General features: G+C 41.3%; 108 protein-coding genes and 2 tRNA genes (1 of these 110 running past the window's edge). 25 read left to right on the forward strand and 85 right to left on the reverse strand.

Going from position 1 to position 115,343, the window contains the following annotated elements; translation table 11 throughout:
• Positions 1-489: 489 nt before the first annotated feature.
• The 19 genes from rfaH to AUR67_RS02010 form a co-directional block, all read right to left on the reverse strand.
• Complete coding sequence (rfaH, locus tag AUR67_RS01920; RefSeq protein WP_058583906.1) at positions 490-975, reverse strand: transcription/translation regulatory transformer protein RfaH; 486 nt, start codon at positions 973-975, stop codon at positions 490-492.
• A gap of 125 nt (positions 976-1,100) precedes the next feature.
• Positions 1,101-2,267, reverse strand: coding sequence for a nucleotide sugar dehydrogenase (locus tag AUR67_RS01925; RefSeq protein ID WP_058583907.1), 1,167 nt, complete (start codon positions 2,265-2,267; stop codon positions 1,101-1,103).
• A 27-nt stretch (positions 2,268-2,294) separates the two neighbouring features.
• Positions 2,295-4,223, reverse strand: coding sequence for a polysaccharide biosynthesis protein (locus tag AUR67_RS01930; protein ID WP_058583908.1), 1,929 nt, complete (start codon positions 4,221-4,223; stop codon positions 2,295-2,297).
• 147 nt (positions 4,224-4,370) lie between these two features.
• Positions 4,371-4,919: a sugar transferase gene (locus AUR67_RS01935; protein WP_058583909.1), complete on the reverse strand. Its 549-nt coding sequence runs from the start codon at positions 4,917-4,919 to the stop codon at positions 4,371-4,373.
• Positions 4,919-5,806 (reverse strand): NAD-dependent epimerase/dehydratase family protein, encoded by an 888-nt coding sequence (locus tag AUR67_RS01940; protein WP_058583910.1) that lies wholly within the window; start codon positions 5,804-5,806, stop codon positions 4,919-4,921. The genes AUR67_RS01935 and AUR67_RS01940 overlap by 1 nt, the downstream gene beginning before the upstream one ends.
• Before the next feature lie 8 nt (positions 5,807-5,814).
• On the reverse strand, positions 5,815-6,819 hold the full coding sequence (locus tag AUR67_RS01945) for an acyltransferase family protein (RefSeq protein ID WP_058583911.1): 1,005 nt from the start codon (positions 6,817-6,819) through the stop codon (positions 5,815-5,817).
• Positions 6,820-6,826: 7 nt separating this feature from the next.
• Positions 6,827-7,933 (reverse strand): glycosyltransferase, encoded by a 1,107-nt coding sequence (locus AUR67_RS01950; protein WP_058583912.1) that lies wholly within the window; start codon positions 7,931-7,933, stop codon positions 6,827-6,829.
• The gene (locus tag AUR67_RS01955; protein ID WP_058583913.1) at positions 7,920-9,260 is read right to left on the reverse strand and encodes a hypothetical protein; all 1,341 of its coding nucleotides are present in this window, start codon (positions 9,258-9,260) and stop codon (positions 7,920-7,922) included. The genes AUR67_RS01950 and AUR67_RS01955 overlap by 14 nt, the downstream gene beginning before the upstream one ends.
• Positions 9,253-9,840, reverse strand: coding sequence for an acyltransferase (locus AUR67_RS01960; protein WP_058583914.1), 588 nt, complete (start codon positions 9,838-9,840; stop codon positions 9,253-9,255). Before AUR67_RS01960 ends, AUR67_RS01955 begins: the two co-directional genes overlap by 8 nt.
• On the reverse strand, positions 9,833-11,077 hold the full coding sequence (locus AUR67_RS01965) for a hypothetical protein (RefSeq protein WP_058583915.1): 1,245 nt from the start codon (positions 11,075-11,077) through the stop codon (positions 9,833-9,835). The genes AUR67_RS01960 and AUR67_RS01965 overlap by 8 nt, the downstream gene beginning before the upstream one ends.
• Positions 11,071-12,048, reverse strand: coding sequence for a hypothetical protein (locus AUR67_RS01970; RefSeq protein ID WP_058583916.1), 978 nt, complete (start codon positions 12,046-12,048; stop codon positions 11,071-11,073). Before AUR67_RS01970 ends, AUR67_RS01965 begins: the two co-directional genes overlap by 7 nt.
• Positions 12,029-12,862, reverse strand: a complete 834-nt coding sequence (locus AUR67_RS01975; RefSeq protein WP_058583917.1) for an NAD-dependent epimerase/dehydratase family protein — start codon at positions 12,860-12,862, stop codon at positions 12,029-12,031. Before AUR67_RS01975 ends, AUR67_RS01970 begins: the two co-directional genes overlap by 20 nt.
• Entirely contained in the window at positions 12,859-13,923 is a 1,065-nt protein-coding gene (gene rfbB, locus AUR67_RS01980) for a dTDP-glucose 4,6-dehydratase (protein ID WP_058583918.1), read from the reverse strand. Before rfbB ends, AUR67_RS01975 begins: the two co-directional genes overlap by 4 nt.
• A gap of 11 nt (positions 13,924-13,934) precedes the next feature.
• Positions 13,935-14,480: a dTDP-4-dehydrorhamnose 3,5-epimerase gene (rfbC, locus tag AUR67_RS01985; protein WP_058583919.1), complete on the reverse strand. Its 546-nt coding sequence runs from the start codon at positions 14,478-14,480 to the stop codon at positions 13,935-13,937.
• Complete coding sequence (gene rfbA, locus AUR67_RS01990) at positions 14,477-15,358, reverse strand: glucose-1-phosphate thymidylyltransferase RfbA (protein ID WP_058583920.1); 882 nt, start codon at positions 15,356-15,358, stop codon at positions 14,477-14,479. Before rfbA ends, rfbC begins: the two co-directional genes overlap by 4 nt.
• 83 nt (positions 15,359-15,441) lie before the next feature.
• Positions 15,442-16,404: a Wzz/FepE/Etk N-terminal domain-containing protein gene (locus tag AUR67_RS01995; protein ID WP_058583921.1), complete on the reverse strand. Its 963-nt coding sequence runs from the start codon at positions 16,402-16,404 to the stop codon at positions 15,442-15,444.
• A gap of 58 nt (positions 16,405-16,462) precedes the next feature.
• A complete protein-coding gene (locus AUR67_RS02000; protein WP_152996464.1) occupies positions 16,463-19,132 on the reverse strand; it encodes an SLBB domain-containing protein in 2,670 nt (889 codons plus the stop codon).
• Between the two features lie 126 nt (positions 19,133-19,258).
• Positions 19,259-20,038 (reverse strand): YdiY family protein, encoded by a 780-nt coding sequence (locus AUR67_RS02005; protein ID WP_058583923.1) that lies wholly within the window; start codon positions 20,036-20,038, stop codon positions 19,259-19,261.
• Positions 20,039-20,074: 36 nt separating this feature from the next.
• Positions 20,075-20,893, reverse strand: a complete 819-nt coding sequence (locus AUR67_RS02010) for a mechanosensitive ion channel family protein (RefSeq protein WP_054563554.1) — start codon at positions 20,891-20,893, stop codon at positions 20,075-20,077.
• A gap of 279 nt (positions 20,894-21,172) precedes the next feature.
• Here AUR67_RS02010 and AUR67_RS02015 point away from each other — a divergent pair.
• A tRNA-His gene (locus tag AUR67_RS02015) sits at positions 21,173-21,248 on the forward strand.
• A gap of 699 nt (positions 21,249-21,947) precedes the next feature.
• Here the strand turns inward: AUR67_RS02015 and nagP are convergent.
• Together nagP and AUR67_RS02025 are read right to left on the reverse strand one after the other, a co-directional pair.
• Entirely contained in the window at positions 21,948-23,234 is a 1,287-nt protein-coding gene (gene nagP, locus AUR67_RS02020) for an N-acetylglucosamine MFS transporter NagP (protein ID WP_152996461.1), read from the reverse strand.
• Positions 23,235-23,679: 445 nt separating this feature from the next.
• Entirely contained in the window at positions 23,680-26,328 is a 2,649-nt protein-coding gene (locus tag AUR67_RS02025) for a family 20 glycosylhydrolase (protein ID WP_058583925.1), read from the reverse strand.
• Positions 26,329-26,441: 113 nt separating this feature from the next.
• Between AUR67_RS02025 and AUR67_RS21445 the strand changes: the two genes are divergently transcribed.
• On the forward strand, positions 26,442-26,570 hold the full coding sequence (locus tag AUR67_RS21445; protein WP_268801412.1) for a hypothetical protein: 129 nt from the start codon (positions 26,442-26,444) through the stop codon (positions 26,568-26,570).
• A gap of 46 nt (positions 26,571-26,616) precedes the next feature.
• Here AUR67_RS21445 and AUR67_RS02030 read toward each other — a convergent pair whose 3' ends face one another.
• The 9 genes from AUR67_RS02030 to trmJ all read right to left on the reverse strand — a co-directional run bounded on the left by AUR67_RS02030 (position 26,617) and on the right by trmJ (position 34,594).
• Complete coding sequence (locus AUR67_RS02030; protein ID WP_058583926.1) at positions 26,617-28,044, reverse strand: NAD-dependent succinate-semialdehyde dehydrogenase; 1,428 nt, start codon at positions 28,042-28,044, stop codon at positions 26,617-26,619.
• Between the two features lie 285 nt (positions 28,045-28,329).
• The gene (gene fdx / locus AUR67_RS02035; RefSeq protein ID WP_054563549.1) at positions 28,330-28,668 is read right to left on the reverse strand and encodes an ISC system 2Fe-2S type ferredoxin; all 339 of its coding nucleotides are present in this window, start codon (positions 28,666-28,668) and stop codon (positions 28,330-28,332) included.
• Between the two features lie 11 nt (positions 28,669-28,679).
• Positions 28,680-30,542, reverse strand: coding sequence for a Fe-S protein assembly chaperone HscA (gene hscA / locus AUR67_RS02040; RefSeq protein ID WP_058583927.1), 1,863 nt, complete (start codon positions 30,540-30,542; stop codon positions 28,680-28,682).
• Between the two features lie 47 nt (positions 30,543-30,589).
• A complete protein-coding gene (hscB, locus tag AUR67_RS02045; RefSeq protein WP_058583928.1) occupies positions 30,590-31,117 on the reverse strand; it encodes a co-chaperone HscB in 528 nt (175 codons plus the stop codon).
• A gap of 78 nt (positions 31,118-31,195) precedes the next feature.
• Positions 31,196-31,519 (reverse strand): iron-sulfur cluster assembly protein IscA, encoded by a 324-nt coding sequence (gene iscA, locus AUR67_RS02050; protein ID WP_054552502.1) that lies wholly within the window; start codon positions 31,517-31,519, stop codon positions 31,196-31,198.
• 11 nt (positions 31,520-31,530) lie between these two features.
• Entirely contained in the window at positions 31,531-31,914 is a 384-nt protein-coding gene (gene iscU, locus AUR67_RS02055) for a Fe-S cluster assembly scaffold IscU (protein ID WP_008131649.1), read from the reverse strand.
• A gap of 40 nt (positions 31,915-31,954) precedes the next feature.
• A complete protein-coding gene (locus AUR67_RS02060; RefSeq protein ID WP_054552500.1) occupies positions 31,955-33,172 on the reverse strand; it encodes an IscS subfamily cysteine desulfurase in 1,218 nt (405 codons plus the stop codon).
• A gap of 22 nt (positions 33,173-33,194) precedes the next feature.
• Positions 33,195-33,686 carry a Fe-S cluster assembly transcriptional regulator IscR gene (gene iscR / locus AUR67_RS02065; RefSeq protein ID WP_054552499.1) on the reverse strand — a complete coding sequence of 164 codons (492 nt, stop codon included), beginning with the start codon at positions 33,684-33,686 and terminating at the stop codon, positions 33,195-33,197.
• 185 nt (positions 33,687-33,871) lie between these two features.
• The gene (gene trmJ / locus AUR67_RS02070) at positions 33,872-34,594 is read right to left on the reverse strand and encodes a tRNA (cytosine(32)/uridine(32)-2'-O)-methyltransferase TrmJ (RefSeq protein WP_058583929.1); all 723 of its coding nucleotides are present in this window, start codon (positions 34,592-34,594) and stop codon (positions 33,872-33,874) included.
• A 346-nt stretch (positions 34,595-34,940) separates the two neighbouring features.
• On the opposite strand from trmJ, the gene suhB reads away from it, so the two are divergent.
• Complete coding sequence (gene suhB / locus AUR67_RS02075; protein WP_054552496.1) at positions 34,941-35,744, forward strand: inositol-1-monophosphatase; 804 nt, start codon at positions 34,941-34,943, stop codon at positions 35,742-35,744.
• A gap of 33 nt (positions 35,745-35,777) precedes the next feature.
• Here suhB and AUR67_RS02080 read toward each other — a convergent pair whose 3' ends face one another.
• From AUR67_RS02080 to queA, 8 genes are all read right to left on the reverse strand, one after another.
• The gene (locus AUR67_RS02080) at positions 35,778-36,608 is read right to left on the reverse strand and encodes a substrate-binding periplasmic protein (protein ID WP_058583930.1); all 831 of its coding nucleotides are present in this window, start codon (positions 36,606-36,608) and stop codon (positions 35,778-35,780) included.
• 84 nt (positions 36,609-36,692) lie between these two features.
• A complete protein-coding gene (locus AUR67_RS02085; RefSeq protein ID WP_058583931.1) occupies positions 36,693-38,483 on the reverse strand; it encodes a GGDEF domain-containing protein in 1,791 nt (596 codons plus the stop codon).
• A gap of 87 nt (positions 38,484-38,570) precedes the next feature.
• A complete protein-coding gene (locus tag AUR67_RS02090; RefSeq protein WP_058583932.1) occupies positions 38,571-39,122 on the reverse strand; it encodes a hypothetical protein in 552 nt (183 codons plus the stop codon).
• Between the two features lie 56 nt (positions 39,123-39,178).
• On the reverse strand, positions 39,179-40,126 hold the full coding sequence (gene secF, locus AUR67_RS02095) for a protein translocase subunit SecF (protein ID WP_058583933.1): 948 nt from the start codon (positions 40,124-40,126) through the stop codon (positions 39,179-39,181).
• 8 nt (positions 40,127-40,134) lie between these two features.
• Positions 40,135-41,994, reverse strand: a complete 1,860-nt coding sequence (gene secD, locus AUR67_RS02100) for a protein translocase subunit SecD (protein WP_058583934.1) — start codon at positions 41,992-41,994, stop codon at positions 40,135-40,137.
• Between the two features lie 22 nt (positions 41,995-42,016).
• Positions 42,017-42,355 (reverse strand): preprotein translocase subunit YajC, encoded by a 339-nt coding sequence (gene yajC / locus AUR67_RS02105; RefSeq protein WP_054563539.1) that lies wholly within the window; start codon positions 42,353-42,355, stop codon positions 42,017-42,019.
• Positions 42,356-42,384: 29 nt separating this feature from the next.
• Positions 42,385-43,512 (reverse strand): tRNA guanosine(34) transglycosylase Tgt, encoded by a 1,128-nt coding sequence (gene tgt / locus AUR67_RS02110; RefSeq protein ID WP_058583935.1) that lies wholly within the window; start codon positions 43,510-43,512, stop codon positions 42,385-42,387.
• Between the two features lie 150 nt (positions 43,513-43,662).
• The gene (queA, locus tag AUR67_RS02115; RefSeq protein ID WP_058583936.1) at positions 43,663-44,694 is read right to left on the reverse strand and encodes a tRNA preQ1(34) S-adenosylmethionine ribosyltransferase-isomerase QueA; all 1,032 of its coding nucleotides are present in this window, start codon (positions 44,692-44,694) and stop codon (positions 43,663-43,665) included.
• A gap of 214 nt (positions 44,695-44,908) precedes the next feature.
• Between queA and AUR67_RS02120 the strand changes: the two genes are divergently transcribed.
• Both AUR67_RS02120 and AUR67_RS02125 read left to right on the forward strand, forming a co-directional pair.
• Complete coding sequence (locus AUR67_RS02120) at positions 44,909-47,419, forward strand: EAL domain-containing protein (protein ID WP_058583937.1); 2,511 nt, start codon at positions 44,909-44,911, stop codon at positions 47,417-47,419.
• 233 nt (positions 47,420-47,652) lie between these two features.
• Positions 47,653-47,856 (forward strand): hypothetical protein, encoded by a 204-nt coding sequence (locus tag AUR67_RS02125; protein WP_054563535.1) that lies wholly within the window; start codon positions 47,653-47,655, stop codon positions 47,854-47,856.
• Between the two features lie 23 nt (positions 47,857-47,879).
• Here AUR67_RS02125 and AUR67_RS02130 read toward each other — a convergent pair whose 3' ends face one another.
• From AUR67_RS02130 to AUR67_RS02175, 10 genes are all read right to left on the reverse strand, one after another.
• Positions 47,880-48,788 (reverse strand): hypothetical protein, encoded by a 909-nt coding sequence (locus AUR67_RS02130; RefSeq protein WP_058583938.1) that lies wholly within the window; start codon positions 48,786-48,788, stop codon positions 47,880-47,882.
• A gap of 1 nt (position 48,789) precedes the next feature.
• Complete coding sequence (locus AUR67_RS02135) at positions 48,790-49,389, reverse strand: hypothetical protein (RefSeq protein ID WP_055198968.1); 600 nt, start codon at positions 49,387-49,389, stop codon at positions 48,790-48,792.
• A complete protein-coding gene (locus tag AUR67_RS02140) occupies positions 49,382-49,924 on the reverse strand; it encodes an RNA polymerase sigma factor (protein WP_054552480.1) in 543 nt (180 codons plus the stop codon). Before AUR67_RS02140 ends, AUR67_RS02135 begins: the two co-directional genes overlap by 8 nt.
• 121 nt (positions 49,925-50,045) lie before the next feature.
• Complete coding sequence (locus tag AUR67_RS02145) at positions 50,046-50,963, reverse strand: hydrogen peroxide-inducible genes activator (RefSeq protein WP_055020908.1); 918 nt, start codon at positions 50,961-50,963, stop codon at positions 50,046-50,048.
• A gap of 76 nt (positions 50,964-51,039) precedes the next feature.
• Complete coding sequence (locus AUR67_RS02150) at positions 51,040-52,308, reverse strand: inorganic phosphate transporter (protein WP_058583939.1); 1,269 nt, start codon at positions 52,306-52,308, stop codon at positions 51,040-51,042.
• Between the two features lie 43 nt (positions 52,309-52,351).
• Positions 52,352-53,029: a TIGR00153 family protein gene (locus AUR67_RS02155; protein WP_058583940.1), complete on the reverse strand. Its 678-nt coding sequence runs from the start codon at positions 53,027-53,029 to the stop codon at positions 52,352-52,354.
• 150 nt (positions 53,030-53,179) lie between these two features.
• The gene (phoU, locus tag AUR67_RS02160; RefSeq protein WP_054563528.1) at positions 53,180-53,881 is read right to left on the reverse strand and encodes a phosphate signaling complex protein PhoU; all 702 of its coding nucleotides are present in this window, start codon (positions 53,879-53,881) and stop codon (positions 53,180-53,182) included.
• A 47-nt stretch (positions 53,882-53,928) separates the two neighbouring features.
• A complete protein-coding gene (gene pstB / locus AUR67_RS02165; RefSeq protein WP_054552475.1) occupies positions 53,929-54,756 on the reverse strand; it encodes a phosphate ABC transporter ATP-binding protein PstB in 828 nt (275 codons plus the stop codon).
• Positions 54,757-54,782: 26 nt separating this feature from the next.
• Positions 54,783-56,432, reverse strand: a complete 1,650-nt coding sequence (gene pstA / locus AUR67_RS02170) for a phosphate ABC transporter permease PstA (RefSeq protein WP_058583941.1) — start codon at positions 56,430-56,432, stop codon at positions 54,783-54,785.
• Positions 56,433-56,447: 15 nt separating this feature from the next.
• Positions 56,448-58,682, reverse strand: coding sequence for an ABC transporter permease subunit (locus AUR67_RS02175; protein ID WP_058583942.1), 2,235 nt, complete (start codon positions 58,680-58,682; stop codon positions 56,448-56,450).
• Between the two features lie 348 nt (positions 58,683-59,030).
• Between AUR67_RS02175 and AUR67_RS02180 the strand changes: the two genes are divergently transcribed.
• The 3 genes from AUR67_RS02180 to ppx all read left to right on the forward strand — a co-directional run bounded on the left by AUR67_RS02180 (position 59,031) and on the right by ppx (position 63,259).
• Positions 59,031-59,537, forward strand: a complete 507-nt coding sequence (locus AUR67_RS02180; RefSeq protein ID WP_054563525.1) for a glycine cleavage system protein R — start codon at positions 59,031-59,033, stop codon at positions 59,535-59,537.
• A 160-nt stretch (positions 59,538-59,697) separates the two neighbouring features.
• Positions 59,698-61,779, forward strand: coding sequence for a polyphosphate kinase 1 (ppk1, locus tag AUR67_RS02185; protein WP_054563524.1), 2,082 nt, complete (start codon positions 59,698-59,700; stop codon positions 61,777-61,779).
• Positions 61,772-63,259, forward strand: a complete 1,488-nt coding sequence (ppx, locus tag AUR67_RS02190) for an exopolyphosphatase (RefSeq protein ID WP_058583943.1) — start codon at positions 61,772-61,774, stop codon at positions 63,257-63,259. The genes ppk1 and ppx overlap by 8 nt, the downstream gene beginning before the upstream one ends.
• Positions 63,260-63,280: 21 nt before the next feature.
• Here ppx and AUR67_RS02195 read toward each other — a convergent pair whose 3' ends face one another.
• From AUR67_RS02195 to AUR67_RS02225, 7 genes are all read right to left on the reverse strand, one after another.
• Positions 63,281-63,736, reverse strand: a complete 456-nt coding sequence (locus AUR67_RS02195; RefSeq protein ID WP_054563522.1) for a hypothetical protein — start codon at positions 63,734-63,736, stop codon at positions 63,281-63,283.
• Positions 63,737-63,878: 142 nt separating this feature from the next.
• Positions 63,879-66,983, reverse strand: a complete 3,105-nt coding sequence (locus tag AUR67_RS02200) for an efflux RND transporter permease subunit (protein WP_058583944.1) — start codon at positions 66,981-66,983, stop codon at positions 63,879-63,881.
• On the reverse strand, positions 66,980-68,437 hold the full coding sequence (locus tag AUR67_RS02205) for an efflux RND transporter periplasmic adaptor subunit (protein ID WP_058583945.1): 1,458 nt from the start codon (positions 68,435-68,437) through the stop codon (positions 66,980-66,982). The genes AUR67_RS02200 and AUR67_RS02205 overlap by 4 nt, the downstream gene beginning before the upstream one ends.
• Positions 68,430-69,752, reverse strand: a complete 1,323-nt coding sequence (locus tag AUR67_RS02210) for a TolC family protein (protein ID WP_058583946.1) — start codon at positions 69,750-69,752, stop codon at positions 68,430-68,432. The genes AUR67_RS02205 and AUR67_RS02210 overlap by 8 nt, the downstream gene beginning before the upstream one ends.
• A gap of 104 nt (positions 69,753-69,856) precedes the next feature.
• On the reverse strand, positions 69,857-70,210 hold the full coding sequence (locus tag AUR67_RS02215) for a hypothetical protein (RefSeq protein WP_058583947.1): 354 nt from the start codon (positions 70,208-70,210) through the stop codon (positions 69,857-69,859).
• Positions 70,211-70,253: 43 nt separating this feature from the next.
• Positions 70,254-70,868, reverse strand: coding sequence for a paraquat-inducible protein A (locus AUR67_RS02220; RefSeq protein WP_058583948.1), 615 nt, complete (start codon positions 70,866-70,868; stop codon positions 70,254-70,256).
• A gap of 54 nt (positions 70,869-70,922) precedes the next feature.
• Positions 70,923-72,200 (reverse strand): EAL and HDOD domain-containing protein, encoded by a 1,278-nt coding sequence (locus AUR67_RS02225; RefSeq protein WP_058583949.1) that lies wholly within the window; start codon positions 72,198-72,200, stop codon positions 70,923-70,925.
• Positions 72,201-72,383: 183 nt separating this feature from the next.
• Between AUR67_RS02225 and AUR67_RS02230 the strand changes: the two genes are divergently transcribed.
• Both AUR67_RS02230 and AUR67_RS02235 read left to right on the forward strand, forming a co-directional pair.
• Complete coding sequence (locus AUR67_RS02230; RefSeq protein WP_058583950.1) at positions 72,384-72,950, forward strand: PhnA domain-containing protein; 567 nt, start codon at positions 72,384-72,386, stop codon at positions 72,948-72,950.
• 150 nt (positions 72,951-73,100) lie between these two features.
• Complete coding sequence (locus AUR67_RS02235) at positions 73,101-73,910, forward strand: META domain-containing protein (protein WP_058583951.1); 810 nt, start codon at positions 73,101-73,103, stop codon at positions 73,908-73,910.
• Positions 73,911-73,965: 55 nt separating this feature from the next.
• Here the strand turns inward: AUR67_RS02235 and AUR67_RS02240 are convergent, their stop codons facing one another.
• The gene (locus AUR67_RS02240; RefSeq protein ID WP_058583952.1) at positions 73,966-74,805 is read right to left on the reverse strand and encodes a 23S rRNA (adenine(2030)-N(6))-methyltransferase RlmJ; all 840 of its coding nucleotides are present in this window, start codon (positions 74,803-74,805) and stop codon (positions 73,966-73,968) included.
• A 240-nt stretch (positions 74,806-75,045) separates the two neighbouring features.
• Here AUR67_RS02240 and AUR67_RS02245 point away from each other — a divergent pair, with 240 nt between their 5' ends.
• The 9 genes from AUR67_RS02245 to AUR67_RS02285 all read left to right on the forward strand — a co-directional run bounded on the left by AUR67_RS02245 (position 75,046) and on the right by AUR67_RS02285 (position 82,244).
• Positions 75,046-75,276: a hypothetical protein gene (locus tag AUR67_RS02245; protein WP_058583953.1), complete on the forward strand. Its 231-nt coding sequence runs from the start codon at positions 75,046-75,048 to the stop codon at positions 75,274-75,276.
• Positions 75,276-75,563: a cell division protein ZapA gene (locus tag AUR67_RS02250; protein ID WP_058583954.1), complete on the forward strand. Its 288-nt coding sequence runs from the start codon at positions 75,276-75,278 to the stop codon at positions 75,561-75,563. The genes AUR67_RS02245 and AUR67_RS02250 overlap by 1 nt, the downstream gene beginning before the upstream one ends.
• 68 nt (positions 75,564-75,631) lie before the next feature.
• Positions 75,632-76,618, forward strand: a complete 987-nt coding sequence (locus AUR67_RS02255) for an MBL fold metallo-hydrolase (protein ID WP_058583955.1) — start codon at positions 75,632-75,634, stop codon at positions 76,616-76,618.
• Between the two features lie 28 nt (positions 76,619-76,646).
• A complete protein-coding gene (locus AUR67_RS02260) occupies positions 76,647-78,143 on the forward strand; it encodes a LysM peptidoglycan-binding domain-containing protein (protein ID WP_152996462.1) in 1,497 nt (498 codons plus the stop codon).
• Positions 78,144-78,206: 63 nt separating this feature from the next.
• Positions 78,207-78,695 (forward strand): FKBP-type peptidyl-prolyl cis-trans isomerase, encoded by a 489-nt coding sequence (locus tag AUR67_RS02265; protein WP_054563509.1) that lies wholly within the window; start codon positions 78,207-78,209, stop codon positions 78,693-78,695.
• Between the two features lie 9 nt (positions 78,696-78,704).
• Entirely contained in the window at positions 78,705-79,430 is a 726-nt protein-coding gene (locus tag AUR67_RS02270; RefSeq protein ID WP_058583956.1) for an SDR family NAD(P)-dependent oxidoreductase, read from the forward strand.
• Positions 79,427-80,269 carry an amidohydrolase family protein gene (locus AUR67_RS02275; protein ID WP_058583957.1) on the forward strand — a complete coding sequence of 281 codons (843 nt, stop codon included), beginning with the start codon at positions 79,427-79,429 and terminating at the stop codon, positions 80,267-80,269. Before AUR67_RS02270 ends, AUR67_RS02275 begins: the two co-directional genes overlap by 4 nt.
• Before the next feature lie 44 nt (positions 80,270-80,313).
• Positions 80,314-81,861: a S41 family peptidase gene (locus AUR67_RS02280; protein WP_058583958.1), complete on the forward strand. Its 1,548-nt coding sequence runs from the start codon at positions 80,314-80,316 to the stop codon at positions 81,859-81,861.
• 8 nt (positions 81,862-81,869) lie between these two features.
• A complete protein-coding gene (locus tag AUR67_RS02285; RefSeq protein WP_058583959.1) occupies positions 81,870-82,244 on the forward strand; it encodes a hypothetical protein in 375 nt (124 codons plus the stop codon).
• Between the two features lie 64 nt (positions 82,245-82,308).
• Here the strand turns inward: AUR67_RS02285 and AUR67_RS02290 are convergent, their stop codons facing one another.
• From AUR67_RS02290 to AUR67_RS21450, 5 genes are all read right to left on the reverse strand, one after another.
• Positions 82,309-83,484, reverse strand: coding sequence for a mandelate racemase/muconate lactonizing enzyme family protein (locus tag AUR67_RS02290; protein WP_054552450.1), 1,176 nt, complete (start codon positions 83,482-83,484; stop codon positions 82,309-82,311).
• 9 nt (positions 83,485-83,493) lie between these two features.
• Positions 83,494-84,261: a class II aldolase/adducin family protein gene (locus AUR67_RS02295; RefSeq protein WP_054552449.1), complete on the reverse strand. Its 768-nt coding sequence runs from the start codon at positions 84,259-84,261 to the stop codon at positions 83,494-83,496.
• Between the two features lie 129 nt (positions 84,262-84,390).
• Entirely contained in the window at positions 84,391-84,714 is a 324-nt protein-coding gene (locus AUR67_RS02300; protein WP_058583960.1) for a c-type cytochrome, read from the reverse strand.
• Between the two features lie 103 nt (positions 84,715-84,817).
• The gene (locus tag AUR67_RS02305) at positions 84,818-85,357 is read right to left on the reverse strand and encodes a DUF2058 domain-containing protein (protein WP_058583961.1); all 540 of its coding nucleotides are present in this window, start codon (positions 85,355-85,357) and stop codon (positions 84,818-84,820) included.
• A gap of 38 nt (positions 85,358-85,395) precedes the next feature.
• Entirely contained in the window at positions 85,396-85,518 is a 123-nt protein-coding gene (locus tag AUR67_RS21450) for a hypothetical protein (RefSeq protein WP_268801413.1), read from the reverse strand.
• A 71-nt stretch (positions 85,519-85,589) separates the two neighbouring features.
• Here AUR67_RS21450 and AUR67_RS02310 point away from each other — a divergent pair, with 71 nt between their 5' ends.
• Positions 85,590-86,726, forward strand: coding sequence for an MFS transporter (locus AUR67_RS02310; protein WP_054563500.1), 1,137 nt, complete (start codon positions 85,590-85,592; stop codon positions 86,724-86,726).
• Here AUR67_RS02310 and AUR67_RS02315 read toward each other — a convergent pair.
• Entirely contained in the window at positions 86,693-87,193 is a 501-nt protein-coding gene (locus AUR67_RS02315) for a prolyl-tRNA synthetase associated domain-containing protein (RefSeq protein ID WP_058583962.1), read from the reverse strand. The genes AUR67_RS02310 and AUR67_RS02315 overlap by 34 nt on opposite strands.
• Positions 87,194-87,580 (reverse strand): hypothetical protein, encoded by a 387-nt coding sequence (locus AUR67_RS02320; protein WP_054563498.1) that lies wholly within the window; start codon positions 87,578-87,580, stop codon positions 87,194-87,196.
• 165 nt (positions 87,581-87,745) lie between these two features.
• Here AUR67_RS02320 and AUR67_RS02325 point away from each other — a divergent pair.
• Positions 87,746-87,821, forward strand: a tRNA-Ala gene (locus AUR67_RS02325).
• Positions 87,822-87,979: 158 nt separating this feature from the next.
• Here the strand turns inward: AUR67_RS02325 and AUR67_RS02330 are convergent.
• The gene (locus tag AUR67_RS02330; protein WP_058583963.1) at positions 87,980-89,227 is read right to left on the reverse strand and encodes a glutamate-5-semialdehyde dehydrogenase; all 1,248 of its coding nucleotides are present in this window, start codon (positions 89,225-89,227) and stop codon (positions 87,980-87,982) included.
• A complete protein-coding gene (gene proB / locus AUR67_RS02335; protein ID WP_054563496.1) occupies positions 89,224-90,330 on the reverse strand; it encodes a glutamate 5-kinase in 1,107 nt (368 codons plus the stop codon). Before proB ends, AUR67_RS02330 begins: the two co-directional genes overlap by 4 nt.
• A gap of 909 nt (positions 90,331-91,239) precedes the next feature.
• On the opposite strand from proB, the gene AUR67_RS02340 reads away from it, so the two are divergent.
• Positions 91,240-93,099 carry a cation:proton antiporter gene (locus AUR67_RS02340; RefSeq protein ID WP_058583964.1) on the forward strand — a complete coding sequence of 620 codons (1,860 nt, stop codon included), beginning with the start codon at positions 91,240-91,242 and terminating at the stop codon, positions 93,097-93,099.
• Between the two features lie 50 nt (positions 93,100-93,149).
• Here AUR67_RS02340 and AUR67_RS02345 read toward each other — a convergent pair whose 3' ends face one another.
• From AUR67_RS02345 to cutA, 15 genes are all read right to left on the reverse strand, one after another.
• Complete coding sequence (locus AUR67_RS02345; RefSeq protein ID WP_054563494.1) at positions 93,150-93,758, reverse strand: tetratricopeptide repeat protein; 609 nt, start codon at positions 93,756-93,758, stop codon at positions 93,150-93,152.
• 116 nt (positions 93,759-93,874) lie between these two features.
• On the reverse strand, positions 93,875-95,188 hold the full coding sequence (locus AUR67_RS02350) for an adenylosuccinate synthase (RefSeq protein ID WP_058583965.1): 1,314 nt from the start codon (positions 95,186-95,188) through the stop codon (positions 93,875-93,877).
• A gap of 225 nt (positions 95,189-95,413) precedes the next feature.
• Positions 95,414-96,292 carry a protease modulator HflC gene (gene hflC, locus AUR67_RS02355; protein WP_058583966.1) on the reverse strand — a complete coding sequence of 293 codons (879 nt, stop codon included), beginning with the start codon at positions 96,290-96,292 and terminating at the stop codon, positions 95,414-95,416.
• Between the two features lie 5 nt (positions 96,293-96,297).
• The gene (gene hflK, locus AUR67_RS02360) at positions 96,298-97,464 is read right to left on the reverse strand and encodes an FtsH protease activity modulator HflK (protein WP_054563492.1); all 1,167 of its coding nucleotides are present in this window, start codon (positions 97,462-97,464) and stop codon (positions 96,298-96,300) included.
• Positions 97,465-97,555: 91 nt separating this feature from the next.
• Entirely contained in the window at positions 97,556-98,845 is a 1,290-nt protein-coding gene (hflX, locus tag AUR67_RS02365; protein ID WP_058583967.1) for a ribosome rescue GTPase HflX, read from the reverse strand.
• Between the two features lie 17 nt (positions 98,846-98,862).
• Positions 98,863-99,126: an RNA chaperone Hfq gene (hfq, locus tag AUR67_RS02370; RefSeq protein WP_054552435.1), complete on the reverse strand. Its 264-nt coding sequence runs from the start codon at positions 99,124-99,126 to the stop codon at positions 98,863-98,865.
• Positions 99,127-99,206: 80 nt separating this feature from the next.
• Positions 99,207-100,124 carry a tRNA (adenosine(37)-N6)-dimethylallyltransferase MiaA gene (miaA, locus tag AUR67_RS02375; protein ID WP_082665548.1) on the reverse strand — a complete coding sequence of 306 codons (918 nt, stop codon included), beginning with the start codon at positions 100,122-100,124 and terminating at the stop codon, positions 99,207-99,209.
• Between the two features lie 15 nt (positions 100,125-100,139).
• The gene (gene mutL, locus AUR67_RS02380; protein ID WP_058583969.1) at positions 100,140-101,984 is read right to left on the reverse strand and encodes a DNA mismatch repair endonuclease MutL; all 1,845 of its coding nucleotides are present in this window, start codon (positions 101,982-101,984) and stop codon (positions 100,140-100,142) included.
• A gap of 23 nt (positions 101,985-102,007) precedes the next feature.
• Positions 102,008-103,315 carry an N-acetylmuramoyl-L-alanine amidase gene (locus AUR67_RS02385; RefSeq protein ID WP_235591776.1) on the reverse strand — a complete coding sequence of 436 codons (1,308 nt, stop codon included), beginning with the start codon at positions 103,313-103,315 and terminating at the stop codon, positions 102,008-102,010.
• Between the two features lie 66 nt (positions 103,316-103,381).
• Positions 103,382-103,855, reverse strand: coding sequence for a tRNA (adenosine(37)-N6)-threonylcarbamoyltransferase complex ATPase subunit type 1 TsaE (tsaE, locus tag AUR67_RS02390; protein WP_055020890.1), 474 nt, complete (start codon positions 103,853-103,855; stop codon positions 103,382-103,384).
• A gap of 142 nt (positions 103,856-103,997) precedes the next feature.
• Complete coding sequence (gene accC / locus AUR67_RS02395; protein ID WP_058583971.1) at positions 103,998-105,338, reverse strand: acetyl-CoA carboxylase biotin carboxylase subunit; 1,341 nt, start codon at positions 105,336-105,338, stop codon at positions 103,998-104,000.
• 23 nt (positions 105,339-105,361) lie between these two features.
• Positions 105,362-105,826, reverse strand: a complete 465-nt coding sequence (gene accB, locus AUR67_RS02400; RefSeq protein WP_054552429.1) for an acetyl-CoA carboxylase biotin carboxyl carrier protein — start codon at positions 105,824-105,826, stop codon at positions 105,362-105,364.
• 30 nt (positions 105,827-105,856) lie between these two features.
• Positions 105,857-106,309 carry a type II 3-dehydroquinate dehydratase gene (gene aroQ / locus AUR67_RS02405; RefSeq protein WP_058583972.1) on the reverse strand — a complete coding sequence of 151 codons (453 nt, stop codon included), beginning with the start codon at positions 106,307-106,309 and terminating at the stop codon, positions 105,857-105,859.
• A gap of 347 nt (positions 106,310-106,656) precedes the next feature.
• Positions 106,657-108,483: a protein-disulfide reductase DsbD gene (locus AUR67_RS02410; protein WP_058583973.1), complete on the reverse strand. Its 1,827-nt coding sequence runs from the start codon at positions 108,481-108,483 to the stop codon at positions 106,657-106,659.
• Positions 108,483-108,803 carry a divalent-cation tolerance protein CutA gene (cutA, locus tag AUR67_RS02415; protein WP_058583974.1) on the reverse strand — a complete coding sequence of 107 codons (321 nt, stop codon included), beginning with the start codon at positions 108,801-108,803 and terminating at the stop codon, positions 108,483-108,485. Before cutA ends, AUR67_RS02410 begins: the two co-directional genes overlap by 1 nt.
• A gap of 162 nt (positions 108,804-108,965) precedes the next feature.
• Between cutA and AUR67_RS02420 the strand changes: the two genes are divergently transcribed.
• The 3 genes from AUR67_RS02420 (at position 108,966) to groL (ending at position 111,574) form a co-directional block, all read left to right on the forward strand.
• Complete coding sequence (locus AUR67_RS02420; protein ID WP_058583975.1) at positions 108,966-109,442, forward strand: FxsA family protein; 477 nt, start codon at positions 108,966-108,968, stop codon at positions 109,440-109,442.
• Between the two features lie 143 nt (positions 109,443-109,585).
• Positions 109,586-109,873, forward strand: a complete 288-nt coding sequence (locus AUR67_RS02425) for a co-chaperone GroES (protein ID WP_036973362.1) — start codon at positions 109,586-109,588, stop codon at positions 109,871-109,873.
• Positions 109,874-109,924: 51 nt separating this feature from the next.
• On the forward strand, positions 109,925-111,574 hold the full coding sequence (groL, locus tag AUR67_RS02430; protein WP_058583976.1) for a chaperonin GroEL: 1,650 nt from the start codon (positions 109,925-109,927) through the stop codon (positions 111,572-111,574).
• 142 nt (positions 111,575-111,716) lie between these two features.
• Here groL and AUR67_RS02435 read toward each other — a convergent pair whose 3' ends face one another.
• From AUR67_RS02435 to astD, 5 genes are all read right to left on the reverse strand, one after another.
• Positions 111,717-113,195, reverse strand: a complete 1,479-nt coding sequence (locus AUR67_RS02435) for a bifunctional ADP-dependent NAD(P)H-hydrate dehydratase/NAD(P)H-hydrate epimerase (protein ID WP_058583977.1) — start codon at positions 113,193-113,195, stop codon at positions 111,717-111,719.
• Between the two features lie 118 nt (positions 113,196-113,313).
• Positions 113,314-114,126, reverse strand: a complete 813-nt coding sequence (gene speD, locus AUR67_RS02440; protein ID WP_054563482.1) for an adenosylmethionine decarboxylase — start codon at positions 114,124-114,126, stop codon at positions 113,314-113,316.
• A gap of 88 nt (positions 114,127-114,214) precedes the next feature.
• A complete protein-coding gene (locus tag AUR67_RS02445) occupies positions 114,215-114,628 on the reverse strand; it encodes an OsmC family protein (protein WP_055020887.1) in 414 nt (137 codons plus the stop codon).
• A gap of 145 nt (positions 114,629-114,773) precedes the next feature.
• Positions 114,774-115,121: a DUF3802 family protein gene (locus AUR67_RS02450; RefSeq protein WP_054563480.1), complete on the reverse strand. Its 348-nt coding sequence runs from the start codon at positions 115,119-115,121 to the stop codon at positions 114,774-114,776.
• Positions 115,122-115,249: 128 nt separating this feature from the next.
• Positions 115,250-115,343 carry the 3' portion of a succinylglutamate-semialdehyde dehydrogenase gene (gene astD, locus AUR67_RS02455; protein WP_058583978.1) on the reverse strand. The gene runs 1,376 nt beyond the window's last position, so only the last 94 of its 1,470 coding nucleotides appear in the window; its start codon lies off the right edge, out of view — the gene reads right to left on this strand; it ends in the stop codon at positions 115,250-115,252.

Consider the following 115,343-nt stretch of genomic DNA (forward strand, 5'->3'; position numbering starts at 1 on the left):
GATTGTAAATCGTTGCTTGTGTGTGTTTGCAAGCGGTATCGCGTTATTAATACAAAAGCCTACTTCGTAGGAGGCGTTTTAACGCCGAACATTTTTCCTCATTCACGGCTAAAGCCGTTCCTACGGGCTTCTCGCTTCTCGCTTCTCGCTTCTCGCTTCTCGCTTCTCGCTTCTCGCAAAATCTTGAAAGCAAAACTCTTTGCTTGTCTAGCCCTCCGGGCACGCTTCCGCCCCTAGGTTGCAGTTCCTACGTACTGATTTTATTATTTTTTGTTTTTTACGTGTTAAAGCTTAATGCCTACACCGTAGGAGGTGTTTTAACGCCGAACATTTTGAACATGTTCACGGCTAAAGCCGTTCCTACGTTAATGTCGCGCGGAATCACGACTTATAAATTATCCGTTCCGTAGGAGGCGTTTTAACGCCGAACATTTTGAACATGTTCACGGCTAAGGCCGCTTCTACGTTAATGTCGTTTTGAATCGCGACTTATAAACTGATTTCTTTATTATCTACACTTACGGTGACTTGTTTGTTCAATAAATTAACCAACAAAATGCTACGCATGTCACCATCTGACTCTTGGTAAATAGCTTGAACATTTTTAAATGACTCTGTGTTTAGGTAAACAACATCACCGGCTTTTGGTAGCGAAGATGTTACCTCACTCATATCACTCATAGATTTGAGTTGAGCAATTAACTGCTCAGGTACGATTTGAAATTTATGACCATAAGCAACAAAACCACTTACTCCACGGGTATTTTTTACCGCAGAAAAGTTACAGTTTTGCGAGTCTAGCTTTATAAATAAATAACTAGGGAAAAGAGGAGATGTACGAATTGATCGGCGACCCTTTACGATTCGCTCGATTTTATGTTCGGGAAAGAATACTTCAAAACCTTGGTTTTGAAGGTTAGTTTGAGCTCTTAGCTCTTGTTTTGATTTACAAAAAAGTAAGTACCAACTTTCCATAGTCACACCTAAAATACTCATTTTCCTTAAAACCAATCCAAAAGGATTGGTTTTTATGAGCCAGCGATTATACGCAGAGAATTTAGGCGTGTCTATTACAAAATTGTTATTACCCCAAGTGAGAACTAATCACTACCAAACAGGTCTCTGGTGTACACTTTTTCTGCAACATCATCGAGCTCAGTTACCATTCTGTTGGCAATAATTACATCTGCAGAAGACTTTAATTCAGCTAGGTCATGGGTCACTTTAGAGTTAAAAAAAGTTGCTTCATGTAATTCAGGTTCATAAACAATCACTTCAATACCTTTGGCTTTGATCCGTTTCATGATGCCTTGAATTGCGGATGCTCTAAAGTTATCAGAACCAGCCTTCATGATTAAACGATGAATACCCACTACCTTTGGCTTTCTGGCGAGGATCGACTCTGCAATAAAGTCTTTACGAGTAGAGTTTGCGTCTACAATGGCACGGATCATGTTGTTTGGTACGTTTTGATAGTTAGCCAATAATTGCTTGGTATCTTTAGGTAAGCAATAGCCACCATAACCAAAAGAAGGGTTGTTGTAATGACCACCTATACGAGGGTCTAAACTTACCCCTTCAATAATTTGTTTAGAATTTAAACCATGACTTTCTGCGTAGCTATCAAGCTCGTTAAAGTAGGCTACGCGCATAGCAAGGTAAGTATTTGAGAACAACTTGATTGCTTCAGCTTCGGTTGAATCTGTGAATAAAACTTCAATCCCTTCTTTAATAGCCCCTTGTGCTAATAAATTTGCAAATACTTCGGCACGCTCAGAACGCTCACCCACAATAATACGCGATGGGTGTAAGTTGTCGTACAGCGCTTTACCCTCTCTTAAAAACTCTGGAGAGAAAATAATGTTTTCTGTATTAAACTTTTGCTTAATGCTTTCGGTAAAGCCAACAGGTACAGTTGACTTAATAACCATTACTGCTGCAGGGTTTATTGCTTGTACATCAGCAATAACAGCTTCAACTGACTTGGTATTAAAGTAGTTGGTTTCTGGGTCATAATCGGTAGGCGTAGCGATGATGATGAAATCTGCATTTTGATAAGCTAATTGCTTATCTGTAGTGGCAGTAAAACTCAGTTGCTTATTAGCAAGAAAATCCTCAATTTCTGTATCTGATATTGGCGACTTCCCGGCATTTAGTTGCGCTACTTTTTCTTCAACAATATCTAGAGCTACTACATTGTTGTGTTGGGCCAACAACATGGCATTAGATAAACCAACATAACCCGTACCCGCGATTGTAATATTCATATATACCTAATTAAACTGCTTTATTTTTTACTTTGCATTCTTCAATACAGTTACATTTTCGTTATTTTTAACACTCTCGAGCCAATGGAGGTCACAAATACCATCTGTGGGATTGAAGGCTGTTGGTGCTTCTAACAACAACTTACGAATAGAGTGGTGATCGTTTAAATCACATGACGATTTAAGCTCAAGTAAAACTTGTTCAAGCTCATCCCATGGCATCTTAACTTCGTGTGCACTCATGATTCTTTGGTGATCTGTACCAACAACGTTATCACCAATTAATAGCTCTTCATAAAGCTTTTCGCCAGGTCGTAGGCCAGTACATTGAATTTCAATATCACCTTCTGGGTGTTTATTTGACTTCACTTCTAAACCAGAGAGGTGGACCATCTTGGTCGCTAAATCCATTATCTTAACTGGCTCGCCCATATCTAGAACGAAAACATCGCCACCTTTACCCATTGCACCTGCTTGTATTACAAGCTGTGCGGCTTCAGGAATAGTCATAAAATAACGAGTGATATCTTTATGGGTTAAAGTGATTGGGCCGCCTTGTTTTATTTGTTGCCTAAATAGCGGAACAACAGAGCCTGATGACCCAAGTACATTACCAAAACGCACCATAGTAAAGCGCGTAGTTTTTTGCGTATCAGATAATGCTTGTAGCACTAACTCAGCCATGCGCTTAGTTGTCCCCATAACATTCGTAGGACGAACCGCTTTATCGGTTGAAATTAGTACAAAGGTCTCAACCTTGTTCTCAATCGCAGCACGGGCAATGTTACTGGTACCAAAGATGTTATTTTTAACACCTTCTATAACATTGTGCTCAACCAAAGGAACATGCTTGTAGGCCGCAGCATGATAGATAGTTTGCACTTTAAATGACGAAAGTGTCATTGAGATGAGTTTAAAGTTTTGAATAGAACCAAGAATTGGCACTATTTCGATATTTAGGGAGTTTTGAAAAACGTAGTCTTTTAGTTCTTTTTCAATTGCATATAAACCATATTCAGAAAGTTCAAATAAGACTAGCTTCGCCGGTGAGTTTTTAACAATTTGTCGACAAAGCTCCGAGCCAATAGAGCCACCTGCACCTGAAACCAAAACAACCTTATCTTGAATATTAGCAGACATTAATTCGGAGTTTGGCTCTACTGGGTCACGTCCTAAAAGATCTTCAACACCAACCTCTTTGACTTGCTCTAAGCTTGTATTACCAGCAACAACATCGGCCATACCTGGGATTGTCATAACCTGTAATTTAAAAGACTCTATTTTATTTAGAATTTCTTTTCTACGACTTCCCCCTGCACTTGGAAGAGCTAATAAAATTTTACTTGCAGATTTACTATTTGCCACTGAGGGAATGTCATCAGGATGAAAAACATTAATACCTTGGATAAAGGTATTTTGCTTTTTAAGATCATCATCAATAAATGCAACTGGGGCATACTCCGGCCCATTGGCTAGAGCTGTGGATAATTGACGACCTGCAGAGCCAGCGCCATAAATAATTACATTCTCTTTTCTGCGCATTATCAGTTTACCGACAATTGCACGGACAGTTAACCGACTGCCACCAATAAACAATAAAGAGATACACGCGTAAATAACAGGAACAGTTCTTGGTACCTGAACGCCTAAAAAGAATGAGCTAGCAACAAAGTAAATTGTTGATAAAATTACACCAGCAAGAATTGCCCATAGAGCTTGTGAGTTTATGTACCTAAGCACAGCACGGTAAAGGCCTAACTTTATGAAACTAAGAAGGCTTAATGGAGTTATGGCAAAAACCAACCACCAATTTTTTACTTCGTGGAATTCATCAAAGTTATCTAAACGCAAGATAAAGGCCAGCCAAAAAGCTGTAAATATAAATACTGTATCAATAGCCACAGACAAAATACGTTTTTGGCTTCTTGGTAATTTCACAAGGTAATTAAGTAACAATCGAGGGCCCTTCCTGAGCTAAGTGTTCACATCTGTGCCGATTTTACTACAGCAACAACATTCATAACAATGAAATAATTTAACCTTAAACGGCTGCGAACTCTTTATTAGTTTGTAATAATGAGTGTAAATTTGTTACCAAGTCATTTACTTTACTCTATCACCACTACCACTGCCTGTTACTGTCATAAGTATTAGTTTGAAATACAGTTTTATATTTAATGTATCAATCATTTGCTTATCTACCTCAGCTAACTTAGCTGGCGTTGACATGTCTATTTCGTTTACTTGTGCTAAACCTGTAATTCCTGGTCGCACATCAAATACGTTTAATTTACTTCTTTCTAAGGTTAGCTCTTCTTGGTTAAATAGCCCAGGTCTTGGACCTACTAAGCTCATTTCTCCTTTTAGCACATTCCATAATTGCGGAATTTCATCTAATTTCGTCTTACGTAAGAACGACCCAAATGGAGTTATTGAAGCAGAGTTTGCTAGATGACTTGCCACTGATGCAGTATCAACCTTCATTGTTCTGAATTTTACCAAGATGAATGGCTTTTGATTACGTCCAACCCGCTCTTGTCTAAAGACTGGAGAGCCTGTATCAAATAAACCAATAATGAAAAGTATAATCAAAAAAGGAAAAGCAAATACCAATCCGAACAAAGCAATGAAAAAATCTAAAATACGTAACATTAACGTCTACCCATATTTATTTCTGTTAAAAGTTTGTCTGCTTTCGAAGAGTCGACCACAAAGTTATCAAGCAGGACATTTTCACGTTCTTTTTGCCCAAGAACTCTTAACCCTAAACGCAGCAATATCTCAGGAAAGTAAAAGTGCCTAATATTTACTTTTTGACTACCTGCAAGATAATTGAGTACTTGCTGAAGTGATAAAGCTTTTTCATCAGCTAATAGGTAAGTCTCACCATTTGCTTTGTCGGTCATTAAGCAAAGTTTGGTGAAACGAAGTAATTTATCTACTGATAAGTACGAACGCTGATTGCTAATTGCTTTGAAAGGAAATGCATGAACTTTAGAGACTAGTTTAGCTAAAGTTCTTATGTTCCCAGGTGCATCATGACTCAAAACAAGTGTAGGGCGAATTATAATGTAATTAATGCCTGAATCGGAACAAAAAGTTTTTACTAAGTTTTCTGCGGTGATTCTTGTTTGAAGCTGTGGCTCCCCTTCAATTAACGAAGAGTTTTCATTAACATCTAAATTAGCGAATTTACCGTGCACATATGCCGTACTAAAGTAAATAAACTTTTTTATATTATTGTTTTTACACGCTACTAATAAATCTTTTAGAGCACTAATATTGGTTTGCTCAAGCTCTTGAATAGCCGCTGCATGTTTATGAGCAAACGATGCCAAATGAATAACTTGAGTGCATCCTTTTAGCGCACTATCCCACTGTGAAAATTCAGATAAGTCACCAGTTACTACAGATTTGACTGCGGCTTGAGTAGTAATTTCGCTCTCTCTTTGTGTTATTGAGATAGAGAAATCTTTTGCTAAAAAATCAACAAGCTTTTTACCAATAAAGCCATTTCCACCTGTAATTAAGACTCCCATATTAACTCCTAAAAGAATCTATTCTTAAGTCTTAAACTCGGTGCTTCAACTAGTTTCCACGAAACTGTAGAAACAACAAAGATCGTCGTAAATAGCACTAAGTAAGATGAAACCGTATTAAACTCAAAACCATTTGCTATAAATAACTGAATGATCGGGAAATGAAAGATATATACACCGTATGAAATATCGCCTAACTTTTTAAATGAAAGTACATTAGGCAATGAAATAAATACCAATGTAATGAAAACAGCAATTACAAATGGCTGTAAGTAATAGAAATTGAGCCACATCAAAATAACTGATGCAATTAACAAGGCTGAAAATTGTCTTTTCAATATATCAAAGTATTTAAAGCAAAATATACCTGAAACAAAATACATCATTTGCCCTGGCAGCTGTGATGCCAGTGTTTCAGCCATTGGAATAGTATCTTTATGCAATAAGATAAAATCTTTATAAATGAATGATAATACGTAGATTACTAACATATATAAGTAACTATATTTACGCTCTAATAGCATGTAAATAATAGGAACCATGCAATAAAACATAACTTCTATTTTTAGAGTCCATAATGAACCATTAATGAAGGGCTCTGGGTTCGTTGAAAATACACCATCAATAGTAGGTGCTAAGAAATTCAGAAAAACCGCATTAGCTATAAAGTACTTAATTTCAGATGCATAGTTCCCAACCGAACTCCCGTCCCCGACCAGAAAATATAAACAGCTAGAAAACAAAATTAACAAAATATATGCAGGGTAAAGGCGAAGAAAACGCCCCCAAAAATAATTAATGAGCGTTTTTCTTCTGTCGTAACTCATATATATCAAAAAGCCACTAACAATGAAGAATGTAGACACAGCACTACCAGATAACCAATGTAGTGATTCACTAACTGACTCAGTCAGGGGGGTTTTAGCTAAAAAAGCTAAGTGTAAAAACACGACTGCCGTGGCAAGTACCAATCTTAAAAAGTCTAGGTTATTGCTTTTATAAACATACTTCATTTATGCACTACCTCAAAAGCGCCATGTAAGTTTCAAACCATGACTCTGAATCAGGAAATAACTGCGCTCTCGTGTGTGAGGCTAGCCGCGTATCGTTATACGTTTCAAGATCAAATAACTTACTTATTTGATTTACGCAATCATGCACATCATCTTCTTTGTAAATCACACCCGCTTGATCTAAAACTGAATGAGCATAATCAAGGTCTGGGGCAATAACTGGAAGATCGTAAAACATAGCCTCTATTAAAGGATTACCGAATGTTTCAGATTTTGAAGGAAAAATAGCCGCAAATGCAAAGTCTTGATAATATTGTTTAAGATCTGCCTGAGGTAACTCCCCTAGGTTATTGATCGGTAGTTGTTGTTCTTTTATAGCAGCTATAAATTCTGCAGCTTCAGCTATTGATTCATCAACCGTAATATTAATAACAACAGGTAATTCCTTTTCTTTTATTTCAGTAGCAAGCTTCAATAAAAATGCATGATTTTTATGTGCATAAAAGCGACTAACATAAAGTAGCTCTTTTACTTTAGGTAACTCTTGCTTAGCTTGAAAATTTGCAACGCTCTCTCTTTTGAAGTTATCGCTAATTGGGTTAAAAATAATTTCAGAATCAATTGTCACTTTTTCATTGAGCAATTTTTGCATGTAGCTACTTTGAACAACAACTGTGTCTACAGCTTTAACTGTTTTACCAAAAAGGTAACGCTTAATTTTCTCTGCAATTTTTGCAACTCCACCCAAATTACCATACAAACGATCATCAACGATGTATGGATGATGAAGTAAGACTACTTTTTTCTGATTACTTTTAATACCAAATAAAAAATTTCCGAAAGCAAGAATTGCTTTAGGCTTATATTGTTTTACTAATGAATTCATCAGTGAAAAGTTGACTTTAAACACATTCAATAAGGCCTTAATACTGCCAGGTACTACGTCAACAACTACAAATTTGCAATTTTCTGTCTCTGAGTATGTTAGAAACTCAGGCAAGTTTGGCACAATAAACACGAACTTCTCGCCGCTTTGTAATGCATTACGGATAAAATTATTAGCAATATTTTTGGGGCCTGCAGCAATCTGATTTGAAAAGTTAACGAGATACATTTTTCTTGCCCTCAAATAAGTAAATAAACAAAGTGAATAACATTAATAAAACGAATATGGTTAATGTATTAAAAATAAAAGCGTTTGAAATACCAAACCCTGTCAACATCATGAAGGCATAAAAAGAAACCCACAAAGGAGCAAACTTTGAACTGATCATTACCTGATAGAAGTATTTTAAAATCATACCTGTCAAAATTGCATACAAAATAACTCCAACAGGACCAAAGTGTACATAACCTGCAGTTACACGACTTAGAGGCCAACCTACAGGGATCATGTACTTAAATGGTGAATTAATTGCAACATTATTTCCCTGTGCGAAATTATAGATATAAACACCTTCATCTAGTGGTGGTTTAGCCTCATAAAATGAGCTTGGAATAAACCCTGTAAAGAAGTCCATAAATGTACTACCGAACCAAAGCTTATTTATAGAGTCAAAATATGGAAAGATAAATAGCGAAATATCAATATCACTGAATCGCTTAAATAACTCGCCCATATATGGCAAGGCGTCAGGTATTAAAGAGCCTGGATCTGACATATAGTAATCTAATGCTCCATCAACCCTTAAAATAGGTGCAAGAGAAGCAAAGAAAACTAAAAAGAATAATAAGAGTAAGTTTTTAACAGAAAATACATTTACATTTTTAATTTTATAGTTCCACATTAGAACTAAGAAAACTAAAAGTAGTAGTGGATTTTTTCTTTCACCGTAAGATGCCAACATGGCAAAGAAAAACACTGATATAAAAAATAGAAAAAGGTAATTTTTAAGCTTAATTTTTTTCAGTGACAAGTAAGTTATGTAGTAGCCTATAGAGAGCATCGCAGATATAAAAAAGATGTTCCTATACATTGCAGTACCTTGAACTACCAAGGTTTTATTATCCATATTACTTATCAGAAAGAAGAAACCGCCTACTTTATGAAGGAACAAAGCAAACATTAGTATAGTAAGGGCAATAAAGAAGTAGCTCGCATATTTAAATTTTACTACTTTCATGCCTACACCAATACTTGATACGCCAAAAAGTTTGCCCTTAGGTTCAAAAAAAGCCATGGTAAAAATACAAACAATTGCAAATATTAGCTTGTACATAACATGCTGAAAAAAGGCAAAACTAAAGTCATCTAAGTGGTAGATAACTTTTGGATGAAGCTCTTGCGGATTATGGGCTATAAAATATAGATATGGCACTTCGGCCATAGAAAACAAAATGAAAAAGGGAATTACATGGAAAAAGTCTTTCTTCCCCTTTTTCAAATAAAGAAGTAACAGCAATAGGACAATAAAATAAAAGGTTATAAATGCATCAATCATTGTATTGTTTTATTCTTTTTGCAGGTACACCACCAAAGATACATTGCTTTTCTGTAATTGACTTAGATACAACCGCAGCACTCGCAACAATCGTTTTTTCAGCAATACTTTCAGCGGTTTCTAATAAAATTGCACGTGTACCTAACCAGCAATTTGCTGCAATTTCCTTTTCTATACCAACAGGCTTGCTTTTAGGATCGTAGCCGTGGCTGTGGCTGTAAATAACAACTCCTTCTGATAACAAGGTGTTATTTCCAATCATTAATCCACCAGTGTGATCTAAATGGCAATTTCGGCATATATGTACTTTATCTTCGATAATGCATTCACCGGTGTTGTTCTCTGATACAAGCAATGTTCCTTTTCCAATGAAAACCCCATTGCCTATGGTTACAAGTTTGGGTGACTCAATTCTAGCACCAAACTCGATACGAACATTCTTACCTACTTTTTTACATACTGCCTTATAAAATAGAGTATTTAAAATATCGAAAAAGACTTTTAGAAAACGCAAAGGAATTCGTACACAGAAAAGTAGTAAGCCACTGTCTTGGTAAAGTTTCATAATACGATTAATCATTAGATAAGCCTATTTGCGAAAATATATATAAATAAACAACACAAGAAGTTAGATAATAAACACTAAACGAAATAGCTAAGCTCTCTGCACTTGCAGTTACAGCCAAAATATATATGCCCATTACTACCGCAGAAGTCAAAGCAACGTAAAAAAGTTGATATGTTTTATTCATAACTACCATTACTCGGTTGAATGCTAAAGCAATAGAATAGAATAAACAGATTAAAGTTACTTCTAAAAATAGATTCGCGGTATATTGCTCACCATATAAAAGTAAGAAATAATCGTAAAGAAAATAACCTATAGCAATGAAGAGAAGGCAAGATAAAAACATATAACGCAAAGCGTAGACAAGAAGTTGTTTTACATTGCTACCCGATTCATGGAGCTTCGTTAAGTTTCGTAAAACAATATTACAGATGATATTTAAAAGGATTGAACAAATCATAAACATCTGAAATGAAACATCGAATTCAGCAAGTGCTACAAAGCCATTTTCACTGTTAGCTGTTATATACCTTACAAACCAAAAGACAAAAGCATTAATTGCTGAACCTAAAATTACTGGCTTTATCGTATTAAATACACCTTTAGTTTTCTGAAAAAGCATATCGTATTTAATATTTTTTAAAACATGCATGTGATTTATCAAGACATTACATGCTTTGATTGCTAAATCTGTAAGCTGATAAATAAGCATATAAAATAAAGCTATTTCTACAGTAATATCTTCATATGTATTGAAAATAAAAGCGGCCGATAAAACGATGCTAATTACTGTTGAGAAGAAAATGACTTTATAGATGCCTTTCCCTATGTACACCGAGGTCGCATAGCCATTCAACAGAGTTAATGAGATCAATATTACTACTGTCAAAACTATTTGAAGTGTCAAAAAATCAAAAGAAGATAAACTTCCTAAAAATGAACTGCTTGACCATAATAATAAGCATAAGGTTGAGATAATTAATGCTGTAAATGCATAGAAAACACCATACGCAAGCACTGATACTCTACTAAAGCTCTCTTTAGAGCTTTCTTTAACAGCGAAAGGGTTTACTGCTGAGCTAAATGTAGTCTCAAATAAGTTAATTGTACTTCGCAAAAACACAAAAGTTCCATAAATATCTTTTGATGTGTAACGAGCAATTAAAATATTAAGAATTAATATAAAGCCTTTCGCTATTAAAGTACTAAGCATTAATAAAAATGCACTAGAAAAGAGTTTTTTTAGCATTGAATTAAACGCTCAACCCAGTTTTCTATAGAATAACTTTCATAAACTTCATTACTAACTGGAACATATGGTGAAGTTAGAAATTGTGCTAGTTCTTGCTCGTTCTGCTCGCCAATTACAAAAACATTTTCAGCTTTATAAAAAGGCTCTTCCATTACTAATTTATTGTTAGTAATTAGCTTTTTGTTTATTCCTAAGGTCTCAATGGTTCTCATTGTTAAGCCTGTTTGATCAGGGTGGCCATAATCAATAATGACCTCAGAATCACACATCACACGAGAAACATCTTGAGCACTCAGCTTATCGAACGAAACCTCTTCTATTGGTACCTTACGAAAGGACTTGTTAATAACTTTTAGCACTTTAAAGACGGGTTTGCTAGGGTAATAAAAAAATGTGAAAGCAGGTTTATTAAGGTTCTTTTCAACCAAAGAAGCCATCCCTAATACATCGCTAAAGCGATTAGAGTGTAATGTTCCAACAAAAGCAGCTGAGTATTTATTATCTGAGACTGAATTTGCCTTTCGGCTATATTCTTTGCTATAGAAAAGCGGTAAATACTCAAGGTGTTCTATATTTTGACAATCAACCCTATCAAATGATTTTATTGCATCAAAATACTTAAACTTCCCTTTAGCACCTTTCACATTAGACAGTGAGTCCCATGAGTAGTACACAAACTTTGCTTTGCTAAAAGTCTGCTTCATTTTATCAAGCAAAAACTCTGAAAGGCCTTCACCTTTAATGACAACAATCAACTCATAGTCGCCTTGCCAGTCAATCTCATTTATAAAGTACTTTTCTGTTAACTTACTTGTGAGGCTTGGCATTAACCTTGACTTTACTCGATCAAAGTTACTCTTTACATAAATGTGGTTAATCCAGTCTACAGAATGACCTTTTGACTCCATCACATTTATAATTTTTGTGTAATAGCCAAACGTATCTGGACTAAAGAGTAAAACTTTCATGCTTGTTGTAAAGTTCCGTAAATGAGTTAATCATTGATTCGAGATCGTCTTCAATTGTAGCCGGGCTAAAGTCAATCACACTTTGCAGCTTGCTAATATCAACTTCAGAAAAGGCTTCATTAACATTACTTTCAAACCAATTTACTTTACAGCCTGTTTTATCAGTCAAAACTTTTGCAATTGTATCTGCACGAGTGTTTCTTCCTGAAGCAATGTTAAATATTTCATTACTTTGAATGTCAGCTTTGGCTAACTTGTAGATTGCACTAGCTACATCAACTACTGAAACATAGTCTTTTTGATAGTCCTCGCGGATATACATATTTACTTCTTTTTTAGAGATCGAATCTCTAACTATTGAAGGTAAAAATAGAGGGCTGTTTACCGCTAATCCATAAACGTTACTTGGTCGAACTATGATTGCTTTATCTACTAGGTTTAATACTAAATTCTCAGCCGTAAGCTTTGTTAAGTTAAATAGCGCTCTGTTATCTTTAGCACAAACAGTGAGGTCAGCACTTTCACAACTTGCTTGCTGATTCATGTAAACACGTGTAGATGAAATATAAATAAACCTATCAAACTGGCTACTTTCAAGCATTTTTACTAGGTAACTGACGTTTGAATCGAGTACTTTCATTGGATTATTAGCGCAGTCTCCATGGCCTGCAGCATAAATCACCGTGCCTAATGCTTTAGTGAAAACACCCTCATCTAGCTTTTCTGGTACATAGACTTGCTCACCAGCCTCTCTAAGCTGCTTTACAATCTCACTACCTATGAAGCCTTTACCACCAATAACTGTGTAAATCATGCGCTGCCAAGCCTCTCACGTTGATAATTACCAGACTGGACATTTTGACACCATTGTGAGTTTGCTAAATACCATTTAATTGTTTTTAAAATACCTGACTCAAATGTTTCAAGTGGCTGCCAACCTAGCTCTTTGTTTATTTTTGAGGCATCAATTGCATATCTTAAATCATGGCCGGGCCTGTCTTGTACAAATGTAATTAACTCTTTAAAGTCATCTAAGCCAGCAGGCTTTTCTGCAATAAGATCATTCAGATGGTTACAAATTGTTGTGACTACCTCAATATTTTGTTTTTCATTGAAGCCACCAATATTGTATGTTTCGCCTAGTTTGCCCTCAGATACAACTTTATAAAGTGCTCTTGCATGGTCTTCAACAAATAACCAATCTCTTACTTGCTTACCATCGCCATATACAGGTAGCTTTTTACCCTCTAAAGCATTAAGAATAATTAGCGGGATCAATTTTTCCGGAAAATGATATGGACCATAATTATTTGAGCAGTTTGTTAGCACTACTGGTAGTTGGAAAGTTCTGTTCCATGCTCGAACAAGATGATCGGATGCAGCTTTAGACGCAGAGTAAGGTGAACTAGGCTCATAAGGCGTTTTTTCAGTGAAAAGACCCGTTTCACCTAAATCGCCGTATACTTCATCTGTTGAAATGTGGTGAAAGCGGAATACTGTTTTCTTTTCATCATTTAGAGAAGCATAGTAAGTTCTGGCAGCCTCGAGTAGCTCGTAGGTTCCAACAACATTTGTCTGAATAAATTCACCTGGTCCATCAATAGAGCGATCCACATGGCTTTCCGCGGCTAAATGCATGATAAAGTCAGGTTGAAACTTGGCAAACGTAGCGCTAACTATTTCTCGATCACAAATATCACCTTTTACAAAATGATATCTTTCATTTTGTTCTACAGATGCTAATGACTCTAAATTACCTGCATACGTTAGCTTATCGAAGTTAACTACTGTATGTTCAGTTTCATTTATTAAGAAGCGAACTAATGCTGAACCAATAAAACCAGCTCCGCCGGTTACAAAAATTGTTTTACTCATAAATTACTCGATTAGAAGGTAGGAGCATCTGCTAGCATTAAACCAGCTTCATCTTTTGGTGATAATAATGGCTGCATACCATTTACAAGAGGCCATTGAATCGCAAGAGTAGGATCATCCCAAGAAATGCTTTGTTCAAATTCAGGTGCATAATAATTTGTGCACTTATAAACAAATTCAGCAGATTCAGTTGTTACATAAAAGCCATGTGCAAACCCTTCTGGCACCCAAAGCTGTCTTTTATTGTCACTATTTAATAAGACACCTACATGCTTCCCAAAGGTCGGGCTATCCTTTCGAATATCAACAGCAACATCATAAACTTCTCCGGCAATCACACGCACTAATTTCCCTTGCGTTTGCTGCGTTTGATAATGCAGTCCTCTTAAAATACCTTGGCCAGATTTACTGTGATTGTCTTGCACAAAAGTTACATCTGCAACATGCTCTCGGAACCAGTCTTCACGAAACGTTTCTAAGAAAAAACCTCGCTCATCACCAAATACTTTAGGTTCTAAAATTTTTACATCAGGGATAGCTGTATCTATTATATTCATGAGAAAACCCTTCTTGAAAGTAGGCTCAACAAATACTCACCGTAACCACTTTTGACTAATGGAGCAGCTAATTGCTGTAACTGTTGCTCATTGATATATCCCATTCGAAAAGCGACTTCTTCAGGACAATTTACTTTTAATCCCTGTCTTTTTTCTATGGTTTCGATAAATTGCGCTGCTTGTAACAGGCTGTCATGGGTGCCGGTGTCTAACCAGGCCGTTCCGCGTCCCATAATTTCAACATTTAAAGAGTTAGTCTCCAAATATTGCTCGATAACATCGGTTATTTCTAGCTCACCTCTAGGTGAAGGTTCAACATTCTTTGCATACTCAACAACTTTATTATCAAAGAAATATAAACCTGGGACAGCATAGTTTGATTTTGGCGCTTCTGGCTTTTCTTCTATAGAAATCGCTTTGCCACTCTCATCAAACTCAACAACACCATATGAACATGGGTTTGCTACATGATAGCCAAAAACCGTTGCTCCAGACTCCCTAGAAGCAGCTAGCTGCAGTGACTTAACAAGGTCGTGGCCATAGAAAAGGTTATCACCTAAGATCAATGCGACATTGCTATTTCCAATAAACTCTTCACCCAACAAAAAAGCCTGAGCTAGACCATCTGGCGACGGTTGAGTTTTGTACTCAATATTGATGCCCCAATCTTTCCCATCACCCAGTAGTTCTTTAAAGCGGTCTAATTCTGCTGGCGTTGTTATGACTAGAATATCTTTTATGCCAGCATTCATTAAGGTAGCGATTGGATAATAAACCATCGGCTTATCATATACGGGCATAAGTTGTTTACTTACGACTTTCGTTAATGGGTAAAGGCGAGTACCGCTACCACCCGCTAAAATAATACCTTTAGTCATATAACTTCCATAATATTAATACCTGAATTTCAGGCTTAACTTTAAAAATGATATAGAGTGAGTTTCAAAATAGTGCTTAGTTATCAAGCACTTTCTTGCTCTCTAAAATAGTTCTTTCCTAAAACAATCAGAATGCCAATTAAAATCCCAAATAAGGCCCCAACAACACATATAAGCGCTCTTTTTGGACTTACTCTTTCTTCAGGAACTAATGCTGGATCGATAGTTTTGAAAACATACTCATCTCGAACTTCAGCGAACATAATTGTTTTAGCTTGTTCCTCAATAAGCTTAAAAAGTACAGTTTTAATATCTGCAACTTTTGTATTTTCAATTTGTTGCTTTAAAAACTCAGTGCTTTTAATTGCCTCGGCTACATCTCGCTCTTTCATCTCTTTGTTAATATCTTCGATGAGCCAAATTACCCATTGTTGGGCTATGTAGGGCGAAATATGTTCCACAGAAATTGTAATCATACCAGTGTCTTTTGAAGAATTTACGTAGACAATCTCTTTAAACTCTTTGTAAGCTTCTTGTAGTGATGGCTTTGGCTTAAATGGAGGGTTAACATCTCTGACCCAAGTCTTTGTTTTGGCATCATAGATATCTTCATCGTAGGATATAGTATTGGCTTCGTATGACCAGCTTTCAGCAGCCATTAAATCTAGCAAAATATTATGTCGCTCAATGAACTCACTTGTAAATTTTCTAGATTTTAATACTTCAATTGCTAATGCTGACTTATCAGAAGAACCTGCTCCTAAATCAATTCCAGCCATACTAGCTAGACCACCAAATTGACCAGCTAATGCAGCTAAACCACCTTCTCCTTGTCCACTATCAGCAGGAGAAAGTAGTGCTTCTGATTTATAAATATTTGGAAGGCTAAGCGCTAAAGCAACAGATAAACATGTAAAAATGACGGCTACTATTGCAATTGTTAACTTGCCTTTCCAAATAGTTAAGAAAAAGCCTTTAAGATCTACGCCTTCATCTTCAGCATACATACTTTGTTGAATATTCTGTGAATCCACACTTCTTTCCATTGGTAAGTTATCTCATTTATTTAAAGTTACTAAAATTAAATGCTCGGTAACTATTAAATTAAATACTGCTAATAGCGGCTACTGCTACACCCAACTGATATACGATTTGTGTTGCTGTACTCCACAAGGTTAAGTTATCCATGTAATCTGAATTCAGAGGTACAACAATGGTATCACCCGCTTCAAGTGTGTTTGTGTCATTTACAGCAAACCAACTACCAGTGGATGGAATTTTCACAGAGCCGTTTGCTTTGATGATATAAATACGCTCATCAGCTGCACGCTCTTTTAAGCCGCCACTAAGGTCAATGTAATCGTCAACTGTGATACCTTGTTTGAATAAATGCGAAGTTGCATAATTAACTTCACCTATAACACTAATTGAATCACGCTTACTTGGTACATATAGGGCATCACCATCTTGTAAAACGAGCTTTTGTTTATCTTCGACAATTAAAGGTAAATCAATAACTAGTCGACCTACTGCCTCAACACTTGAGAGGTCATTTAACAGCTTATTCATTTCATCATAAGACAGAGTACTGCTACTTACTGAGTTTTCGAAACTTTTTGACGCAATATCACGGCGCAAATCTTCAGAAAGTTTTGCAAGTTGCTGCTGCTCTTGTTTGCGAATTGCTTCACGAGTGAAGATAGCAGCATTAGGCGCGGCAAATTCAGAAAAACCACCTGCACGTTCAAGTAAATTGCTTAATGTTTCGCCACGACGAATTGTGTAAACGCCAGGGAATTTAACTTCCCCTCTTAATTGAACTTTCACGTTCTCTTGCCAGTTAGGGATAGAAAAAATATTTATACTATCTTTACTTCGTAATGCGATATTTTCACCATTACCACCTAGCATTGCTGCTTGCAGGTTAAATTTAATGTGTTTAACCTTTGACGCATCACCATTCATTATGCGAGTGATCTCAGCTTGCTCTGTGTAAGCAGATTCAAGTAAACCACCTGCAGCAGCTATCAAATCGTTTACTTCACTATTAACTGTAAGCGGATATACACCTGGGTAGGTTACGTGACCATTAATTTCTACAAGTTGCATCGCCACAGAAACTGAAGCTTGTTGTTTAAGTTTTGAAATAATTGGCTTTAATAAGCTGTAACGACTAAATACTGCATAATCTTCTGGCGATAATTCCTTGGTACCACTACCCAATCTCCCCTTAGAGATATCTTCAATTGATTTTGCATTGTCGCGTTCTAATTTAGGACTATCAACTGAACCTGTAACCCCAATATATTTTTCAAATTCTCTTTGCTGGTATTCGTGCCATTGCTTGACTTTATATTGCTGCTGTTGCTGCTCTTCGGTAAGCGCCATATTCGCAAGAGCACTTTCTTCTGCTTGTTTTTCTTGGTAGCGGCTAAACACAAATAATTTATCGTTAGCTTTCAGTTCTAGATCATGCTCAGCAGCTTTAACTATCGCTTGTGCTATATCAAATTGAAAAACTTGAATATCGCCTGCTACATTAACTTCACGAACAAGTAATCCGTATCCTAAGTCAGCCTGAGGCAGCAAGTCACCACGCACTGAAGTTAGAACGTCAGAGATGTGTTTACCTTGATGCCATTGATAATGACCCGGACGTGCAACGGCACCAATTAAACTAATACTGTTTTGATATTGGAAGCTCACTGGATTAAAACGAATACGATCGCCATCGCGAGGAGTGTAGTTAATTTGATTGCTACTAAAGTCAATTGATAATACTTCTTTCATATTATTGTTATTGAAGCGTTCAACAATTGCTTTTTTAGCGTAAGCTTGCGGCTTTAAACCACCCGCCATTTTTAATAACTGTGCTGCTGTTTCACCTTTTTTTAGCTCAAAAATAGCAGGGCGCTTTACTAAGCCTTCAACAGCGACTTGTGAGCCAACTGATGGGATAAAAACCACATCGCCAGGCTTTAAAATAATATCGTTGCTGCTATCACCGTTGATTAAAAGATCATACAAGTCAAAGTTTGCAACAACCTTGCCCGCACGTTTTACTTGAATATTACGCAGTGAAGCAATATCAGATACCCCACCACTAACAAATAGGGCATGCGATACGGTAGTCAGTGATGAAACAGAATAACTACCCGGTTTGTACGCTTCACCAAGCACTAGCACACGAATGCTACGAAGTTTGCCTACTGAAACAAATGCTTTAATACCAATTACTTCTTGTTCAACTTTTGCTTTGATTAACTCTTTGACTTCTGCAAAAGTCAGACCCGCCACTTGAACAGGACTTAAATTTGGAATGCTGATACGCCCTTCGCGGTCAACAACAACTTCATAGCTCTCGCTTTCTTTACCGTAAAAGTTGATGTTAAGTGTATCGCCACGACCAATTAAGTAGGTGTCGGGAACTGCTGCATTCTCGCTTGGCATAAATGATGTAGGCTCGCCAGCAAATAAGTCGTAACCAAAAGGCTTTACTTCATCAACTTTCGGAGCAAAGCGTTCTTCATCAGTTAATGGCTCATCATTTTGCTCTAGACGAGGTTGAACTGTAGGTTCTTGCTCAGCAGATTCACTTGAAGACTTTTTACCTGTAATGGTCGATAAGTCGACACCATACTGCTTTGCTAGCGCTTCTTGCTGTGCTCTAGGAAGCTTTTTAAATTGTTCGATTTGTGCGGCTGTAGGGGTAAAAGCCAATACTGATGCGGAAGTTAACAGCAAAAAAGTAATGAAAAGTCTTTTAAATAACATCACAGGTAGGGATATCCATAGTTCTACAGTCAAAAAGATTGTCTATTCTACCTGAAAATTACAGAAATAAAAAAGGGACTTTCGTCCCTTTTTGTCATTAAATTGTCAACAAAACGGTTTATTTAGTTAAAAACTGTAAACTAGCGTTAGTGACGTTTCTGTATCTGTGTTTTCTTTATCATCAGCAACATCTGAGTTGTGGGTGATGTTGTAAGCTACTTTCATTTGTAGTGAACCGTTGATCTTAGCAAGGATTGCAGATTCTGAACGCGTTTTAGTGTTGGTATCACCATATTCAACTGATACTAACTGAGTAAAACGTGCGCTGTCTGAAATTTGCCAGTTGTAATCAACTTTACCTAAGGCGATAGCTTCCCCCTCACGCTCACCTGCAAGTGAATTACCGTTTTCATCAACTTCTGTGCTGTCATCAGGGTATTGGAAGTACTTATAACCCGGACCGATTTCAGCGTTTAGCCACATGTCAGAACGGTCGATTAAGCGTAAACCGTAACCCGCTGAGATAACTGATTCGTTACGGTATGCACCAAAGTAATCAGATACGTGCGAACCGTAGATGAATAAGTGTGAGTGCTTTTCGTTTAATTTATAGTTACCTTGCGCTGAGATTGAGTACTTTTCGTTGGTACGCTGTGTTTCTTTTACACCTTGGTCGTTTTCGATCTCATCTTCTTTGTAGATGCCGTCTAACTTGTACTCGTTATTCCAGTTTTCTAGGTTATGTAATACCTTGATACCACCTTTAAGTGTGGTTGTTTCAGTGTTACCGCTTGTTACGATAGCACCTAATTCACTGGTTACATCCCAAGTTTTGGTTTCATCTGCTGCGAATGCGCTAGTTGCAGCACTTGCTGCAACTAGAATTGATAATGCTTTTAATTTCATTAAAAAATAACCTTTACTACTTGTACGTTAGACTTATTAGTCTTCTTTGTGCAAATGAACATCCATTTGCGGGAATGGGATTGTGATGTTGGCATCATCTAATGCGATCTTAATGTTTTCCATTAAATCGAAATACGTCGGCCAATAATCAGCTGAGTTAACCCATGGGCGAACTACAAAGTTTACGCTTGAATCTGCAAGTTCAGATACAGCTACTGTGTATGCTGGGTCTTTTAATAAGCGCTCTTCTTTATCTAAAACTGATTTAAGAACTGCTTTTGCTTCTTTAAGATCTGCATCGTAACCAACACCGATTACTAAATCGATACGACGAGTTGATTCACGAGAGAAATTTGTAATTGGGCTGCCCATAATTGATGAGTTAGGCATGATAATTACTTTGTTATCTGGTGTACGTAATTCTGTAGAGAAAATTTCGATTTTCTTAACTGTACCCGCTTTACCACCTGCTTCTACATAGTCACCTGATTTGAAAGGACGAAGTAAGATGATTAAAACACCTGATGCAAAGTTAGATAGTGAACCTTGAAGTGCTAAACCTACTGCTAAACCAGCCGCACCTAAAATAGCAATGAATGAAGTAGTTTCAATACCTAATTGAGATAGTGCCATTAAGATTGTTGCAGCAAATACAATTGCATAGACAATACTAGCAACAAATGAACCTACAGCTTTATCGACTTTCTTTTTATCAAATGCTTTTTCAGTTAAGCCTTCGCAGAATTTAGCGATGCGACCACCGATGAAGAAAATGATTAGCGCTAGAACCGCCTGAACGGCGTAATGTATGATTAAACCTGAATTCTCGTTGATCCAGTTCATTATTGTATCCATGTTCTCTCCTGAAGTTCATTTGTAGCGTCACGCTGTACAAATTATATATGATCTTTGGTTAAAAAATCATTAAATTACGCATAAAACTACGAAATGAGTATTTGCTCAATTACAAAAGCCGCAAGTCTAATCTGCGAAACTGAACGCGAGCTGACCAGTAATGGTTTTCTGAATTTTCTGAGGCAAATAAGTTTTTTCTACTTTTTTCAATTTAGGGCTTCACAAGCCAACCTTAATTATGTAATATGCGCGCCACACCAAACGAGGTGTATCTCAGTGGCGGCTGTAGCTCAGTTGGTAGAGCCCCGGATTGTGATTCCGGTTGTCGTGGGTTCAAGCCCCATCAGTCGCCCCACTTCTCCCCCTTTGTAAATCCCTATATTTTCCTAAATATTTCTACTTCAATCTCAAGACTTAGTTTAATCTTCGATACCTGTTTTCAGATCTAAAAGCCGTCAGCTTTCAGCTGTCAGTTTTGAGCCGAACTGTGTTGTTTGTTGGTACCGTATTGATTTGTCGTCTGGGTGTTGAATGTAAGACGCGCCAAGCAAGCGTGACGCCTACATGGTAGGAGGCGTTTTAACGCCGAAGTCTTTAAGGATAATTCACGGCTGAAGCCGTTCCTACGAACGAGAGCTGCGAGGTGCGACATACGAGATACGATATGCGAGATGCGAGATGTGAAATATTGTAGGCGTGAAACTTATTTCGCGCGAAATGTTAGCAGCTGTGCCGTGTTTGAGACACGCCAAGCAAGCGTGACGCCTACGATGTAGGAGGTACTTTAGTGCCGAAGTCTTTAGGATAATTCACGGCTAAAGCCCTTCCTACAAACGAGAGATTACAGATGCGCGGTATTGTAGGCGTTAAATTTATTTCGCGCGAAAGCCTAGCACCTAGAGCCTACCCCCTAATACCTAACACCTAATTTTTTTAAACCCCAAACAAAAAATGCCACCTTTCGGTGGCATTACACACGGGATTATTTCTATTTACTAGAAATGCTTTTCAAAGTCCAAGGCGGTGCGCTTTACACCCAACCTCAAACTCATAATTACTTCCAACTTTTCATCTTGTGGCCTTTAACAGCATAGAAAAGTATGAATAAATAACAAGGCAACATCACAATATAAGCCATTTGTTGTGCTTCTGCGCTTTTTACGCCGCCACTTGCCAGGCCCCAAAATAATGGGCCGAATGCGCCACCGGCAATACCCATAACGAGCAGGCCTGAGCCTACACTAGTTAGCTTGCCTAAACCAGATAATGCTAACGGCCAAACTGCAGGCCAAACAATCGCATTAGCAAAGCCTAGCACAGCAATGAGCAATAAGGTATCAGGCAGTACCGATTTTAGGCCAAATAATGTTGATATAAATACAGTTTCATTACTACCTGTAACTATCGCTAGGGTTAACACACAACCCAATACCGCTGAAATAGTTAGCGCTGTTTGCTGCGATAACACTCGTGGGATAAGTAAAATCCCTAAAAAGTAACCTAGCACCATACAACCCATGGTGTACGATGTCATAACACTGTATTTTTCAACACCTAAAGACAATGCAAAGCTGCCAATGGTATCACCTGCGATAACCTCAACGGCTACATAAACAAAAAGTGCCACAATCCCTAAGGCAAGACTCGGATGGCTAAGCGCTTCTTTTACCTGCCCAGGTTTTTGTTCATCAACGTCGTCATCAATTAACTCTGGTAATGGCATTTTAGTAACTGCAAAGCCGAGTATACCAATAAAAATAGCCATCCCTAAATACGGTAAAATTAAGCCATTGGCCATTGCATCAATATCAGTTTGGCTAAGCTCTTTACCTACAAAGCCTTTAAAATCGCTGAGTATCAGAGCAGTAAATACAATCGGTGCTACAACGCCCGCACCTTTATTTAATATACCCATAATACTAACGCGAGCCGCGGCTGATTCTTCAGGGCCGATTCTGACTACGTATGGATTAACCGCTGTTTGTAATAACGTTTGCCCAGCCCCCATAACAAGTTGAGCGAATAAAAACAGTGCAAAAACTTGCGTTTTTGCCGCAGGAGTAAACAGCAAACCTGCCACCATCATGGTCGCCATACCCAGCGCCATACCGTTTTTATAACCTACCTTTCTGATGATCATCGCCGAAGGCAGGGCCGTAAAAGTCACGGCGATATAAAACGAGAAAATAATCAGCGATGCCTGAAACGGTGAAAGCTGCAAAATTTGCTGTAAAAATGGCATCAGTGAACCATTTAACCATGTAGCAAAACCCAGTATAAAAAACAGCGTGGCAACAATCGCCATAGGCACAACACTGCTTTGTTTATTCATTTCAGACATAACATTTCCCATAACAGCACAGTTCGACTCTACAGCGCTGCTGATTCAGATGATTATATAAAATAGATATTAAATATTTATAACACTATCGCAACAAAAATGACAGCGCTGACATATTTTTTAGGTCCCGTAGGCGTGAAATTTATTTCGCGCGAAGTTTAGGAATTAGCCGTCAGCTTTCAGCTGTCAGTTTTGAGCCGAACGGTGTTGAATGTAAGACGCGCCAAGCAAGCGTGACGCCTACGATGTAGGAGGCGTTTTAACGCCGAACAGATTTGACCTATTCACGGCTAAAGCCGTTCCTACGAGGTCCGGGGTTCGAGGTATTGTAGGCGTGAAATTTATTTCGCGCGAAGTTTTAAGGCCGCCAGATTTTAGCCAGACGCGTAAGCAAAAATGACGCCTACACTTTGCTGTAGACGTCACATTTATTCATCGCAAAACATTACTCACCAACAACGGTCACGCGGCTGGTTTGTTTTGCGTTTAAGCGGGTTCGTAGCGCAACTTTTGCATTGTTATCAACCTTCACAGGCTCGGCATAAGTTTGCCAGCTTTGTCCGTTGTCTAAGCTGTATTCAATGCTCAAATAAGCAAATGCGCTGTTGGCATATAACTTCCCATTTTCAATCACACCGCCTGGTACTGGTAAATGCAGATTGATGCCATCTTTAGCTAACTTATCAAGCTCTTTTAAGCCTACAGCACTTGAGAACTCAGCCCAGTCTTTTGCTTGTTTTTTACTATTGACGTTTTCGCCTTCCCAATCGGCTTTATGCCAAGCACGCTCTGCCACTGACAAAATACGCGGGAAGATCATTGCTAATACTTGCTCTTCAGTGCGGATTGTCTCTGACCATACCTGACCTTGCATGCCTAGAATGTTCTCTGGTTTTTCAAGTTTAGGTAACGGGCGACCCACCAACGCTTCTAAATTAACTATTGGCTCACGAGTACGGGTGTAATCGGCATTGGCATACACGTCATCAGGCATGTAATTAAAGGCTTTTTTAGTATCTGTGTAACGAGTGGCCCAGTAATAACCACGCTCTTGTGGGCTTGCTTCGTATGGGTGGTCAAAGTACAAATGCGTACCGTGTGATAACACCACTTGATAACCGGCATTTGCTAGGCGGTATGCTCTATCGGCAACGCCCCATTCCCAAATGTTATCCCAAGTATTTACGGTAAAGGTTTTATTAGGGAACTCATCACGTTTAAACGAATTTTCGCGGTCATACATGATGCCATCTTCCCAAATACCCGGAGAAATACCGCGTTTTTCAAGTAAGGTTGCAACACGTTGTGTGAAATAAGGTTTTAAATCAGCGGGGCCAGCTACACCGTTATTTGGATTGGCAAATAACGCCTGACAGATCGGCGAGCCTATCCACGAACCTGCTCCAACTTCATCACCACCAATATGCAGGTTCTTTAACTGCACACCTGCTTCGCGGTACATCTGCTGAAGTTCATAAGTTACTTTATCTAAAAATGCGTAGGTAGAGTCCATACACACATTCATTGAGTTATCTTTGTAGTTTTGTACCGTCATGTACACAGAGGTATCTTTTGGATCAGTAAGCAAATATTGCGTTGCTGGTCCCATATCTATGCGTTGAATTTCTTTGTTTGCAGAGCGCGTTTTAATGTTGTTTTTAGCGGCTTTCTCAGCTTCTTCTAACATGTTGTGATAACGTGCTTCCATCGCTTTGATTGAGGCACGTGCATGGCCAGGGCCTTCAACTTCAGGGATGATTTGAATGTGGCGGTCTTTCGCAAACTTTAATAGCTCAACAAACTCATCACGTTTCAGATAACCATTACCTGAGCCTGATTTAAACGGCCCAGTGCCAAGTTGAGTTAATAAACACTCGCGCTCTTCTAAATCAAAGCAGCGATAGCCACCAACGTCTGTGAGCTCTGGTAGACCGGGGATCTCAAGTCGCCAACCTTCATCTTCTGAAAAGTGCCAGTGTAGCTTATTCATTTTATAGCGAGCCATTTGCTCAACCAGCTTGAACATTGCTTCTTTGCCATGATAGTTACGTCCATTATCGTAATGCATACCACGCCAACCATAACGTGGTGAGTCTTCAAGTTCTAACTGCGGTAAACTGGCACTGCCTTGGCTATTTGCAGGAATGAGGTTCAATAAGCTTTGCATCGCATAAAACACACCGGCGTTATCGCTACCTACGATAGTGATCACTTCATCATCAATCTCTAGAGTGTAGCTTTCAGCTTTTGCATTATTGAGTTTAGGGTCGACTTTTAAGCGTATTACTTTGTCTTTGCCAACATTGATATGATCAGGCTGTGCTTTAAGGCTAATGCCATAGTCATCTTGTAAGTCTTGCATAAACACCATAACTTCGTGCTTAAGCTGACCTTGATAACTGATTTGCCAATTATTGTTTAACGTTGCGCTGCCACGATTAAAATCGACTTTACGAGGCTTAGGGATAATACGCTTTAAAGCATCGTCTTTACTGACCGTAACCTTATCAGCGCTATTACGCTCATAACGTACTTTTGCCGTTGCTAAAACCGATAAATCTTTTGGCTCATTGTAACGGCGTAACTGATTTTCACGGGTAAATGGCGTAACAAACTGTTTAAAGTCTTCAGTGTCGGTGTTGGCAAATACGGCTGGTTTATTCTTACCCGAAACAAAAAATGCCCGTGGCATAAAGTCACTGTAAGCAACAATCCATACTTGCGCGTCAAACGGCAACTCTAAACTTTCACCTGCGGCTAAACCTTTAAAAGAGCTCGTTGGTACGATGCGATGAAGGTCACCATTAACGTGTTCAATGTTTAGGCCCGCAACATGCTCGGTTGAGATTTTACGAACAGAGTGAATATAAAGCTGCCAGTCGCTCTCGCCTGCAGGCAACGCCACATCAGAGCCATTATTGAGGGTAATTTTTCCTAAAAAGCCCGCATCTTTATTACGAAAGTTATCTTCTACTGAAAACAGCAGTTCGGTACCTTTCGCAAACTGATCAACTTGCGATTGAGTTAATGCTGCACTAGCCATTAAAGGCGCAGTCGCAAGCATTACCGCGAATAGTGACTTCTTAAAATCCATTACTTTCTCCTCGTTTAAGCCCTGAGTGTACGGTATTTCTGCGTACTATTTTTCATTTTTGTTAATAATTCGTTCCTATCATATAAAAACTAAAATGACAGCGCTATCATTTTATGAAAAATAAAGGGCGGGGAGTTAGCTATCAGCTATCAGCTATCAGCTATCAGCTATCAGCTATCAGCTATCAGCTATCAGCTATCAGCTATCAGCTATCAGCTATCAGCTATCAGGCTGACGGCTGACGGCTGACGGCTGACGGCTGACGGCTGACGGCTGACGGCTGACGGCTCAAACCTTAACACAAAGATATTTCTCTTCTAGATACTCATCTAACCCTTGATGGCCGCCTTCTCGGCCTAAGCCAGACTGTTTAACACCGCCAAATGGCGCTACTGGGTTTGAGATAAGGCCTTCGTTAATACCAATCATGCCGTATTCGAGTGCTTCGCTTACGCGATAAACTTGCTTGATGTTTTCACTATAAAAATACGCAGCTAAACCGTAAGGGACGTCGTTCGCAAGCTGAAGTACTTCTTCTTCATCATCAAAGGCGATTATGCTGACTACAGGGCCAAACACTTCATCATGATAGATATCCATCTCTGGTGTCACATCGGTTAAAATTAATGGCGCTTGAAAGCTACCTTCAAGCTCGCTGTTATCACCGATTAACGACGCCCCTTTATCAACCGCATCTTGCACAAGCGTTTGTACTTTCTCTTTTGCTTTAGGGTAAATTAATGGGCCGATATCTACCCCGTCATCTAGACCATTTCCTACCTTCAACTCAGCCACTTTGTCTGTGAGTTTTTCGAGCACCGTTTCAAGCACTGAGCGCTGAACAAAAATTCGGTTAGCGGCAACACAGGTTTGCCCTGCGTTTCTAAACTTAGCCCCCATTAGGCCAGCAACAGCCTCATCTAAATCGGCATTATCGAAAATAATGAACGGGGCATTGCCACCAAGCTCCATTGACGTTTGTTTAATTGTTGAAGCGCACTGTGATAGTAACTGCTTACCTACACCGGTTGAGCCTGTGAATGTGAACTTACGCACACGCTCCGACTCGGTCATGATCTCACCCACCATTTTTGCGTTTTCGGAGACCACCACGTTCAGCGCACCTTTTACAAACCCTGCTTTATCAGCAAGGTAGGCTAAGGCAATAGCGCATAATGGCGTATGCTCCGAAGGTTTAATCACAAAACTACAACCCGCGGCATAAGCGGGTGCCACTTTACGGGTGATCATAGCAATCGGGAAATTCCAAGGTGTAATACCAGCTACCACACCAATTGGCTGCTTTATCGTTGTTAAACGATGCTTGCTGTCAGTAGCAGGAATTGTGTCGCCATAACTGCGCTTTGCTTCTTCACTAAACCATTTAATAAAGCCTGCACCGTATTCCACTTCGCCCAAGGCTTCTTTTAAAGGCTTCCCCTGCTCTTTAGTCATTAACTCAGCAAGCTGTTGCTTGTGCTCAATAACCAACTCATACCATCGGCGCAGCGTTTCACTACGTTCGGTTGCAGTTGTTTGCTTTAGTTTGCTAAATGCCTCGTCAGCACTTTTTAAAGCCAGCTCAACCCCGGCTTCATCAATATCAGAAACCTGAGTAATTGCCTCTGCGGTTGCGGGGTTATCTACACTAAAACGCTGGCTCGTAGAATAAAAGTCACCGTCGATAAACGAATCAGAAAAAACCAAATCAGACATAGAACCTCCAAGTAAAAGCTATCAGCTATCAGCTATCAGCTATCAGCTATCAGCTATCAGCTATCAGCTATCAGCTATCAGCTATCAGCTATCAGCTATCAGCTATCAAAAACATAAAACCTGAGAGATCAATGTAAAGCTATTTCAGTTCATTAACACAAAGAACTAAACCTCTATCTCGATCTGCTAAAAACTGACGGCTGAAAGCTGACAGCTCTAAAATAAAAAACCGCTGTAGAGACTAAGCAACTACAGCGGTTTTTACGAAATCAAAGCCGTTAAAAATTAATGCTCTTCATTAACGATATTGAGATTATACTTTGGAATTTCAACCACTAAATCTTCATCTTTGATCACCGCTTGGCAACCAAGGCGTGATTCAGGCTCAAGACCCCATGCTTTATCTAGCATGTCATCTTCTAGCTCATCACTTTCATCTAAAGAGTCAAAGCCTTCACGGATGACTAAGTGGCATGTTGTACACGCACATGATTTTTCACATGCATGTGGAATGCTAATACCATTCTTTAGCGCAACATCTAATACCGTTTCACCTGCAGGAGCTTCAATAGCAGCGCCTTCTGGGCATAACTCTTCGTGTGGAAGAAAAATAATTTGTGGCATACCTTACCTCGTTAAACTTCGTCTACTGACTGCCCTTGCAGCGCTTTTTTGATTGATGCATCCATTCTACGAGCAGCAAATTCGCTACTTGCATTGTCTACAGCTTCAATCGCTGCTTTAATTTCTGCAGGTGTTGTTGCGCTTTCGCGTACGGCAACAAGTTTAGCAATTTCTGCTTTTAACGCATCTAATTCTTGTTCATCAAGTAATGCACTGTCGGTTGCCAGTGATGCTTCAAGCGCTTCAACAACACGTAACGCTTCAACTTGCTGCTCTTTAAGCATACGCGCTTGCATGTCGTCTTTAGCGTTAGTCATTGACTCTTTAAGCATGTTTGCAACTTGATCATCCGATAAACCAAATGATGGTTTGACCTGAATTTCAGCTTGCACACCAGTTGATTTTTCCATTGCCGATACACTTAATAGGCCATCAGCATCAACTTTAAAGGTTACGCGAATGTGCGCAGCACCAGCAGCCATGGCCGGAATACCTTTTAAGCTGAATTTTGCCAACGAACGACAATCATCAACTAGCTCACGCTCACCTTGTAATACATGCAGTGACATAGCAGTTTGACCATCTTTGAAAGTAGTAAACTCTTGTGCACGTGCAACAGGGATCGTAGTGTTACGTGGAATGATTTTCTCAACCAAGCCACCCATGGTTTCAAGACCTAGCGACAGTGGTAATACGTCTAATAGCAACATGTCTGAATCTGGCTTATTGCCAACCAATACATCTGCTTGCAGTGCTGCACCGAGTGCAACTACGCGATCTGGGTCGATAGAAGTCAGTGGCTCTTTATCAAAAAATGCAGCAACTTGAGAGCGTACAATTGGCATGCGAGTCGAGCCGCCAACCATTACAACTTGCAGTACTTCTTCGTTCTCGATACCGGCATCTTTTACTGCACGGCGACAAGAGCGTAGTGTTTTCTTCACAAGACTAAGAGCAAGCTCATCAAACGTTTCGCGAGTAACTTCAACCTTGTGGCTTTGACCATCAAACTCTAAACCAACATTGACAGTTTGGTATTGGCTTAGCGCTTCTTTACACGCTTTTGCTTTATTGATGAATAAACGCAATACCGATGCAGAAAGCTCGCTAACACCCGTTTGTTTTTTGAAGTAATCAACTAGTAGCGAGTCAAAATCGTCACCACCAAGGCTTGAGTCACCACCAGTCGCAAGCACTTCAAATACACCTTGGTGTAAACGTAAAATAGAAATATCGAAGGTACCGCCACCTAAATCGTATACGGCGATAATGCCTTCTTGGCCTGAGTCAAGGCCATAAGCTACAGCCGCAGCCGTTGGCTCGTTTAATAAACGTAATACTTTAATACCTGCAAGCTCTGCTGCATCTTTGGTGCTTTGACGCTGTGCATCATCAAAATAAGCTGGCACAGTAATAACCGCGCCTAAGATGTCTTGGCCTGCAAAGCTGTCTTCTGCGCGCAGTTTTAATGCTTTTAAAATTTCACTCGATGCAGTAACAGGGCTAATTGCACCCGCAACCGTGCTGATTGCTAACGAGCCATCATGCTCACAAAATTCGTACGGCAGTTGGCCATAGCTTTTTTCGATTTCAGACTGAGTTTTACCTAAAAAACGCTTAACTGAAATTAGTGTGTTTGCAGGGTCTTGAGTAGCAGCTGCAACCGCTCGCTCACCAACCACAATGTTATCTGCTTGGTATTGCACTACCGATGGTAGCATCGCGTTGCCTGCTAAATCAGTTAGTGTGCGCGCTTCGCCGCTTTGCACTGTTGCAACTAACGAGTTAGTTGTACCAAGGTCAATACCGACTGCTAATTTGTGCTCATGTGGTGCCGCGCTCTGCCCCGGCTCAGCAATTTGCAATAATGCCATAATGCTCTTTTTAAACTCTTAAATAGCTGTTGTGTAACAACTAACGATTAATCATCAAATAAACTGTCTTCAATACGCTCTAGTTCATCGCGTAACTTATAAACAAACTTCAATTTACGAATATTGTCAGCGGCAGCTTGCCATTGTTGCTCATCATTACTTGCCAGCTGAACGGCTAATTCACTGCTGTATTGTTTATCGAGTTGTTTAATTTGTGCTTCAAACTGGGCAATTGCTGCATCAGGATCTGCGGCATTTTCAAGTTCTTCTAATTCTTCACGCAGCTCCATTTGCTGCATTAAGAATAGCGGGTCTTGTAATGTTTGTTGCTCGGCGCGAATATCAACACCAAGCTCGCTTAGCATGTACTCAGCACGTTTTACCGGGTGTTTTAAGGTTTGTAATGCATCATTGATTTCTGCTGCATTTTGCACAGCAAGTAATTTATCACGGCTGCTAGAGCTTGCGTGGCGATCTGGGTGAACTGCACGTTGCAGCTCAAGGTAGTGTTTATTAATAGTCGCTAAATCAATGTTGTAATCTACTGGAATTGCAAATAACTCAAAGTAACGCATTACATAATCCAACTCGGTAAACAGGAAAGAACAAAGCCCTACATAGGCAGGGCTTCAAGCAAAGAAAGTTTTATAAGCTTAAACGGTGAAGCTTTCGCCGCAACCACACTCATCGGCTTGGTTCGGGTTGTTAAACTTAAACCCTTCGTTCAAACCTTCTTTGGTGTAATCAAGCTCAGTACCATCAATGTAGACTAAGCTTTTAGCATCAACGATAACTTTCACACCACGGCTTTCAAAAATTTCGTCGCCGTCTGCTAACTCATCAACAAATTCAAGAACATAAGCAAGACCTGAACAGCCCGTCGTTTTAATGCCAACGCGTAGGCCAATGCCTTTGCCGCGATTTGCTAAAAATGATTCTACGCGGTTTGCTGCCGCATCTGTCAATGTCACTGCCATGAATTTATCTCTTACTTCGCTTGTTTGCTTTTGTAGTCAGCAATTGCTGCTTGAATCGCGTCTTCTGCTAAAATTGAACAGTGAATTTTCACTGGCGGTAATTCAAGCTCAGCACTGATATCAGTGTTTTTGATTGTTGCAGCTTCATCTAATGTTTTGCCTTTTACCCACTCAGTTACAAGTGAAGAAGAAGCGATTGCGCTACCACAACCATATGTTTTGAATTTTGCGTCTTCAATTACACCTTCTGATGATACTTTGATTTGCAATTTCATTACGTCACCACATGCTGGTGCACCCACCATACCTGTTGCAACTGACGGATCATTTTTGTCTAAAGCACCCACGTTACGTGGATTTTCAACATGATCGATTACTTTATCACTATAAGCCATAATACTATCCTCACTACCTGCTAGCGGCGGCGATCACTGATTAGTGATGCGCCCACTCAACTGAATCTAAATCAATACCTTCTTGATGCATTTCCCATAGAGGAGACATCTCACGTAAACGGCCGATCGAGTTTTTGATTAGTTCAACGGTGTAATCAATCTCTTCTTCAGTCGTAAAGCGGCCAATGCTGAAACGAATTGAGCTGTGTGCTAACTCGTCATTACGGCCTAATGCACGTAGTACATAAGAAGGCTCTAAGCTTGCTGAGGTACAGGCTGAGCCTGATGAAACAGCAATGTCTTTAACAGCCATTAATAACGACTCACCTTCAACAAAGTTGAAGCTGATATTTACAATACCTGGAACTGAGTGACTTGGTTCACCATTGAAGTAAACTTCGTCCATATCAGCCATGATGCCATCAATCAGACGCTTACGAAGTGCGCTGATGTGTGCATGGTCTTTTTCGAAATCTTCTTTAGCGATTCTAAATGCCGCACCCATACCAACTAATTGGTGAGTAGCTAGTGTGCCTGAACGCATACCACGCTCATGACCACCACCGTGCATTTGCGCTTCTAAACGTGCACGTGGCTTACGACGAACATAAAGTGCGCCAACACCTTTCGGGCCATATACTTTGTGGCCAGAGAACGACATAAAATCTACTTTTAACTGTTGCACGTCGATAAGTACTTTACCTGCGCTTTGTGCAGCATCTACGTGGAACATAATTTTGCGCTCACGGCACATTTCGCCGATTGTCGCGATATCTTGGATAACACCTAGCTCGTTATTTACGTGCATTACGCTCACAAGTACTGTGTCGTCACGCATAGCAGCTTCAAGCTTTTTAAGGTCAAGTAAACCGTTTTCTTCAACGTCCATATAGGTTACTTCGAAACCTTGACGCTCTAGTTCACGACACGTATCAAGCACTGCTTTGTGCTCTGTTTTAACAGTGATAACGTGCTTGCCTTTCTTCTTATAGAACTGCGCAGCACCTTTAATTGCTAGGTTGTTTGATTCTGTAGCACCTGAAGTGAAAACAATTTCACGCGGGTCAGCGTTGATCAGATCAGCAATATCTGTACGCGCTTGGTCAACCGCTTCTTCTGCTTGCCAACCAAAACGGTGTGAGCGTGATGCAGGGTTACCAAAATTACCGTCCATAGTCAGGCATTGCATCATTTCTTTTGCCACACGTTCATCAACAGGCGTGGTTGCTGCGTAATCTAAATAAATCGGTAACTTCATTTCTCTCTCCGCTTTCGTCAAGCTACAGTTGACAGCTTACTTGAATGTTTTCCAGTTGCTTAATTGCATTGTTGATGCTGTTATCTTGGCGCGATGCGACTTCTTTCACATCTGACTTTTCCACCAATTCAGCAAGGGTAATACTATTTAAAAACTCTTCGATACGTGCGCTTAAGTCCGACCATAAGGTATGAGTCAAACAACGCATGCCGCTTTGGCAGCCACCCGTTGCATTGTGGCAACGTGTTGCATCAACAGACTCATCAACGGCGTTAATCACATCGCCGACAGAAATCTCGTTCGCTTCTCGACCTAATAAATATCCGCCACCAGGGCCACGCACAGAGGTCACAAGGCCATTTTTACGTAAACGGGCGAATAATTGTTCAAGGTAAGATAACGAAATCTCTTGGCGTTCAGAAATATCGGCAAGAGGCACTGCACCCACATTTGTATGTAGTGCAACATCCAACATGGCGGTTACTGCGTATCTGCCTTTTGATGTTAACTTCATGGAGCCCCCGATGTTACTGCACGCTAAGGTGTGCAAATTTTAATTACCAGACCAAAATAGTCAAGTATTATATAAGCTATAAGCTCAGCATCAATACCTGACCTTTTTGGTCAAGTATTGAGTACATTTTAATTACCTGAGTAATTTAGTCAAGTATTATGATGAATAAAGCTTATAACCTAAACTTATTTAATAGACTTATTAATTGAGGTAAGAATACCGCGTAAGATGTTCATCTCAGCTTCTTCTGGACGTGCGCGGTTAAATAAGCGACGTAGTTTAGTCATCACCATGCCAGGATGCTGTTTGATGATAAAGCCTGTGTCGTTTAGCGTTTGCTCTAAGTGCTCGTAGAACAGCTCTGTTTGCTTCGCATTTGGGTAGGTTGCTTCGTCTTCTTCTTGTACTTTTGGCTGCTTGTTCAAAAAAGCCATACGTGTTTCATAACTTAATGTTTGCACGGCCATTGCTAGATTTAGTGAGCTGTATTCAGGATTTGCAGGAATACATACGTGGTAGTTACATTGTTGTAGTTCTTCGTTAGTTAAACCACTATTTTCGCGACCAAACACAAGTGCAACAGGGCCATGCTCAGCCTCAGCCACTAGTTTTTCACCACATTCACGCGGCTCAACCATAGGCCAAGATAAAGTACGTGAGCGTGCGCTGGTACCAATTGTTAAGCCACAATCAGCAATCGCATCTGCCAGTGTATCAACAACTACTGTTTTACCTAAAACATCAGTTGCACCGGCAGCAAGCGCACTCGCATGACTGTCAATTTCACAAGCAGGATCAACTAGATATAAATTTGATAAGCCCATCGTTTTCATAGCACGTGCCGCTGAGCCAATATTACCAGAATGTGATGTGTTAACTAATACGATACGAATATCATCAAGTGTCATTGCGTTGTTACTTACTGAAAGTCAAAAATTGCGGGGATTATAACATAGCTATCAGCTATCAGCTATCAGCTATCAGCTATCAGCTATCAGCTATCAGTCTGACGGCTGACGGCTGACGGCTGACGGCTGACGGCTGACGGCTGACGGCTCAACGATATCTAACTTCTGACCACTAACCACTTCCTCTGACCACTAACCCCTTCTTCCGAAATTAAATCAACAACAAAATCAGAACTGTACAAAAAACGAACTAATTTATTCGAGTTTATTGTTTACTTTACGCTAGAAATCGCTAGAATACGCCGGCTTAAATATATTCGTTCTTTTACAACCCAAAGGTAATGCTATGCATCCAATGTTAAACATTGCGGTTCGCGCTGCGCGTAACGCAGGCAAAATTTTACTTCGCGCAAGTGAAGACTTATCAAAAGTTGATGTACAACAAAAAGGCACTAACGACTTAGTGACTAACATCGACAAAGAAGCTGAAGCCGCAATTCGTGATACCATTTTAAAATCTTACCCAGATCACACTATCGTAGGTGAAGAGCTAGGTGAGCATAAAGGTAAAGATGCAGATTACCAATGGATTGTAGACCCACTTGATGGCACAACTAACTTCATCAAGGGTATCCCTCATTTCGCCGTATCTATTGCACTTAAAGTTAAAGGTCGTTTAGACCAAGCTGTTATCTATGATCCAATCCGTGGTGAATTATTCACTGCTTCTCGTGGTCAAGGCGCACAGCTTAACAGCAAGCGTTTACGCGTAACTAAAACTAACGAGTTAGCAGGTTCTGTACTTGCAACTGGTTTCCCATTCAAACAAAAGCACCACTTAGACGCATACTCTGAAGCGTTTAAAGCACTTTTCGTGCACACTGCTGATATCCGCCGTGCAGGTTCTGCTGCATTAGATATGGCTTATGTTGCAGCGGGTCGTGTTGATGGTTTCTTTGAAATTGGCCTTAAGCCATGGGACACAGCGGCAGGCGAGCTTTTAGTTAAAGAAGCAGGCGGTATGGTTGTTGATTTCGCAGGTGGTATTAACTACAACCAAAGCGGCAACATCATTTGTGGTGCACCTAAGTTAACTCAAGCAATCATTCGTGAAATTCGCCCAGTGTTAACTGAGTCACTACTTCGCTAATAGCGGGTTGTAATGTAAAAATACAAAAAGGAGCTAAGGCTCCTTTTTTTGTGGCTGAAAATAATCGTTGTCGAGTTTTACCTCTATGACTTCACCTTCTTTAAATGGCAACTTAGCCAAGTCTTCAGCAAAGTAACTGGCAAATAACTGTTCAAACTCGCCAGTGCTTTTCATCACCCTGAGTCCTTTTAACAGGGCTTCTGCCAATTCAGGCTTGTGGTTACTGACAAAAAAGTAAAATGCCGTTGGATAGCTAATATAAAGGTCAGGCACTATAGCCAGATCGTCACTTTTGATTTGTTCCATTTCAGAAATAACCTCAATGAACGAACGCGGAAAATAATCAACTCGCCCTCTGATCACTAAGCTAAACATTGCCCGGTAATTTGCCAGCGGTCTGACTGTTAAGCCGTTTTGAGCAAGGATTTTAGTATCGGGCCAATCATGACCTTGAATAGCGTTAAAAGGGGCTAAATCTTGTTTTGTTTTTATACTTTTAAATCGCGGTAAAAACGCTCGCTTGGTAAGTAGTGCTCGTTTACCAATATAACCCTTAAATAAAGGTACTGGCACAGCAATAGCAAGATGCTCACGCTCAGGGCTTGTCATGCTCCAAAACACATCGGCCTGCTTCGCATCAAGCATAAGCAATGTACGTTGTTGATGAGGGTGAACCAGCACTTCATTAATTTGTGCTTGGTAATTACCAGCACGCAAGGCTGCTGCCAGCAATTCATGAAGATAATAATCGCGTTTATACAGTGGGCGTTGCTCAATCGCTAAATTGACCACATTGTTAGCTTCTGTGGTAAGGCTGTACCCTAGGCTTAGCAATACTAGGATTGCACTACATAGTCGCTTCATTGTTATTTTTGTTTATTGTGTTTTTTTTAAGCTACACCCAGTTAAACAGGGACACAAGTAAAATTAAGCGAACTTAAAATTTCTTCATGAGCTAATAGATATCACTTCATCTTTTTGGCTGCTTAAACGCACCACTGCGGGGGCTGGTCGGCTACGTTTACATACAAACAAGTGGCTACTCTGATAACGCTTGGCCTCTTTTTTCGCATCTGTTGCCAGCGCTGCGACTTGGTGGCTGTTAATACATAGTTCTAAATCAGGCTTAACTAAACCGATTGATAATGTAAGTAGTGGCACAAACTGCTTTTTACCTTCACGATTGCTTGCCCAATAACCCCCTTGCTCAATATGTTCTGGGGTGAAAAAGGCCCGAGACTGCAGCTCAAACTTACTAATGATGTCATGGCAAACTTGCTCTGCATCATTTTTATCAAACACCACCATAAAGTCATCACCGCCAATGTGCCCGACAAACCCTTTGCTAATACTACAGGCCTCTACGATGACTTCAGCAAGTAATTTTATAACGCTGTCACCACTGGCATAACCGTACAGGTCATTGAATTGTTTAAAGTGGTTTAAATCAACGTATGCGAGTGAGAACGGATAATTATTACGAAGCCTCAGCTCAATTGCTTCGTTAATTGCGACATTCCCCGGCAGCATAGTAAGCGGGTTAGCATGTTGTGCATGGCGGATTTTTTCTTCGGTAATGTGTTTTAAGATATTACGCAATGGCGCCAACCCTAAGTATTCACCACTTCGGGTAATAACAATGTGGCGTCGAATATCAAACTCAAACTCGGTAATTTGCTGACTCACCGTATCGAGTAACTCGTTTTCGTCAACGATTAACGGCTGTTTATCCATTAAAGAAGTAACTGGCTGCTTATCATAAAGTGCATGGCCATAAGGAGCGGCAAACACTTCAGTAAGTTGATCTCGGTGTAATAAGCCAACAGGAATATTGTGCTCAAGCACCGCCAAGCTTGTTAAGCTTTTATCTTGCTCAAAGATACTATGAGCGTCTTTACAGCGGGTTGTTGCTTCTATGCTGGCGTGCTCGACTGCCAACCAACCAATCGCCATAGATTGCTCAAATGTATTGCTATTATCTGATGACTCTAAGTGCTTTAAGCAGTGAATGTTTATTTCGTAACTTGGCTGTAAGCTTGGTCTTTCAAGTAAAAAGCCTTGTGCATGCTGCACGCCTAAACTTTCGAGTAAACGAAGCTCCTCTGCCCGTTCTATGCCCTCTGCGATAACTTGCGTATTGGTTGCTTTTGCAAGCTCTATAATTGACTTTAAAAACTCTTTTTTAACCACACTCTGGTCGCAGTGGTCGATAAAGTAACGGTCTATTTTTACAAACTCAGGGCATAGCTCAGACCACTGCTTTAAGCCCGAATAGCCAGCGCCTAAGTCATCAATAGCAATCGAAAAACCTAACTCACGATAATGGGCAATGGTCTTTAACAATAAAAAGCCATCATCGACTTTTTCTTGTTCTGTAACCTCAATAACTACCCGGTTAGTTGCAAGACCAAAGTGTTCAACTAGATGTAATGTTTCACCTTTAGGGTGGCAAGGGTCAAGTAAGGTTTTAGGGCTTACATTTAAAAATAGCTTGCCTTCTAGATTGAGCTTAACAAAGTTCTCAATTGCTCTACTGCGGCAAAGTAGCTCTAATTCAGAGATCTTATGGCAAGCAATAGCTGCACTGAATAATGCACTCGGCATTTCTAACTCAGACCCTTTCGGGCCGCGGCTTAATGCCTCATAACCCAAAATATGTTGATTAGAAATATCAAAGATAGGTTGAAACAAGGTCTCAATTGCACTGTTATCTAAGATCTGCTGTAGTTGTGCGTTCACCTTACACCTAGCGTTAGTAATACAAATAGGTGGGTAAATTATCAACCTTGTATGACAATTTTATGGCAAGGCTATGACGAGTGCAGATTACTCAATAGCGGTGATCAGCTCAAGTTGCTTAATGCGGGCAAAACTATCAGTCATTTTTAATTTAGCTTTTTGGTAATCACTCTGTGCTAAATCAGCTTGTTCCGCAAATTTATAAACTGCGAGCGGATTAAGTAATAACTTTTGTGCGTGATAACAGCTTGGCGCAGCAAACTCAGGTAGTTCAGGCTCTACATTAATTGTTATTACATTCTTCAACGCCTCTGTATCATCACTTTGTTGTTGCTGAAACTCTGTAGCGTCTGCCATCGCTTGCAAGCTTGCCTCACACTCTGGCAACTGTGCTTTTAGATTCAAAAACAAGCCTGTTGATGAAGTAATTAGCTTAAGCGTCAAGTCTTGTAATTGCTGAGCAGTTGATTGGTTTTGTAGTGCTTCTACAACTTGCCAAGCCAACCCTTTATAGCTGTCGAACTGCTGCTGAAGTGTTACCTCAGGTATTTGCTGCACATCAGTCTTCTCTGGCTCAGGCTTATCGTCACAAGCACTAAGCATTAAAAGTACAAACACGCTAAACATCAGGTGTTTCATAATGTCTCCCATAAAAAAACCGCCCTAATTAGGGCGGTTTCTTTTTGTATCACTTATTAAGGCATAGGATCGAGATCCGCACCTTCTTTTTCAATTACTTCTGGAATTAAGTCTTCTTTACTTACACCCATTGCAATTGCTACAGCTGAAGCAACATAAACAGATGAATAAGTACCGATGAACACACCAAATAGTAATGCAGTTGCGAAACCGTGGATCGTTTGACCACCCCAGCCAAATAACGCAATCAATACTAAGATAGTGGTGATTGATGTTACTAGGGTACGGTTTAACGTTTGCGTTAATGAGATATCGATAATTTCAATCGTGTCATCAATACGCACTTTACGGAAGTTTTCACGGATACGGTCAGATACAACGATGGTATCGTTCAGTGAGTAACCTATTACCGCCAAAATAGCCGCAAGAATCGTTAAGTCAAACTCTAGGCCAAGTACTGAGAATAAGCCTAATGTGATGATAACGTCGTGTAATAGTGCCGATACAGCACCTACCGCAAAACGCCATTCAAAACGAAACGCAACGTAAATTAAGATACAGATAAGCGCAGTTAACATGGCAAGGCCACCCTGCTCTTTTAGATCTTCACCAACACTTGGGCCAACAAATTCGATACGACGCATTTCTACTGTCGACTCAACTTTTTGTAATGCCGTAATGATTTGGTTACCAATTACTTCTGCTTTTACGCCAGGACCTTGCGGAGCAAGACGCACTAAAATTTCTTTACTTGAGCCAAACAGTTGCACCGAGAAATCGTCAAAGCCACTTTCAGTGATTGCATCACGAACGTCTTTAAGATCAGGTGCTTGTGTAAAGCCTACCTCAACAGCGGTACCGCCAGTGAAGTCGAGACCAAAATTCAAGCCTTTAGTAAAAAACGAAACGAAAGAAGCCAATATCAACAAGGTTGATAGTGCCATGGCAAACTTTCTTAACTTCATAAACGGGAGTGTTTTACCACCGAGTTTTAAAATTTGCATGCTGACTCCTAAATCGACAACTTATCAATACGCTTACCGCCAATAAATAAGTTGATTACCGCACGGGTACCAACAATGGCTGTAAACATAGAGGTGATAATACCAATCGCTAGCGTTACTGCGAAACCAGCAATAGGACCAGTACCCACTGCAAATAGGATCACTGCTGCAATAAGTGTTGTGATGTTAGCATCTAAAATTGTGCTAAACGCGCTGTCGTAACCAAAGTGAACGGCTTGTTGTGGACTACGGCCATCAGCAAGTTCTTCACGAATACGTTCGAAGATAAGTACGTTAGCATCAACGGCCATACCTACGGTTAATACGATACCTGCAATACCCGGTAGCGTTAACGCAGCACCTGGAATAAGCGACATCACACCCACAATTAATACTAAGTTTGCGCCCAGTGCCAAATTTGCCACCATGCCGAAACCTTTGTAATAGAAAAGCATAAATACAAGAACAAACACAAAACCAAGCACAACTGCTGTCATACCCGCTTCAATGTTTTCTTGACCTAAGCTTGGACCTACCGTGCGCTCTTCAACGATTTGAATTGGCGCTACAAGTGCACCGGCACGAAGTAATAGGCTTAGGTTATGTGCTTCAGCTGGGTTATCGATACCAGTAATACGGAATGAACGGTCAAGACGCGCTTGAATCGTCGCTACGTTAATCACTTCTTCAACTTTAATTGGTGGAAGTGCTTTACCGTTTTCATCTGTTTTACCTGATGGCTTGTATTCAATGAATACCGTTGCCATGCGTTTACCGATAGCACGCTTAGTGAACGCATTCATTTTTGCGCCACCTTTGCTGTCTAACGTAATGCTAACTTGTGGACGTTGATACTCATCCATACCTGATTGCGCGCCAGTGATGTGGCTACCTTCAAGAATGATGCGTTGCTTAAGTACCACAGGGTAACCTTCACGCGCCATGATCATTTCTGTACCTGGCGGTAAACGGCCTTGCAGGGCTGCACTTGTATCTGCGTTTTCGTCAACTTCGCGGAATTCTAGTGTTGCTGTGGCACCCAGAATCTCTTTAGCACGCGCTGTATCTTGCACACCCGGAAGTTGCACGATGATACGCTCAGCACCTTGGCGCTGTACGTTAGGCTCTGCAACACCGATTTGGTTAATACGGTTACGGATAATTGTTTCGTTTTGTTTGATAGCGTAGTCACGAATTTCTTTAAGCTTTTGCTCGCTCATGCTGGCATAAAAAGCATTGTCGCTGCTGCTATCATCAACGTAAACGTTTAATGGGTAACGTGTTGATAAGAAACGCTCTGCTGCGTCTTTATCTTCTTCGTTACGCATTTCTACACGTAATCGCTCGCTGTTCGCTACACGGCGAACGGTGCGATAACGCAGCTTTTCTTCACGTAAATCACTTTTGAAATCTTGTTCCATTTGCTCAAGCTGAGTATCAACCGCCGTCGCCATGTCGATTTCCATAGTAAAGTGAACACCACCGCTTAAATCTAAGCCTAGTTTCATTGGGTTACCACCCAGTGACTTTAACCACTCTGGTTGAGCAGGCGCCATATTGATTGCAGAGATATAATCTTCACTAAGGGAATCACGCAGTAGATCTTGCGCTTTTAGTTGGTCTTCAACATTCTTAAAACGAACGAGGATTTGTCCGTCTTCAAGTTTGCTTGATTTAACAGTAACGTTATGTTCTTTGAGAGTCGCATTTACTTTATCGAGTACGCTGAGGTCAGCATCAGTACCTTTAGTGCCCGAAACTTGTATGGCCGGGTCTCGGCCATACAAGTTAGGTGAGGCATATAAAATACCAACGACTAACACTACAAGAACAAGTAAATACTTCCATAATGGAAACTTGTTTAACACGTGTGAGTCCTTATTTTTATTGTTATAGCGACTTCATAGTGCCTTTTGGCAATACTGCAGAAACAGCTGATTTTTGTACTGTTACTTCTGCTTGGTCGTTTAATGAAATCACGATGAAGTCTTTGTCATCAGCGATTTTAGCAATCTTACCTACTAAACCACCTTGCGTTAGTACTTCGTCGCCTTTCGCCATTGCGCCCATTAGTGCTTTATGCTCTTTTACACGCTTAGCTTGTGGACGGTAGATTAAGAAATAAAATACCAGACCAAAAATACCCAACATGATTAGCATTTCCATGCCACCACCTGCTGGTGCTGCACCTGCCGCACTTGCGTGGGCGTTTGAGATGAATAAACTCATTTCACTTCCTCTTTAATTTTTCTAAAAATTTAATCTGATGTATCTGCAAGCTCTGGCACTTCTTGGCCACGGCGTGCATAAAAATCTGCAACAAATTCGTCTAGTTTGCCATTACTGATGGCATTACGTAAGCCTTCCATCACGCGTTGATAATAACGTAAGTTGTGAATCGTGTTTAGACGTGCGCCTAAGATTTCATTACATTTATCAAGATGATGCAAGTATGCACGCGAATAGTTTTTACACGTATGACAATCACACTCAGGATCCAGTGGACCGGTGTCTGTTTTATGTACTGCATTACGGATTTTAACAATGCCGCCAGTTACGAATAAATGACCGTTACGGGCATTACGCGTAGGCATTACACAGTCAAACATATCGATACCACGGCGAACCGCTTCAACTAAGTCTTCTGGTTTACCAACGCCCATTAAGTAACGAGGCTTGTCTTCAGGCATTTTGTAAGCACAGTGATCAAGAATATTGATCATCTCGTTTTTCGGCTCACCGACCGATAAACCACCTAATGCATAACCATCAAAGCCAATTTCTTCTAGGCCTTTTTGTGATTGTGCACGAAGCTCAGGGTACATACCACCTTGGATAATACCAAATAGCGCAGCTGGGTTATCGCCATGACCTTCTTTTGAGCGTTTAGCCCAACGAAGTGATAACTCCATAGAATCTTTAGCTTCTTTTTCTGTCGCAGGATATGGCGTACATTCGTCAAAAATCATCACGATGTCAGAACCTAAATCACGCTGAACTTGCATCGCTTTTTCTGGCGAAAGCATGATTTTTTCACCGTTAACTGGTGAACTGAACATCACGCCTTCTTCAGTGATTTTACGCATTGCGCCTAAGCTGAATACTTGGAAACCGCCTGAATCAGTTAGAATTGGACGATCCCAATTCATAAAGTCGTGTAAATCACCGTGCTGCTTAATGATTTCTGTACCTGGACGCAGCATTAAGTGGAAAGTGTTACCTAGGCAAATTTGTGCGCCAGTATCTTTCACTTCGTCAGGCGTCATACCTTTAACAGTACCGTAAGTACCTACAGGCATAAATGCTGGTGTTTCTACAACACCACGTTCAAAAATCAAGCGGCCGCGGCGCGCTTTACCGTCAGTGCGGTCTAATTCAAATTTCATATTATCCTCAGTGTCGGAAAAACAGTCCAACAAGCTATAATTTAACCGCTCGATTCTACCCTGTTTGCGGGTTTATTACTATAAATTGGGCTAAATTCGAAAATAAAAAGCCCAGTTAAAAAACTGGGCTCTATAAAATCTGATTTGTTGTTATTTGCGCGTTAAGAACATCGCATCACCATAACTAAAGAAGCGATACTGCTGCTCAATAGCCGTGTGGTAAGCACCCATTATGTTCTCTTGACCTGCAAAGGCACTGACTAACATGATTAACGTTGATTCAGGTAAGTGGAAATTTGTCACCATGGCATCAACCACATTGAACTGATAACCCGGGTAAATAAAAATATCGGTATCACCAAAGTAAGTATCTAGTTTGCCGCCGTGCACTTTAGTAGCTGACTCCAGTGAGCGAACTGAGGTAGTACCTACAGCAATTACACGCCCACCTTTTGCTTTAGTTTCGGCTACCGCTTTAACCACTTCATCTGGTACTTCGATGTACTCTGAGTGCATAACATGCTCATCAACTGAGTCAACACGCACAGGCTGGAAGGTACCTGCACCTACGTGCAAGGTCACAAAGGCCATGTTAATGCCCTTATCTTTTAAGGCCGCCATTAATTTATCATCAAAATGCAGGCCAGCTGTTGGCGCAGCAACTGCACCAGGCTTTTCACCGTATACAGTTTGATAGCGCTCACGATCTGACTCGTTATCAGGACGGTCAATATAAGGAGGTAATGGCATGTGACCTATGTCGTTAAGGATATCGAGTACATTTTCGTCTTTGGCAAATTCAAGCTCGAAAAGCTCGCCATGACGCGCAACCATCATTGCTTCGGCTTTACCTTCTAGAATGATTTTTGAACCTGGTTTTGGCGATTTGCTAGCTCGCACATGCGCAAGCACACGGTGCTCGTCGAGTACACGTTCTACTAACACTTCAAGCTTACCACCTGACTCTTTTTGCCCGAACATGCGAGCTGGGATCACTTTGGTGTTATTGAAAATTAATAGGTCATTTTCATTAACGAGCGATAAAATATCACTAAATACTTTATGCTCAACTTGGCCTGATGGGCCATCAAGTGTCAGTAAACGACTGCTAGTTCGATCTGCTTTGGGAAAACGAGCAATTAATTCATCAGGAAGGTCAAAGCTAAAATCAGCTACGCGCATAGAGCATATCTCTCATTAATAAAAACGCGCCAAGTTTACTCTGATACGCCCACCACCTCAAGCAAAGCCCTGCGTCAACTTGGTACTAGCTTAAAGGATTACAAACTTAAGTACTTATTAACCGCTTTTGGGTAAAGTTTGCTTGTAGATTAAGCAAAATGTCATTATTCTAGCTTATTCACTAAACATGGGTTAAGTAAGAGGTAGTAGCGCCATGGCAAAGCAGTTAAAGCTGCTAATTTTGAACGCGAGCGTTGCTGAGCGTGAAACAATTAAGACCACATTAAACAAGCTTAATGTCTTCACGTTTATCGAAGCCAGTGACTCTCAAGATGCGCTAAAAATTCTTAAAAGCCACCCGGTGGATATTATCATTACAGGCCTTGAGGTCGGTAAGATTGATGGTTGGCGCTTTTCGCGCATGATCCGTTCAGGGTTATTAAAAACCCCAAAAAACACACCAATATTACTTACTCCGCCAATCTATTGTGAACGTATAGCTGAAACCACAGCTCGCAGCTATGGTATTGATGCAGTATTGCCATTTGAACGCCAAGATATGCTGCCGCAAGTGCTTGCCAACGTGTTATCAACTCACCTTGAAAAAAGTAGTCGCCTTAATTTATTACTACTTGAAACCGATAACCGTAAAGCAGAAGATATCAGCGAACAGTTAAAACTTAGCTTCGCGATAACCCATACCACTTCAACAAAAGCGACGCTTGCGACCTATCTGCAGCAAAAATTTGCCATTGTGTTGATTGACGCCACCGAGTCTCATTCTGATACCGCAGCTGGGTTAATTAGCGAAATACTACAGCACAACCCAAAGCAAGCGATTGTAACCATCATTGATAACAATGATGCAGATTATGCAGAGCAGTTGTTACTATCTGGCGTAACTGATTTTATTCGCGCCCCGTACGATCACTCGTTATTAAGTAAAGTGTGTGACCACGCTGCCCGCCGTGAAGATTTCATGGTGAGCTACGCAGAATTTGCACAAAAAGTAGAGCAACTTAGCCAAAGTCAAAGCCGCTATAAAGAGCTGTTTTCTGCCCACCAACGTATTTTATTACACCTAAATACAGTGGTACTTGAGTTTAACCAAGAGGGTAATATTCGCTTTATTAACCCTGCTTGGGAGCATTTAACGGGCTATGGCATTAAATCTAGTTTAGCAAAGTCACTAACTGACTTTTGTTTACCTGAGTGTAAAACAAAGCTACAAGATACTATTCAGCGTATTTTGCATGGTGGTGAGCAACAGCAACAGGTAGAGATCCAGCTAAAACATAAAAATGGCAATGCCATTTGGGTTGAGTGTCGCTTACAGCTGATTAAAAACAGCCAAAACTCAGCGACTATTACCGCCACCATAGATAACATTCATGAGCGTAAGCAAGCAGAGCTACAACTTCGTCATTTAGCCTTGCACGATACGCTCACAGAGCTGCATAACCGTTATTACTTTGACCAACAATTACAACGTATTTGTAAAGCACAATACACCAGTAACGACACTGAGCACGCACTGATTTATATCGATTTAGATCACTTTAAAATCATCAATGACAGTAAAGGTCACCAACAAGGTGACATTGTTTTAAAAGAAGTTGCTCAGTTATTCACTGCGAATATTAGTGATGAGCACTTAGTGTGCCGCATTGGTGGTGATGAATTTGCCGTGATCTTAAAAAATACTAACTTACTCGATGCACACTTGGTTGCAGAAAGTATTTGTATGGCGATTGAAAAGCACCGCTTTCATTCAGAAGGTCAAGAGTACTCAATTAGCTGTTCAATTGGTTTAACACAAATCACCGAGCAAAATAACGACCCAAGTGAGTGTTTAAAACAAGCTGATATCGCCCTTTATGTAGCAAAAAGCTTAGGCCGTAACTTAGTACACTGTTATTCAAAAGAAGATAGTCATCACAATAGTTTACAAGCCGGTCTTGAATGGGGTCATAGTATTCGCCAAGCATTACAACATGATGCTATCGAACTGCACTATCAACCGATTTGGGACTTTAAACGCGGCCACGTCGCCTACTTTGAAGCACTATTACGCTTAAAGCTTGATGATGAGCTTATCTACCCTAATCAGTTTATTCCTGCTTTAGAGCTTTTAAACGATACTTTCTTGATGGACCAATGTGTTATTCGTAATGCCATTAAGAGCGTTGCCGAGTACCCAGAGCTTAATCAAGTCGCAATTAACTTATCAGCACAGTCGTTTTTAGATGAACGCTTACTACCGCATATTGAGTCGAGCTTAAAAGAATACAATGTTGAACCAACACGTATTATTTTTGAGATCACCGAGTCTGCGAGTATTAATAACCTAGTTGCAACCCGTGCCATGATCGAGCGTTTGAACGGCTTAGGCTGTCACTTCTCTATTGATGACTTTGGTACCGGCTTTAGTACCTTTAATTACCTTAAACAGTTACCGGCTCAACACGTAAAAATTGATGGTTCATTTGTTCGCGACATGTTGAACGACCCAATCGATTTAGCGCTTGTAAAAGCGATTAATGATATTAGCCGTTCGCTTGATAAGCGCTCTGTTGCTGAATATGTTGAAAACAAAGAAATATTCTTAGCACTAAAAGAAATTGGTATCGACTATGGTCAAGGCTACTTTATTGCCCGCCCAGTGCCGGTTGAAAAAATTAGCGACGAGCTGAAAAAAATATCTGAAAATAATCTTTTTAACTAACAAATATCTAGCCTTAAAAAGCCTAAATTTAATACATTTTTAAACATTTTTTCTTAGTTTTTAAACTTCCATACTGACAATACTCATCTATACTTAAATCCACAGCAAGATAAAATGTCGTGTTTTTATAGTGATTATCTATAATAAACATGACATTACTTATTGCATTAAACATACTGAGTATGACTTAACATCGTTAAGTCCATCTATTGGCGGTATAAAGGAGAAAAGTGATGACACAACTAATCGTTTTGTTGCTGATTGTGAATCTAGGGATAGCGTATCAATGTTACCGTAATGCGACCTTTAAGGGGTATCCGGTAAAAACATTTACAGGGCTAGGTTTAGTACCTTACTTTAACTTAGTCGTGTGGGTTTACTTGTTGTTTTTACCCGACTTAAAACCATTTTCAATGAATGAAAAGCAGCCACTTTAGGCTGCTTTTTTAGTTGGGAGAATTTAAAAACTATAAGTTGATGCTTTTTCGAGTAATTGCGCGGCTTTTATATCGCCAACCACACACTTTTTAATGTCTGACTTTTTAAATACTTTTACTTGCTCGGTTTTACCTTCGCTAACACCACGGATGATAAAGCTGACATGTTCATCGTTAGGCAGATTTCTTAAACCGCTACCATAATCACACAAAGTCAGAGATAAACTCTTATCTACTTGCTGGGCTAGCGCTGCTAGTTGTTGCTTTTGCTCTTTAACACGAGCTTGTTTTTTCTCGGCTAACTCTTTGCGCATTTGTTGCTGCTTTTGTGATAACTTTTGTTGCTGCTTTTCAAGCTCTTTAATCGATGCTTGCAATGCTTGTTTGCGTTTTTCGAGCTCTTGCTCTTTGGCATCTTTATCGTGGCGACGGTCAAATTCAAGGTCACGCTTTTCACGTTCAAGATCTCGGATTTCACGGCTCACATCGCGCTCTTGCTCAGCAACTTCACGTACTCGCTCTGCGCTTTCGCGCATCACTTCCATGGCTTGCTGATAGGCTTCTTGCGTTTTCACGACTACTGCATCGCTGATCACTTGCACATGTTCGCCTAACACTTCGATTTCAGTTAGTTCTTCAAAGTCGATATCTGGCATAGGTGGCAGCGGTGCATCAGGTACAGAGGCAAACACTGTAGACCAGCGTGAACTGCCTCGTACATCAAAGCTAAACACCACACCTTGATGCTGCAAATAACTCGAAGATACATTCCTTACCTTGTTATCGGTATCTTGTTTTAACGCCGCTGAGAGGGTTTTTTCCATGATCCCGACTTCACGCTGAATTTTATCTAATTCATCACTGGCTTGTGCCTGTAAGCTTACTGCTGTGCAAAGCAATAAGGCTGCCGTAGTTGATTTGTATTTTGACATCTTAATACTCCAAATTATTGGCAACGGTTGGCAATGGTCCGCCGTCCACTTGCTCTGCTAAATCATTTAACTGCATACGTAAGTACGCTTGGTCTTGGGCCCGCTGCGTCTTGATATATGCAAGTACGCTGGCAATATCTTCTTGGCGCTCTACTCGCCCGGTTTTTATCGCTTCTTTGGCCAGTTGGTACATCTGTTGTTGCTGCACTTCGTTTTGCGCAGTAATGATGTTTTGCAACTGATCAATTTGCTTTTGTTGTGACTCTAGTAAATTGGTTTGCTTGGCCACTTGCTCAAGTAACTGCTGGTTTCCTTGCTGTGGATTACTAACAAAAACCCATGCGCAAAATACTATTGAAGCAGCCACTGCCCACATTCCAGCACCAAAAAACAGACTTTGTTTTTGCACTTTCGGCATCGTAGACTCTCGATCCCAATTTGGTACGGGTACCGTTTCATAATGTTGACTTTGTTGTTGCCACTGCATTGCATTGTTCATCATTGATGCATACTCAGCATTGGCTTGTAGCAACGCAATTTGCTCTTCAGTGAGGCTTTCGCCTTCTAACCATGCGGTAAATAATGAATCTAAATTAGCCATCTACGGCCTCCAAATGCACTTTTAACTTACCAAGCGCACTGTATAGTCTTGATTTAGCTGTATTGGTCGAAATACCTAATTGCTCAGCGATTTCTTCAAATGTACAGTGCTGAAAAAACTTTAACTCAACCACCAAACGTTGCTCCCAGGGTAAATTGTTCATCATTGCTTTGAGTTCATGATGCTGCTCAGATTGCAGTTGGTTGGTTTCTAACTCACTATGCTCACAGCTTTCTTCTGGTATATCGTCTAAACCTTGATGCAGCTTACGGCGGCGATAATATTCAACACTACGCCGGTGCACAATTTGATAGAGCCAAGTATTAAAACTCGATTCACCACGAAAGCTCGGCAAGCTTTTATAAACAGAAATAAACACTTCTTGCATTAAATCCATTGCATCATCAGGGTGACTTAACATCCTTAGGCAATAGTTATATACCTGTGTTTCGTGCTGCTTGACTAATTTCAACCACGCCCGTTTATTGCCCTGTTGCGCTTTAGCAATTAGTGTCTCAAGTGATTGAAAAAACACGCTAGCCTCGTCATCTGATCTGCCTTTAATGGTTTTGTTATTATGTTAGTCGAGGGAAGGAAAAAAATAGTTTGCTTAAATAATAAAAAACCCCAAATATTTTTTATTTGGGGTTTTTTGTTCATTGACCGTCTAAGCTACACTGCTTATTAAGAAACAGCTCTAGCTGCTGGCTAAACAGCCTAAAGTCCCTGATCCGCCCAGTGGTTTTACGCCACACAATGCCAATATCTCGGTATGCATCGCCTTGTGATGGCGTAGCAACCATATCTTTTTTATCTAAAATACCGGCATTGATGGCCATTTGCGGTAAGAAAGTAACACCAAGCTGGTGTTCAACCATACTTAATAAGGTATGTAAGCTTGCCGCTTCAAATGGGTTAATACAGCTTGAGCGATTCAAATGGCAGGCACTTAACGCGTGGCCTGTCATACAGTGCTCACGCTCTAGTAAGAACACACTCGCATCTGGTAATAGGTTAAAGTCTTCCACGCCATCTGCTGGTGTGTAATCTTTATGGTGCACTAGGCTGAACTGATCTTTAGCGAGTACTTGGGTATGAAACTTTTCAGTGTCATACGGTAAAGCAAGTAATGCCATATCAATTTGGCCATGCTCAAGTTTATCGAGTAGCTTGTCACTGGTGTCTTCAACCAAGACTAGCTCTAACTCGGTAAAGGTCTGTTTGCAGAAATGATATAAAGGCGCAGCAATAAAGCTGGCAATCGTCGGGATCACACCAAGCGTGAGTGTGCCACTTAAAGGCGTTAAAAAGCTTTTTGTCAGCTCTTTAAGGCTAAGGGTGTCGTCAATAATCTTACGTGCTTTTTCGACAACCTCTTCACCAATTGCGGTAAACATTAAGCTGCGGTTTTCACGCTCTATAAGCTGGCAACCTAAAGTTTCTTCTAAGTTTTGAATTGCACTACTTAAGGTTGATTGACCGATAAAACAGGCGCTTGCTGCGCGGCCAAAGTGTTGATGTTGGTGGACTGCTAATAAATACTGTAGTTGTTTAATACTTGGTAAGTTATTCATTCTCTACCTGCAAATAAAAAGACCCCAATACCTAAGGCATTGAGATCTTTTCAAGCTAAAAGTCTTTTAGTACTTTTTATACCCCGAAGGCAGTTCTCAGTACATAGAAAATAACAATAGCAAGGGCTGCGCCAACTGGCAATGTAATTACCCAAGAAACTACAATGTTTCTTACAACACCCATGTTAAGTGCTGCAATACCGCGTGCCATACCTACACCTAAAACCGCACCTACAAGTGTTTGTGTAGTAGAAATAGGTAAACCAGTACCTGATGCGATAACAACTGTAGAAGCAGCAGCAAGCTCAGCAGCAAAACCACGGCTTGGTGTTAAGTGCGTGATACCTTCACCGATTGTTTTAATTACTTTCTTACCTAAAATAGCAAGACCAGCAACAATACCTAAACCACCTAGTGGTAAAATCCACCATGCGATAGCCGCTTTCTTAGCGATTTCACCGTTGTGCTCAACAATGTTTACAACAGCAGCTAGTGGACCGATTGCGTTAGCAACGTCGTTTGAACCGTGTGCGAAAGCCATACAACATGCCGTTAGTACCATTAGTACTGCGAACACTTTCTCAACGTTGTTGAATTGCATTGCTTTGTCAGCTTTAGGGTCAATTTTAAGGCGAGCAATCGCAATCTTACCGATGATAGCAACGACAACAGCAATCGCGATAGAAAGGGCATAACCTTCAACAGCACCTAAGTTGATACCAATGTGCTTTAAGCCTTTCTTGATTGTTACAAGCGACATGATGAAGCCCGCTAGACCCATATAGATAGGTACGAAACGCTTAGCATTTTTAAGTGGTGTCTCAGTGTCAAAAATAAGCTTTTGCGCACTCATGAAAATCAAGTAAGCAATAAAACCAGATATAGCAGGGGTAACAATCCAGCTACCTACGATACCCATTACCTTGTTCCATTGGATTGCTTCGCTACCTACTGCAACTAACGCGAAACCAATGATGGCACCGATGATTGAGTGAGTGGTAGATACTGGCCAGCCTAAGAAAGAGGCAATTAATAACCAGCTACCTGCAGCGAATAACGCGGCAATCATACCTAGTATCATTAACTCAGGTATGTCCATAAACGGCGTGGCATCGATAATCCCTTTACGGATTGTAGATGTAACCTCACCACCGGCAAGGTATGCGCCAGCGAATTCAAACACCATCGCTATGATGATTGCTTGTTTAATTGTAAGTGCTTTTGAGCCTACTGATGTACCCATCGCATTGGCAACGTCATTTGCACCAATACCATAAGCCATGAAGAAACCGACTGCGGCGGCAGTTAAAACCAATAACGTGCCGTAATTTGCAATGATATCCATTGTGTGAACCTTTAATTTTTTTCGTGTTTGAACTGATTTTTAATTAACGAGCTAACATCAGCTCAAGACGAGAACCTACGCGCTCTGCAATATCTGCAAGCTCGCCTACCCACTCAATGATCTTGTATAAGAACATCACGTCAACAGGGTTAAGTTCATTTTCGATGGCGCGCAATTGACGGCGAATTTTGATCTGCATGTCATCCGTGTCTTGTTCAATAGCGTCCAATTCAACGAGCATTTTTTCAACTAAAGTCACTTCGCGACCTTTGAAGCCCGTTTCAAGAAGCTCATCTAGCTCATTGATTGCTTTTGACGCTTGTTTAGTCGCATCAACACAACGAGTTACATAAGCAAGGAAATCTGTTTGGATTTCGGTAGGAATAGTCATCTCACGACCAACTACACGACCTGCGATATCTTTTGCTTTGTTAGCAATTTTGTCTTGTTGAGTAACAAGCTCTAGCAAATCGGTACGCTCAACTGGCATAAATAAGCCACGAGGTAGTTGAAGGCGGATGTTACGTTTCATTTCATCAGCTTCACGCTCTAAATTACGAATGTTTAGACGGATTTCTTCCGCTTCTTGCCATTCTTCTTTAAACACGTGATTAAAGAAAGGGATCAATGCTTTACTTGCTTGATGTACTTTCTTAATGTGATCTTCCATAGGCTTAATAGGTGATTTAGCAAAAACCCCTAAAAATGCATTTGTAGGCATAACTGACCCTTTATAAATTAGTATGCTTTGGCAGCTGCGAATTTTACAGCATTGTGTTCGATTGTGAACGCTTTTTCTGCCTTACATCACCAATAATAGACAAAGCGGCCAAAGGCCGCTCGGTTTAATAATGAAAAGTTGCGGTTAAATTTACAGCGACTTTTCTATATCTTCTTGAGATGTATGACGAATATCTTTGCCGTTAACAAAATAGATGATGTATTCAGCAATATTCTGGCAACGGTCGCCAATACGCTCTAATGAACGAACTGACCACACTAAATCCATAATTTTCGGGATTGAGCGTGGATCTTCCATCATATATGTCATGATTTGACGGGTAATTGCTTCGTATTCACGGTCAACTTTGGCATCTTCTTTATGTACTTCAAACGCACATTGCACATCCATACGTGCAAATGCATCGAGTACATCATGAAGCATTTTTGATACTTGGCGACCCATGTTTTCAATGTTCACCAATAGGTCTTGCTGATCTTTTGTGAATGAGTCCAGCGCAACTTTAGCAATACGCTCAGCTTCATCACCAATACGCTCTAAATCGGCAATTGTTTTTGCAATAGCAATTACAAGACGTAAGTCACTCGCTGCCGGCTGACGACGAGCGATAATGCGTGTACATTCTTCGTCGATGTTCACTTCCATTGCATTTACTTTGTAGTCGTTTTCACGAACTTTTTGTGCAAGATCGGCATCACCATTACTAACAGCATCCAGTGCACTGTTTAGTTGTTGCTCAACTAAACCACCCATGTTTAATACATGGTTACGCACATTTTCAAGCTCTTCATTAAAGCGGCCCGAAATGTGTTTATTGATATTATGTTCCATTGTCTACCTCTATAAATTTCGTTTACGGTACCAAGTGACTTTATTGACTAACCGTAACGGCCTGTAATGTAGTCTTCTGTTTTCTTCTTGCTTGGTGTTGTAAATAACGTATTGGTATCTGAATACTCAATCAACTCACCCATGTACATAAACGCAGTTTGGTCTGATACACGAGCAGCCTGTTGCATGTTGTGAGTAACGATTACCACGGTAAACTTATTCTTTAAGTCGTTAATTAGCTCTTCGATAACTAAAGTAGAAATTGGATCTAGTGCCGATGTAGGCTCATCCAGAAGTAGTACTTCAGGCTCGATAGCAATTGAGCGAGCAATAACAAGACGCTGTTGCTGACCACCCGATAGGCCAAATGCACTATCGTGTAAACGGTCTTTAACTTCATCCCATAACGCCGCGCCACGTAAAGATTGTTCAACCACTTCGTCTAGTTTACGCTTTTCTTTAATACCTTGTAAGCGTAGGCCATAAACGACATTTTCGTAGATTGATTTTGGAAATGGATTAGGACGTTGGAATACCATCCCGACATTTCTTCGTAGTGCAGCAACATCTACATTCTTATCATAGATATTGTGACCATGTAGTAAGATCTCACCATCAATACGACAGCTATCAACAAGGTCGTTCATACGGTTGATACAACGTAAAAGTGTTGATTTACCACAACCCGATGGACCGATAAATGCTGTTACCTGACCTTTCGGGATGTTCATATTTACGCCGCTAAGCGCTTGTTTATCACCGTAGTATAGATCTAAGTTTTTAATCTCTAACGCTGTTTGTTCTGCAGTTAGGTTATCTAAATCTAGCTTTGCCGCGCTTTTCGCTTGGTTTACTTGTGGTGCAACTGTAATCATCTCTGTCTACCTATAAAAATTCTGTATTAATGCTCAAGAGCTCTAAACTTTTCGCGTAAGTGGTTACGAATACCAATCGCGGTGATATTCAGGGCGATAATTACTGATACCAGTAAGAATGCCGTGGCATATACCAGCGGACGTGCCGCTTCTACGTTAGGGCTTTGGAAACCAACATCGTAAATGTGGAAACCTAAGTGCATAAATTTTCTATCTAAATGTATGTATGGGAAGTTACCGTCAAGTGGCAGTGTTGGCGCCATCTTAACAACACCAACAAGCATTAGTGGTGCTACTTCACCGGCTGCACGTGCAACCGCTAAGATTAAACCTGTCATAATCGCTGGGCTTGCCATCGGAATGATGATGCGCCATAGCGTTTCTGCTTTTGTTGCGCCAAGTGCTAATGAGCCATGACGAACCGTACTTGGAATACGTGATAAACCTTCTTCAGTCGAAACAATAACAACAGGAAGCGTTAAAATTGCTAGCGTTAAAGCAGACCAAATCACACCAGGCGTACCAAATACTGGGCTTGGCGACGACTCAGGGTAGAACAATTGGTCAATACTGCCACCTAGCATGTATACAAAGAAACCTAGACCAAATACACCGTATACAATCGAAGGTACACCCGCAAGGTTGATTACCGCGATACGGATCATCTTAGTCACGGCATTTTTTGCTGCATATTCATGTAAGTAAATCGCTGCAACAACACCAAACGGCGTCACAATCACTGCCATTAGTAATACCATGAACACGGTACCGAAAATTGCCGGGAATACACCACCTTCAGTGTTAGCTTCACGTGGGTCATCAGCTACAAACTTACCAAGTTGTACAAAGTAGTGACCAAGCTTAGCAAAGAAGCCCATGTCATTAGGGAACCACACATCAAGAACTTGATACAGAGGTAAAGTAACCACTTCACCACGCATGTCTCTTACAGTTACTTGGTCACGCTTTGCTTGTTTACGAAGCGCGAATAACTGCTTTTCTAACACTGTGTACTCAGAACGTAGCTCAGCACGCGCTTGTGCAAGCTCAGCAACACGCTCATCGGTTAGTTCGTTATCAAGCTGGTATGCTTTTTCTCTTAAACGTAAACGCTCAAGTTCATAGTTAATATGACCAATATCACCATTTTGTAAGTCTAACGCTTGGTCATTCAGGTCAACAGCACGGTCTACAAGATCATAAAGCACGTCGATTTTGTTATCAGTGATAACTTCACCGTCTTTAATAACCTGTTCTACATAACCGTAGAAGTTACCGTTTTTACTACGCTCGAATACAGCAAGCTCAGCTGGCGCAGTACGCGATGTGATGTCTGTCTCTAGTACCCAACGGAAATCTAGAGCTACGTACTCACGGTTACCTGTTTTAATCAATAAACGCTCTAGTTGCTCTTTATCGTAATGAGATAAATCAACGCCCGTCGCCTCAATACGTGATTTTGCAACTAGTTCACGGTCATAAATTTCACCGATAACGGTTTGTTTTTCAACTGAGCCTTGCAGCTCAAATTGCACTACTTCTGATGGCCAGAAAAAGCTTAAACCTTTCCAAGCAATCATGGCTAGTAAGCCAAGAACCGAGATTAAACTGATGCTTACCGCACCGCCGGTCATCCAAATCCAAGGAGAACCAGACTTAAACCACTGCTTTACCATGTCGTGTCTCTCCACCTACATTGAACTGTATTTATCACGCAGTTGCTGACGAACAAACTCAGCCACTGTGTTGAAAATGAATGTGAATATGAATAATACAAATGCTGCTAAGAATAGAATGCGATAATGCGAGCTACCTACCTCAGACTCAGGCATTTCTACCGCGATATTCGCTGCAAGTGTTCTCATACCCTGGAAGATACTCCAGTCCATAATAGGTGTATTACCTGTTGCCATTAGTACAATCATTGTTTCACCTACAGCACGACCTAGACCCATCATTACTGCTGAGAAGATACCTGGGCTTGCTGTTAGTAATACTACGCGAACCAATGTTTGCCATTGTGTTGCACCTAGTGCTAATGAACCGTTTGATAAGTGCTTAGGAACACTGAATACCGCATCTTCAGCAATTGAGAAGATAGTCGGGATAACAGCAAAGCCCATCGCAATACCAACAACTAGTGAGTTACGTTGGTCAAACGTCATACCCAGTTCATTGGTTAAGTACTGACGCACATTGCCGTCAAACATCCAAAGCTCAATTGAGTTACTCATCGCAAACGATAACCAGCCGATGAAAATAACCACTGGAATAAGTAAAATTGAGTGCGAACCTTCAGGAATACGGTGACGAATTGACGCCGGTAGCTTGTTCCAGCCAAATGCGGTTAATAAAATAGCGATTGGTAGCAACACCAATAATCCGATAATCGCAGGTAAATGCTCTTCAATTAATGGGGCTAACCAAAGACCCGCTAAGAAACCTAGGATTACCGTTGGTAATGCTTCCATGATTTCTACAGTCGGCTTAACCACTTTACGTAATTCACTCGACATAAAGTACGCAGTGTAAATTGCCGCTGAAAGTGCAATTGGTACCGCAAATAACATTGCGTACATTGCCGCTTTAATCGTACCGAACGAAATTGGCACTAATGAGAACTTAGATTCAAAGTCATCACTTGCAGACGTTGACTGCCAAATGTAGCCCGGCTCTGGGTAACCTTCGTACCATACTTCTTGCCACAACGCAGACCAAGTTACTTCTGGGTGCTCGTTATGGATTTCAATTACTTTTAGCGCGTCATCAGCAAGAATAAGTGCCGCATTTGAACGTGGCGCAATGGCAAAGTTTTGAATTGGACCTTCGCTTACTTTACCTTGCCACAGTTTGGCATCGCTAGTTGTATAATAAATACCTAGCTCACCGTTAGCGCCTGCTGTGAAGAAGGTACGACGGTAGAACTCGGTGAAAATGTTTAGTTTCGATTGCTTGCTGGTTTCAAAAGCACGGATCTTTTGGAACTGGCGGCCATTTTCAGTGTTTACTTCAAACCACTGTGAAACTTCGCCATTATCGTTAGCAAGCATCAGTGAGTTGGCACCAGCCAATAGCTGAGTTGAAACTAGGTTCGCGTTTTCTTCGTTAGCTGCAAGCAGTTGGATTTGCTCAACTTCAGAAGGGTAACGGGTATCGTATACGTAAATTTGATTTGCTGAACGCACGAATGTACGTGTTGTATCTGGTGAGATTAATAGCTCATCAACACGACCTTCGATATCAAGCTCAGTACGCTCAACAACCCACTCTACTTCGCCAGTGAACATGTTTTCTTCACCCACAAAGCTACTAAATAAAACGCGCTTGTCAGCAGTTAAAGCAACAACAGCTGTTTTATCTTCGTAGTGACTAAATGCAAATTTAGTGATTGCCGCACCTTGCTCATCAACTTCAAGCGCCATATCACCTAATGGGTAATCTAAGCGTGGTGTTAACTTGCGTTGGTTGTTCGGGAATGTCACCAAGAATTTTGGCGCAACCACAACCACAGAGCCATTTTCTAGGCCGTATGCGTATTGCCCCTGAAACGGTGCAGAGCTTGCAAAGCTGCTCACATCGCTTGGTAATTCTGTATTAAGAGTGGTGATCTTTTTACCAAATTGCTCTTTTTCAACATTGTAAAAGTCCACATTACCTTTTTCACCAAGTAAAAAGGCAATTTCTGTTTGTTCTTCAATGCCAAGACCCACAACTTCTGACGCATTTTGTAGTTTTACACTGTTACGTGTATCTACTTTTGCTGACTCAAAAATAGGTTGAACAACATAAAGAAGGTAAAAGAATATGAGTAACAATGCTACTAGCACCATTACGCCACCTGCGGAAATACCCCACTTGGCAAACCTGTCTTTAAATAGACGGCTTCTATCCGTATGAAAGGTAGGTTTATTCGGATTGGAAGTCATCAAAACACCCTTAAATCTTAACGTTGCGCGCATTATATTTCACCAAGATGACAGTAATGTTACAAACGTCATAATTCAGTGTAATAAAGCGAGTATTTCAGGGACGTATTTTAAAGTTAAAAAATGACCAAATTGCGACATTACTCTGCGTATTTATAACGACCAAATTGACAAGCTAACAAACTGTTATAACTAATTTTTTATAACTATATGGAAAAAATTGGACAAACAATAAATCTGCATCAATACTCAAGATGACTTATTTTTTTCGACAATAAGAATCATTTTTAACCAACGCCTCCTTCCTTTTATTGCATTTTTCAGAGGCATTTTTATAGAGATATAAGTATGAAGCAGTTAGTTATTACTATTTTGGGGCCAGACAAACCCGGCCTAGTTGAAGACCTTTCAGCCACAATTTTAAACCATCATGGTAACTGGTTAAGCAGTAATTTGAGCCACCTTGCAGGTCACTTCGCAGGGATCATTGAGGCAGCAGTACCTGAAGAGCACCTGCAAGAGCTGCAAGACGCATTGCATAGTTTACCGTATTTAGAAATTAGAATTGAACGCGGCGCCGAAACACTTTCAGAAGAAAAATCTGAACAAATCAATTTTGTCATTACTGGCAACGACAGACCTGGCATTGTGCAAGAGCTTGCCAGCGTTATTCGTCACAAAGGGGCGAATATCACTCACCTAAATTCAAAACAACAAAGTGCACCAAACTGGGGTGTGCCAATTTTTAGTGCTGTTGCCACCGTCGCTTTACCAATAGGCATGAACAAGGACGAAGTAATAACTGCACTCGAGTCTATCACCACAGACCTGATTGTTGATATTGAGGACGCATAACAGGCAAGTTTATAGGGATATTTAAACTTAAACTAAGCTTTAAAATTAACGACATACATGTCACATAACTGACATGTATGTCATAAAAGTGATAAATACGTCATATAAACGTCATCTGCATCCTCTATATTCTAACTAGCTATAAACGTTGGAAAACCAGATGAACGCATCACATTCTTCTTCTCAAGCCGTTAACTACTTTGCCAAAGAGCTAAGTTGGCTGTCTTTTAATGAACGCGTGCTGCAAGAAGCTAAAGATAAATCTAACCCGATTATTGAGCGCATGCGCTTTTTAGGTATTTACTCAAACAACATGGATGAGTTTTTCCGTGTCCGTGTTGCTGATGTAAAACGCCGAATATTACTTAATAAAATTCCTGATGCGAACTTTGAAGAAGACGAAATACTACTTCATCAGATCCAAAGTAAGGTGCTGCAGCTTGGTAAAAAGTTTAACCAAATTCATAAAGACATTTTAAATGACTTAAACGAGCACAATATTCACGTTGAGTTACCTGAGGAGTTATCTGAATTTCACTTGAGTTGGCTGAAAAAATTCTTCCACGATAATGTGCTGCAACACATATTGCCGATTTTACTCTCTGAAAAGAAAGACTACTCAGATCAAATCAACGACACCATGACCTATTTGTTTGTCGAGATGACTAACCAAAAAAGTCATTATGCCATGATGGAAGTACCAACCGACCGCGTATCTCGCTTTGTTATTTTGCCACCAGAGAAAACGCGCCGTCACAAAACCATTGTGATGCTTGATGACATCATCGCCTACTTTATTCGCGATGTATTTAGCAGCTTTTTTAGCTTTGATGATATTCAATGTTATGCCATCAAACTCACCCGTGATGCCGAATACAATTTAGATGACGAGCTTGAAGAAGGCTTGCTCGATAAAATGTCAAAAGGTCTAAAACAACGTATTTCTGCAGAGCCTGTGCGCCTTGTTTATGACGAGAGCATGCCAGCTGAAATGCTTAAAGTGATGAAAAAGCGCCTTAATATAAGCCAACATGATGCGTTGATCCCCGGCGGTCGTTACCGTAATTTCCGCGATTTCATTGCGTTTCCAAATGTTGGCCGTCAGTATTTAGAAAACAAACCACTGCCTGCATTACAAAGCACGGCTTTTAACAATCACTCAAGTGTGTTTGATGCCATTTCAGAACAAGATATTTTACTGTATTACCCTTATCACACCTTTAACCATTTACTTGAGTTTGTACGCCAAGCAGCATTTGACCCAGATGTAACCCAAATTAAGGTCAATATTTACCGTGTTGCTAGTCAGTCTCGCCTAGTTTCTACGCTTATTAATGCAGCAAAAAATGGCAAACACGTAACCGTTATGGTTGAGCTGAAAGCGCGCTTTGATGAACAAAACAATATTGAATGGGCAAAAACCCTAAGCAATGCCGGTGTTAAAGTGATCTTTGGTATTCCTGCGCTGAAAGTACACAGTAAGTTATGCGTTATTCACCGTAAAGAAAAGAACAACATAGTGAAATATGCCCATATCGGCACGGGTAACTTCCACGAAAAAACCGCCAAAATCTACACTGACTTTAGCTTATTCACCAAGTTTGAAGGCATTAGTGAAGAGTGCGATAGCGTGTTTAAGTTTATCGAAAGCAGCTATAAACCATTTCAATTTGATCACTTGATGATTTCGCCAGTCAACGCACGACAAACTATTATGTCGCTAATTGATGCTGAAATAACTAATGTAGAACATGGTAAGGCTGGCCGAATTACGCTAAAAATAAACAACCTTGTTGATAAAGAGCTGGTTGATCACCTCTACTTTGCCGCTAGACGCGGTGTGAAGATTCGCATTATTGTGCGTGGCATGTGTTCGTTAGTACCCTCTGCCGTTAACGAAAATATTCGTATTATTAGTATCGTTGACCGCTTTTTAGAGCACCCTCGGGTGATGGTGTTTCATAATAATGGCGACGAAAAGGTTTATATTTCATCGGCAGACTGGATGACCCGAAATCTTGATCACCGTGTTGAAGTAGCCGCACCGATTTATGATGAAAAGTTAAAACAGCTTATTATTGATATTCTTGAGCTACAGTTTAAAGATAGAACAAAAGCACGCATAATCGATAGCGAACAAAAAAACAGCTATGTGCGCCGCGGCAATCGCAAGAAAATTCGTTCGCAAATTGCCATTTATGACCACCTTAAGAAATGGGAAAGTAACTATAATAATGAATGATTATCCCTCAATTGCTGCCGTTGATTTAGGCTCAAACAGTTTTCATTTAGTGGTGGCAAGAGAGGTCGATGGCTCTTTGCAAATCTTACATAAAGAGAAACAGCGCGTTTACTTAGCTGACGGTTTAGATGATAAAAATCATTTAAGCCAAGAAGCAATCGAACGCGCACTGGCGATTCTTAAGCAATTTGCGACGACCTTGCAGGACTTCCCTTTAGAGAACGTCAAAGTAGCCGCCACTTACACATTACGCCGCGCTAAAAATATTCATTCGTTCTTAACCCAAGCAAGTAAAGTGTTTCCTTACCCAATTGAAGTAATATCGGGGCAGGAGGAAGCGCGTTTAATATATCAAGGTGTTGCCCATTACATTCATCACGATGAAAACCGCTTAGTCATTGATATCGGCGGCGGCAGTACTGAACTCATCATTGGCAAACACTTTAAACATAAATTACTTACTAGCCGCAATATGGGCTGTGTTAGTTACACCAAGCAGTTTTTTGCAGATGGACAAATCACTGCTAAGCGCTTTGCCAAAGCTGAAGTTCGTGCAGAGCAAGAACTCGAAGTGATTTTTGCCAATTACTTATCGGCTGGCTGGCAATCTGTGGTGGGAACATCAGGCACTATTAAATCTATCCTTGCCATGATCAATGCTAACGATGCAGATCAAGAGCTGATTACATTAGAGCGATTATTAGAACTAAAAACTCAGTTTATTGCAGCTAAACAAATAAAAGCGCTACAAATTGAAGGTCTTACACCTGAGCGGCAAGTGAGTATTTGTGGTGGTTTAGCTATTTTAATTGCGATATTTAGGCTGTTTAAAATCGAAGCGTTGCAATACAGCGACTTTTCACTTCGTGAAGGCCTGCTACATGAAATGCAGCAAAAGCTCGCCCACAAAGATATTCGCACTAATACTATAGCGAACCTATCTGAGCGTAACGCCATAGATAAAGAGCATGCTAACCGCGTCTCGACAACTGCAAAGTGGCTGTTTGAACAAGTAAAAGAGGCATGGCAACTTACCGATCCTGACTATATCAACTTGCTGGATTGGGCCGCGCAGCTGCATGAAATTGGCTTAGGGGTTAACTCATCAGGGATACATAAGCACAGCGCGTATATCGTTGCGAATAGTCAGTTGCCTGGCTTTACGCAGCAACAACAAACCTTGCTCAGTTGCATGATCCGTTTTTATCGTAAAAAAATTCGTTTAGAAGAGTTTCCTGCACTGCATACCATGCAGCATTATGAAATATTGCAGCTTATTGTGATTTTGCGCTTAGCGGTACTACTAAACCAAAAGCGTATTACCGATCAAGGTTTTAAACTTGAGGTAACAGCCAAGCAAAATAGTATGTTCTTAAAGTTTCACAATAAGTGGCTTAAAGAACATACCTTGCTTTTAGCTGACTTACAGCAAGAGCAAAAATACCTTAAAAAAGTCGGCTTCTTACTCGATTTTCATTAAGCTAATTAATAGATTAATCGATTACATATCCATATGACGGTTTGAGCTTTGCATCATTTGCTTAAGGCCTTGATGTTCAAGCTCAAGTAAACGTTCGAGCTTTTCTTTGCTTTGCTCTGTATCAGCTCGCGATACCAAGTACTCGTATAAGTCGATTACTTTTTGGTGTTGCGTGGTTAAGTAAACCTGAATCGCCTTTTCATCAATTTGCTGATCTGTGCTGATATCGTTAAAAGTAATTAGCTCTGGGTTTTCAGCAAAATATTCATAGCAATAGGTATCTAGCGTGTTTATTTCAGTAATGGCTTTAAAGCCAACGAGATCTTCTGCTAGTTTCTTCTCATATTGCAGATAATAGTCCACCAGCATTTGATTATGCTCGTCCAGTAAGTCTTTAACACTGTGGAAATTGGCTGCCATTTGAGTATGAAATAACACGGTCCAATCATAAACTTGTTGTATTGTTTTAACTTGCATGTGCATTCCTTATTAAAATCAATTTAATATGACTTTGCATAAATCACACCAGCAATAAAATCTTTAACTTTCAGCACTTTAAAAATAAAGTGTGTAACTTGCAGCAAGTAAAAGCGTACAAGTTACACACTGACTGTAAAATTTATAGGTAACGTTTACGCCATATAAAATAAAGCGCAGGTAACACAAGTAGCGTTAAAACTATGGCACTGAGCATCCCACCGACCATAGGCGCGGCTATTCTGCTCATCACCTCACTGCCCGTTCCTGTGCCATAAAGTACTGGCAGTAGACCAATGATAATAGTGGCAACTGTCATCATCACGGGCCTAACCCGGAGGCCCGCACCATTGATAATTGCTTGGCGCAGCTCTGTAACCGTAAACTGTGCTGATTGCGCTTTAGCATCTTGATAAGCTTGGTTGAGATAAACCAGCATGATCACGCCAATTTCCACAGCAACCCCAGCTAGGGCAATAAAACCAACCCCAACAGCAACCGAGAAGTTAAAGCCTTCAAGGTACATCAGCCAAATCCCACCTATCATCGCAAGCGGTAAGGTCAGCATGATCATTGCCACCTCAATAAAGCTTCTAAAATTGAGGTATAACAGCACCACAATAATTGCCAAGGTTAATGGCAATACGTAACTGAGTTTAGCTTTTGCGCGCTCCATATATTCATATTGCCCCGCCCACGTAATTGAGTAACCAGCAGGTAGCTCAAGTTGCTCATGCAGCGCTTGTTGCGCATGCTCAACATAACTGCCGATATCACTGCCTTCAATGTCGATTAAGCTCCAGCCATTAATACGGGCATTTTCACTTTTAATACCCGGCGGGCCATCTTCGATAAAGACATGGGCAACATCAGCCAATGCGATACGCTGTCCGTTTGGTGTCACTATCGGTAATAACTTAAGCTCTTCTGGCGAGTCGCGATAATCTTGTGGATAGCGCAAATTAACAGGGTAACGCTCTTGCCCTTCAACAGTTTCGGTCACATTCATACCACCGATAGCAGTAGCAACAACCTGTTGCACATCAGCAATGTTTAAACCGTAACGCGCAGCCTTCTCACGGTTGATATCAACTTTGATGTAGCGACCGCCAGCAACGCGCTCTGAGTAAACCGAAGCTGTACCCGGTAAATCTTTTAAGATGACTTCAATTTGCTCACCGATTTTTTGAATTTCGCTCAGCTTTGGCCCTGCTACTTTGATCCCTACAGGTGTTTTAATACCAGTAGCAAGCATGTCGATTCGGGTTTTGATTGGCATAACCCACGCATTAGTAAGCCCTGGGAACTTAACCAGATTATCGAGCTCTTTTTTCAGTTTTTCTGTTGTTATACCCTCTCGCCACTGTGATTTTGGCTTTAACTGAATAAAGGTTTCGATCATGGTGAGCGGCGCAGGATCTGTTGCAGTGTCTGCACGACCTACCTTACCAAATACCGACTCAACTTCTGGCACACTGGCAATTAGCTTATCGGTCTGCTGTAAGATTTCACGGGCCTTACCAATTGAAATACCAGGGTAAGTAGTAGGCATATACATTAAGTCACCCTCATCAAGGGGAGGAATAAACTCGCTACCAATTTTATTAACCGGGTAAAAGCCAATAGCAGCCAACACTAATGCCAGTACCAATGTTGTTTTCGGTGCTTTTAATACCGCATTTAACAAAGGTTTATAGGCTGCCACTAATAAGCGGTTTACAGGGTTTTTCTGCTCCGAAATAACCTTACCGCGAATAAAGTAGCCCATTAATACCGGCACCAGTGTAATCGCTAAACCAGCCGAAGCTGCCATTGCATAGGTTTTTGTATAAGCCAGTGGCGAGAACATACGCCCTTCTTGTGCTTCAAGAATAAACACTGGCATAAAGCTGACAGTGATAATCAATAAACTAAAGAATAACGCGGGCCCGACTTCTGCGGCTGAGTCCATCACCACTTGCCAGCGGTTCTCATCGGTCAGTGGAGTTTTTTCCATATGCTTATGCATATTTTCTATCATCACGATAGCACCATCGGTCATTGCACCAATGGCAATCGCTATCCCGCCAAGCGACATGATATTAGCGTTTATACCTTGCCAATACATCACCACAAAAGCCGTTAAAATACCCATTGGCAACGTGATAATAGCTACGATCGATGAGCGTATATGGAATAAAAACACCACACACACTAAGGCCACGACGATTAACTCTTCAATTAACTTTGAGCTTAAGTTATCAAGCGCTTGGGTAATAAGGTTTGAGCGGTCGTACACAGGGATGATTTCAACCCCCTCTGGCAGGCCTTTTTTGAGCGACTCTAGCTTTTCTTTTACTAGTTTGATGGTTGCTTCGGCGTTTTCTCCAAAGCGCATCACCACTACACCACCAGTTACTTCACCCTCGCCGTTTAGTTCGGCAATACCACGGCGCATTTGCGGTCCAAGTTTTATATCAGCCACATCGCGTAATTGTAGTGGCGTGCCATTGGCATTAGTACCCAGCGGAATGGCTTCTAAATCTGCGACACTTTTAATATAACCTGTGCTTGATACCATGTATTCAGCTTCAGCCATTTCGACCACAGAAGCACCACGCTCTTGGTTACCTTGCTTAATTGCTGTTTGAATTAAACTGAGCGGAATACCATAAGCACGTAATTTATCGGGGTCGACATTAACCTGATACTGCTTAACCATACCGCCAACCGAGGCTACTTCTGATACGCCCGGCACAGTTTGCAGCTCAAACTTTAAAAACCAATCTTGCAGGCTGCGTAGCTGGCTAATATCGTGCTTACCGGTTTTATCCACCAGCGCATACAAGTAAATCCAACCCACACCTGTTGCATCAGGGCCAAGTTCAGGCCTTGCTGAATCTGGTAAGCGAGCACTTACTTGACTCAAATACTCTTGCACCCGACTACGGGCCCAATAAAGGTCGGTGTCTTCGTTAAAAATAACGTATACATAAGAGTCACCAAAAAACGAAAAGCCCCTTACGGTTTCAGCTCCCGGCACCGACAACATCGCTGTAGTGATAGGAAACGTTACTTGGTCTTGCACCACCTGAGGCGCTTGTCCTGGGTAAGACGTTTTTACAATAACCTGTACATCAGATAAGTCAGGCAAGGCATCAACTGGGGTATTCTTTAAAGAAAAAATCCCAAAGCCCGCCAACATTAAAGACAGCAGTAATACAAAGAAGCGATTACCGACTGACCAACGGATCACGGCAGCTATCATTGCATTTCTCCTTGCATAGGGTGACTCATGGTCATGATGTCAAAAATCACAAACTCACCGTCTACCAACTTAAAGGTAAAATGCACTTCATCATCGCGTTGCAAACTAGACATATCAATGCGCGGCGAAAAATGAAACTCCATAGTTGCAGCCTCGCGTCCCCACTTAGGGATAGCCTCACGACTGATCACAGCAGTGCGAGCTTCGCGGTCAATACTGTTGATCACGCCATTTACCATTGCGCTGTCACTATCTGGTTCTTGCATACGCATAAAGTCAGAACTCTTACTTGATTCGGAGTCTATTAAGAACTGGGCTGAAACCACTACGTTATCGTCTTTCAATAAGCCTGATAAAATTTCGACATCATGATTATCACTACGACCTAGCGTTACGGCCACTGATTTAAAGCGCCCTTCACCTAAATCAATCACGACACGGTCTTGGCTACCGGTGCGGATCACCGCTTCTTTTGCTATCACTAATTGCGGCTCAGTTGGCTTAGTAGTAATGCTGACTTCAGCAAACATATTCGGTTTGAGTAAGCCATCTTGGTTGGCAAAGCGTAAACGTACGCGAAGGGTACGGTTTTTCTCATCAAGGGTTGGGTAGATATAATCGACCTTGCCTTGCCAGCGTTTGCCCGGTAAATAGTCTAGGTTCATAGTAACTGGCAAGCCTTTATGGATAAGCCCTGCTTGGCGCTCAAAAACTTCAGCTTCAACCCACACTTCTTCTAGGTGAGCAATACTCATCATGGTTGTGCCTGGTTTCACAAAAAAGCCTTCGCGGATATTTAGCTCATCCAATACACCACTTTGCTTGGCATAAAAGGTAATGTTTTGTCTGACCTTTTTGCTTTGCTCTAATCGGGCAATAAAATCGTCAGAAACATTCAGTGAGGCTAAGCGTGCTTTGGCCGCACGTATAAGCACTGCATTGTTACGTTTGAGGGCAAGCAGTAGCTCTTCTTGTGCATTCACTAGCTGTGGAGAATACAAGGTATAAAGTGGCTCGCCTTGCTTAACTTGGTCACCAGCGGCTTTTACATATAAGGTTTCTATCCAACCTTCGACACGAGGGTGAATATGCACGAGTTGGTCTTGGTCGTATTGCACATAGCCAACCGTATCAACGGTAGTTTGTAATGATTTAAAACGTACAGGCGCCGTTCTTACCCCTAAGTTATTAACGACTGCTGGTGAGATTCTCACAGTACCTGGGCTGTCTTCAGCGCTACTCTGCTCTTCATAAACGGGCACCAACTCCATACCCATTGGCGATAAACCCGGTTCATCACGGCGGTAATTACTGTCCATAGGCGCCACCCAATATAGCGGCTTTTTCTCAGCGCTTGGCATAGCTTCATGTTCTGGCTCAGCCAATTTATTTACAGCCGTTGCCAATGCTGCACCTACCGCCAAAGCGATAACTAATTTCACTGTGTTATTCATTGGTAGCTCCTTGGCTTTGTGCTGCATTTATTTGGTTATCTTTTGCTGCTGCGTAATAGTTAAGGCGAGCGAGGGTAATTTGTTTGTCTATTTCGATATTCAACGCATCAATTTTTGCGTTAAGTTCGCTGATGCGTGCGCGCATCACTTCTGAAAAGTCACCATCATCGTTAGTGTAAGCATTTAATGTCGCCTCAGCCTGCTCTGCCATTTGCGGTAAAAGCTGCTGTTGATACAGCGCTTTGCGCTGAGCAAGTCGGCTCAACTGGCTAAGCTCTTTAAAATACTGACCTTGCAGTTTTTGTAGGGTGATAAGTTTGTTAGTTTTTACTGCCTCTGCACTAGCTATTGCTGCATTAACTTGCTGGTCTTGACGGTTATCAGTAAACAGCGGTAAATCAACACTCACCCCAATAGAGAGTAAATCAGCGCGAGAGTCCCCCATAGGAGTATCATCACGATAGCCATAGCCTAGGTTCATTCCAAATTGCGGTTTATACGCTTCTTTTGCCACTTGCACTTGGGTGTTTTTAGCACGCATTGCATGATCAATAGCGATAATTGCCGGGTGGCTCATCAGCACTTCAGTAACACCCGATGGAGCAAGCTCTTGATAAGACATTAGTGCAGACACCTTAGTATTTTCATCGCTCACGGCACCGTTTAGCAATTCAATAGGTAACCATTGAGCCAGTCGCTTTTTGGCACTATCAAACTGTTGCTCTAACATCACCAGCTTATCTTCAAGACGAGTCAGCTCTAGCTGAGCGCGAATAATATCCTGCTGGCGAGTCGCTCCAAGTGTATTGGCATAGCTTGCTTCTGTAATATCAATAAGTTGATTAAATAAGGCTTTATCTTGGTTGATCAGTTGAATACTTTTTTGTGCACGATAGGCATTTAGCCATGCTTCGCTAACAATGGCTTTAACCTGTGCTTGGCGGTCTGCTCTAAGCCAAGGGTATTGTTCAGCCGATTGTTTTAAAGCTTGTTGCTGTAAGGCAAGACTATCACCTCGGCTAAATTGTTGTGACAAGCCCACTTTGAATTGCGTCATACCCTCTTGGTCAAAGGCAAAGCCATCGGTTGGTAAGTTCATGAGTCCAACGGTTAACACTGGATCTGGCAAGGTACCTGCCGCAATGCTTTGCGCTTCTAGCGCCTGTTGCTGGTATTTATTTGCCTGTAACCAAGGCTCGTGAGTCAATGCATAATCAATCACCTGATTGAGCGCCAATGGCTCTGCTTTCACTAAACTTGAGGTTATCAATACTGCGCCTAGAGAAAGCGCCTTAATCAATTTGCTGTGAATCATCACATGCTCCAAAAATCTTAAAAATGGTTAAAAAACAATAGATTTTGGGTGCAGAATAAGGAGTATTTCAGCGTTTTACTGAATTTTAGACAGACCTATCCTGCTTAAGCAGTAATAGGTGGGCGGTATAAAGAACTTGTGTGGAACCTAAGCTGGCTTGCGCCTAACACGGTGACTTTTTCTGATTGCTTAATTGATTTAACAACTAAATCATTTAACGGCAGGAGTGAGTGAGCTGTACAGGCATTAAACGGACACGCACAATCGCTGTTATCCATTACGTCTTCATGGCAACAATCCATATCACTCATGTCGCTGTCAGCATTCATATTAGCATGATGATCCATTTGCATGCTGGCATGTGGCATATCACATACCATAGCAACAGACGCAACTGACTGACCCACAAAAGTGAGCAGCATCATAGCTATCAATAAGTAGCCTGAAAGTCGCGTCATCATCATACCTTAAAAATTAATTGCCCAAATTGTAGCCCGAAATTTACGCGCTCGACAAGGGCTTATCTATTTTTATGCTACTGCTGGCAGCAATAGCAAACAGGCAATAGCCAGTAAAATACCAAAATCCATTACCCAGTTCGGCATGCATTTTGATTAGCTCGCCCATTTGCCCATCGGCATTACCTGCTAAATAAGACACGATCAATGCAATCACAAACACATCAACCATGCTCCATTTACTTAGGCCCTGTATGAGTTGACCGAGCAAATGCTTAAATCTATTCGCAGGTAAAAAACAATAAAGCAATTGCATCAGGAGTTTTAAAGTGGGAATAACAATCGAGAACACTGCAACAAGCGCGGCGACAAGGTAATTTTTGTTATTGGCAAGCTCATTCACAGTGCCCCAAATGCTGCGTGTTTTTTTGTAGGCATCTATTTCACCTTCAAGCTTATCAAGCCCCAACATGCTTGAAGCCATCATTAACACGCTACGGGTATTGCGTTCGCCTTCATCTGCAATCATTTCAATACCTGTTTTGGCAAGCTTTGATTTATCGATTTTTCCTTCTAGGGTGAGCACAGGCTGGGTTACACCGGGAATTAGTAACGCCAAGGCAATTAAAATAGCCAGTACTGGAAAAACAACACGCATTAGTTACAAACCTTTTTAATACTCAGAGCCCGCATCATAACGAACTCTGCACTTTTAGTCTGTAACCGATGATAAGCTTGCGAACACTTCATCTGCATAAGCACGGGCATCGTACATAGCTTGAAAAACCACATCCATCTTTGACGCAGGGCGGATCATCATTAGCAGCTCATGAGCAGTTTGCCATTGCTCTTCTTCCATCGCCTTAACAAGTTGTAAGCTCGCACCTTGCATGCCATTAAAGTTTAACAGTGCGCTCGAAAGCTCACTACCCAGTGAAAACTCTTTGGCAATGATATCAAGCTCCATATCTAAAATAGCATCTAAAACAGAGAGTAAGCCGACTAAATAACCCTGTTCAGCAAGGTCTTTACCACCGGGTTCAAGCATCAGCGCAATAAATTTAGCTCTTGTTAAACCAAGTTTCGTCAGCTCTTGCGGTTTATCATTGCCTAACTCGCTCAGCGCTAATACCCGTACAAATTGTCTAATCGCGTCTTCACCAAGGTAAATAACCGCTTGTGAAATCGAACGAATTGTTTGCTGACTATTACTGATCCGCGCATTAACTAATTTTAAAATGCGTGCCGTAAGGCCTATATCTTTAGCAACCCGTTGTTGAATTGCATCAAAATTTAAATCTGTTTGCGCAGTACAGTTAAGTAATTCAAGCACGGCAACTTTTGATGGTTCAACATTACCAAAACTTAAAAGCTCTGGCTTGGCAAAAAAGTAGCCTTGAAACAGGTCGCAACCAGCCGCTTTTAGCTGCTTAAAGTCTTCATACGTTTCAATGCGCTCCACTATGATAGTGGTTTCTGGGAAGCTGCGTTTGAGCTTTTTGATCATCATGTTGGTTTTGATAATCGGCTGCGTAACTTCAAGCTTAATAAAATCCATCAAAGGCAAAATATCTTGCCATTTCTCAGTGCCATCGTAATCATCAAGCGCGAACAAATAGCCTTCTTGTTTTAATTGCTTAACGCGGTTTACTACTTTTGGAATGCTAGTAGCCCGCTCTACTATTTCGATAACTGCACTGCGTGGTTGCAGCAACTTAGGGAAGTCATCCAAAATAGCGTCAGTCGATAGGTTGATAAACGCAGGTTGAAAACCCGTTAGCTTCTCGAGTCCCATCAACATTAACGCATTAAAAAACAGTCGACCTGTGGCTTGGCCATCACTCGTGCCTACTGGAAAGACATTATCGCTCGATTCTCTATACAATAATTCGTAAGCATACAAACTTCTGTCAGCATTAAATATTGGCTGCCGGGCTATATACTGAGTCATGCTCTGACTTTTGTTACCTTCCATACTTAATTCTGACATTCTACTTCTCACTTAGATGTGGCTAACTCCACATTACTATTGTTGTAAGTATAGTGAAAGATGTTTGCCTTGCTAAATCATTATATTCATACCCCTACAATGACTAAGGATATTCCGCTTTGGACCTGCTTTTGCTATAATGCGCGCTGTTTTTCTTACCTTGTTAACTAAAAAGAGCCTCCTATGAGCATTGAACAAGCCCTAATCGAACGCAGTAATAACCAATGTGAACTTTGTGCCGCTACAGATAACCTGTCTGTATACGAAGTGCCGCCTGTTACAGAGGCTCATTCTGATAAATGCATTTATGTTTGCCAAACTTGTAAAGATCAAATCGAAAACAATGCTGATTTGACTGCAAACCACTGGCACTGCTTGAATGACAGCATGTGGAGTCAAACTCCTGCTGTACAAGTTGTGGCTTATCGCATGTTAAAGCGCTTAGCTGCTGATAACGGCTGGGCACAAGATGCACTAGATATGATTTATCTTGAAGAAGACACGTTAAAATGGGCGCAAACAGCCCTAGCTGAAGATGACGATATTAAGCACATCGACAGTAATGGTGTTGTACTTCAAGCGGGTGACACTGTGACACTTATTAAAGATCTTGATGTGAAAGGCAGTAGCCTTGTTGCTAAGCGTGGCACAGCAGTAAGAAACATTGGTTTAACGAGTAACCCAGAACACATTGAAGGCCGTGTTGATGGTCAACGCATTGTTATTCTTACCAAATACGTGAAAAAATAACGAGCACTCAATTTGCTTTTTAAAGCGAATCCGTAATTAAGAAAATGGGCCTAGTGCCCATTTTTTGTTAATTAAGCTATGATTAAGTCAGCGAACTTTATGCTTATTCAATTACAAAGACGCATAACCCTAAAACGCAAGGAAACAATCATGGCTTCGGATACCATCTCATCTTTCAAACGCGCTTCTCTATGCAGTTTAATGATCTTAGGGAGCAGCTTAGTATTAACAGGTTGTGGTGAAGACTCTGCCGCACCACAAGCTGAGCAATCAACAATGAAAACCCTCAATACTCAGGTTATTTATTTAGACCGCAGCATGCTGCCACCGGGTTCAGTATTAAAAGTACAACTTGCTGATGTATCAAAAATGGATGCCAAAGCAGAGGTTATCAGCGAACAAGAAATTGAGTTAAATGGCGCACCGCCATATAACGTGGCACTTGAGTATGATGAAAGCAAAATTGCTGATCGTCACCGCTACAGTGTGAGTGCACGCATTGAGAATCAAGGTAAATTACTTTACATCAGCACCACTCATAATAATCCATTTGCCGAAGATGCCTCTGGTGATGTGTACAAGGTGACAGTGACAAAAGTATCAGCGAAAAAGCCAGACGTAACATTGACCAATACGTATTGGAAAGCAGTTACAATCAGCGGTGAGGCTATCACCGTTGAAAATAAAGAACCTTTCGTACAGTTTAAAGACGATGGTTCAACCAATGGTCACTTAGGTTGTAATAACTTCTCAGGTAGTTACGAGGTTAACGAGCAGACGCTTACATTCAACCCATTAGCAAGCACCAAAAAAATGTGTGTATCACAAATGGATATTGAAGCGGCCATGTCTGCAGCACTTGCGGCAACAGCTAAGTACTCTATCAATGGTGAACAGTTAACCTTGTTAGATGATAGTGATGAGCCACTTGCGACCTTCGCAGCGACTTACATGAATTAACAACAGTTAAATAAAAAACGCCCAGCAATTGCTAGGCGTTTTTGTATTGAAGTAATTATTCTTCAACTAACTGTTCACTGCGATAAAAACCACTGCTATCGCTTAGTAATGAAACAAGCTCTGGTAATACCGCATCCATTGTTTGCTTTAATTTCCATGGCGGGTTGATCACTATCATACCCGATGCTGTCATACCGTGAACGTCGGTGTCTGCCTCCGTTGCAAGCTCGAAAAGCTGAATGTTACGCATACCCGATGCGATTAAGCCCGCTTCCATTCTGTCAATTCGCTCACGATCTACAACCGGATACCAAATCATGTACGTTCCAGTTGCAAAGCGTTTATGCGCTTTCACAAGGGTATTAACAACCGTATCGTAGTCGTTTTTAATTTCGTAAGGAGGGTCAATAAGCACACAAGCTCGACGTGATGCTGGTGGTAATAAACCAATTAAGCCTTGAAAGCCGTTTTCACCACGTACGCGAATAGAACGCTTACCTTTCATATTGTCTTGCAGTAATTCTAAGTCACGTGGATGCAACTCAAAGAACCAACCGTTATCTTGGCGACGTAAAAAGTGCTCTGCAATTTTTGGCGAACCAGGGTAAAAATCTAAATTACCATTTGAGTTAAATGATTTAATCAGCTCAATGTACTCATTAAGTGCATTGTGTTCACTGTTATGCTTCCAAAGCTTAGCAATCCCATTTAAATACTCTTGTGTTTTTTGTGCATCACTGCCTGCAAGTTCAAAAAAGCCAGCACCTGAGTGGGTGTCCACATAATCAAGTGGTTTGTCTTTAATTGTTTGGTATTTAAGAACTTCAGCTAGAACAAGATGTTTTAGCACATCAGCAGGGTTGCCTGCATGAAAAGAGTGTCGATAACTAAGCATATTTATAAATCGCCAAATGCAAATCTGCATTAAAAATGAATAGCCATATTGTACATGATAAACAGAAAATGATCCTAGCATCTGGCGCTTTGGTGAATCATAAATGAATAAAAAAGCCGCTACGCTGAATTACACCTTAATAATAAATAAAAATCCTCTAAAACGGCCGTAAATGCTGGCATATCAAGACACTTTCCTTTACATTTGCATGACAATAATCACAGTTTTATGAGCGCATTTATGAATAACGAAACTCTTTCCCAACTCGAACAACTGATCGACAAGTTAATTCTTCGCAACAGTGAACTTGAAAGCGAAGTTAAAAGCTTACAAGAGCAAAACACTAAGCTTTTAGATGAGAATGAAACTCTGCAATTAGAAGTACTAGAAAACGAAGAGAAACAAAAAGATACAAGCAGCACATTGACTGGCCTGCTTGAGAAATTACAAAGCGTTCAACAGGCTAGCTAATGAGCGGCCCACAAAGTCAGCGGGTCACCATAGAGCTACTAGGTAAAGAACATGAGTTCTCTTGCCCACCTGGGCAAGAGAACGCCCTAGTTGCTGCTGCACAAAATTTGAATGACTTAGTGGAGCAAATGAAACAACGCTCATCGGTTCGCAATGACCAAAAAGCGTTGCTGATGGCAGCATTACATTTAAGTCATGAATTGCTTGAAGTTAAATCTCAACAAGCAGAACAAGAGCAACAACATGACAGCTTAATAGATAAGCTTAGCCAGCACCTTAGTATTTAGAAAAAAGCGCATCCTGCGCTTTTTTTGTTTACAATCAATTCTACTAACCACTATCAGAGCGAAACACTATGCGATTTTGTGCTTTTTTGATCTGTCTTTTCGTAAGCTATAGCGCCCAAGCAAGCGTTAGCTGGCATAGCATCACTCCCGAAATCCAATTTCTACAACAACAAAATAAACTGCGTTTTTACGATTCGAATCAAGTGCTGATTGAAGGTAAAGAATGCGCATTAATGTTTGATGCCAGTGGTAACTTTGCCGAAGTAGAAAAGCTCGCAGAGCAGCTAAAAGAACGCTTAAAAACACCATTATGTTATTTAGTAGCGAGCCATTATCATGATGATCATCTGCTAGGCTTGGCCGTTTTACAGGCTGAGTACCCTGAAGCTAAGCTTATTGTGCATCAGCAAGTAGCAACTGAGTTTGTAGCAATGCAGCAAGCATTGACAGATAAATTAGATGGTTATGAAAAAAGTATTGAATTGAGCTATCAACGCCTTGCCAATCAACCTGAAGATCAACAAGCTATTTGGCGCGACAAACTAGAACTTGCTAAAAAACGCTTATTTCGCTGGCGAGAGCTCACCTTAAAGCCACCAGCGATTAGCATTACTGAACCAACACAGCTAGACCTTGGTAATTACCCTATCGTTATTACACCGTATCAAGCACACACTAAGGGCGATCTCACTTTAAGTGCAGATCAAGGTCGCGTGCTGTTAGGTGGCGATATAGTCGACAGCTTACCCTATCCTGGGCATGGTACGTTTTCTAGCTGGATAACCACGCTGCAAGGCATCCAAAAAAATACCACACTGACAACAATTTTACCGGGTCACGGTAAGCCACTGACACCTGCTGAGCTTGCACTCCCTTTAAGGTTTTTAAAAACCATTCAAGAGATGACAAATTCCTCGCCAGATAAACCAGTGAGTGAATTAATTCCGCTTTTTCCTGCAGAGGTTAAACAGCAATACCAGCTTGATGAAGTGGGCGAAAGAGCGTTTTCTATGTTTCTAGAAGCTGGACTTAAACAAAGCAAATTGTCAAAATAGGGCTAAAATAGTAAAAGGATTTTATTATATGGCTCAAGTAAGTTTGAAATATTTACTTTTGCTGAGCTTGTTTATTGGCTTACAAGGATGCCAAGTAACTCAGCAAGAAACAGAACAACAACGGGCAAGGCCGGAGATTTTTAGCCATTATGAGCCCGATTTAACAACCCAACAAGCACCTAGTGAGTTTGTCGATTCAACAGCTGTTGAACCACGTCCTGTTGCTGCGCCCATAGCAGTCAATAATACCCCGCTAGCAAAGCCTCGTTCGAAAGATCTATGGCAGCATATCGCCAACAATTTAACGCTGGTATTTCAAACCAATAAACATACATCTGCACGAGTAAAATGGTATTTAAAACAACCCAATTACCTGATTAAAGTAAATAAACGTGCGGCACCTTATTTGTATCATATCGTCACACGTATCGAGCAACAAAAGCTACCGATGGAGCTGGCCCTATTACCCTTTGTTGAAAGTGATTTTAGACCAACAATACGATCATCAGAGCAAGCCGTTGGTGTTTGGCAGTTAGTCGGTGCAACGGCTTATCATTTTGGTGTGCAAAGCGACCAATGGTATGACGGCCGCCAAGACATACTCGCTTCAACCGATGCCGCTTTAGCTTATTTAAGTTACTTACATAAACGCTTTGATGGTGATTGGCTGCATGCCCTTGCTGCCTATAACAGTGGTGAAGGGCGCGTTAAAAAAGCTATCGAAAAAAATAAAAAGCTTGGCAAAAAAACTGACTATTGGTCATTATCACTACCAAAAGAAACCGCTGAATATATACCTAAACTTTTGGCACTTAGCTATTTACTAAAACATCCTGAACAAGGCTTAAAACGCCCTAAATTAGTGAATAAAGCACTCACTACAGAATTTGATGTTGGCCAGCAATTTGATTTTTCGGTGATCGCTAACTTATCTGGCGTGGGGCATAACCAGCTCCACAAATTAAACCCAGGATATTTAAAAAACCAAAGCTCGCCAAATGGTCCACATACTCTGCTTTTACCTATGGAGCGCCGCACCTTGTTGCAAAGTAAGCTGTTTCGCAACAACTTTGCCGGTGAGTATATAGTGCAAAAAGACGATACCCTTTATGGCATTGCCAGACGCTTTAATATGTCTGTAAAGGATCTGAAAGCGCTTAATAGCAAAACAAGTAACCTGATTAAGGTCGGTGAACAATTGCGCTTATCACAGCCCCAAACCATGCCGGAATCACTTATGGTTGATTACAATATCAGCCCTTACCTTGAACAGCATGAGGAAGTCATCGCAACCATTGCGGTTGATTACCTCGTCAAACCAGGTGATTCAATTTGGAGTATCAGTCAGCTATACGACGTGCCTCATAAAGACGTCGCAACGTGGAATAAACTCAGTGCCACCAGCATTTTAAAACCAGGCACCATTTTAACATTGCACCTACCGCAAGCAAAACCCGCTGAACCGCAAGTACCAGCCAGCGAAGCCATGTTGTCAGGCATCGAAAGTTCGTTGAAAAAGCCTTGATTGCTCACTCTTTGTGGTTAGCGTAAAATCAGCGCCTATATTTAAATTCTAAAGAGAAATAACATGCAGATCAGTAAAGACGCAGCGGTTGAATTTCACTACACACTTAGTGAAGCAGGCGAGCAAATCGAATCAAGTAAAGATGGCGAGCCACTTTCATATATCCATGGCACTGAAGGCATGCTTCCTGGTCTTGAAAAAGCCCTTGAAGGTAAATCGGCTGGCGATAACTTTAGCGTAACACTTGAGCCTAGCGAATCTTACGGCGAGCGCGTTGATAACCTTATTCAACGTATTCCACTTAAGCATTTACAAGGCAACACAAAAGTGTGGAAGCCAGGTATGACTGCAATCGTTCATTCAAACCAAGGTCGTCACCAAGTGACTATCGTTAAAGTGGGCCGTTTCAATGCAGATTGTGATTTAAACCACCCATTTGCTGGTAAAACACTAACGTTTGATGTTGAAGTGATTAATGTTCGCCAAGCAACTGCCGAAGAATTATCACACGGCCACGTGCACGGTGAAGGCGGTTGTGGCCACAGCCACTAAGGATTAATGATGACAAACGTTGCAATTGTCACTGGTGGTAGTAAAGGTATTGGCAAAGCTATCGTTGAGCGTTTAGAACGTGAAGATTACACAGTATATAACTTAGATATCACCCCGTCTGAGGGCAACTATCGCCACTGTGACGTTAGTGATACTCAGCAAGTGAAGTCGGTTATTGCCGAAATTATTGCACAGACGGGTCGCGTCGATGCCTTAATTTCTAATGCGGGTCGTCATTTAAGTGCCAACATCGAAAATACCGATGAAGCAACGTTTGATGCTCTGTTTGCGCTCAATGTGAAAGGTGCCTATGCTGCAATTCAAGCAGTATTACCTAGCATGAAAAGCCAACAAGGCGGCAGTATTGTATTGGTTGCTTCTGATCAGGCAATCATTGGCAAACCAAACTCGTTTGCTTATAACCTCACCAAGCATGCGCTAGCTTCAATGGCTAAAACGACGGCACTCGATTATGCTGCATTTAACATTCGTGCTAATGCGGTTTGTCCGGGTACGATAGAAACACCACTGTTTCATAATGCAATTGATGCATATTGTCAGCGCAGTGGTGCCGATAAAGCAGAAATTGTTGCTGAAGAAGCCGCGCTGCAGCCGCTAGGCCGTTTAGGGCAACCAGAAGAAATTGCTGCTTTGGTGAATTTTTTAATAAGCCCAGAAGCAAGCTTTATTACTGGTAGCTTACAAAGCATTGATGGTGGATACACCACGCAATGAGCGACAAAGTTATTGACCCACATGTGCACTTTTTTAACCTCACTGAGGGTCAATACACTTGGCTACAAGGTAGCAACCCTCCCGCTTGGCCAAATCTAGATAAAATAAAAAAACAAATTACTGCTTCAGAGCTTAAAGCCGCTTGCCCATTTCAACTAGAAGCGCTGGTGCATATTGAAGCTGGCTTTGATAACCAAGCGCCAGTGAATGAGCTTAATTGGCTTGCAACGCATTTAAATGACATTCCCTATCGCGCAATCAGCTACAGCGCGATTGACGCATCTACCAAACACTTTGAAGCGTCACTCAATGAGTTAAAGCACTCATCTTTGGTTGGTATTCGCGATATAACCGAAGGTGATGAAGCAAAGCGCTTATTAACTCCTCACTGCCAAGATAACCTAGCCATGCTCGCAAGCGAAAACTTACACTTTGAAGCACAGTTTGAAATTGAAAACATACAGGTAACCGAGCAACTTATTAAATATTGCACCGCACTGCCCTCATTACGTGTGGTAATTAATCATTTAGGCTTTATTAGTAATGAGCAAAGATGGCTCGAAGCAATCATTAAACTCAGCCGCTGCGATAATATCGCGATAAAGTTCTCAGGGTTAGAGTTCACGCAAATAGCAGTAAACAAACATCTTTGGCTGGTTAATAATTTAGTTAAGTACTTTGGTGAACATCGAGTGATGTTTGCCAGTAATTTCCCTGTTTGCCAGATAAATACCAGCTACAAAAACTGCTGGGAGCACTATCACTCATTGTGCTCGCAGTCGAGTTTATGGCGTAAACTAAGCTATAAAAACGCCCGCGAAATCTATCTAATTGCTTAAAAACTAGCTATATTCAGGTCAGTAAAGCTGTTTAGGTTGGTGTTATGTTTGTTCATTTTAAAAAGCCTTTAGCTGCTGTAGCAGTTACGTGTTCGCTTATCATTGCAGGCTGTGGTGGTTCTGGTAGCTCAGAGTCAGGGACTATCGATGCTGCTGATATCACATGGACTGAAGGTGTATTTGAGCCATCAAGTAGGTTTGACCAACAATGCCAAGCACTTAATGAAAAGCACTGGCTACGCGCTTGGAGTCACGAAACCTACCTTTGGTATGACGAAATTGTTGATCGCGACCCTGCATTGACTGACGGTGTTTTAAATTACTTTGCCTTATTAAAAACCCAAAACACCACTGATTCAGGTGCAAATAAAGATAACTTTCATGCCAGCTTGCCAACTGACGAGTGGCAAGCTCAGAGCCAATCGGGGCAGTCTTTTGGTTATGGCTTTAAACTTAAGTTAATCAGTGCCAGCGCCCCTCGCCAAGGGATTATCAGCTACACAGAACCTAACTCACCGGCTGAAAACCTCAATCTGAGCCGAGGCTTAGAAGTCATTGAAGTGGATGGCGTTGACTTTGTAAATGCCAGCACCCAAGCTGAGGTTGATGTATTAAATGCAGGCCTCTTTCCATCAGAGTCTGGCAAGGTGACCTCTTTTGTATTCAAAGACATTAATACCAGCGAAATTCGCGAAGTCACTATGACTGCACAAACTATTACAGGCCAAGCAGTTAGCAACATAAAGACCTTCGCCAATGGTGAAGTAGGCTACTTTCAGTTTAATCGCCATAATGCTGTAGCAGAAAAACCCTTATACGATGCCTTTAATAATTTAGCTGCAAGTAACGTTAAAGATTTAATTATTGATATGCGCTATAACCCCGGTGGATTCCTGCAAATGGCCAGCCAAGTTGCTTACATGGTAGCTGGTGAAAGCAACACCACAGGTAAAATCTTCGAGCGCACTATTTTTAATGATCAGCATCCAACGTTTAACCCAATCACTGGCGATCGCTTAGAGCCTGTTTATTTTACTGATGAGTTTTTAGGCTTTGCCGAAAACCCAGCTGTCAGCCCAGGAACCCCATTGCCTTCGTTGAACCTAGAACGTGTTTTTGTGCTGACAACAGGCAGCACCTGCTCAGCAAGTGAGGCAGTGATTAATGGCCTACGCGGTGCCGACATCGAGGTAATTCAAATAGGCGAAACAACCTGTGGCAAACCCTATGGTTACTACCCAACTGATAACTGTGATACTACGTATTTCAGCATTCAGTTTACGGGCGTCAACAATAAGGAATTTGGTGAATATGCAGATGGCTTTGCACCACAAAACAGCAACGATAGCGAGTTTCAACCTGTAATGATCCCAGGCTGCGCTGTTGCTGACGACTTCACTCATCAATTAGGAGATGAAAGTGAAGCTATGCTAAGTACAGCGCTTAGCTATCGTGAGACTGGCCGCTGTCCTGCCGCCACTTCAACGATTAGTGAACAAGGGTTTGCACCGGCTATTTTTACAGACACACCGAAAGTGCTTGATACCCGTACTTCTACCTTGCTTCAGCAAAGTAAAATTTTAGAGCAGTAGGAACCTTAATGAGAGCCCAACTAACTAGTCTATTACTGTTATCGACACTGCTAGGCTGTAGTGCTCAAAGCCAAGAGCCTACACCTAAATTGCAATATGCACGGCTTATGGAGCCGCAAAGTGAACTAATAGCGCAAGGTATCGCAAGGTTGATGCACAGCAAGCCAATTGCTGTTGCCGATGATGCGTTTATAAATAGCAGTATATTAGTGACTGATAGTATGAATGTACTGGATGCGCAAGGTAACCCGATAATGGGTAAACAGCTAGCTATGCCTGAGCGTTTTGAATTATTAATCAAAAATAAAATGTGTTTTGTGCGCCATCTAGATAGTAAAGCGACCGAGCCACTGCCTTTGGTAAAATGTAAACCGATAAACTAACCTAAACTAAAAAGCAGATATAAAAAAAGCCCTTACGGGCTTTTTTAAAATATATTAGTGAGTATTACTTAATCTCAACACGTTGTGAGCGCATAACGACTTCATCATTTAATTCAATACCGATACCTGGCTCTTCTGATACTTGGAAGAAACCATTTTTAGGTTGTGGATCTTGAATACACAATTCACGGTTCCATTTTTTAATCGCATAGGTGTGATGTTCGTGAATTAAGAAGTTAGGAATTGCGGTTTCTAGGTGTAACGAAGCTGCAGTTGCTACTGGGCCGCCACACACGTGAGCTTGAATTCGCACATCAAAGATATCAGCATAATCACACACTTTTTTAGTTTCAGTGAAACCACCACACAGGCCTAAGTCTGGCTGTAGTACATCAATACTTTGATCTTCTAAGTATGGACGCACACCCCAGCGGTTATACAAACGTTCACCACCTGCAATTGGCACCGCTACTTTGTCAGCAACTTTTGCATGTAATGAATGATTTAAGTAATTCACAGGCTCTTCGTAATACATACAATCGAACTCTTCAGCAATTTCACCAATTTGAATTGCTGATGTCGCACCAGGTAAGCTGTGACACTCAAAAATAATGTCAACTTCGTCACCGACTGCTTCACGAATAGCCTGCATACGCGCACGGTATAATTTCATTTCTGCACGAGAAATAATGTTAGTGCGATCGTAATAAGTATTGCCGTTTTTATCGTACTGGATTGGGTCAACTTTTACCGCATCATACCCTTCAGCCATCGCCTTAAGCGCTGCTTCTGCGTATTCTTCTGGGTGAACAAGCGCTTTAAATTCGCTGTCCCAGTCAAACTGTAATTGTGATGCATAAGTACGCAGCTTATCGTTAACTTTGCCACCTAATAGCTGGTAAACAGGCAAGCCTAATGCTTTACCTTTAATATCCCAAAGTGCAGTATCAATGGCGCTCATTGCTGCATATACAACAGGACCACCACCTAAACCCCAAAAGCTTTCGCGTAGCATTCGTGACCAAAGTTTTTCTGTTTGAAATGGGTCATGACCAATTAAAAAGGCATCAGCCATTTCTTTGATCATTGCCGCAGCTGCACTATGACCTAAATCATAAGCCAGACCCGCTTCACCCACACCGCTAATACCTTCATCGGTGTGAATACGCACAAAAACAGGTGTCCAAGCAGGTCTGTCTGGACAATGAATATCGAACACTTCGACGCGATTAACTTTCATGGTTACTCCTTACTGAGCAAAACTGGGATCAAGACGATAAGCTTTACGCAACATGGCTGGCCAAGCTAACTGGCCACCTGTGCTGCCACTATGCACGACATTCGCTTGATTATAAATATTATCGATAATAGGTTGTGGTACTGGAATTGCCGTTTGACCACTGGCTTGAATAGCCAATTGAATTTCACAGGCACGCTGCAAATCATAAAATCGCATAAAGGCATCTCCTACTGTTGGGCCAACAGTTAAGCCACCGTGGTTAACCAATAGCATGTGATTAGTAGTGCCTAAATCATCTTGCAAGCGCTTTTTCTCATCACTGTTTACCGCTAGCCCTTCGTAGCCATGATAAGACAATGATGGCAATGAGAACATTGAGTATTGGCTAAGTGGTAACAGGCCTTTTTCTTGCGTTGCAACGGCGATGGTTTCTTTTGTGTGTAAATGAATAACACAGTGAGCGTCATCACGAACTTCATGAATAGCGCTGTGAATAGTGAAACCAGCCGGATTAATTTTAAATGGCGTGTCATCAAGAATATTGCCAGCTAAATCGACCTTCACAAGATTAGATGCCGTCACTTCATCAAAACTAAGACCAAATGCATTAACTAAATAGTGATCTGTGCCCGGTAAACGTGCCGATAGGTGGGTATAAATTAAATCCCCCCATCTAAAGTGCTCAACTAAACGGTAACATGCAGCTAAATCAACACGAAGCTGCCATTCTTGTTCAGATACTTTATTTTTTAAATCGAGTTTTGGTAAGTCAAACATGGAAAACCTTGTATATGTGACACTGCACAAATAGATGTATAGAAGTCTAAATCACTATTAATAGATGATCAATAGGTGATACAAAAAGGCCACATCAATTGATGTGGCCTTTTCACGCTAAAATGGTGTTTATTTTACTTGTGATAAGTAATCAGCAATTGCAGCCATTTCTTCTTCAGATACGTTTGCAACCATTGCTTTCATCGCAGCAGCCATACCGTTGCTACGCGCACCTGACTTAATGTCTTTCATTTGTGCTAGTAAGTACTCTTTATTTTGACCATTTAATTTAGGGTACTGAGCCATGATAGGCGCTTTACCTTCTGCACCGTGGCAAGTTTGGCAAAGCTTAGCTGTGTATAGTGTTGCACCATCCGCAGCCATAGTGTTGAAAGATAGGCTTGCAGCCATTGCAATGCCAGCCCCACATAAAATTTTCGTGATCTTGCTCATTTGTATCTTCTCTTTTTTGACGGGTTATTAAACATTTTCTTTAGTGTAGACCATGATTTAACAATATTGCACCCGAAAATTGTAACGGCAATAGAAACAGTCACTACCAAATTAAATCATCAGGTACTTCAAAATCAGCATACGGATCATCTTCATCCTTTTGCTTATCTTCAGGCTCAACATGGAACACTATGTAGTCTTCGCTGACTTCAGCGACTTTTCGTGCTGGTTCGTCTTCCAGTACAAAAAATTGGCCTTCTAAAACACAAATTGCTAAACGGCCACCAGCTAGGGCCTTTTGTGTTTTTTCGTTTACTTCGAGCTCTTTCACTTTATTTTGATAAGTGAAGTTAAATGTACGATCACCACGGATCTCATCTTGATTGTGATGCTCTAAAATCTGCTTAACGCGCGCTACTTGCTCACGTTGCTTTTGCTCTTCTAAACGCGCTTGATTTAGCTCATCGGCTTTTTTCTGCTGCTCAAGCTTAGTTTGTTCAATATGTTTTTGCAGATCGCTAGGATTACTCGTGGCGCCTTTCTTTTTCTTCTTTTGCTGTTTGCGCTTTTCTGTTTTGGCTACTTTAGCTTTATGTGCCGTAGTAAGACCAGCTTTAAGTAATTGATCTTGTAATGAACCCATGACGAAATTCCAATTTATTAATGCGTATTAGGGTTATTTTAATCAGCTCTGCCAACAAATAACAGTACTGAGCCCACTTGATTCACAGCAATCGAGTATATTGGTGTGAGATTAACACGCGATGAAATCATGACATATTGATTTAACGCAAGATTTATCATTTTAGTCGCCTTTGAACTTGTAAAAAAACCTGTACCCGATAAGCTAGGGCTTTTCCTCTTGGGAGCTAAAAATGCAGCTGCGACATTTGTTACTTTGCTCTGTGTTTATTTTCTTTGTTTTATACGCCCCACAACCCTTACTTGGATTATTTGCCAGTCATTTTTCTGTGTCACCTGCTACTGCTGGTAGCTTAATGACTGCTACTATGTTGCCACTAGCCATTGCTCCTTTAGTGTATGGCTTGTTTTTAGCTAAGCGAAACCCACTAACAATTTTAAAGATTGCCATGTTTGTGTTAGCAATCAGCTGTATAGCTTTTACTTTAGCACCAAGTTTTGAGCTGCTATTGCTAGTTCGCTTTATTCAAGGGATCACTCTACCTGCGGCTCTTACAGCCATGACCAGTTATATCGGTGTGACTTTTCAGGCTGACCAATTACAACGTAATATGACGCTTTACATTGGCAGCACCATTGTTGGTGGCTACTTCGGACGTATGCTCGCCGCATTGTTTACTGACTTTTTAAGCTGGCAAAGTTTTTATTATGTGATTGCGCTTGGCTTAGTACTATTTGCACTCGCCATTCCTAAATCAAACAAAGGGGCGAGTATTCATGCAGCAAAGTCGCCGCTATTGTATCTAAAGCAGTTAAAAGACCCGCTGGTATTAAAGCTCTACGGAGCGGTGTTTTGTATGTTCTTTTGTTTTGCGGCACTGTTAAATTATTTACCTTTCATTCTGCAAGACAGTTTTGCTATCACTAACACCCGAGACATCGGACTGGTTTACAGCGGTTATTTGCTTGGTGCACTAGCTTCTATAGCCACACCTTGGTTGTTACGAAAGTCATCAACACCTTGGCGTTTACTAACCTGGGTTTTTGTATTTTATAGCCTGACAATGGTGCTATTGATGAGCCAACAGTTATTACTTTTTGTTATTGCTTTTACTGGCTTTTGTGGCGCAATGTTTGTTATCCACTCAAGTGCCGCTCCACTGGTAAATAAAATCAGCAGCGCACCTGCGAGTGTCACCAATGGCGGTTATGTATCGTTTTATTATAGCGGTGGGGCATTAGGTTCATTATTACCAGGGCTGGTATATCAGCAACACGGCCAAGTTGCCTTTATGACCGTGCTACTTTTAGTCTGCTTAGTGGGTTTAAGCTTAGTTTATTTGGCAGGTAGAAATACGATACGCGGTTGATGCCCGGTACTTTCAAAAAACAGCTCTAAGTCCTCTTTTTTCATCAGCCAAGTGGCGGTATTTTCAAAAGGGTGACAATGAAAAAGCTCGTTAAACCAAATTTCTTGGTCTAGCCAAAGAGTGACATTATTTTGCTTATCGTTTAACAGTGCCAACATAGAAACACAGCCCGGTGGCACTTTAAGATAACGCGCTAATCGCTCATCAGATGCAAACCCTAAACGCGATAACCCCTGCTGCTGAGCAATGGCTTTTAAGTCGAGTTGTTTGTCGTGAGCGGTGATCACTAAAAAGTGGCGCTTACCTTCGTTATCTCGTAAAAACAGGTTTTTTAAACGAGTGCCCGGTCTATCGAGCATAAACTTATCGGCATCTAAGCTGCCGTGTAATGGTGGATGCTCAATCACATCATAATTAATATCTAATTGAGCTAGCGTAGCAGCTAACTTGCTTTTATCTGCATACATTTACAAACAACGTCCTCGTAATTGCACACTTAAATCACGCCATAATACTTCGTCAATAACGTGTTTATCGTCGCAGTATTGTCGTTCTTTAAGCTCTTCATTTAATAATTCAACCGCTTGGTCTTCGAGCATAAGTTTTAAGTTGCTCGACTCTTCAAATACTTCTTGCTCGGCAAAATCTTTAAACTGCCTGCGTGTCATTGGCTTATCGAGATTAATCGGGCGTCTGCCCTGTGCTTTAACTGACACCACATAGGCAAAAATTTTATTGCCTTGCTCATCATTTTTTTCGTAAAACTGCTTATTATTGATTTCAAAAGGAGGCGCTTCTTGTTGGCTTGCGCAACCGGCAAGTAAAACAACCAAAAGCCATGCTATTTTTTTCATTATTGGATAAGCCTTGAACAGTGAATGCGCTTTAGTCTACCAAAAATAAAACAACAGAGTAAAAAATCGAACATTTTAAAAAAAATACTTGACCACAAATGCAAAAATATTTAAAGTTCACCCCGCTTGAGACGCAAGACTTGAGCATCCTGTATTTAGGAATGTGGGGCTATAGCTCAGCTGGGAGAGCGCCTGCCTTGCACGCAGGAGGTCAGCAGTTCGATCCTGCTTAGCTCCACCACTTTCCTACCTCTCTTTAGGCAATCTGCCAAATTTTTAATAAAAACCAATAGATTCCAAATTCAAGCGTCTTTATTAGTCTTTCTGCTGTCTTCTTTTTATTTTAGACACAAAAAAACCGAGCAAAGCCCGGCTTTTTAAACAATTACTTTTTAGTGATTATTCACGAATTTGACCTTCGCCATTCACTAAGTATTTTTCAGTTGTAAGTGACTCTAGACCCATTGGACCATAAGCATGTAGCTTAGTTGTCGCAATACCAATCTCAGCACCTAAACCTAACTGTGAACCATCAGAAAAACGCGATGACGCATTAACCATCACCACAGATGCATCCACACTGCGTTGGAATAACTCAGCTGCAGCTTGGTCTTTAGTACAAATCACTTCAGTGTGGTTTGAACCAAACTTAGCAATATGATCAATGGCACCAGCAAAGTCAGGTACAACCTTGATTGCGATTTCTAAATCTAAGTATTCTTCACCAAACTCGTCGTCAGCAAGTACTGTTGCATTATCAAAGTACTCGGCAGCTTTAGCATCTGCATTTACTTTCACGCCTTCTTGACGAAGAACAACTGCACACAGATTTAAAAACTCATCAGCAATATCTTGGTGAACCACTAAGCCTTCTAGGGCATTACACACACCAGTACGCTGAGTTTTACCATTTAATAGTAAATTGATTGCTACGTTCAAATCAGCGTCTTTATCAACATAAAGGTGGCATACACCTTTAAAGTGCTGAATCACAGGAATAGTACTGTTTTCTGTTACAAAATTAATTAAACCTTCACCACCACGCGGAATGATTAAATCAATTGTTTCACGCTGTTGCATCAGCTCCATAAGTAGGCCACGGTCTGGATCTGGGATCACTGAAATCAACGCAGCTGGTAAACCATGCTTTTCAAGTACTTTATGCATTACGCTCGCGATTGCTTGCGAGCTACGTAGTGCTTCTTTACCACCACGCAAAATAACACCATTACCCGATTTAAAGCATAGGGCACCTGCATCAGCCGTCACATTTGGACGCGCTTCATAAATCATACATACAACACCCAGTGGTACGCGCATCTTGCTGATCTTAATACCATTTGGACGCTCTGAAATTTCACGTAATTGACCAACAGGATCATCAAGGCTAACAATTACTTCGATGCCTTCTGCCATTGCTTCAATACGCTCATCGTTAAGCGTTAAACGGTCAATCATCGATGCAGCAAGGTTGTTATCACGTGCTGCCGCTAAATCGCTTTCGTTCTCTTTGATGATAAAAGCTTTGCTTTCACGTAGCGCCTCTGCCATCTCAGTTAAAACTTGATTCTTAGTAGCAGTATCAAGTAAAGCTAACTGGGTTGCAGCTTTTGCAGCTTGACTCGAAATATCCGTAATTAAACTCATGACTTCTCCAATAATGCGATATCTTTCTCTGAAACAACTGGGCCGATTGAATCTTGCATTTTTTCGCTAAATTCACTTTGCTCGTTGTCAGCAATAAAATTCAATAAACAGCTACTGTAATTCGCTGTGGCTTTTGCTAGACGCGTACCATCATCACTACGGACTAAAATGGTATCGCCTACGCCAAATTCTCCGTGTACTGCAACGATTTCATCGCTACGAATACAACCGTCTTCATCTTCTAATGATTCATCAAATGAACCTTCAACGACAACCTCACCTTGCTCATTAGCTGTGTGAGTCATCCAATGCACAGCTTCTTGCATTGGTTTTTCATATGGTGTGAAGATAGTACCTGGGTTGTCACCCGCTAGCAGTCGGTTAAATGTCTCTTCTTTAAAACCATTTAAAATAAAGGTTGTAATACCATGTGAAGTGGCTTTTTCAGCCGCTTCGATTTTCGTTTTCATACCACCTGTACCAACGGCACTGGTTGCACAACCGGCCATGGCATAAATTGACTCATCAATGCTTTCAATTTCAGGTAATAATACTGCATCTTCATGTAAATTCGGGTTTTTGTCATAAAGACCATCAACATCCGAAAAAATCATCAATGCATCTGCATCCGCAGCTGCAGCAACCATTGCCGACAAGTTATCATTGTCGCCAACTTTTAAATCGTCGGTTGTTACCGTGTCATTCTCATTGATGATAGGTAATACACCATGCTCAAGTAAGGTGAAAACGGTTTCACGAATGCTTGTGTAACGCTCACGGTCACGTAAGTCACCATGAGTTAATAAAATCTGTGCTGATGGGAAATCGAAGAAGCGATCCCACATCGCCATCATTTCTGTCTGACCGGCAGCAGCCATTGCTTTTTTCATCGTCACTGAACGCTTTTCTTGTTCAGGGAATAAATGCGAACCAGCAGCTACCGAACCCGATGATACTAAAATAACTTCGATACCTTGCGCTCGACAGCGAACGATGAACTGTGCAATGGTCAGTAAATAACGTGAGCGACACCCGTCTTGTTCGGGTGCGATTAATGCGCTACCTACTTTTAGTACTATACGTCGCCAATTTAACTTTTGCATAACTGTTCAACTTTCCATTTTACTATCTGTTCAGTGCCAATTTGCCACTGATTAAAAGACTCGCGCTTAGCTTTACTAAACGCACTGACTATTATCACTTTGCCAAACCACTTATCTATGCACACGACTACGCCACGCAAGTACTGCGATTAGATATAGCACAACTTTTATTCAGTCAGTAGACCAAACGGTTATAAACCATAAGTTGATAAAAAAAGATAAGTGTTGTTTATGTATCGCTGTAAAAAGCTGTGTGCGGCTTTTATTAATAACAACATACATAGAGCCTATACAATCTGGTACACCAACAGATAGGGTGTAGATTGTATGACCGAGATTTAGCTGCCACGATGGGAGCTAAACATTGACCAGATAATGAACTTATATTCTATTCAACACGTAATAAATATGCACTGAACAACTTAGAGCTCATTTCTATTTAATTAGAAAACAAAGTGTATAAAACACTAATAATGTCGCAAACAAGTATCTTTTCAGAAAGCTAAGCTACAAAGAGTGTCTTTAAAGCTAATAACTATTTAGATATCAAATTGTTTGAACACGAACTATAATACGGGAAATCAGGGGCAAAGATCAAGTGCAAAAAGTAGTCATAACTTTTATACTTACCATAAACATAGAAAATACACATTTATTAACAGTACCTTAGGCGCGCAATTTTATTGTGCAATAATTTTTAACGAGCCTAGCAGGGTTTAATTTCATAAACACACCCAAAAAGTATTAATAACGACTAAAATCGTATTTGAAGCAACGAGTTTGCTTGTATCCATGACGGTGAGTAGGCTTTAATAGGCAAGCATTATTTTAATAATGTCAGCAACTAATGACGCGATTATCTAAGGCGTTGGCATTTTAAATTGTAGTAACTAAAGGATAATTCATTCTATGTCAGCAATTTTTATAGCAGGGATCGCCTTGTGCTCAGTATTAGCACAGTGGGTAGCTTGGGCGTTTCGTGTACCGGCTATTTTATTTTTACTACTAACAGGTTTAATTCTCGGGCCTTTTAGTGGCGTATTAGAACCAGATGCATTGTTGGGAGATTTATTATTCCCAGTGGTTTCTTTAAGTGTGGCAGTGATTTTATTCGAAGGTTCACTCACTCTGCATTTTCGAGAACTTAAAGGGATTGGCAAGGTAGTTCGTAACCTCTGCTCAATCGGGATGATCACAACTTGCCTAGTGGTAAGCCTGAGCGCCTATTGGATATTAGAACTTAATTGGCGAGTTGCCGCGGTTCTAGGAGCCGTGCTAGTTGTTACAGGCCCTACTGTAATTGCCCCCCTACTAAACTCCATGAGACCAAACCAAGACATAGACCGAATTTTGCGCTGGGAAGGTATAGTAATAGATCCTATTGGTGCCTTGTTTGCTGTATTAGTGTTTGAAGCGGTCATGCTTGTAGGTCAAGGTGAAGTATTTAGCCATACCATTATTGCGCTCTTTAAAACTCTTGGTGTAGGTTTAACCATTGGTGTGGTTGCAGGCTGGCTTACAACACTGCTTATTCGTCGAGAGTGGTTACCGTTTGAGTTACACAAGTTTGGTATTCTTGCCTTAGTACTCATAAGTTTTACGGTTTCAAACCACCTAAGCCATGAATCTGGCTTACTCGCTGTTACCGTGTTTGGTATTTGGCTTGCTAACCAAGACGAACTTGAAATTGACTCTGTACTTGAGTTTAAAGAAGACCTTTCGATGATCTTGATTTCATCGTTATTCATTTTACTTGCAGCCCGCCTACAGCTATCAGATTTAATGATGTTACATAGCGATGTGTTTATTTTCTTAGCCATCGTGCTTTTTGTGGCTCGCCCAGCGTGTATTGCAATATCGACTTTTAAAACCGACTTACCTATCAAGTCTCGTTTAGTGCTGGCTTGGATTGCTCCGCGAGGTATTGTTGCAGCTGCGGTAGGCTCTGTTTTCGCGTTAAGTATGGTGGAAGCTGGCATTGCCGATGCTGAAAAAATGGTACCACTCATATTCACGGTGATCATTGTCACTGTAGTACTACAAAGCTTAACGGCAACACCATTGGCAAAGTTGTTAAAAGTGCGCCAACCTGCACCAAATACAATTTTGATTATTGGTGCCAACCATGTAGCAAGAGCCATCGCACGCGGCTTAAAAGATCAAAACATTCCGGTGCACTTGTCTGATCCTGCATGGGAGAACTGCAAAATGGCACGCATGGATGGCTTACCTTGTTACTATGGTAATCCGCAGTCAGAGCATGCTGAGCGCTATTTACCGTTAACGACAATTCGTAGCGTACTCGCGCTTTCGCCTAACCGCCACCACAACGCATTAGGCGTTCAGTACTTCTCGCATTTCCTCGACGAGAAAGATGTGTTTTCACTGCGTTCTTCAACAAACCACGCTAAAGCAAATAAAGACAGTGCGACCTTCTTATCGCGACAAATTCTGTTTGGCGACAATGGCGCTTATGCGCGCTTAAGTAGCTTAATTGCCAAAGGTGGCAAGGTCAGTGCAACACGTATTTCTGAGGAGTTTAGCTGGGAGCAATACAAAGACGTTAATAGCGAAGCTATCCCGCTGTTTATTTTAAATGGTGAGAAAAGTGATGATGACGATTCACCTATTAAAATTCGCCCGTTCACTACGAACATGGAAAAAACACCGCAAGTAGGTGAGCGTATTGTGGCACTACAGCCACCTAAGTTGTCGGTACTAAAAGACCCGAACAACGGCAAACCAAAAGAAAATAAAGAAGAGAAATAACAGTAAGGCCAGCATTAGCTGGCCTTTTATTTATATGTATTTGTATTTATCTACATAGGTAAACGAGCGCGGGCAACGACGCTGTCTGGCATTTTTTCGGCAAGCTTAGCGAGTAAATTTTCTACTTTCTTATGAGTCGCTTTATCGGCAACCATTGAATGAAATAACCAACGGTAGGCATCTTCATAATCGCGCGGGCTGCCATAACCTTGATTAAATAGGTTAACCAGTCGCATTTGTGCCTTTAAGTTGCCTTGGGCTGATGCTTCTCGTAAATAGGTTACCGCCATCGCTTTATCTTGCTGCACTAACTGGCCTACATCGTAGTAGCGACCAAGTTGCTCTAATGCCGCGCCTAGTCCTTGTTGAGCAGCCTGACGCATGTAATAGACCCCTAACTCTACATTACGGTCTACACACACAGCATAAGCTAGCATATCGCCATACAGGAACTGATACGATGGCAGTGCCATTTTATTGGCTCGAGCTTCGATATCTTGCACTAACTGGCAATCATCTGCCTTTACACGTGCAAGGTGTGCATTTTTATTGATCAAGCCAATTAACTCGCTCTCTGTGTACAGAGGCACTGCTGTTATAGGCTCTTCAGCCATGCTTAGGCTTGAGAAGAGTAATGTTAAAGGCAATAAAACACGCATCAAAATCACTTAAATAAAGTCAGTCTTAGCAAATAATATACAATTATCATTCCAGAGTGAATTTCGGGCACAAAAAAAGCTGCCGAAGCAGCTTCTTTTTTCAGTCACTATGACGATTATGCAAACGGGCTGCGTAATACCATAGTTTCTACACGATCTGGGCCAGTAGAGATGATATCAACTGGAACACCAGTGATTTCTTCAATACGTTTGATGTAATCAAGTGCCGCTTGCGGTAATTGATCAACTGACGTAGCACCTACTGTGTTTTCTGACCAGCCTGGCATCTCTTCGTATACTGGTGTTACTTTCTCGTAACCTTCAGCTGCTAATGGTGTAACGTTCGTTACTGTGCCATCTTCTAACTGGTAACCAGTACAGATTTTTAATGTTTCTAAACCGTCTAAAACGTCTAGTTTAGTTAAACAGAAACCTGAGATGCTGTTGATTTGCACTGCGCGGCGCATTGCCACTGCGTCTAACCAACCTGTACGGCGTAAACGACCTGTCGTTGCACCGAACTCATGACCTTTATCACCTAAGTGCTTACCAACTGGATCTTGCTTATCGATACCGTCGTAAAGCTCTGTAGGGAATGGACCAGAACCTACACGTGTAGTGTAAGCTTTAATAATACCTAGCACGTAATCAAGGTGTAATGGACCAAAACCAGCACCTGTTGCTACACCACCAGCCGTTGTGTTTGATGATGTTACGTACGGGTAAGTACCGTGGTCGATATCAAGTAATGTACCTTGCGCACCTTCAAATAAGATGTTGTCGCCCGCTAAACGCGTTTGATCAAGAAGCTCAGTAACATCAACAACCATTGCTTTTAAGATATCTGCGATAGCCATTGCATCGTCAAATGTCTTTTGGAAGTCAACTGGTTCAGCTTTGTAGTAATGCTCTAATGTGAAGTTATGGTATTCCAATACTTCTTTAAGCTTGCTAGCAAACTGTTCAGGGTTGAATAAGTCACCAACACGTAAACCACGACGTGCTACTTTATCTTCATAAGCTGGACCGATACCACGACCTGTAGTACCAATTGGCTTATCGCCACGTGCTTTTTCACGGGCTAAATCTAATGCAATGTGGAAAGGTAAAATTAATGGACATGCTTCGCTGATTAATAAGCGCTCACGTACTGGTACGCCACGCTCTTCTAGCATGCCGATTTCTTTCATTAATGCTTCTGGTGATAAAACAACACCATTACCGATCACACACTTAACATTGTCACGTAATACACCCGATGGAATAAGGTGTAAAACCGTCTTTTCACCGTTGATTACCAGAGTATGGCCTGCGTTATGACCACCTTGATAACGAACTACTAAAGATGCTTTGTCTGTAAGGAGGTCAACTACCTTACCCTTACCTTCGTCACCCCATTGGGTGCCTAGTACAACAACGTTTTTACCCATTGCAAATTCACTTAGAAAAAATTAGGACGAGATTTTATCAGAAAACGAGGTGAAAGATCACCCCGTTTAGCTTATTTTTTCTGCGCCTGAATTTTTACCTTCTTAATTACTTAAACAACTACATGCAGAACAGGGGTTTATAAAATAGTTAAGGATAAAAATTAATCACACGCAAAAACAAAAAAGCCCTACATAATGCAGGGCTTTTCATCACACAAATATTAATTACTGTGCTTTTGTACCTTTCATATAATTAAAGAAGTCGCTATCAGGTGAAATCACCATCACGTCTTGCTTATTTTTAAAGGTGTTTTTGTAAGCTTCTAGGCTACGCATAAAACCGAAGAACTCAGCGTCTTTGTTATAAGCGTTAGCATAGATAGCGGCTGCATCGGCATCACCTTGACCACGAACAGTACGCGCATTACGCTCAGCGTCTGCAAGCATTACTGTTACACGGCGGTCTACTTCTGCGCGAATTGTTTCAGCTTTTTCTTGACCTTCAGAACGGTGCTCTTTTGCAACTGCAGTACGCTCAGCACGCATACGTTGGAAGATTGAACTACTCACTTCTTGTGGTAAGTTAATTTGCTTAACGCGTACATCAAGTACTTCAATACCTAGCTCTTGCGCACTTTCAGACGCTTGAACTAATGCTTCTTCCATCAGCTCACTACGCTCACCAGAAACGATCTCTCTGATAGTACGAGAACCGAAGTTAGTACGAAGACCATTGTTCACCTTTTGCTTAAGTAGTGTTTCAGCGTATTGCTTATCACCACGGGCACGAAGGTAGAATGCACTAAAGTCATTAATGCGCCACTTCACGTAAGAATCAACGATTAAGTCTTTTTTCTCACTTGTTACAAAGCGGTCTGGTGCACCATCTAGCGTTTGAATACGTGCATCTAAACGACGTACTTGGCTAAAGAAAGGCACTTTTAGGTGTAAACCAGGGCCGTATACTACAGCCTTGTCGTCACTGTCTTTTTCAACTTTGCTGAATAACAGTACGATTGCCTTCTCGCCTTCTTGCACAACAAAAATCGCTGAGAAAGACAGCACAACTGCAAGGGCAAGTATTACTAAACTAAAATTTTTCATCTTGCTTATCTCCCCTCATTAAAACGGTCAGTTGCGAAACGGTCATTGCTTGAATTTACCGTGCTGTTACGCGACGTGTTTATTTTATTGCGAAGGTCTTTGATATCACTTGAGCTTGGTAATGCAACACGTGTTGCTGTACCTTGCTTTTCCATGATTTTATCAAGCGGTAAATACATCATGTTATTACCACCTTCAACATCAACTAACACTTTAGAGCTGTTACCTAGCACTTCTTCCATCGCATCGATGTAAAGACGCTTACGAGTTACCTCTTTAGCAGCTTGGTACTCAGGTAATAGCTTTTCAAAACGCGCTACCTCACCTTGTGCTTCTAATGTAATACGTTCACGGTACGCTTCTGCTTCTTGCGTCATACGAGTAACTTGACCACGGGCACGAGGTTCAATTTCACGAGCATAGGCTTCTGCTTCACGGATGAAACGCTCTTCATCTTCTTGTGCAGCAATAGCGTCATCAAACGCGTCTTTTACTTCACCCGGCGGACGTGAATCTTTAAAGTTCACATCGCTTACAATAATACCTAGATTGTATGGCTCGATGATTTTGTTAAGCTCATCCCACGTTTGTTGACGCACTAACTCACGACCAGTTGTTAGTACTTGGTCCATTTTTACATGACCAATTACATAACGTAATGCACTATCAAGTGCTTGTTGTAAGCTGTGGTCAGCATCAGTAACGCTGAACTTGTAAAGATGTGGGTCGATAACACGGTACTGCACTTCAAACTCTACATTTACCACATTTTCGTCTTCGGTAAGCATAAAGCCTTTAGCAGATAACGAGCGAACCGCTTCGATATCAACAGGGATCACGCGTTCAATGAAGGTCATTTTCCAACGTAAGCCAGGTTCTGCAATGCGATCGTATTGCCCAAATTGTAAAACAATACCGCGCTCAGCTTCTTTTACCGTGTAAATACCACTTAATGCCCATACAATGATGGCAATAATAAGGATGAAAGAAATGCCTGCGCCACCAAGTCCACCGCCGTTTTTACCTGGCTTATTACCACCAAATAAACCGCCAAACTTGTTGCCGAACTTACGCATTACCTCGTCTAAATCAGGTGGGCCTTGATCTTTTCCGCCTTTATTATTCCACGGATCTTTATCATTGCCATTATTACCCGGTTCATTCCAGGCCATAGCTATACTCCATTGTTATCTAAATGAATTAGGTTAAATCTATCAAATCTACAGCATTTCTCATACTAAAAAAGACAAATGCTGGTGATTTTTAATCAGTCACTACGAAAGAGTCGAGGTCTTGTCCCATCTCTTTTTTCAAGCGATTCCATTCTGCCATTGGCAAGCGTACCGATAATAACCAGTTTCCTTGCTCATCAAAACACTCTTGATGAACTGCATTTAAGTTGAATAATGCTGCGCGAATACGACCATGTTGTGGTGGTAATTTTAGCTCATCAGCAAACATCTTTTTGGCAAGTAACTCATTAATTGCCTCACTTAGCAGTTCACAACCAACGCCAGTGCGCGCCGACAACCAGACTCGTACCGGTTGACCTTCGTCGTTTCTATCTATACGTGGCGCAACGTCATCTAGCGCATCAATTTTGTTATAAACCAATAATTGCGGCACTTCATCTGCTTCGATTTCTTTTAAAACAGACTGTACTTGCTCAATATTTTCTTTTCGACGAGGGTCTGCCACATCGATAACATGTAGCTGTAAATCAGCTTCACGGGTTTCTGTTAAGGTCGCTTTAAATGCTGCAACAAGGTCGTGGGGTAAGTGACGAATAAAACCTACCGTATCAGCTAAAATAATTGAACCTATATCGCCGATATCCAACTTACGTAAGGTTGGATCTAGGGTTGCGAATAGCTGGTCAGCAGCATACACATCTGAGTCTGTAATACGGTTAAATAACGTTGATTTACCCGCATTGGTGTAACCTACCAGTGACACAGTTGGGATTTCATTTCGCGTACGCGCACGTCGTCCCTGCTCACGTTGAACAGCAACTTTATCTAAACGGGCACGAATATTTTTAATTCTTGCGCGCAGTAATCGTCTATCGGTTTCGAGCTGGGTTTCACCTGGGCCACGTAAACCTATCCCGCCTTTTTGTCTTTCAAGGTGGGTCCAACCACGTATCAAGCGAGTAGAAATGTGACGTAACTGAGCTAACTCAACCTGAAGTTTACCTTCGTGAGTACGCGCTCGCTGCGCAAAAATATCTAAGATCAAACTCGTACGATCAAGAACGCGGCACTGACAAACGCTTTCTAAATTGCGTTCCTGTGACGGGCTAAGTTGATGGTTGAAAATGATGACATCTGCATTGTGGATTTTGACAGTTTCAGCGATTTCTTCTGCTTTTCCGGTCCCGACGAAAAGTTTCGGATGTGGTGCTTGACGACTGCCTTGCACAATCGCCAAACTACTAACACCAGCAGAAGATACCAACAACTCTAATTCGTGAAGATCTTCGCGATCTCCCTCTTTAGGTAAGTCGATATGAACTAAAACTGCCTGTTCGCCGGCTTCATAACGGTCAAACAAGCATTACGCTCCTAAGTTTAAAAATTTCCAGATTCTTGCTCTTCTGAATCATCACTTCCTTGAACGCCTTGGAAGTTAACAGAACGCGCTGGAACAACAGTTGAAATAGCGTGTTTATACACCATTTGATTTACGGTGTTTTCAAGTAAAATAACAAATTGGTCAAATGACTGGATTTTACCCTGCAATTTAATGCCATTAACCAAAAAGATTGATACTGGAATGCGCTCACGACGTAACGCATTTAAAAATGGGTCTTGTAACGACTGGCCTTTTGCCATGTTATTTTCCTTCGTTCTAGGTGTTATTATAATTAAGTAGCTGAACTAATTTAACAAAGCTAAAAAACTTCCAGCTACTACTAGCTTAGCGAACTTACTACACGTTGCAAGTTTTCTTCATCACCCGTGGTCAACCAAGTTACTTCAGGCCAACCTCTTAACCAAGTGAGTTGTCGCTTGGCTAACTGCCGTGTGGCTGCAATACCACGAAAGACCATTTCATCATAGTCAATTTCGCCAGCAATGTAATCCCACATTTGTCTATAACCCACACAACGAATCGAAGGCAGGTCTGGGTGTAAATCCTTACGTTTATATAGGGATGAAACTTCATTTTCAAACCCCTGATCGAGCATTATTTTAAACCTTTTCTCAATTCGCTGATGTAATTCACTGCGATCATCAGGTGCAATGGCAAATTGATGGAAAGTATAAGGAAGCCCAGGCTGCTTTTGTTTTTGCAGCTCAGTCATTGTTTTGCCTGTTATACGATACACTTCTAATGCACGATTAATTCTTTGCGAATCATTTTCGCTCATTTTTTCCGCAGCATCAGGATCGATTTTCACAAGCTCTTTATGCAAATGTGGCCAGCCAAACTGCTTTGCTTCCTTTTCGAGTTCAGCACGTACTTCAGGTGATGCCTCTGGTAGCGGTGATAAGCCATCAATAAGCGACTTAAAATACATCATTGTACCGCCAACCAATACAGGTACTTTACCTTGCTGATGAAATAGATCAATCTTTTCAATTGCATCACGGCGAAAATCTGCCACTGAATAACTATCTGCTGGGTCGATAATATCAATCAAGTGATGCGGCGCACGAGCAAGCTCTTCGGCATTTGGCTTTGCTGTGCCGATGTCCATATCTTTATAGACTAATGCTGAATCAACACTGATTATTTCTGTGTTTAAATGCTCACACAAAGAAATTGCTAAATCTGTTTTCCCTGCAGCGGTTGGTCCCATTAAAAAAATGACGGGTAAGTTATTCAAGCCTAAATACCTTGCTTAGTTTAAAAACTGAGATAGTTCTATTTTAACTGCTTTTTGACGTAAACGTTGCATAGTTTGTGGATTATTTTCTAACCGAGCCACTTGCTCCAAAAAGGCTTGGCTTGCGTAATAGCGTGCTGGGATTTGCTGAGCTAACCAAGCTAACCATTCATCGAGTGAACTTGGTGAGGCTTTACAGCCAGTAATAAGTCGCTCAATAGCATCACTTACATCAAGTAAATAGACACAAGGCGGAAGCTTTTTCACCATCACAAACTGTTTTTCAATGACTAAATCAAAACCAAGTAAGGTAAACCACGACTGCTGAGCATTTAACGCACTAATATCATCAGCACTTGCATTTACTCGCACAGGTAACAACAAGGCTTTGCCATCAAGGCTACCTGCTTGCTCTACGTGCGCTTGCCAGTCGAGTGCTAATGCATGCTTAAAGTGCGCAGCAAAGAGTTGGTTGTCTTCACTAAATACGCACTCGCCTTCTCGTACATGAATAAGCTTGGCAAGTTTTGCTTGCTCTACAACCGGTGCTGTAACACTTGGTTCAGGGCGTACTTGGTCAAAATGCGCAGCATGTTGCTCGCTGATCCCTTGATAAAATGCATTGACATCTTGGTGCGATGTTTTACTGCGACCTTGGCTGTCACTACTAAAACCACCGCCAGAGCGCCCTGCTCCTGTTGCCCCAGAATAACTCGCTGAACGTGTCGGCTGTAATTCAGATTTAGGGTAATCATACTGCTCTGTTGGCGCTGATTGAGTAAAACTTGGCTGTGTGCTGCTTGAGTGCGCCTCATCACACGGAGCATGCTGAAAAGCAGTGTCATTATGCTCTGTAAAACCAGCTTCCTGCTGAAGCGGCACCACCACTTGTTTTATTGCCTGCAGGATAAAGTCATGCACTAAACGGCCTTGATGAAAACGCACTTCATGTTTTGCTGGGTGCACGTTTACATCGACCTGACGTGGGTCAATATCAATATAAATGACAAAACCAGGTAGCTCTTCTGAGCCTGCGACTTCTTCAAAGGCTTGGCGGATTGCATGCAAAATGAGTTTATCGCGCATCATGCGATTATTCACATAGGTATATTGCGTGCTATTCGTTGAGCCCACGGGTAATACCCAACCGCGCAGCATCAAACCAGCTTCACCTGATTGAATATGCAGCCCCTGCTCACTAAATGCTTTGCCAGCAACTTGAGCGACACGCGCTATTGCTTGCTCAGGGTTTGGTTTAGCACGGTATTGACGCACAACTTTGCCATTATGAGTCAGGGTGATAGAGACATCAAAACGACTCAGCGCAATACGCTTTATGAGCTCATCAATATGTGAAAACTCGGTTTTCTCGGTGCGAAGGAATTTACGGCGCGCAGGGGTATTAAAGAATAAGTCTTTCACCTCAATGGTGGTGCCATCAGGGTGTGCGGTTGGCTTAATCTGCACCGCCATATCGCGACCTTCAGCAAACGCTTGCCATGCAGCCTCTTGCTGCTTTGGCTTTGAGCTTAAGGTTAACCGCGACACTGAGCTAATTGATGCTAACGCTTCACCACGAAAACCCAATGAACAGATGTTCTCTAGGTCATCGAGTGACTTAAGCTTACTCGTGGCATGGCGCGACAAGGCTAATGTTAGCTGATCTTTATTAATGCCAGAGCCATTATCGCGAATGCGAATAAGCTTATGACCGCCACGCTCAATATCTATTTGAATGCGCGTTGCGCCAGCATCTAAACTGTTTTCGACCAGCTCTTTAACAACGGATGCTGGGCGTTCAACCACTTCACCCGCAGCAATTTGGTTAGCCAATCGCGCGGGTAGTATTTCTATACTCATAGTGTTCCTAACACGAAAATTGACTAGCTTTGAGGAATATCAAGCTCTTGACCAATGAACAAGGTATTCGATTTTAAGTTGTTGGCCGTTTTTAGCTTACTCACCGAGGTGTTATATCTACTTGCTAAAATACTTAACGACTCACCAGGACGAACTTTGTGCTTAGTCGGAAACTGCGACTTTAACTTAGCGAAAAGCGAGTCATCTGGCGGGTTTTGCATATAGTAATTTTTAATCGAGGTGAAAATTGCTTTAGCTAAGCGCTCCTGATGCTGCGCAGTTTTTAGCATTCGCTCTTCGCGTGGATTCGAAATAAACCCTGTTTCGACCAAAATAGACGGAATATCTGGTGACTTTAATACTGCAAGGCTCGCCGCTTGCGGGCGCTTCTTATGCATTTTAGCCACTTTTCGTAATTCGCTGACCACTTCTTCCGCGACACTAAAGCCTGTTTTCATCGAGTGATCCATCGACATATCTAGCAGTGCTTGCGCTAAATATTTTTCGCTTGCAGTATCTTTTAATACCCCAGCTGCACCACCTAAAAGCTCTGAGTGTTTCTCTTTATCCTCAATCCATTTACCAATTTCTGAATTTGCACGGCGTAGTGATAGCACCCACACTGAGGCACCGTTTGGTTGTGGGCTGGTAAAGGCATCCGCATGAATCGACACAAAGAAGTCAGCTTTTTTCTTACGGGCAATGCTAGTACGGGTGTTTAAATTTACAAAGTAGTCACTGCGGCGCACCATGCGCGAAATCATGCCTTTTTCAGAATCAATCATTCGCTCTAAGCGCTTGGCTATTTGTAACGTAATGTCTTTTTCATAAGTGCCTGACGGACCAATTGAACCTGGGTCTTCACCACCATGACCTGCGTCAATGGCAATAACAATATCGCGCTCTTGATTGAGTTCGCGTTTTTTCACACTGGTATTGGTTACAGCAACAGGTTCTGCCTTCGGTGTTTTATCAACAAGGTCAACTACTAAACGATGCTTGTAGGGATCGGTAGGTAGTAAGGCAAATACCACTGGTTTACTAGCACGGGCTAGCTCAAAAACAAAGCGCACACTTTTGCTATCTTTAGGTTTCGAGTAACGCAGTTTTGAAACAATCTGATGCTTTTTTGGAATAGCAGGCAAGCTATCTAGTTTGTCGGTATTTTTTAAGTCAATCACTAAACGAGCTGGATTTTTCAGCATGAAATAGCTGAAATCAGGTTTATCGTTTAAATCAAAGACCACACGAGTGCTGTCAGGTGAAGGCCACACACGTACGCTATTAATAGTATTTTGTGCAAGCGCAACCTGGCTCACAACCAATAACATCAAAGTAGTTAATAGTTTAAACGTACAACGACCCATTTTTACTAATACACCTTTATTTTTATATGTTTATTCTTGCGCGCTCTTAAGTTGCTGAACAATTGCCTGACCACGTTCAGTTAAGCTGTTAATTGCAATGGCACGCGCCTCGCCTTCATAGCGCAGGGTGATATCAAGATCCGGTGTTGGAATAAATTCGCCGCCTTTTTCAGGCCATTCCACAACACAAATAGCCTGTGGTGAAAAATAGTCACGAATTCCCATATATTCAAGTTCTTCAGGGTCACCTAAGCGATATAAATCAAAGTGATAGACATCAGCTTTAGCTAATTGGTAAGGCTCAACCAGTGTATAAGTCGGACTCTTAACCTTGCCTTGATGACCGAAACCTTGCACGATACCACGGGTTAATGTCGTTTTACCGGCACCTAAATCACCATGTAAATAGATGACTGCTCCTTGCTCCATTAAGGTTGCAAGTTGCTTACCCATATTAACCGTTGCTGCTTCATCAGCGAGTGGAAAACCAACACTGTCGGTCATTATTACCTCATGAAAAACTAAAAACACATTACTTTGTTAATCATACCAGAATAATTTTGTAAGGCGAGAGCCGCTCTTATGCCTAGTTTGACAAAAAAAAGCCGGCAAAGTTGCCGGCTTTTTAGCTTAAACAGAATTTTGTTTACAGACCGAGTTTCTTCTCAAGGTAGTGGATGTTTGTACCACCGTTTTGGAAGTTCTCATCTGCCAAGATTTTCTTGTGCAGTGGTGTGTTGGTCTTGATGCCATCGATCACTAATTCGTTTAACGCATTGCGTGAACGAGCAATAGCTACATCACGGTTTTCACCGTAACAGATCAGCTTACCAATCATTGAATCGTAATGAGGTGGTACTGTGTAATCTGCGTAGATGTGGCTGTCCCAACGAATACCTAAACCGCCAGCAGGGTGGAATCGCGTGATTTTACCTGGTGATGGAATAAAAGTGTCTGGGTCTTCCGCATTAATACGGCACTCAATTGCATGACCACGAATAACCACATCTTCTTGTGTGAATGATAGTGGCTGGCCAGCTGCAATTTTTAGCTGCTCTTTGATTAAGTCAACGCCAGTGACCATTTCTGTTACTGGGTGCTCAACCTGAATACGGGTATTCATTTCGATGAAATAGAACTCGCCGTTTTCGTATAAGAATTCGAACGTACCTGCACCGCGATAACCGATTTCGATACATGCACGAGTACAGCGGTCACCGATGAACTTACGCATTTCAGCTGTGATACCTGGCGCTGGCGCTTCTTCAACAACTTTTTGGTGACGACGTTGCATTGAACAATCACGCTCACCTAAGTGAACTGCATTGCCTTGACCGTCTGCAAGTACTTGAACTTCGATGTGACGTGGGTTTTCAAGGAATTTTTCCATGTAAACCATGCCATTACCGAAGAACTGCTTTGCTTCTTGCTGAGTAAGAGCGATTGAATCAATCAGTTCGTTTTCGTTGCGAACAACACGCATACCACGACCACCGCCGCCGCCTGCTGCTTTTATGATTACAGGGTAACCAATACGCTTAGCGATTTGAATGTTGCGCTCGCTGTCTGCCGTTAATGGGCCATCAGAACCTGGTACACAAGGTACACCAGCTTTACGCATCGCTTCGATTGCAGAAACTTTGTCACCCATTAGACGAATCGTGTCGCCTTTAGGACCGATAAATACAAAGCCGCTTTGCTCAACTTGATCAGCAAAGTCTGCATTTTCAGAAAGGAAACCATAACCTGGGTGGATAGCAACTGCGTCTGTTACTTCTGCCGCTGCAATAATGCGCGGAATATCTAAGTAACTTTCAGTGGCTGCTGGTTTACCAATACAAATTGTTTCGTCTGCCAGTAACACGTGCTTAAGATCACGGTCTGCCGTTGAATGCACAGCAACAGTTTTGATCCCAAGCTCTTTGCAGGCGCGCAGTACGCGAAGTGCAATTTCACCTCGGTTTGCAATGACTACTTTATCTAACATAGAGTTGGCCTTTTGTTGCGCTATTATTCAATGATGAATAAAGGTTGATCGAATTCTACTGGCTCGCCATTTTCAACTAAGATAGCTTTTACTGTGCCTGCTTTATCAGATTCGATTTGGTTCATCATCTTCATTGCTTCAACGATACATAACGTATCGCCAACATTTACTTTAGAACCTACTTCTACGTATGGTGCTGCTTCTGGAGAAGCCGCTGAGTAGAATGAACCAACCATAGGAGATTTAACTTGATGGCCAGTCGGTGCAGCTGGAGCAGCCGCTTCTGCTGCTGGAGCCTCTGCTACTGGAGCTGGTGCCGCTGCTGGCGCAGGTGCTGCAAACTGTTGTGGTGCATACTGCATTGCAGGTGCTGCAGACATATTGTTGCGATTGATGCGTACTGACTCTTCACCTTCAGTGATTTCTAATTCAGCAATACCAGATTCTTCTACTAATTCGATAAGTTTTTTGATCTTGCGAATATCCATTGAACGACCCGCCTGTTAGTTATTTAAAAATTAATGTGTGTTTTGCAATCGGCTAAAAGCAGCTTCAAGTGCCACCTTATAACCCATTGCTCCTAATCCAATAATGACGCCTTGTGCCACATCCGAAAAATACGAATGATGACGGAATGCTTCTCGAGCATGCACATTACTTAAATGCACCTCGTAAAAGGGAATGTTTACACTGAGTAATGCATCCCGTAAGGCTACGCTTGTATGCGTAAATGCAGCAGGATTGATAATAATTGCATCAACCGCTTGCCATGCATCGTGAATGCGTTCTATTAATGCAGCTTCACTGTTACTTTGGAAATGCGTTAAATCAACATTGAGACCAGCAGCAACCTGACTAAGTTCAGCTATAATCTCATCAAGAGATTGAGTGCCGTACTTTTCTGGTTCACGCTTGCCAAGCATGTTTAAATTTGGCCCATTTAGAACTAAAAGTTTGAATTTTGCAGCCATAATACGCGATATATCCTATAAGTAAGCAGTTTAACCATATTCATCATAAACCCACGCTTAACCTAAGCGTGCCGATGTAAAATAGCAACTATTTCTCACGTTAACCACCTATTATAGATATTTCGACGTAAATAGCAGCAAAATACTGGTCTAATCACTCCCTATTCGTGGCAAAGTCAAGCATAGCAAGGCACGCAACAGGGTCATTCTAAGTGTTTTCCTGCTGATTAATTGAGCTTCAATCAGTGAATTTGCTATTTTTCACTTAAAAAAGTATTTTTTACTACACATAAACAAAAACGCCACTCAGATGAGTGGCGTTTTGCTATTTTCTTGCACGTTTGCGTTTATTTAGCGCTATTTCGTACTTTTGCTAAATGTTCTGCAAAGTCTTTGGCATTTAAAAAGCCTGTTACACGTTGCTCTAAAAGCTCATTACCTTGGCTATCAAAGAACAAAATGCTCGGTAAACCGAATACCGTGTATTCTTCCATTAGCTCTATGGTTTTTGCATCGCTTTGTGTTAAATCGATTTGAATTAATTCAAAGTGAGCAAATTGCTCTTGCACTTTAGCGTCAGGAAACGTGTAATGCTCAAACTCTTTACACGCAACGCACCAGTCGGCATATAAGTCGACCATCACTAAGCGCCCTTCGCTACTTGCCTGTGCAATTTCTTCTTTTAATTCACTTAGATTAGCAACTTGTCTAAAACCATGTGTTTGTACAGCAGCTTCAGCAACCACCGCTTTACTAGGCCAAAAATAATTTTTCGTTAAACTCGCCCCTGTCACAACCAATAAGGTTGCTGCAAACCACAATGCTGTTTTTAGCTTGCCTTGTGATTGACCACTTTGCCAATGGTGTAAATAAAGCGCTGTAGCAAGTGCTAATAAACCCGCCATTAACCAAATGAATTCAATATCAACAATACGCTCAAGCAGAATAAGTGGTACAACGAGCATAATGAAACCAAATAGGGTTTTCACTTGCTCCATCCAACCACCGGCTTTTGGTAGTAATTTACCGCCAGAAGTCCCCAGTAATAATAACGGTAAGCCCATGCCTAAACTGAGCACATAAAGTGTTAAACCACCGACAAGATAGTCACCACTTTGCGCCACATAAAGTAAAGCAGCAGACAATGGTGCTGTTGTACACGGTGAGGCAATCAAACCAGACAGTACACCCATCATAAATACGCCAACATAGTTGCCGCCTTTTTGCTGGTTACTAACCTGGGTGAGCTTATTCATCATGCCGCTAGGTAATTTGATTTCGTACCAGCCAAACATCGACATTGCCAATAATACAAATAAGATACTAAAGCTAATTAGTACAGTAGGATGCTGTAAATACCCTTGTACTTGCCCACCTAATGATGCAACCACTAAGCCCAGTGCTGCGTAAGTAACGGCCATACCTTGTACATATACAAACGACAGCGAGAACGCTTTTTTAGTCGATAAATTCTGCTGACCTGCTATAAGGCTAGACAAAATCGGAAACATTGGGAATACGCATGGCGTAAAGGCAAGGCCAACACCCACTAAAAAGAAGATTACTAGGTTAGTTAGTAAACCTTGCGATGCCAGCTTATCGGTATATGACTGCTCACCAGCTGGTTTTGATACTTCTTGAGAAGGGGCTGATGACGCTTCATTTGTATCAGCTGCTTGTGTTAATGCCGCTAATGCGTTCCCCGCATCTGCAGTCTGTGATACTTGCTCACCTGCAATCACAGATAAAGGAATGGTTCTAACTTCTGGCGGATAACATAACCCCGCCTCGGCACAGCCTTGAAAACGCACTTTAACAACCGCACCTTCTGTGACGTTACTGAGCTTAGAAACCACACTTAACGAATCAAAGAATACCTCAGTCTTACCAAAAAACTCATCTTCAATAATCACGCCCTTGCCAAGATCAGGAATTTCAATATCTGCGCCTTTGGCAATAATTTCGACTTTCTTTTTATAAAGGTAATAATCAGGCGCAATATCCCAGCCAATAAATAACGTTTTGCCTTGCTGGTCAAAATCGAAAACAAAAGCCTGATCAACTGGGAGAAATGTTTGCTCCGCAGGTTGTAGTAGATTTCCAAGTAAATTGTTATTACTTGCGCTTGCTGGCATAAGCCACAATGCACAAAGTAATAAAAGGAACGATCGCATTAATTAAGTACCTCATCCATCCAATTAAAATAGGCTAAATTGCCTGTAGCCACATCAACGACCTGAATTTCAGGCACCTCATAACTATGCAATTTCTTGATAGTTTGGATCACCTCATTCATTTTTTCTGACTTAGTTTTGATCAGTAACTTACTCTCAAGAGCTTGAGTCACCTCGCCTTCCCACATGTAAATAGATTCAATAGTAGGCAAAATGTTCACACAAGCAGCTAGCTTTTCTTTAACTAGATGTCGTGCCAACTGACGGGCTTCAGCCTCATTTGCACAAGTAGTAAAAATAAGTCGAAAATGCGTAGTCATAAGGAACCTTTAGTTGATTACGTGAGTCGCACCATAGTAGCCGATAGAAACTATAATGTGTAGCGAGCAAGGTGATCATAGGTTCCGTCTTGAAAAATGACCTGCTCACCCCAATTTATATTTCACTGACTCGAAAGAGAATGACATTTTTTAGAGAGCGTTATGTTTAGATTTTTGTTTTTGTTATTTATTTTAGTGCCGATTGTGGAGATCGCGTTACTCATCCAAGTGAGTGAAGTGATCGGCGGCTTTGCCACCATAGCGCTTGTAATTGTGACCGCGATTGTCGGTGCGAAACTAGTGAAGCAGCAAGGTATAGGCGCGATTCAAAACGTGCAATTGCAAATGGCGCAAGGGCAAATGCCTGCAAAAGAATTATTTACTGGATTATGTGTCATTATCGCCGGTGTTTTATTAATGACACCAGGCATTATGACTGACTTTTTTGGCTTTTTACTACTCACGCCAGCAATCCGCAACAAACTGGCTGCAGGCCTTGCTAGTCAAGCAACTGTGCGTATGAGTTCGCAGGCAAATCAAGGCTCTGCACACTTCCAATACCATAGTAAAACAACCACTCATGAAGAGCCAAACCATCAACCTACAACTATTGATGGTGAATTTGAGCGAAAAGATTAAAATTTTTTAATTTTTGTACTTGGATTTTTTTAAGCCACCCCCATTAATGAATGCAATGAAACGCAACGGGTGGCTTAGCACTCCCCTGCAATAACACAAGATTTTTTCTGTACTGTTCAGAAACTGTTAGGAGAACTAAATAAATGAACATTCGTCCTTTACATGATCGCGTCATCGTTAAGCGTCTAGAAGAAGAAACTAAGTCTGCTGGCGGTATTGTATTAACTGGCTCTGCAGCTGAAAAATCAACTCGCGGAGAAGTTATCGCTGTTGGTAATGGCCGTGTTTTAGACAACGGTGAAGTAAGAGCATTAGAAGTTAAAGCCGGTGACACTGTGCTGTTCGGCTCTTATGTTGAAAAAGCTGAAAAGATCGAAGGTCAAGAGTACCTGATCATGCGTGAAGATAACATTCTAGGCATTGTAGGCTAATCCTACTTTTCGTTTAGCAACCCGTTTACAGAATTTAAGAGGAATTTAATCATGGCAGCAAAAGAAGTACTTTTTGCAGGTGACGCACGTGGCAAAATGCTAACTGGCGTAAACATTTTAGCAAACGCAGTAAAAGTAACTTTAGGTCCTAAAGGCCGTAACGTTGTATTAGACAAATCATTCGGCGCTCCAGTGATCACTAAAGATGGTGTATCTGTAGCAAAAGAAATCGAGCTTGAAGACAAGTTCGAAAACATGGGCGCACAAATGGTTAAAGAAGTAGCGTCTAAAGCGAATGACGCTGCAGGTGACGGTACAACAACTGCAACAGTATTAGCGCAAGCTATCGTAAACGAAGGCTTAAAAGCAGTTGCAGCGGGTATGAACCCAATGGACCTTAAGCGCGGTATCGACAAAGCAGTTACTGCAGCAGTTGAAGAGCTTAAAGCACTTTCTGTTCCATGTGCAGACACTAAAGCAATTGCACAAGTAGGTACTATTTCTGCTAACTCTGATAAAGAAATCGGTGACATCATTGCAGAAGCAATGGAAAAAGTAGGCCGTGATTCAGGCGTTATCACTGTTGAAGAAGGTCAGTCGTTAGAAAACGAACTAGACGTAGTGGAAGGTATGCAGTTTGACCGCGGTTACCTTTCTCCATACTTCATCAACAACGCTGAAAAAGGTGCAGTAGAGCTAGACAACCCATTCATTCTACTTGTAGACAAAAAAGTATCTAACATCCGTGAGCTACTACCTACATTAGAAGCTGTTGCTAAAGCTAGCAAGCCACTACTTATCATTGCTGAAGACCTTGAAGGTGAAGCACTTGCAACTCTTGTTGTGAACAACATGCGCGGCATCGTTAAAGTATCTGCGGTTAAAGCACCAGGTTTCGGCGATCGTCGTAAAGCAATGCTGCAAGACATTGCAGTATTAACAGGTGGTACTGTTATTTCTGAAGAAATCGGTTTAGAGCTAGAAAAAGCGACAATCGAAGATCTAGGTACAGCGAAGCGCGTTGTGATCACTAAAGATGATACAACAATCATCGACGGTGCAGGCGAAGAAGACGGCATCAATGGTCGTGTTGCACAAATCAAAGCACAAATCGAAGAAGCGACGTCTGACTACGATAAAGAGAAACTACAAGAGCGTATGGCTAAACTAGCTGGCGGTGTTGCAGTAATCAAAGTTGGCGCAGCAACTGAAATCGAAATGAAAGAGAAGAAAGACCGCGTTGAAGATGCACTACACGCAACTCGCGCAGCGGTTGAAGAAGGTGTTGTACCTGGTGGTGGTGTTGCACTAGTTCGCGTAGCAAGCAAACTTGTTGAACTTGCTGGCGACAACGAAGACCAAAGCCACGGTATCAAAGTTGCACTACGTGCGATGGAAGCACCACTTCGTCAAATCGTAACTAACGCAGGTGACGAAGCATCTGTTGTTGTTAACTCAGTAAAAGGCGGTGAAGGTAACTACGGTTACAACGCAGCATCAGGCGAGTACAACGACATGATCGAAATGGGTATCTTAGATCCAACCAAAGTAACGCGCTCTGCACTACAGTACGCTGCTTCAATCGCGGGTCTTATGATCACAACTGAAGCTATGGTTGCTGAAATCCCGAAAGAAGATGCACCAGCTGCTCCTGATATGGGCGGCATGGGCGGCATGGGTGGTATGGGCGGCATGATGTAATCATCCCCAAGCACTTCGCTTAAAAAACCCAGCTCCGGCTGGGTTTTCTTTTAGCTATCAGTTTTAAGCTGTCAGCTATCAGAAACTGACGGCTGACGGCTGACGGCTGACGGCTGACGGCTGACGGCTGACGGCTGACGGCTCAGTTAATCAACTCCCTCACTATCGCAAACAAGTCACTCGGTAACATGCCTCTTTCGCCTTCACGTTCTGCGGCAATATCACCGGCTTTTGCATGTAAGGTTACGCCTAAGCAAGCTGCTTGCTGAGGAGTAAGCCCCTGTGCGATCAATGCCGCTATGATACCTGTTAATACATCGCCACTGCCGCCAACCGCAAGTGCAGGGTTACCGTCGGTACACACCCATGTTTGGTTATTATCAGCAATTAAACTGCCAGCACCTTTGAGTACACAAGTAGTGGTATAGCTACGTGCGAGCTGCTTTACTGCATGAAAGCGATTTTCTTCAATATCGCGAGTGCGACAATTAAGTAACCTTGCTGCCTCACCGGGATGTGGTGTGATTACGGTATTCGCTAATGGAAATGACGAAGCATGCTGAGCCATTAAATTAAGTGCATCAGCATCAATAACCAGTGGCTTGTTATTAGTAAAGCAATACTGCATGACTGCTTCAAAAGTTGTTTCTGACCAAGTGTCTTGACCAAGCCCTGGGCCAATAGCAACACAGGTTGCCCACTCTAGGGCGCTAATCAGATTTGTATCTGTCACCATCAGTTCTGGCCGGCCAATACTCACAGGTAAAATAGAGCTACTATGGGTATACACTTTGACCATACCCGCACCGCTGCGAAGCGCTGCCTCTGCAGTTAGACGAATAGCGCCTGCAGTACCGGCATTACCACCAACACACAGCAATTTACCATGGCTGGTTTTATGGCTGTTGTTATCGCGCTCAGGAAGCCTAGCTTGGTTCAGATAATTGATAAGCTCAGCCGTGGGTGATGTCTGTTTTAAAAAGGCATCTTCAATACCTAAATCATTAAACTCTAATGTCCCTGCATGTGCTCGCCCTTGCCCTGTCACTAAACCTTGCTTAATCCCCACAAAAGTCACAGTGAGTGCGGCTTTTATTGCGACTCCTTGTACGGCACCTGTGTCTGCATGAATGCCTGAGGGGAGATCAATAGCAACTATCGGCACTTGGCTTTCGTTGGCAGTTTTAATCAGCTGTGAAAAAGGCTCGCGCACTTTGCTTTGGATGCCAGTACCAAGCAGGCCATCAATAATGATATCTGCTTGCTCAATAGCACTGGCATCAGCGGTTATTGCTCCTCCAGCGTCGAGCCAAGCTTGCTGAGCACTGAGCGCATCGCCTGTAAGAGGTTTATCAGGTATTGCTGCAATAACCGTAACCTGTTTGCCCGCTTGTTTAGCTAAGCGAGCAACAACATAACTATCACCTGCATTGTTACCAACGCCCGCTAACACAACGAATGTACTTGCTTTAGGAAAATAGCTGATAGCTTGCTGATAAGTCGCCTGCCCTGCTCGCTCCATAAGCTCATACAAGGTAACGCCAGAGCGCTTGGCTGCAGGTCCTTCATGGTCACGAACTTGCTCTGCTAAAAAAACTGACTGCGAGAGAACAATTGACATATCTATCCTTAAATTGGCCTTTTAATCAGCATATAAGCACAGGTGAGTGCAGTCAATGAGGCATAAAAAAACGGCGCGTAACTTACATTACGCGCCGATTCTTTAAAGCTATAGTGACTTACTCAGTGTCTGGTAAGTTGCGACCGTAGAAGATTTCTTGCATCTCGCGGGTCAGCTTAGAGTAGATGGCTTCTTCTTCTTCTTCCGAAAGATCTGCTGTAGAAACACCGAATAGGTAAGTATTCAAGTCAGTTTCTTTTAACATCATCTTAGTGTGGAATAAGTTCTCTTGATACACGTTCACGTCCATCATTTGGTACGCTTCTTTGGTATCTTCAGTCATGTAGTTCTGAATTGAGTTAATCGCATGATCGATATAGTGTTTAACACCATCTACGTCACGAGTAAAACCACGTACGCGGTAGTCAATTGTTACAACATCAGACTCAAGGCTATGAATTAAGAAGTTTAACGCTTTTAATGGCGAAATAATGCCACACGTTGATACTTCGATATCAGCACGGAACGTACAAATACCATCATCAGGGTGTGCTTCTGGGTATGTGTGAACACAGATGTGACTCTTGTCTAAGTGCGCTACCACTGTTTCAGGAAGAGGACCCGGTGCTTCATCAACGTCATACGTTGTTTGTTGCTCAATTGGCTCTTCAGAGATCAAGATTGTTACGCTGGCGCCTTGCGGATCATAATCTTGGCGAGAAACATTTAGAATGTTTGCGCCAATAATATCTACAACTTCACCTAAAATATCGGTAAGGCGATCAGCACTGTACTGTTCGTCGATATATTCAATATATTCTTTACGCTGTTGTTCCGTCTTTGCGTAACAAATATCGTAAATACTAAAACTTAAGCTCTTAGTTAAGTTATTAAAGCCATGAAGCTTAATTTTATCGAAGGGTTTATTCATGCTAAACCAACCTTAAAACGAGTGAAACCTGCACCAGCAGAAATAAAAGTTCGCGGATTTTATACGAATTTCTTGCTCGGAAAAAGCGTTATTTTACCTGTTCTTGCACAACTTCATGACTATGCGTAATTTCTACTGTCTTATCAAGCATTAAGGCTACAGAACAATACTTTTCAGCAGATAATTGTACCGCTCTTGCAAGGTGCTTTTCAGAGACATTATCACCGGTAACCACAAAGTGTAGATTAATCTTGGTAAACACGCGAGGTGCTGACTCAGCACGCTCTGCAGATAGCTTAACTTGCACATCAGAAAATGACTGTTTTGCTTTTTTTAAAATACTAACAACATCAACAGATGAACAACAGCCCGCTGACATTAAAACCATTTCCATTGGGCTTGGCGCAGCGCTATCGCTACCTGCATCAAAAACTACATTGTGACCTGAATTTGAAAGGCCAATAAACGTATCGCCTTCTACCCATTTTACATTCGCTTGCATGTGCTTTATCTCTTAAAGTTATTTTGCTTGATTGTAAGCAAGTCACACACAGATGCAAGGGGTAAGAGGTGAGCTTTAAAGGAAAGCGAGTTGCTAACTTTGAGCTGCTCGCTTAAAGACTAGAAATTGTGTTGTGCTTTATAAGTTAGGCACTTTCGACAACAGCACTATCGAATAAGTTTTTCACTAATCCAGCAAACTCATCAATAAACGCGTGTTGTTCAACGGTTACTGTGTGATTTGTAACGCTGCTTAGCACTTCTTGTAAGTCATATACGATACCGTCGACTTCGCGAACAATTTGGCTGCGTTGTTCAGTATTAAGCTCTGTGTGTTGCTCGCAAAGTAACATGACATTTTCTGCTATCACGTCTTCAATCAGCTCTAACACTGTTGGAGCTCCTGGTTTAATTTGACCCGGCTTCTCAAAAAGCGCTAAATTTTGAGTGAGATACATGACAAGATCATCGTACCCTTGCCTATCTAAAACCATACGACTGCACACCTAATAAAAAACTATCTCTTTAGATTTAAGCAGAAAGCGCTTTTAATTGCTACCTTTGCCAAGCATCTCATACAAAAAAAGCAGCCGAAGCTGCTTTTTATAATGATTTACGATTATTAATCGATTTTTAAGCCTGGGCTTAATGTCGCTGGCATTGCTACTTTTTCAAGCTCTACCGAAGCGACTGGGTATGCACAATAGTCAGCAGCA

Origin of the sequence: Pseudoalteromonas sp. XI10 (assembly GCF_001469895.1) — a bacterium.
Classification (GTDB): Bacteria; Pseudomonadota; Gammaproteobacteria; order Enterobacterales; family Alteromonadaceae; genus Pseudoalteromonas.

What these genes read in the sequence shown, in the direction of transcription:
- rfaH (WP_058583906.1), bottom strand. Translation starts at nt 975, where the DNA reads ATGGAAAGTTGGTACTTACTTTTTTGTAAATCAAAACAAGAGCTAAGA.
- AUR67_RS01925 (WP_058583907.1), bottom strand. Translation starts at nt 2,267, where the DNA reads ATGAATATTACAATCGCGGGTACGGGTTATGTTGGTTTATCTAATGCC.
- AUR67_RS01935 (WP_058583909.1), bottom strand. Translation starts at nt 4,919, where the DNA reads ATGTTACGTATTTTAGATTTTTTCATTGCTTTGTTCGGATTGGTATTT.
- AUR67_RS01940 (WP_058583910.1), bottom strand. Translation starts at nt 5,806, where the DNA reads ATGGGAGTCTTAATTACAGGTGGAAATGGCTTTATTGGTAAAAAGCTT.
- AUR67_RS01945 (WP_058583911.1), bottom strand. Translation starts at nt 6,819, where the DNA reads ATGAAGTATGTTTATAAAAGCAATAACCTAGACTTTTTAAGATTGGTA.
- AUR67_RS01950 (WP_058583912.1), bottom strand. Translation starts at nt 7,933, where the DNA reads ATGTATCTCGTTAACTTTTCAAATCAGATTGCTGCAGGCCCCAAAAAT.
- AUR67_RS01955 (WP_058583913.1), bottom strand. Translation starts at nt 9,260, where the DNA reads ATGATTGATGCATTTATAACCTTTTATTTTATTGTCCTATTGCTGTTA.
- AUR67_RS01960 (WP_058583914.1), bottom strand. Translation starts at nt 9,840, where the DNA reads ATGATTAATCGTATTATGAAACTTTACCAAGACAGTGGCTTACTACTT.
- AUR67_RS01965 (WP_058583915.1), bottom strand. Translation starts at nt 11,077, where the DNA reads ATGCTAAAAAAACTCTTTTCTAGTGCATTTTTATTAATGCTTAGTACT.
- AUR67_RS01970 (WP_058583916.1), bottom strand. Translation starts at nt 12,048, where the DNA reads ATGAAAGTTTTACTCTTTAGTCCAGATACGTTTGGCTATTACACAAAA.
- AUR67_RS01975 (WP_058583917.1), bottom strand. Translation starts at nt 12,862, where the DNA reads ATGATTTACACAGTTATTGGTGGTAAAGGCTTCATAGGTAGTGAGATT.
- rfbB (WP_058583918.1), bottom strand. Translation starts at nt 13,923, where the DNA reads ATGAGTAAAACAATTTTTGTAACCGGCGGAGCTGGTTTTATTGGTTCA.
- rfbC (WP_058583919.1), bottom strand. Translation starts at nt 14,480, where the DNA reads ATGAATATAATAGATACAGCTATCCCTGATGTAAAAATTTTAGAACCT.
- rfbA (WP_058583920.1), bottom strand. Translation starts at nt 15,358, where the DNA reads ATGACTAAAGGTATTATTTTAGCGGGTGGTAGCGGTACTCGCCTTTAC.
- AUR67_RS01995 (WP_058583921.1), bottom strand. Translation starts at nt 16,404, where the DNA reads ATGGAAAGAAGTGTGGATTCACAGAATATTCAACAAAGTATGTATGCT.
- AUR67_RS02000 (WP_152996464.1), bottom strand. Translation starts at nt 19,132, where the DNA reads ATGTTATTTAAAAGACTTTTCATTACTTTTTTGCTGTTAACTTCCGCA.
- AUR67_RS02005 (WP_058583923.1), bottom strand. Translation starts at nt 20,038, where the DNA reads ATGAAATTAAAAGCATTATCAATTCTAGTTGCAGCAAGTGCTGCAACT.
- AUR67_RS02010 (WP_054563554.1), bottom strand. Translation starts at nt 20,893, where the DNA reads ATGGATACAATAATGAACTGGATCAACGAGAATTCAGGTTTAATCATA.
- nagP (WP_152996461.1), bottom strand. Translation starts at nt 23,234, where the DNA reads ATGTCTGAAATGAATAAACAAAGCAGTGTTGTGCCTATGGCGATTGTT.
- AUR67_RS02025 (WP_058583925.1), bottom strand. Translation starts at nt 26,328, where the DNA reads ATGGATTTTAAGAAGTCACTATTCGCGGTAATGCTTGCGACTGCGCCT.
- AUR67_RS21445 (WP_268801412.1), top strand. Translation starts at nt 26,442, where the DNA reads ATGAAAAATAAAGGGCGGGGAGTTAGCTATCAGCTATCAGCTATCAGC.
- AUR67_RS02030 (WP_058583926.1), bottom strand. Translation starts at nt 28,044, where the DNA reads ATGTCTGATTTGGTTTTTTCTGATTCGTTTATCGACGGTGACTTTTAT.
- fdx (WP_054563549.1), bottom strand. Translation starts at nt 28,668, where the DNA reads ATGCCACAAATTATTTTTCTTCCACACGAAGAGTTATGCCCAGAAGGC.
- hscA (WP_058583927.1), bottom strand. Translation starts at nt 30,542, where the DNA reads ATGGCATTATTGCAAATTGCTGAGCCGGGGCAGAGCGCGGCACCACAT.
- hscB (WP_058583928.1), bottom strand. Translation starts at nt 31,117, where the DNA reads ATGCGTTACTTTGAGTTATTTGCAATTCCAGTAGATTACAACATTGAT.
- iscA (WP_054552502.1), bottom strand. Translation starts at nt 31,519, where the DNA reads ATGGCAGTGACATTGACAGATGCGGCAGCAAACCGCGTAGAATCATTT.
- iscU (WP_008131649.1), bottom strand. Translation starts at nt 31,914, where the DNA reads ATGGCTTATAGTGATAAAGTAATCGATCATGTTGAAAATCCACGTAAC.
- AUR67_RS02060 (WP_054552500.1), bottom strand. Translation starts at nt 33,172, where the DNA reads ATGAAGTTACCGATTTATTTAGATTACGCAGCAACCACGCCTGTTGAT.
- iscR (WP_054552499.1), bottom strand. Translation starts at nt 33,686, where the DNA reads ATGAAGTTAACATCAAAAGGCAGATACGCAGTAACCGCCATGTTGGAT.
- trmJ (WP_058583929.1), bottom strand. Translation starts at nt 34,594, where the DNA reads ATGACACTTGATGATATTCGTATCGTATTAGTTAACACATCACATTCT.
- suhB (WP_054552496.1), top strand. Translation starts at nt 34,941, where the DNA reads ATGCATCCAATGTTAAACATTGCGGTTCGCGCTGCGCGTAACGCAGGC.
- AUR67_RS02080 (WP_058583930.1), bottom strand. Translation starts at nt 36,608, where the DNA reads ATGAAGCGACTATGTAGTGCAATCCTAGTATTGCTAAGCCTAGGGTAC.
- AUR67_RS02090 (WP_058583932.1), bottom strand. Translation starts at nt 39,122, where the DNA reads ATGAAACACCTGATGTTTAGCGTGTTTGTACTTTTAATGCTTAGTGCT.
- secF (WP_058583933.1), bottom strand. Translation starts at nt 40,126, where the DNA reads ATGCAAATTTTAAAACTCGGTGGTAAAACACTCCCGTTTATGAAGTTA.
- yajC (WP_054563539.1), bottom strand. Translation starts at nt 42,355, where the DNA reads ATGAGTTTATTCATCTCAAACGCCCACGCAAGTGCGGCAGGTGCAGCA.
- tgt (WP_058583935.1), bottom strand. Translation starts at nt 43,512, where the DNA reads ATGAAATTTGAATTAGACCGCACTGACGGTAAAGCGCGCCGCGGCCGC.
- queA (WP_058583936.1), bottom strand. Translation starts at nt 44,694, where the DNA reads ATGCGCGTAGCTGATTTTAGCTTTGACCTTCCTGATGAATTAATTGCT.
- AUR67_RS02120 (WP_058583937.1), top strand. Translation starts at nt 44,909, where the DNA reads ATGGCAAAGCAGTTAAAGCTGCTAATTTTGAACGCGAGCGTTGCTGAG.
- AUR67_RS02125 (WP_054563535.1), top strand. Translation starts at nt 47,653, where the DNA reads ATGACACAACTAATCGTTTTGTTGCTGATTGTGAATCTAGGGATAGCG.
- AUR67_RS02130 (WP_058583938.1), bottom strand. Translation starts at nt 48,788, where the DNA reads ATGTCAAAATACAAATCAACTACGGCAGCCTTATTGCTTTGCACAGCA.
- AUR67_RS02135 (WP_055198968.1), bottom strand. Translation starts at nt 49,389, where the DNA reads ATGGCTAATTTAGATTCATTATTTACCGCATGGTTAGAAGGCGAAAGC.
- AUR67_RS02145 (WP_055020908.1), bottom strand. Translation starts at nt 50,963, where the DNA reads ATGAATAACTTACCAAGTATTAAACAACTACAGTATTTATTAGCAGTC.
- AUR67_RS02150 (WP_058583939.1), bottom strand. Translation starts at nt 52,308, where the DNA reads ATGGATATCATTGCAAATTACGGCACGTTATTGGTTTTAACTGCCGCC.
- AUR67_RS02155 (WP_058583940.1), bottom strand. Translation starts at nt 53,029, where the DNA reads ATGCCTACAAATGCATTTTTAGGGGTTTTTGCTAAATCACCTATTAAG.
- phoU (WP_054563528.1), bottom strand. Translation starts at nt 53,881, where the DNA reads ATGGAACATAATATCAATAAACACATTTCGGGCCGCTTTAATGAAGAG.
- pstB (WP_054552475.1), bottom strand. Translation starts at nt 54,756, where the DNA reads ATGATTACAGTTGCACCACAAGTAAACCAAGCGAAAAGCGCGGCAAAG.
- pstA (WP_058583941.1), bottom strand. Translation starts at nt 56,432, where the DNA reads ATGGTAAAGCAGTGGTTTAAGTCTGGTTCTCCTTGGATTTGGATGACC.
- AUR67_RS02175 (WP_058583942.1), bottom strand. Translation starts at nt 58,682, where the DNA reads ATGACTTCCAATCCGAATAAACCTACCTTTCATACGGATAGAAGCCGT.
- AUR67_RS02180 (WP_054563525.1), top strand. Translation starts at nt 59,031, where the DNA reads ATGAAGCAGTTAGTTATTACTATTTTGGGGCCAGACAAACCCGGCCTA.
- ppk1 (WP_054563524.1), top strand. Translation starts at nt 59,698, where the DNA reads ATGAACGCATCACATTCTTCTTCTCAAGCCGTTAACTACTTTGCCAAA.
- ppx (WP_058583943.1), top strand. Translation starts at nt 61,772, where the DNA reads ATGAATGATTATCCCTCAATTGCTGCCGTTGATTTAGGCTCAAACAGT.
- AUR67_RS02195 (WP_054563522.1), bottom strand. Translation starts at nt 63,736, where the DNA reads ATGCAAGTTAAAACAATACAACAAGTTTATGATTGGACCGTGTTATTT.
- AUR67_RS02200 (WP_058583944.1), bottom strand. Translation starts at nt 66,983, where the DNA reads ATGATAGCTGCCGTGATCCGTTGGTCAGTCGGTAATCGCTTCTTTGTA.
- AUR67_RS02205 (WP_058583945.1), bottom strand. Translation starts at nt 68,437, where the DNA reads ATGAATAACACAGTGAAATTAGTTATCGCTTTGGCGGTAGGTGCAGCA.
- AUR67_RS02210 (WP_058583946.1), bottom strand. Translation starts at nt 69,752, where the DNA reads ATGATTCACAGCAAATTGATTAAGGCGCTTTCTCTAGGCGCAGTATTG.
- AUR67_RS02215 (WP_058583947.1), bottom strand. Translation starts at nt 70,210, where the DNA reads ATGACGCGACTTTCAGGCTACTTATTGATAGCTATGATGCTGCTCACT.
- AUR67_RS02220 (WP_058583948.1), bottom strand. Translation starts at nt 70,868, where the DNA reads ATGCGTGTTGTTTTTCCAGTACTGGCTATTTTAATTGCCTTGGCGTTA.
- AUR67_RS02225 (WP_058583949.1), bottom strand. Translation starts at nt 72,200, where the DNA reads ATGTCAGAATTAAGTATGGAAGGTAACAAAAGTCAGAGCATGACTCAG.
- AUR67_RS02230 (WP_058583950.1), top strand. Translation starts at nt 72,384, where the DNA reads ATGAGCATTGAACAAGCCCTAATCGAACGCAGTAATAACCAATGTGAA.
- AUR67_RS02235 (WP_058583951.1), top strand. Translation starts at nt 73,101, where the DNA reads ATGGCTTCGGATACCATCTCATCTTTCAAACGCGCTTCTCTATGCAGT.
- AUR67_RS02240 (WP_058583952.1), bottom strand. Translation starts at nt 74,805, where the DNA reads ATGCTTAGTTATCGACACTCTTTTCATGCAGGCAACCCTGCTGATGTG.
- AUR67_RS02245 (WP_058583953.1), top strand. Translation starts at nt 75,046, where the DNA reads ATGAATAACGAAACTCTTTCCCAACTCGAACAACTGATCGACAAGTTA.
- AUR67_RS02250 (WP_058583954.1), top strand. Translation starts at nt 75,276, where the DNA reads ATGAGCGGCCCACAAAGTCAGCGGGTCACCATAGAGCTACTAGGTAAA.
- AUR67_RS02255 (WP_058583955.1), top strand. Translation starts at nt 75,632, where the DNA reads ATGCGATTTTGTGCTTTTTTGATCTGTCTTTTCGTAAGCTATAGCGCC.
- AUR67_RS02260 (WP_152996462.1), top strand. Translation starts at nt 76,647, where the DNA reads ATGGCTCAAGTAAGTTTGAAATATTTACTTTTGCTGAGCTTGTTTATT.
- AUR67_RS02265 (WP_054563509.1), top strand. Translation starts at nt 78,207, where the DNA reads ATGCAGATCAGTAAAGACGCAGCGGTTGAATTTCACTACACACTTAGT.
- AUR67_RS02270 (WP_058583956.1), top strand. Translation starts at nt 78,705, where the DNA reads ATGACAAACGTTGCAATTGTCACTGGTGGTAGTAAAGGTATTGGCAAA.
- AUR67_RS02275 (WP_058583957.1), top strand. Translation starts at nt 79,427, where the DNA reads ATGAGCGACAAAGTTATTGACCCACATGTGCACTTTTTTAACCTCACT.
- AUR67_RS02280 (WP_058583958.1), top strand. Translation starts at nt 80,314, where the DNA reads ATGTTTGTTCATTTTAAAAAGCCTTTAGCTGCTGTAGCAGTTACGTGT.
- AUR67_RS02285 (WP_058583959.1), top strand. Translation starts at nt 81,870, where the DNA reads ATGAGAGCCCAACTAACTAGTCTATTACTGTTATCGACACTGCTAGGC.
- AUR67_RS02290 (WP_054552450.1), bottom strand. Translation starts at nt 83,484, where the DNA reads ATGAAAGTTAATCGCGTCGAAGTGTTCGATATTCATTGTCCAGACAGA.
- AUR67_RS02295 (WP_054552449.1), bottom strand. Translation starts at nt 84,261, where the DNA reads ATGTTTGACTTACCAAAACTCGATTTAAAAAATAAAGTATCTGAACAA.
- AUR67_RS02300 (WP_058583960.1), bottom strand. Translation starts at nt 84,714, where the DNA reads ATGAGCAAGATCACGAAAATTTTATGTGGGGCTGGCATTGCAATGGCT.
- AUR67_RS02305 (WP_058583961.1), bottom strand. Translation starts at nt 85,357, where the DNA reads ATGGGTTCATTACAAGATCAATTACTTAAAGCTGGTCTTACTACGGCA.
- AUR67_RS21450 (WP_268801413.1), bottom strand. Translation starts at nt 85,518, where the DNA reads ATGATAAATCTTGCGTTAAATCAATATGTCATGATTTCATCGCGTGTT.
- AUR67_RS02310 (WP_054563500.1), top strand. Translation starts at nt 85,590, where the DNA reads ATGCAGCTGCGACATTTGTTACTTTGCTCTGTGTTTATTTTCTTTGTT.
- AUR67_RS02315 (WP_058583962.1), bottom strand. Translation starts at nt 87,193, where the DNA reads ATGTATGCAGATAAAAGCAAGTTAGCTGCTACGCTAGCTCAATTAGAT.
- AUR67_RS02320 (WP_054563498.1), bottom strand. Translation starts at nt 87,580, where the DNA reads ATGAAAAAAATAGCATGGCTTTTGGTTGTTTTACTTGCCGGTTGCGCA.
- AUR67_RS02330 (WP_058583963.1), bottom strand. Translation starts at nt 89,227, where the DNA reads ATGAGTTTAATTACGGATATTTCGAGTCAAGCTGCAAAAGCTGCAACC.
- proB (WP_054563496.1), bottom strand. Translation starts at nt 90,330, where the DNA reads ATGCAAAAGTTAAATTGGCGACGTATAGTACTAAAAGTAGGTAGCGCA.
- AUR67_RS02340 (WP_058583964.1), top strand. Translation starts at nt 91,240, where the DNA reads ATGTCAGCAATTTTTATAGCAGGGATCGCCTTGTGCTCAGTATTAGCA.
- AUR67_RS02345 (WP_054563494.1), bottom strand. Translation starts at nt 93,758, where the DNA reads ATGCGTGTTTTATTGCCTTTAACATTACTCTTCTCAAGCCTAAGCATG.
- AUR67_RS02350 (WP_058583965.1), bottom strand. Translation starts at nt 95,188, where the DNA reads ATGGGTAAAAACGTTGTTGTACTAGGCACCCAATGGGGTGACGAAGGT.
- hflC (WP_058583966.1), bottom strand. Translation starts at nt 96,292, where the DNA reads ATGAAAAATTTTAGTTTAGTAATACTTGCCCTTGCAGTTGTGCTGTCT.
- hflK (WP_054563492.1), bottom strand. Translation starts at nt 97,464, where the DNA reads ATGGCCTGGAATGAACCGGGTAATAATGGCAATGATAAAGATCCGTGG.
- hfq (WP_054552435.1), bottom strand. Translation starts at nt 99,126, where the DNA reads ATGGCAAAAGGCCAGTCGTTACAAGACCCATTTTTAAATGCGTTACGT.
- mutL (WP_058583969.1), bottom strand. Translation starts at nt 101,984, where the DNA reads ATGAGTATAGAAATACTACCCGCGCGATTGGCTAACCAAATTGCTGCG.
- AUR67_RS02385 (WP_235591776.1), bottom strand. Translation starts at nt 103,315, where the DNA reads ATGTTATTGGTTGTGAGCCAGGTTGCGCTTGCACAAAATACTATTAAT.
- tsaE (WP_055020890.1), bottom strand. Translation starts at nt 103,855, where the DNA reads ATGACCGACAGTGTTGGTTTTCCACTCGCTGATGAAGCAGCAACGGTT.
- accC (WP_058583971.1), bottom strand. Translation starts at nt 105,338, where the DNA reads ATGTTAGATAAAGTAGTCATTGCAAACCGAGGTGAAATTGCACTTCGC.
- accB (WP_054552429.1), bottom strand. Translation starts at nt 105,826, where the DNA reads ATGGATATTCGCAAGATCAAAAAACTTATCGAATTAGTAGAAGAATCT.
- aroQ (WP_058583972.1), bottom strand. Translation starts at nt 106,309, where the DNA reads ATGGCTGCAAAATTCAAACTTTTAGTTCTAAATGGGCCAAATTTAAAC.
- AUR67_RS02410 (WP_058583973.1), bottom strand. Translation starts at nt 108,483, where the DNA reads ATGCGATCGTTCCTTTTATTACTTTGTGCATTGTGGCTTATGCCAGCA.
- cutA (WP_058583974.1), bottom strand. Translation starts at nt 108,803, where the DNA reads ATGACTACGCATTTTCGACTTATTTTTACTACTTGTGCAAATGAGGCT.
- AUR67_RS02420 (WP_058583975.1), top strand. Translation starts at nt 108,966, where the DNA reads ATGTTTAGATTTTTGTTTTTGTTATTTATTTTAGTGCCGATTGTGGAG.
- AUR67_RS02425 (WP_036973362.1), top strand. Translation starts at nt 109,586, where the DNA reads ATGAACATTCGTCCTTTACATGATCGCGTCATCGTTAAGCGTCTAGAA.
- groL (WP_058583976.1), top strand. Translation starts at nt 109,925, where the DNA reads ATGGCAGCAAAAGAAGTACTTTTTGCAGGTGACGCACGTGGCAAAATG.
- AUR67_RS02435 (WP_058583977.1), bottom strand. Translation starts at nt 113,195, where the DNA reads ATGTCAATTGTTCTCTCGCAGTCAGTTTTTTTAGCAGAGCAAGTTCGT.
- speD (WP_054563482.1), bottom strand. Translation starts at nt 114,126, where the DNA reads ATGAATAAACCCTTCGATAAAATTAAGCTTCATGGCTTTAATAACTTA.
- AUR67_RS02445 (WP_055020887.1), bottom strand. Translation starts at nt 114,628, where the DNA reads ATGCAAGCGAATGTAAAATGGGTAGAAGGCGATACGTTTATTGGCCTT.
- AUR67_RS02450 (WP_054563480.1), bottom strand. Translation starts at nt 115,121, where the DNA reads ATGGTTTTAGATAGGCAAGGGTACGATGATCTTGTCATGTATCTCACT.